The sequence below is a fragment of the Streptomyces scopuliridis genome, assembly GCF_042790125.1.
In the GTDB taxonomy this organism is placed as follows: Bacteria; Actinomycetota; Actinomycetes; order Streptomycetales; family Streptomycetaceae; genus Streptomyces; species Streptomyces scopuliridis_A.
Genome location: NZ_JBHTZS010000011.1, coordinates 56,010 through 168,572 on the forward strand (window position 1 = coordinate 56,010; position 112,563 = coordinate 168,572).

Sequence of the window (112,563 nt, forward strand, 5' to 3'; positions counted from 1 at the left end):
AGGGGATTCCTGATGCGCCGTCACGGAACTGTCCTGGATGACCTCGATCGCAAGATCCTCACCGCGCTGATCGCCGACGCCAGGGCGAGTTTCAAGGAGATCGGTCTGTCCATCGGGCTGTCGGCGCCCGCGGTGAAGCGCCGGGTGGACCGGCTGCGGGAGGACGAGGTGATCACCGGCTTCACCACGGTGGTCACACCGTCGGCGCTGGGATGGCACACCGAGGCGTATGTGGAGGTGTTCTGCGAGGGGGCCGCGCCGCCGAAGCGGCTGGCGGAAGTCGTACGGAACCATCCCGAGATCCAGTCGGCCGTCACCGTGACCGGTCGCGCCGACGCGATCCTCCATATCAGGGCGCTCGATGTCGAGCACTTCGAGGATGTACTCGAACGGATCCGCGCGGAACCGTTCGTGAAGGAGACGCACAGCTTCGTGGTGCTGTCCCATCTGCTGCCGAGCAGCCCCGAGGCGGGCTCGGGACGCTTCTCACGGATTAACGAGTAGCCGCTCTCGCGCCGTCACACGCAACAGAGTTGCACCCCCGCGCAACATTCCTCTCTTGTTCGCCCGTTCCCGGTCTCCCTATTCTGGTTCTCATCTCCCCGGTTCTAGGAAAGGGCCGTTCATGAGGGAACCACGGGCTGCGCGGAAACGCCGTTATCTGGTGTGCCCACCGGAATATTTCGAGGTCCGCTATGCCATCAACCCATGGATGACGTCGCAGGAGCCGGTGGATTCCGCGCTGGCTCTACGGCAATGGGAAACCCTCGTCTCCGTATACCGGGATCTGGGACATGACGTGGAGATGATGACGCCCGTCGCCGGTCTGCCGGACATGGTGTTCGCCGCCAACTCCGCTGTGGTGCTCGGCGGCAGGGCGTTCGGGGCGCATTTTCTCGCACCGGAGAGGCGGCCGGAATCCGGTCATTACCGGGCGTGGTTCGAGAGCGCCGGCTTCGAGGTGGGCACGCCTGCCCATATCTGCGAGGGAGAGGGCGACTTCACCCCGGTGGGAGGGCTGCTCCTCGCCGGGACGGGTTTCCGTACGCTGCCGCAGGCACACCAGGAGGCCCAGGAGTTCTTCGGTGTGCCCACGGTCGGCCTGCGCCTGGTCGACCCGCTCTTCTACCATCTGGATACGGCGCTGTTCGCGCTCGACGACGACAATGTCGCCTACTATCCGGGCGCGTTCTCGCCGGGAAGTCGGCGCGTGCTGAAATCCCTCTTCCCCGACGCGCTGATCGCGACGGCGCAGGACGCCAAGTGCTTCGGCCTCAATTCCCTGTCGGACGGACACCATGTGGTCATCGCCCAGGACGCGACCAGTCTCATCGCGGCGCTGACGGACCGTGGATACCGTCCGGTCCCGGTGGATCTCTCGGAATTCCGGAAGGCCGGCGGCGGGGTGAAATGCTGTACGCAGGAGATCCGTACGCAGTAGGTCAGTACACCGTAGGTCCGTACACCATGGGTCCGTACGCCATAGGTCCGTACGCCATAGGTCCGGATACGCGTGGTCGGCATCCAGTGGGATCCGCCGTACACGGGGCTTATCAGGTTGAGCCCCGGGTTCGGCCGTGCTACCACTGGCGGTTCACCGAAAGCCGATCATGAAACACGCGAAGGGCTGGCAGACATGGTGCTCGGAGACCTCGTCAAGCTGCGAGCGATGGACCCGTCGGACGCCGACGCACTGTGGCGGTGGAACCACGATCCCGAGGTGATGCGCTGGATGAACGACGACTACGCCCAGCCGCTCGGACGGGTCAGAAGGTGGCTGGAGGAGCGACCGCGCAACGCGTACGGCGAAGTGCTGCTGGGGATCGAGGCACTGGCGGACAAGCAGCTCATCGGCCTGGTCCAGCTGCGCGAGACCGATCCGGAGACGGGAGGCGCCAAGCTCGACATCTACCTCGGCGAGAAGGAGTACTGGGGACGCGGGTACGCCACCGACGCGATGCGGACGGTCTGCCGCTACGGCTTCGAGAAGATGCGGCTGCACAAGATCTCGCTGACCGTCGTCACCGAGAACCACGCCGCGCACCGCGTCTACCAGAAGGTCGGCTTCGTCGACGAGGGCAGGCTGCGTCAGACCTTCCGGCGTGACGGCCAGTGGTACGACATGTTCACGATGGGGCTGCTGGAGGGCGAACTGCGCCAGGCGTCGGATCCGGTGCGTGAACCCGCCGCGTAGACGCGCCGCGCGGGCCCCTTCGTAGCTCCTCTCCGGGTCCGGCGGTCGCCGGTGGGCGGGACTTCACGGTCCCGACCTCCACACAACAAATGAAGAGGTGTTCATTCATTCCTGTATGGTGGACGGGTCGCTCGGTGCCGTCCGCCGTGGAGGAACCCACTCACATGTCTTTCACCCTCAACGATCGCCCGGTCCGGGCGACAGCCACGCGAGGGACCGCCGCTCCCCGGCGCCGCACGCGCGTGTTCGCGCTGCCCGAGGCCCGCTGGGCCGCCGCGGCGCTGGTCCTCTTCCTGATCGCGCTGCCCCTGCAACTGACCGGCGCCCCGGCGTGGGCCTGGGGACCGCTCTACGCGCTCGCCTATGCGACCGGGGGCTGGGAGCCCGCCTGGGCGGGGCTCCAGGCCCTGCGGGAGAAGACGCTCGATGTCGATCTGCTGATGATCGTCGCGGCGATCGGAGCGGCCTCGATCGGACAGGTGATGGACGGCGCGCTGCTGATCGTCATCTTCGCCACGTCCGGCGCCCTGGAGGCCCTGGCCACCGCCCGTACCGCGGACTCCGTGCGCGGCCTGCTCGATCTCGCGCCGACGACCGCGACCCGGCTGCTGGACGACGGCGGGGAGGAGACCGTCGCCACCGAGGACCTCGTGGTCGGCGACACCATCCTGATCCGGCCCGGCGAGCGGGTCGGCGCCGACGGCCGCGTACTGGACGGCTCAAGCGAGGTCGACCAGGCGACCATCACCGGTGAACCCCTGCCCGTACCCAAGGAGTCCGGGGACGAGGTGTTCGCCGGGACCCTCAACGGCACCGGCTCGCTGCGGGTGAAGGTCGAGCGCGACGCGTCCGACTCGGTGATCGCCCGAATCGTGGCGATGGTCGAGGAAGCCTCCGAGACCAAGGCGCCGACCCAGCTGTTCATCGAGAAGGTCGAGCAGCGGTACTCCGTCGGTATCGTCCTCGCCACCCTCGCGGTCTTCGGCGTTCCCCTGGCCTTCGGCGCGAGCCTGACCGACGCGCTGCTGCGGGCGATGACCTTCATGATCGTGGCGTCCCCGTGCGCCGTGGTGCTGGCCACGATGCCACCGCTGCTGTCCGCCATCGCCAACGCGGGACGCCATGGTGTTCTGGTCAAGTCCGCCGTGGTCATGGAACGGCTCGGCCAGATCGACGCCGTCGCCCTGGACAAGACGGGCACGCTCACCGAGGGCACCCCGCGCGTCACCGACGTCCGTCCCGTGACCGGCGCCGGACCGGCCGGACAGACCGCGCAGACCGGACCAACCGGGGGGATCGGAGGGACCGCGGGGACCGAACCGAACGGACTGACCGAGGACGGGCTGCTGACCCTGGCGGCGGCGGCCGAGCATCCCAGCGAGCACCCGCTCGCCCGCGCGATCGTCACCGCCGCGCGTGAACGGGGCCTTGTCCTCCCGGACGTACGGGACTTCACCTCCGCCCCCGGCGTCGGAGTCACCGCCGTCGTCGACGGCCGTACGGTCGCCGTCGGCGCGCCCGCGCGTCTCCTCGCGGACGCCGCAGACCCGGCCGTGGCCACGGTGGTGGGCGAGTTGGAGGACGGTGGCCGCACCGCGGTCCTCGTCCAGTGCGACGGTGTCCCCGTCGGGGTGCTGGGCATCGCGGACCGGCTGCGCCCCGACGCCGCCGCCACCGTCGCCGCCCTCACGACCCTGACCGGCACCGCCCCCACACTGCTGACCGGTGACAACCCGCGGGCCGCGGCCCGCCTCGCCGCGGAGGCCGGGATCACCGATGTCCGCGCCGGGCTGCTCCCACAGGACAAGGTCACGGCCGTACGGGAGGCGGAGGCGGCCGGCCGTAAGGTGCTGGTGGTCGGTGACGGTGTCAACGACGCCCCCGCGCTGGCGGCCGCCCACACCGGACTCGCCATGGGCCGGGCCGGCTCCGATCTCGCCCTGGAGACCGCCGACGCCGTGATCGTCCGCGATGAACTGGCCACCGTCCCGGCCGTCGTCGCGCTCTCCCGCGCGGCCCGCCGGCTGGTGGTGCAGAACCTGGTCATCGCCGGGGTGTTCATCTCCGGCCTGGTGATCTGGGACCTCGTCGGTCATCTGCCGCTGCCGCTCGGTGTTCTGGGGCATGAGGGCTCGACCGTTATCGTGGGTCTCAACGGTCTGCGCCTGCTCCGCGACGCGGCCTGGCGCCGCGCCGCCGCATCCGCCGGGGAGGACCGATGAACCGCCGAGGCCGGGAGGCCGCCACGCCGCCGGGGGCGGCCCGTCCCACGGTGACCGTCTGCCGCGGCTGCTGCTGCGGCACCCCCAAAGTCCCGCGCCTGGACCACGCCGCGCAACTGACCGAGCTGCGCGGGTCGTTGGCGGAGGTCGCCTCCGTACGACGTACCGACTGCCTGGACGCCTGCGAACGCGCCAACGTCGTCGTCATCCAGCCCTCCGCCGAAGGGCGCCGGGCCGGTGGCCGCCCGGTCTGGCTGGGCCTGGTCAACGACCCCGACGCCGCCGCGGACATCACCGCGTGGGTGAAGGACGGCGGCCCCGGACTGGCCGACCCGCCCGAAATCCTCGATCTCTACACCTTCATCCCCTCCCGCCGCGTCCGGCGGGAGTTTGAGGACTGACCGTACCCTCACCACATCGGTCCGTACGCTCACCACATCGGCGGTCCCGATTCCGGGGCATACCGGAACTCCGCTTCGAGGGCCGGTGACGATGCCCCATGATGGGGCCGCCATGTCGTGGACGAGCGATTCCCGCACCACGCACCGGGCCGGCCACAGGCGCTGCCGGCCGGCCGGTGTGCCGGTGGCGGCTGCCCGCGCCGCGGTGTTCGCCACGACGAGCACGGCACTCGCGGTGACCGGACACCATATGGCTTCGGGACATTCCGCGCCCTGGCCGAGTGTGTGGGCCGCCCTCGGGGTGCTCTTCGTCCTGACGGTGCCCGCCGTCCGCGCGCCGAGGTCGCTGCCCGCCGCGATGGCGGCCACCGGTGCCGCCCAGGCCGCCCTGCATCTCTGGCTCTCGCGGGCGGCGAACCATCCCGCCGCGGATCCGCACGGGATGGCGGGCCATGGCGTACGGCGCGACGCGCACGAGGCGTGGCATGCCGGTCACCACGGTGTGCCGATGGCGGCGGCGCATCTCGCGGCTGCCCTGCTGGTGGCGTGGTGTCTGCAACGGGCCGACGCCGCCTGCCGGTTCGCCGGGGAGCACCTCGGCGGTGTCTTGGCCGAGTTGTTCGTACGGCTGGTCCCGGCCGCGCCGTCACCGCCCGTACAGCGCGTACCCCGCGTTCTGCGTCCCGTGGGTGCGCGGGCGCAGGCGCCCCCGCGCGCCTCCCTGGTGCTGGCGTACGCGGTGGTGCGCCGAGGTCCCCCACCGAGGTCTCTCTCCCCGCTGACCCCGGGGCGCGCGTCGACGTGCCCGTAAGACCTCACCCTCTTGGGAGTTACCTGTGTCCCGCACCATCCGGCCGCGCACCGTGCGCCGCCTGTCCGCCGTGACCGTCCTCGCCCTGGCGGCCTCGGTCGCCCTCGCCGCTCCGGCGTCCGCGCATGTGGAGGTCGAGGCGGAGGGCGCCAGAGCGCTCGCGGAGAACGTCACCCTGGACTTCACCGCCGAGACGGAGTCCGACAAGGCGGGCATCACCGAGCTGGAGGTGATCCTGCCCGAAGGGATCGCCCCGGCCGATGTCCGCTACAAGGAGGGGCCCGCGGAATGGAAGTTCGCGGTCACGGAACGGGGCTTCACCGTGGGCGGGCCCGCGCTCGCCACCGGCGAGGACGCCGCGTACGCCGTGACCGTACGACAGCTCCCGGACGCGAAGTCCCTGGCCTTCAAGACGCTTCAGAGCTACGGAGACGGCCGCGTCGACCGGTGGATCGAGCTGGAGGAGCCGAAGGAGGGCGAGCACGGCAGCCCGGCGCCCACCCTCGCGCTGAAGCCGGCGGCGCCCGGGGCCGAGCCGGTCGGTCCCACCCCGAGCGCCGAGACCTCCTCTGCCGCGCCGTCCAGCCCGGCGTCCGGCGAACCGGCGGAGACGCAGCCGCCTGCCGAGAGCACCACGGCCGTCGCGGCGGACGACGGGGCGAGCCCGGTTCTGATCACCGCCATCGTGGTGGCCGCCGTCGCGCTGATCGGCGGCGGGCTGTGGTGGTTCCGGCGCCGTAGCGGGGCGAATTCGGCCTGATCCGACGCGGAGACGCCGGTCAGCGCCGCGCTGGCCGGCCGTCCGCCTGGCGACGCCGCGCCGTCGCCAGGCGGCCCGCGATTGGTCCATACCAAGCCCTTGACGAGCGCTTCGCTCACACCTTGAATCAAGTAGTGAACTCCCTTGTCAGTTCCCCCACTTGTGTGCGCCTCGCGAAAGGTATGACATGGGCATGAGAATTCACTGGAGACGCGTGGTCGCCCGGCGGCGCGGTTCCCTCACCCGCAGGGCGGCGTACGCGGCCGTCGGTTCCCTCGTCGTGGGTCTGCTCAGCGTGCTCCCCGCGTCTCCCGCCGCGGCGGCGACCGGCCAGATCAGCGGGCTGGCGGGCAAGTGCGTGGACGTGGCGGGCGCTTCGAGTGCCAATGGCACCCCCGTGCAGTTGTACGACTGCAACGGCACCGGCGCCCAGCAGTGGAACGTCGGCTCGGACGGCACCATCCGGGCTCTCGGCAAGTGCCTGGACGTCACCGGCAATTCGACCGCCAACGGGGCCGTGCTCCAGCTGTGGGACTGCACCGGCGGCGCCAATCAGCGGTGGGTCGTGACCGCCGCGCGGGACATCGTCAGCATCGCGGCCGACAAGTGCGTCGATGTCACGGGCAACAACTCGGCCAACGGCACCCGGCTGCAGATCTGGACCTGCACGGGCGCCGCGAACCAGAAGTGGTCGGCGCCCGCCACCGGCGGCGGCGACCCGAGTCCGGGCGGATTCGTCGTCTCCGAGGCCCAGTTCAACCAGATGTTCCCGGGCCGGAACCCCTTCTACACGTACAGCGGCCTGACCGCCGCGCTCGGCGCCTACCCCGCGTTCGCCAAGACCGGCAGTGACACCGTCCGGCGCCAGGAGGCGGCGGCCTTCCTCGCCAATGTCAACCACGAGACCGGCGGCCTGGTCCATGTCGTGGAGCAGAACACCGCCAACTACCCGCACTACTGCGACTGGGGCCAGCCCTACGGCTGCCCGGCGGGCCAGGCCGCGTACTACGGCCGCGGCCCGATCCAGCTCAGCTGGAACTTCAACTACAAGGCCGCGGGCGACGCCCTCGGCATCGACCTGCTCAACAACCCCTGGCTCGTGCAGAACGACTCGGCCGTGGCCTGGAAGACCGCCCTCTGGTACTGGAACACCCAGTCCGGCCCCGGCACCATGACCCCGCACAACGCGATGGTCAACCAGCGCGGCTTCGGCGAGACGATCCGCAGCATCAACGGTTCCCTGGAGTGCGACGGGCGCAACCCCGCCCAGGTCCAGAGCCGGGTCGACGCCTACCAGCGCTTCGTCTCGATCCTCGGCACCACGCCGGGCGCCAACCTCTACTGCTGACAGCGCTGGTACCGCTGATACCGAAGGCCAACGGGCAAGGTCCCGTAGCCCGGTGCGGGTCCCGGGGGCCGTCCGGCCGCGGCCGGGCGGCCCCCGTCACCCAGCGGCTATGACAGTCGTGACAGAGCGCTGAGCGAGGGCCGCCTCCGGCGGCCCGGCTCGGCTCAGGGGCGGACGAGTACCTTCAGGGCCTCGCGGTTGTTCATGGCGCGATAGCCGTCGGGCACCTCGTCCAGGCCGATGGTGCGGTCGAAGACGCGGCCCGGCTCGACCGTGCCGTCGAGGACATCGGGCAGCAGCTCGTCAATGTAGGCCCGCACCGGGGCCGGGCCGCCGTTGAGCGTGATGTTGGGGCCGAACAGGCTGTCGTACCCGATCGGCGCTTCCTCGTACTGCGGCAGACCGACGCGGCTGATCACGCCGCCGGGGCGCACCACGCCCACCGCCGTCTCGTACGCGCTCATGTATCCGACGGCCTCCAGCACCGTGTGGGTGCCGTCGTCACCGGTCAGCCCGCGTACCTTCGCGATGCCTTCCTCGCCGCGCTCGGCGACCACGTCGGTGGCGCCGAAGTCGCGCCCGAGGTCGGTGCGGTCCTTGTGGCGGCCCATGAGGATGATCCGCTCCGCGCCCAGGCGCCTGGCGGACAGCACGGCCAGCAGCCCGACGGCGCCGTCACCGATCACGGTCACCGTGGTACGCGGGTTCACCCTGGCCATCTTCGCCGCGTGGTAGCCGGTGCCGTACACATCGGACAGGGTCAGCAGGGACGGCAGCAGGGCGGAGTCCTCGCCGACGGGCAGCTTCACCAGCGTGCCCTGGGCCTGCGGGACCCGGATCGCCTCGGCCTGTCCGCCGCCTATGCCGCCCGCGGCCCAGAACCCGCCGTGGCGGCAGGAGGTCTGCAGGCCCTCGCGGCAGAAGTCACACGTGTTGTCGGCCCATGCGAAGGGGGCCACGACGAGATCCCCGCGCCTCGGCCCGGCGACGTCGGAGCCCAGCTCCTCGACCACGCCCAGGAACTCGTGGCCCATGGGCGTCCCCTGCTCGGAGACCGGAATGTTGTGGTACGGGTGCAGGTCACTGCCGCAGATGCACGCGCGCACGATCCGTACGATCGCGTCGGTGGGCTGTCGCAGAACGGGGTCGGGCGCGTTCTCCACGCGTACATCGCCGGGACCGTACATGAATGTGGCTCGCATGAGGCACCTTCCCTGGTGGCGGCGGCTCACTGGTCGAGGTGGTCGGTTCGGAGCCGGCGACCTTCGCCGCGCCTCTCTCTGTCATTCCAGAATCGCATCCCCTCATCAGCCCGCAAAGGGAGAGCTTTCCTCCCCGGGACGCATTCCCCCTGGGCGCTCGCCACCGCTCCGGTCACCGCCTACGCCTGAGCGTCCACCCTGATCAGATGCAGGGACGTGCTGGACCAGTCCCCGGCCGGCAATTCGGGCACGATCCCGTACCCGGTCAGTACCGACGCGTGATGGACGGCGCCGGTACGGGCGTCCCGGTAGCGTGCCGTGGGGTCCAGGCCCGCGAGTCTGAGGGCGGGGCGGGGGGTGCCGTGGCGGGGGGCCCGCTGCCAGACCAGCACGAACGCCTCCCGGCGGTCCATGGTGGTGTACTGCACGGCGGACGGCGCGTCGTCGACGGGACCGCGCAGCCGGTGCAGCGTGCCGTGCTGCACGATATGGCGGACCTTCTTGTACTCCGCCACCCACTCGGCGCCCTCGGCGCGTTCCGCCGCCGTCCAGCGCGCGAGATCGCCGCCCACCGCCAGCACCCCCGCCATCGCGACATGGAACCGGTAACGCAGCGGCACCGAACGGCCGGTGAGCTGGTTGGGCACATCCGTCACCCAGGCCGCCATCGTCCGTGCCGGGTAGATCTGGCCGAAACCGTGCTGGATCGGGACCCGGTCCGCCGCGTCGGTGTTGTCGGACGGCCACGCCTGGTCCGTACGGGAGAGGATGGCCAGGTCGACCCGGCCGCCGCCCCCGCTGCACGTTTCGATCCGCAGTCCGGGGTGGTCCGCGCGCAGCCGGTCGATGACCCCGTACAGGTGGTGTGTGTACCGCGTCCACAACACATCCGCGCCGTCCTCGCGGCCTGGCCAGCCGGCCTCGCTGAAGGCGCGGTTCATGTCCCACTTGAGGAAGTCGATGCCGTGGTCCGCGACCAGCCGCGTCAGCCAGCCGTACGCCCACTCGGCGACATCGTCCCGGGCGAAGTTGAGCACCAGTTGGTTCCGCAGCTCGGTGCGGGTGCGGTGCGGGAAGTGCAGTACCCAGTCCGGGTGCGCGCGGTACAAGTCGCTGTCCGGGTTGACCATTTCGGGCTCCACCCACAGGCCGAAGCGCATTCCGAGCCGGTGGACCTCCTCGATCAGCGGGGTGAGCCCGCCGGGGAAGCCGTTGGCCGCCGGCGCCCAGTCGCCGAGTCCGGCCGTGTCGTCCCGGCGTCCGCCGTACCAGCCGTCGTCGACGACGTAGAGCTCCACACCGAGTTCCGCGGCCCGCGCCGCCAGCGCCTTCTGTCCGGCCTCGTCGACCTCGAAGCCGGTGGCCTCCCAGGAGTTGAACAGTACGGGGCGCAACTCCTCGGGGTGCGGCAGCACATGGGCCAGGATGTACGCGTGCCAGGCGCGGCTGGCCGCGCCGAAGCCGCCGTCGGTGTACACGGCCGCGTAGCGCGGCGTCACGTACTCCTCGCCGGGACCGAGCGGAAGTGACACACCGTCATGTCCGGCTCCGCCGGTGAAGGCCGTACGCCCGTCGGGGGTGCGCTGCACGGTGACCTGCCAGCTTCCGCTCCAGGCCAGGGCCGCGCTCCACACCTCGCCCCGGTCCTCGGTGGCATCGCCGGCGTCCAGCATCAGCCAGGGGTTGGCGTGGTGGCTGGTGATGCCGCGCCGGCTGGTGAGCACGGTCTCGCCGCGCGGCACCCGCTCCCGGTGGAGCACGCCCTCGGCCGACCACTGCCCGGTGACATGGCTGATCCGGTAGTCGTCGCGCGGTGGCAGCGTCCAGGCCGCCGAGTCCGCGCGGGCCAGTGAGACCGGTTCCCGGCCGGTGTTGCGCAGCACGGTCCAGCGCTCGACGACATCGGTGTCCTCGTGGACGCGGTAGTGCAGGGTGACCGCCAGCGGGTAGTGGCGGTCATGGAACTCCAACGCCAGCTCGGCCGTTCCTGGCGCCGGTTCACTGGTGCGGTGGCCCACGGGCCGCCACTCGAAAGCGCGCGTGCCGTCGGCGAACCGTACCCGAAGGGAGGGCGCTCCGTACCGGGCGCCCCCGTCGACGGGCAACTCCTCGCCGGCCGCCGGGCGGCCCTCGAAACTGCTGATCTCCGCGGCCGGAGGAGGCACCAGCTCCCCGGCCGCCGCGAGGGTCAGCCGTGGTCCCCACGCGAGGTGGCAAGGCGCTCCCGTGTCATCGATCCGCAGCGCGTACGAGGTGCGCGCGGTGGAGAGCAGCCAGACCCCGGAGGCCGGGGCGAAGGAGATCAGAGACATTGATCCTCGCGTTCAATCAGCGCCACAGGAGAGGTACGCAGCCAACCCCTCCTTCGATCGGCTGTCAACACCTTCGCTGGATCTGGCTTTCACAGGCTGATGACGCCATCAGAAGGTTCTCCACATGAAGTCTGTTTCTTTCATTGACAGCAGAAAATAATCACCCTAGCTTTCCGGCCATGCGCTCAACCACTCCTCCCGAGGCGGTCCCGGCGACGACACCGGCCGCCTCCCTGGTCTTCACGACCGTGCTGTCCCACGGCCCGCTCACCCGGGCCGAGATCGCCCGGCGGACCCGACTGTCGCCGGCCGCGGTCACCAAGGCGGTGCGCCCGCTGCTGGAGGTCGGGTATCTGGTCGAGGACGTGGACGAAGGGGCACGGCCCGCTCTCGGGCGGCCGGCCAATCTGGTACGGGTCGACGCGGGCCGGGCGCTGTTCATCGGGATCAAGGTGACGGGCGACGAGATCATCGCCGTCCTGGCCGACCTGTGCTGCCATATCCGGGTGGCCCGGCACGTACGGCTCACGGACCGCGAGCCGGCGTCGGTGCTCCCCGCCCTCACCGCGCTGGTGCGCGAACTGCTCCTGGAGGCCGAGGGTTTCGGTGTGCGGGTGCGGGGGCTGGGCATCGCCGTCTCGGGTGATGTGGACCGCACGGACGGTGTGGTGCGCTACTCCCCCTTCCTGGAGTGGCGGGACATCCCGCTCGCCGAGATCGTCGGGACCGCGACCGGTCTGCCGGTCACGGTCGACAACGACGTACGGGCGCTGACCGTCGCCGAGCAGTGGTTCGGGGCCGGGGTCGGGCTCTCCGACTTCGCCCTGGTGACCGTGGGCGCCGGCATCGGGTGCGGCCTGGTGGTCCACGGACGGGTGGTGTCCGGCGCGCACGGCGTGGCCGGTGAGATCGGGCATCTGTCCATCGACCCGCTCGGCCCGCCGTGCCACTGCGGCAACAACGGGTGCGTCGAGGCCATCGCGGCGGACCCGGCGATCCTGCGCGGGGTCCGGGAGGCCACGGGCAGGCCGGTGACCACCGCGGCCGAGGCGCTGGAACTGGCCCACAGCGGGGACCCCGGGGTACGGGAGGTCTACGCACGGGCCGGTGAGGCCATCGGCAGGGCCATCGGCTCGGTGGTCAACGTCCTCGGTCCGGAACGGGTGGTCATCTCCGGCGAGGGCCTGGCCGCATACGACTTGTTCGCCGAGGGCATCCGCGACGCGTTCGCCGCGTCCGCCTTCGGCACGGCAGCGCAGTGTGACGTGATGACACGACCGCTGCCCTTCGAGGAGTGGGCGCGCGGGGCCGCGGCCACCGCGATCCAGTCCTTCATCGGATCAGACACGCGACAGGAGTAGCGATGACGCCGCAGAGCCGCACGCCCGGGACCCCGGCCGGTCCACACCGCAGAAGGGTGGTCCAGGGGCTGCTCGGTGTCGGGGCCGCAGCCCTGGCCATGCCCGCCCTCGCCGCCTGCGGCGGAGGGGCCGCGTCCGATCCGAAGACCGTGACCTTCGGCTCGAACGGGGCGGACGCCACACCGAAGAAGGCGTACGCCGCGGTGACGGACGCCTTCGAGAAGGACAGCAAGCTCACGGTCAGGACGAACACCGTCGACCACGACACGTTCCAGAAGAGCATCTCCACCTATCTCCAGGGCACTCCGGACGATGTCTTCACCTGGTTCGCCGGCTACCGCATGCAGTACTTCGCCAAGAAGGGCCTCGCCAGTCCCATCGACGAGGTGTGGGAGACGATAGGCGCCGGCTACAGCGACGCCGCCAGGCAGCTGTCCAAGGGCGAGGACGGGAAGTACTACTTCGTCCCGCTCTACAACTACCCGTGGGCCGTCTTCTACCGTAAGAGCGTCTTCCAGCAGTACGGCTACGAGATTCCCGTGACGTGGAGTCAGTTCACCGCGCTGGCCAAGCAGATGCGGAAGGACGGCCTCTCTCCCATCGCGTCCGGCTATGGCGGCGGCGACATCTGGAGCATCCTGGGTGCCTTCGACTATCTCAATCTGCGCGCCAACGGCTATGACTTCCACATGTCCCTGATGCGGGGTCAGGTCTCGTGGACCGACAAGCGCACCGCCAGGACCATCGATCTGTGGCGCGAGCTCACCCCGTACTACCAGAAGGGCGCGGGCGGCCGTTCCTGGCAGGACGCCGCGCAGTCGCTGCTCGACAAGAAGTCCGGCATGGCGATCATCGGTCTCTTCCTCGGGCAGCAGGTCACCGACGAGTCCCTGCGCTCCGACATCGACTTCTTCCCGTTCCCGGAGATCGACCCGGCGTACGGCCAGGACGCGGTCGAGGCCCCCACCGACGGCTTCATGCTCAGCCGCAAGCCGAAGAACCCGGACGCCGCGCGCACCTTCCTCGAATTCCTCGGCGGCGCCAAGGCCGAGAACCTCTACATGGGCGCCGACCCGAGCAATGTCGCGGTCAACTCCGGTGCCGACACCGGCTCGTACAACGCGCTCCAGAAGAAGTCGGCCGAACTCATCGCGGGCGCCAAGCACATCACCCAGTTCGGGGACCGCGACAGCGACCCGGGATTCATCTCCACCGTGGTCGAGCCGGGCTTCACGGAGTGGCTGAGCCACCCCGACGACGGTGCGGCCCTGCTGAAGAAGATCGAGTCCCAGCGCTCGCGCTTCTTCAGGGCCTGATCCCGGCGGAGAGGTTCCACCATGTCCTCCGTGCGTACCGCGCCCCGGTCCCCGTCGCGCGCACACCCCCGTCCTCGCCGGCTCGGTCCTGGTGACCGCCTCTTTCTGACGGTGGTCGTCGGTATCCCGCTGATCGCCCTGCTGGTCTTCGTGTGGCTGCCGGCGCTGGCCTCCATCGGGCTGTCCTTCACCAGCTGGGACGGCATCGGCCTGTCCGACATCCACTGGGTCGGACTCGGCAACTACCAGCAGATCTTCACCAATTACCCGCCGTTCTGGCCGGCCGTCCAGCACAACGTGATCTGGCTGCTGTTCACGGTGCTGCTGCCCGCCCCGTTCGGGGTCTTCCTCGCCTACCAGCTGGACCGCAAGATCCGCTTCACCCGGATCTACCAGACGGCCATCTTCCTGCCGATGGTGCTGTCCCTGGCGGTCGTCGGCTTCATGTGGGAGATCATCTACAACCCCGACAACGGGCTGCTGAACGGGGTGATCGGCGCCGTGTCGCCCGGCCACCACATCGACTGGCTGGGCGACCCCGACCTCAACCTCTGGGCCGTACTGATCGCTTCCGGCTGGCGGCACGCAGGTTACATCATGATTCTCTATCTGGCGGGGCTCAAGGGCTTCGACCCGGCCCTCAAGGAGGCCGCCGCGCTCGACGGCGCCAACGGACGCCAGACCTTCCTGCGGGTGGTGCTCCCGGCCATGAAGCCGGTCAACATCATCGTCGTGGTCGTCACCGTCATGGAGTCCCTGCGGGCCTTCGACATCGTCTACGTACTCGGCGGCGGCACCGGCAGCAAGCCCGGCATGGAGCTGCTCTCCCTCCTCATCACCGACAACATCATCGGTGAGTCCAGCCATATCGGATACGGGTCCGCCCTCGCGGTCATCCTGCTCCTCGTCTCCCTCGCGGCCATCGGCGCCTTCCTCTTCCAGACCTTCCGCAAGGAGGACCAGTGACCGCGACCGTCACGCCGCCGGCCCCCCGGTCACGCACGCCGCTCCCCCGTACCGCCGAGGCTCCCCGGGGGCCGAAGCGGCAGACGGGACGGCATCTCCTGCTCGGCGGCATCGCGCTGCTGTGGCTCGTCCCGCTGCTGTGGGCCGTCTACACCTCCCTGCGGCCCTACTCCGACACCACACAGCACGGCTATCTCTCGTGGCCGCGCAGCATCGGTCTGGGGAACTTCGCGGACGCCTGGAACCAGTCAGGGATGCCGCGGTTCTTCTGGAACTCGGTGCTCATCACGATTCCGGCGGTCCTGGGCACGCTGCTGTTCGCCGCGGCGGTGGCCTTCTTCGTCTCGCGGTTCGACTTCCGCTGGAACCTCGCGCTGCTGATCCTCTTCACCGCTGGGAACCTGATCCCCGCGCAGGTGCTGATCACACCGCTGTACCGGCTGTATCTGCTGCTGCCGCTGCCGGCCTGGATGAGCGATTCCCTGCTCGTCTACAACTCGCTCTGGGGCATCATCTTCATCCACATCGCCTACCAGTGCGGCTTCTGCACCTTCGTGCTCAGCAACTACATGAAGACGATCCCGAAGGAGATCCTCGAAGCCGCGCTCGTCGACGGCGCTCCGGTGTGGCGCCAGTTCTTCCAGATCGTGCTGCCGCTGTGCCGCCCTGCGTTCGCGGCGCTCGCGACGCTCGAATCCATCTGGATCTACAACGACTTCTTCTGGTCCCTCGCGCTGATCGAGACCGGTGACAAGCGTCCGATCACCTCGGCCCTCGCCAATCTGGAGGGCCAGTACTTCACCAACCCGAACCTCATCGCGGCGGGCGCCCTGCTGACCGCGATCCCGACTCTGCTGGTCTACTTCGCGCTCCAGCGCCAGTTCATCAGCGGGCTCACCATCGGCTCGGGCAAGGGCTGAGCCGCCGCCCCGACGTACCGCCGGCTCGCCGGCCACCGCATGTGAGCGGACGGCGCCCGCCGTCGGGAACGCACGCCCCCTGCCCGGTTCCACCCGCGCGATCCCCGTGACCCGACAACAGGAGGTGCGACCCCATGCGGTCATCCTCGTACCCCGCTCCGCCGGCGGCCCGGACCGGCTCCGCGCGCCGGACCATGAGAGCCATGCTGGTCCTGGCCGTCACCGCCGGTCTCGCCACGGCCGTTCCCGCCGCCGAGGCGACGTCTCCCGCCCGGGACACGGCGGCGCTCGCGTCCACCGCCACAACGCGAGCGGCCTCCGACGTCGCGGCCAAACCCTTTATGGGATGGTCCAGTTGGAGCATGCAGTCCTCCAAGTACCCGGGGCTGAACCCGGACGGCGACTACAGCTATCTCACCGAGGCGAACGTCCTGAAGCAGACGGACGCCCTCGCCTCCAAGCTCAAGAAGTACGGCTACGACCGCGTCAACATCGACGCCGGCTGGTGGCGCGACAACGACTGGAAGCCGCGGTTCGACCAGTACGGGCGGCAGACGCACGACCCGGTCCGGTTCCCCCGCGGTATGAAGCCGGTCGCGGACCACATCCATTCCAAGGGCCTCAAGGCGGGCATCTATCTGCCCGTCGGCCTGGAGAAGGAGGCGTACGGCGACGGTAAGGTGCCGGTCTGGAACGCCCCCGGCTGCACCACCGCCGATATCGTCCACCCGGACCTGCGGACCACCAATGGGTGGGACAGCTCCTACAAGCTGGACTTCGCCGACCCGTGCGCGCAGAAGTACATCGACTCGCAGGCCCGGTTGTTCGCCGACTGGGGCTACGACTTCCTCAAGCTGGACGGCGTGGGCCCCGGCTCGTTCAAGTCCGGTGACAACTACGACAACGTCGCCGATGTCGCCGCCTGGCGGCGGGCCATCGCCGCCACCGGACGCCCGATCCACCTCCAGCTCTCCTGGTCGCTCGACATCGGCCACGCCGCCGACTGGAAGCGGTACTCCAACGGCTGGCGTATCGACACCGACATCGAGTGTTACTGCAACACCCTTGTCACCTGGGAGAACTCGGTCAACGACCGGTGGGAAGACGCCCCCGCGTGGAGCGACAAGGCGGGCCCGGGGGGCTGGAACGACTTCGACGCGATCGATGTCGGCAACGGGGAGATGGACGGTCTCACCAAGGCCGAGCGGCAGAGCTATATGACCCTGTGGGCCATCAGCAAGTCGCCGCTGTACACCGGTGACGATCTCACCAGGCTGGACAGTTACGGTGTCTCGCTGCTGACCAACCGGGAGGTCATCGCCGTCGACCAGAGCGACTCGCCCGTGGCGCGTCCGGTCACCCCGATGGGCGACCAGCAGGTCTGGGGCACCAGGAACGCCGACGGCGGCTACACCGTCGCGCTGTTCAACCTCGGCGACTCGCCGGCCTCCGTCACCGCCCACTGGGCATCCTTCGGATTCACCGGAAACGCCTCCGTGCGCGACCTGTGGAACAAGGAGAATCTCGGTCCCCACAAGAACAAGATCACCGCGGCCCTGCCCGCACACGGCTCGCGGCTGTTCACCGTCAAGCCCGGTGGTGAGGCGCTGCCCACCACCGGTTACGAGGCCGAGTCCGCGGCGAACACACTGACGGGCAACGCCTCCGTCGCCGGATGCGACGCCTGCTCCGGGGGCAAGAAGGTCGGCAACCTCTACACCGGCGGCAAGCTGAGGTTCAACGACATCACCGTGAAGAAGGACGGGATCTACACCGTCCGGGTCGCCTATGTCAGCGGCGACGCCCGCTCGGTGACCGTCTCCTCCAACAGCGGTAACGGCAGCGGTCTGAAGTTCCCCTCCACCGGCGACTGGGGTACGGCGAAGACCGTCAGTGTCCAGCTGGCGCTGAAGGCGGGCTCCAACACCATCACGTTCGACAGTGGCGGCGGATACGCGCCGGACCTCGACAGGATCGACGTACCGCACTCCGTCTGACGTACCGCACACCGTCTGACGTACCTCGCTCCGACCGACGTACTGCGCGGGGCCCGGTCCCGGTGATACGGCCCGGGCCCCGCGCCTGGCTCTCGCAGTGCCTACGCCCCTGCGCGTTTCCCCGGATATGGAGTGCACACCCGTGGACATCCCGCACACCCCCTCGCCCTCGCCCTCCTCCTCGTTCTCCTCCTCCGACAGTCGCCAACGCCCCAGCCGCAGAGGCTTTCTGGCTCTCACCGCCGCTGCGGGCGCGACCGCCGCGCTCGGTGGTCTGCCCGCCTTCTCCGCCTCGGCGGCCCCCCTGCGCCCCACCGGATCACCCCTGCTGTCCCCGGCCGACGCCGCGAGGAACCAGCTGTGGTGGCAGGCTCCCGGCTCCGCCGGCTCGCTGATCGAGCAGGGGCTGCCGGTCGGGAACGGGCGCCTCGGGGCGCTCGCGAGCAATGACCCCGCCGCCGAACTCCTGCTGATCACCGACGCCACCCTGTGGACCGGCGGGCTGAACGACACACTCCAGAGCGACGGACAATTCCCTTACGGACGCGACGACTTCGGCTCCTTCACACTGCTCGCCCAGCTCACCGTCGCCCTTCCGGACCACGACCTGGGCCGTGTCCACCACTACCGCCGCACCCTCGACCTCGCCCAGGGCCTGGTCACCACCTCGTACGATCTCTCCGGTGTCACCTACCGGCGGCAGATCTTCGCCAGCCGTCCCGACGACGCCATCGTCCTGTACTTCTCCCAACGGGGCGGCGGCTCGTACACCGGCACCCTCTCCCTCGCGGGCACACACGGCGAGTCCACCAGCGTCAACAGCGCCCGGCGCTACGCGTCGTTCGGCGCCTCCTTGGCCAATGGTCTGAAGTACGGCGCGGCCGTCACCGCCCACAGCGACAGCGGCACGGTCCGGGTGCACGGTACGTCGATCACCTTCAGCGGCTGCCAGGACCTCACCGTCGTCGTCAGCGGCGGTACCAACTACGCGCCCGACGCCGCCGCGGGTTTCCGTAACCCGTCCCTGGAGCCGGAGCGCCTGGCCAGGACCAAGGTCCTCGACGCGGCCGGGCACTCGGCGGACACCCTGTTGCGCACCCATGTCGCCGATTTCCGCGCGTTGTTCGGACAGTTCGGCATCGACCTGGGCGCCTCGTCCGCCGCCCAGCGTGAACTGGACACCTGGGAACGGGTGCGGGCGCGCGACCGGGACAATGTCCCCGACCCGGAACTCGAAGCCGCCTACCTCCAGTTCGGCCGCTATCTGATGATCTCCGGATCGCGCGGCAGTCTGCCGCTCAACCTCCAGGGCCTGTGGCTCGACGGCAACGACCCGGACTGGATGGGCGATTACCACACCGACATCAATGTCCAGATGAACTACTGGCCGGCCGACCGGACGGGTCTGTCCGGCTGCTTCGACGCCTTCGCCGACTACTGCCTCGCGCAGCTGCCCGCCTGGACGGACGTCACCCGGCGGCTGTTCAACAGCCCGGCCAACAGATACCGCAACTCCGGTGGTGAGATAGCCGGTTGGACGGTGGCCATCTCCACCAACCCGTACGGCGGTGGCGGCTGGTGGTGGCACCCGGCCGGCAACGCCTGGCTCTGCCAGAACCTGTTCGAGCACTACGAGTACACCCAGGACCGCGTGTATCTCGGCAAGATCTACCCGCTGCTCAAGGGGGCCGTGGAGTTCTGGGAGGCCCGTCTCCTCACCACGACCGTCACCGACGCGTCCGGAGCCTCGCGCGAGGTGCTGATCGCCGACAGCGACTGGTCGCCCGAGCACGGTCCGCTCGACGCCAAGGGCATCACCTACGCCCAGGAACTGGTGTGGAACCTGTTCGACAACTACCGTGCCACGACGGAGACGCTGGGCCGGGACACCGGTTACGGCAGAACCGTCGACGGATTGCGGAAGCGGCTGTATCTGCCCGTGGTCAGCCCCACGACGGGCTGGCTGGAGGAGTGGATGTCGCCCGACAACCTCGGCGAGACCACACACCGGCATCTCTCGCCGCTCGTCGGGCTCTTCCCCGGCGACCGGATCCGCCCCGACGGCTCCACACCGAAGGAGATCGTCGACGGCGCGACCGCTCTCCTCGACGCGCGCGGGATGAACAGCTTCGGCTGGGCCAACGCCTGGCGCGGCCTGTGCTGGGCGCGGCTGAAGAACGCGGAGAAGGCGTATCAGCTCGTCGTCAACAACCTGAAGCCGTCGGTCAACGGCGGCAACGGCAGCACGATGAACCTCTTCGACATCTACGAGGTCGAGCAGGGGCGCGGCATCTTCCAGATCGACGCGAATTTCGGCACCGCCGCCGCGATCATCGAGATGCTGGTGTATTCGCGGCCGGGACATGTCGAGCTGCTGCCGGCGCTGCCCGCTGCCTGGGCGGCCTCCGGATCGGTGTCCGGCGTGGGCGTCCGGGGCGGCTTCGTCGCCGACGTCAGCTGGAAGAACGGCAAGGTCACCCGGGCGACGCTGAAGAGCGTGGGCGGCCGTGGCACGACCGTCGTCGCCGGCGGCACCACCCGCGAGATCAGCCTCAAGCCCGGTGGGTCCGTCACCCTGCGGAACCTCGGATGAGGGCCAGTTCGGCGGTGAGGGTGGTGTGCGCGCTGGTCATGGCGGTCTGCGGGCCGCTGACCGCCACCTCGCCCGCGCAAGCGGCACAAGCGGCACAGACAGCGCCGGAGACGCGGGAAGCGCGGGAAGCCGGACAGGGCACGCACACCGTGGTCACCTGGGGCGCCAGTGCGGAGAAGCAGGGCCCCGGCCCCGCCGACCGCGGCTACCGGCTGATCGTACGCACCAGCGTCGGCGGTACGGATCTGCGCATCCGGCTCTCCAACGCCTTCGGCGACCACCCGGTCACCTTCGCGAGCGCCTACGCGGGGCTGCGGAAGCAGGGGGCCGAGCTGGTCCACGGCTCCAACCGGCGGCTGACGTTCGGCCGCGCCGCGTCCGTCACCGTACCGGCCGGGGAGACCGTACTCAGCGATCCACTGCCCGGGAGGCTGGCCGCCGGGAGCGATCTCGTCGTCAGTCTGTATGTGACGGGTGCGCGAGGGCCGACGACCGGACACGGCATGGCCATGCAGACCTCCTACGCGGCCGCAGGCGACCACACCGCGGAGGAGGGCGCGGCCAACTGGACCGATCCGACGGGGTCTTGGTACTGGCTGGACGCCGTCAGTGTGGAGACGTCCGCGAAGACCGGCGCGGTGGTGACCCTCGGGGACTCCATCACCGACGGATGGGCCTCGACCACGGACGGGAACCGCCGCTGGCCGGACTATCTGTCCCGGCGGCTCCAGGCCGCGTCGGGCAGCGCCGTGAAGGGCGTCGCTAACGAGGGCATCTCCGGCAACAAGGTCCTCGCGGACGGGGCCGGCGAGTCCGCGCTGAACAGGCTGGAGCGCGATGTGCTCTCCCTGCCCGGGGTCCGTACGGTCTTCCTGTTCGAGGGCATCAATGACATCAAGGCGCACACCGGTGTCACGGCGGACGATCTGATCGCCGGCTACCGGCGGCTCATCGACCGGGTGCACGCCGCGGGGAAGTGTGTCGTCGGCGCGACCGTCATGCCGTTCAAGGGCTGGTCCGAGTACGACGCCGAGGGCGAGGCCGTACGCCAGGAGGTCAACGACTGGATCAGGAACAGCGGCGCGTTCGACGCCGTGACGGACTTCGACAGGATCACCCGCAACCCCTACGACCAGCAGCGGATCCTGCCGTTCTTCGACGGGGGCGACCATCTCCACCCGAACGACAAGGGCATGCAGGCGATGGCCGACGCCGTCGATCTGTCCGCCCTGCGGTGCGCCGGCTGAGCGGCGGAGAGTGACCTGTACGACGTGCGCATCGATCTGTCCCGGTATCTAATGAGAAATCCTGGTCCTCATGACGGGGTAACTCCTGGTGAGGCCGCGACCGCCCTGTGACGCGCAGCAGAGGAATGGTCAGTATGACCATCATCGAGAAGTCGGTCGACGTCGATGTTCCCGTCCGGACCGCCTACAACCAGTGGACACAGTTCGAGAGCTTCCCCCGCTTCCTGGAAGGGGTGGAGCGCATCGATCACCCCCAGCGCACCCTGACGCACTGGGTCACTCGCGTCGGTGCGGTTACCCATGAGTTCGACGCGGAGATCATGGAGCAGCGGCCCGACGAACGGCTGGCCTGGCGCACGCTGACCGTGCCCCGGCACGAGGGCACCGTCACCTTCCAGTCCCTCGGACCCGGGCGTACCCGGGTCAGCCTGCGGCTGGACCTCACGGCGAGCGGTGTGGCCGAGAAGACCGGGAGCGCCCTGAATCTCGCGCGGCGACGCGTGCACCGGGGGATGGAGTCCTTCAAGGAGTTCATCGAGGGGCACGGACGGGAGACCGGCTGCTGGCGGGGCGAGATCCGGTCCGGACGCGTACGGCCGGACCCCGCCCAGGGCTGGCCGCATGTTCCCACCTGGCCGACGGGCTGATGGTGCGTGTGGACCCGAGTATGCGGACTTGATGTGCGGACCTGATGTGCGGACCTGATGTGCGGACCGAGCGAGAGGCTGAGACTTGTGCTGAGGAAACCACCGGTGGACGACCCCGGCGGTGACAAGCCGCGCATCACTCCGCCCAAGACCTGGGCTACCGGTGTGCCCGCGGTGGCGCATGCGATGGAGTACTCACTGGAGCAGACCTCGCCCCGGCGCACCGCCCTGACGCTGCTGAACATCAACCAGACCGAGGGGTTCGACTGTCCGGGCTGCGCGTGGCCGGACCCCGCGCCGGGGCACCGTAAACGGAACGAGTACTGCGAGAACGGCGCCAAACACATCAACGACGAGGCCACGTCACGCCGGATCACGGCCGCGTTCTTCGAGCGGTATCCGATCAGTGAGCTGGCCGGGAAGTCGGACCAGTGGCTCAATCAGCAGGGCCGGCTCACCGAGCCGATGGTGAAGCACGTCGGTTCCGACCACTACGAGCCGGTGACATGGAGCGAGGCGCTGGGCCTGCTCGCCGAGGAGCTGCGCCGGCTGAACTCCCCGAACGAGGCGATCTTCTACACCTCGGGAAGGGCCAGCAATGAGGCGGCTTTCGTCTTCCAGCTGTTCGCGCGCGCCTTCGGCACCAACAATCTGCCCGACTGTTCCAACATGTGCCATGAGTCGAGCGGCGCCGCGCTGAAGGAGACTCTGGGCGTCGGCAAGGGGGATGTGAGCCTCCGCGACATCCATCACTCCGATCTGATCTTTCTGGTGGGCCAGAACCCGGGCAGCAACCACCCGCGCATGCTCACCGCGCTGGAGCAGACCAAGCGCAACGGCGGCCGTATCGTCGCCGTGAATCCACTGCCCGAGGCCGGACTCATCCGGTTCAAGTACCCGCAGAAAGCCCGCGGGGTAATCGGCCGGGGCACCCAGATCGCCGATCAGTTCCTTCATATCCGCGTCGGTGGCGATCTCGCGCTCTTCCAGGCGCTGAATCTGCTGCTGCTGGAGGCCGAGGACGCCCGTCCGGGTACGGTGCTCGACCACGAGTTCATCGAGAACCACACCAGCGGCTTCACCGAATTCGCCGCACACGTCCAGGAACTGTCGTGGAAGGACGTCCACACGGCCACCGGACTCACCCGCCCGGAGGTCGAGAAACTGCGCGACCTGGTGCTGAGCAGCGAACGGATCATCGTCTGCTGGGCGATGGGCCTGACCCAGCACAAGCATGCCGTCCCGACGATCCGGGAGATCGTCAATTTCCTGTTGCTGCGCGGAAATATCGGGACTCCGCGCGCCGGCGCCTGCCCGGTGCGCGGCCACAGCAATGTCCAGGGAGACCGCACCATGGGCATCTGGGAGAAGATGCCGCGGGAATTCATGGACGCGCTGGGCCGCGAATTCTCGTTCACCCCGCCGGCCGAGCACGGCTGGGACACGGTGGATTCCATCCGGGCGATGCTCGACGGCCGCGCCAGGATCTTCCTCGGCCTGGGCGGCAATTTCGTACGCGCGACACCTGACAGCGGGATCACCGAGAGCGCGATGCGCCGGTGCCGGCTCACGGCGCACATCTCGACCAAGCTGAACCGTTCACACACGGTCTGCGGAGAAATCGCTCTTATTCTCCCGGCATTGGGCCGCAGCGAAAAGGACAGGCAGGCGGACGGAGAGCAGTTCGTCACCGTCGAGGACTCGATGAGTCAGGTGCATGCCTCGCACGGACGCCTCGAACCCGCCTCCAGAAAGCTGCTCAGCGAAGTGGCCATCCTCAGCCAGCTCGCCCGCCGTACCCTCGGCGACACGGTGGACGTGCCCTGGGACGCGTTCGAGGCGGATTACAACCTCATCCGGCAGCGGATCGCCCGCATCGTACCGGGGTTCGAGAACTTCAACGAGCGCGTGGTCAAGCCGGGAGGCTTCGGCCTCCCCAATCCGGTGAACGAGGGGGTGTTCCCGACCCCGAGCGGCAAGGCGCTCTTCACCGCGAACGAGTTCCAGATGCCGCAGGTCCCCGATGGCCATCTGCTCCTTCAGACCATGCGTTCCCATGACCAGTGGAACACCGTCCCGTACACGCTGGACGACCGCTATCGCGGAATCCACGGGTCGAGGCGCATCGTGCTCGTCAACCCGGCCGACCTCCTGATGCTCGGACTCCCCGACGGCGCTCAGGTCGACCTCATCGGTGTGTGGCACGACGGCGTCGAACGGCGGGCGAACGGGTTCCGGCTCGTCTCGTACCCGACGGCGCGGGGGTGCGCCGCCGCGTACTACCCGGAGACGAATGTGCTGGTGCCGCTGGACAGTGTCGCGGAGATCAGCAACACCCCGACGTCCAAAGGGATCGTCATCCGCCTCGAACCCTCTCCCCGCCAGGCGACCGCGCCCCGTTCGTCCGCGTGACCGCGGGCGCGGCCCGGTCGACTCGGTCCGCTATTCGCCCGAGTTCGTGTGCCGGTTCGTACGCCCCGGCCGGCTCACGAGCTCGCCCGCCATCCGGGTCCCTGCGGCCACCGCGCGCACCCAGCGCGGTCCGCCCCGCGCCGCCCACACGACGCAGACACACCCTCCGACGGTGAGCACGAGGACGCCGGACAAGACGAGCACGAGCATGCTCATCCCCCTCCTTCTGTTGTGCGGGCCGCCTGTCGGGCGGTCCGCACAATCCTCTCAGTCCGCGAACCAGGCCGTCGCGGTGGCCCAGGCCAAGGCCAGGGAATGAGCCGAATCGCTGTCCGGGACACGTCCCGGACAGGGGCTCGCCCTCGCCTCCGACGCTACGTCCTCGTTCGGGCCGACGTCCTCGTTCGGGCCGACCCGTAGACGGCCGCGGCGACATGGACGAAGGAGCGGATGAGCGGGCTGGTGCCGGTGCTGTTCCAGGCGATGACGAGGTCGCTGGGCGGCTTGTCGGTGAGGGCGACGCGGGTGAGGCCCTCGGGAAGGGTGTGGGCGAGCGTCGTCAGGCCCACGGTGCCGTCCCACAGGATGGACTGGAGGCATTCGTGCACGGTCCGCACGACGGGGCCGTCGCCTCGCTCGGCGGCGGCCGTGGGGCCGCTCCAGTACGCCCGCCAGACGGGATCGGCCCCTTCGGGCAGCTGAAACCAGCGCCGGTCCGCGAGCTCGTCCAGTCGCAGACTCTCGCGGTCGGCGAGCGGATCGTCGGCCCGCAGGACCACGCCCACGGGGTCGGAGCGCAGGACGCGGAGGGTGATGCCGGTGTCGTCGAAGGGTGCCCGGGTCAGGGCCACGTCGACCAGGCCGGTCCGCAGTCCGGCGGTCGGGTCGGTGAAGTCGGCCTCGCGGATACGGACGCGGGCAGTGGGGTGGCGTCGCCGGTACGCGCCGGCCAGTCGCGTACCGGCCTGCTCGGCACTGTCGGCGAGGGTGCCGACGGTGAGGGTGGCGGGGCCCGCCACGGCCGTTACCCGTGTGCGGACTTGTTCGGCCCGCGCCAGCAGGGTGCGCGCCTCGTCGTAGAGCGCGGCCCCGGCGGTGGTGAGCGCGACACCGCTCGGTGAGCGGTGCAGCAGGGTGCAGCCGAGGTCCGTCTCCAGCTGCTGGACGGCCCGGCTCAGCGGTGGCTGGGTCATGTGGAGTCGCACGGCGGCCCGGCCGAAGTGCAGCTCTTCGGCGACCGCGACGAAGTAGCGCAGCGTCCGTAGGTCCATCAACAGCGACGATACCCGCACGGTATCGGGGCGGGGAAAGGGGTGTTGGACGCCTCGGGCGCCCCCGCGCTGGACTGGGGCCACGAACCGCCCTGCCACACCGAGGAGTCACCATGGCCGAATACACGATGCCGGATCCCGTCGTCCGCGTCACAGACGTACAGGAACTCGCCCGTGACCTGGTGGTCATCCCGAATCGGCAGGTCCAGCTCGTACCGAACATCGGCATCATCGGCGGCCGGGATTCCGTTCTGGTCGTCGAGACGGGCATGGGTCCCGGAAACGCGGAGAAGGTGCTGGAGTTCGCGGCCGGGTACGCCAAGGGGCGTCGGCTCTTCCTGACGACAACGCACTTTCACCCCGAGCACGCGTTCGGCGCGCAGACCTTCGCCGGAGAGGCGACGTTTCTGGTCAACCAGGCCCAGGCCGAGGATCTGAAGGTGAAGGGCCCCGGCTATCTCGACATGTTCAGGGGACTCGGCGAGCCGGTCGCGCGGCAACTGGAGGGCGTCGTCGCGCCGGCACAGCCCGATGTCGTCTACGACCGGTCGTACGACCTGGACCTGGGGGGCCGGGTCGTTCAGCTGCGGGCCACGGGCCGGGCGCACAGCAGGGGCGACCAGGTGGTCAGGGTGCCGGACGCGGACGTCCTGTTCACGGGGGACCTCGCGGAGGCCGGTCAGTTCGCGATCTTCCCGTGGTTCCCGCCGTACGACACCGATGTCTCGGGCACCCGCTGGCTGAGCGTGATGCAACGGCTGGCAGCCGAGGGCGCGGGGGTCGTGGTGCCCGGCCACGGCGAAGTCGGCGGCCCGCGACTGCTCGCGGATGTACGCGATTACCTGCGGCTCCTGCGTGACGAGACATGGATCCGCCGCGATTCCGCGGTCAGTGAGCAGACGATCGTCGACGAGAGGCGCTGATGATCGAGCGGCATCCGGAGTGGGCCGGCCGGGACTGGATCGAGAAGGGCGTCCACTGCCTCTGCGCCGAACACCCCGGGCGGGATCGGCCGCGGTAGCCATCCCGCCCTTGGTGGGTCCCGCCACTCAGTGGGTCACGTGCCGTCGGCCGCCTTGGGGGCGGCTTGCTGGACCACCTCGAAGGACCACAGACTGGAGCCGGAAGCCGCGGGCTTCTGCTGAGCGGAGCCCTCTCCGCCACGCTGGTGGGCCGCCTTCATCGGGCCCTCCATCCACGCCTGGAAGTCGGCCTCGCTGCGCCAGCGCGTATAGACGAGGTACTGGTCGGTGCCCTCGACCGGGCGCAGCAGCTCGAACCACTCGAATCCGTCGGAGTTCTCCACCGACCCCGCGCGGGACGCGAAGCGCTTCTCCAGCACCTCGCGCTGTTCCACCGGAACCTGCAGCACATTGATCTTGACGATGCTCATGGCTCCATCTTGCCTCAGCCCGCCGGCCATCCGTCGGACGCGGTCAGGGATCACTGTCGTGCTGACGCCCGCTTCTCACCCGATGCGTACGCCCCACATGAACGGCATGCCACTCCGCGCGATCGACTCGTAGCGCACCTGCGCGCCCGGCTTCGGGGAGTGGAGGATCTGCCCGTTTCCGGCGTAGAAACCGACATGGCTCAGATCCGTGCGCATGATGATGAGGTCACCGGGCTTGAGCGCGCTCAGGGAGTTGATCCGGGTACCGACGTTGGCCTGGGCCTGGGAAGTACGGGGTATGGACACTCCCGCCTGATTGAACGCCCAGGACGTCAGCCCGCTGCAGTCGAAGGAGTTCGGCCCGGTCGCCCCCCACACATAGGGCATGCCGACCCGGCTCTTGGCCGCGTTGAACGCTTCGGCGGCCCGCTGGGAGGCGCTGGCCTCGTTCCCCAGTTCGACCCGATCGCTGGAGCGGTTCGCGCGTTCCTCCTCGGCGGCCCGTGAGGCGCGTTCCTTGGCGGTCATGGTGTTGAGGAGCCGCTGGGCCTCCGCGAGCTTGCCCTGGATCTCCTTCTTCCTGTCCGCGAGTTCCTTGCGGGTGTCCTTGAGGTCCTTGAGCTTCTCCGCCGCCTGGCTGCGCTGCTGCTGAAGAGATCGCTGCTGCGACTGGAACTGCTCGATCGCGGCGACCTGCCGGGCGCTCAACTGATCGAGAGCGGAAGCCTTCTCCAGGTAGCCGTCCGGATCAGAGGTCAGCAGGACCTGAATCGACGGGTCGAGCCCTCCGCCCCGGTACTGGGAAGCGGCGATCGAACCAAGCCGGTTGCGCAGTTCGTTGAGACCGTTCTGCTTACGGGCCGCGGTGTCCTGCAACGCGTCCACCTGCTTCTGCAGTTCCCCGGCCTTCTCCTTCGCCCCGTTGTACTTCTCGGTGGCCTGCGTGGCCGCCTCGTACAGGCGGTCGACCTGAGCCTGGACGCCCTTCTTGTTGGGGTCCGGCAGCGGGTCGGCCGAAGCCGGCTGCGCGGAGATGGCGACGGCCGCCGCGGCTGTCGCGGTGAGCACGGACGCGTAGGCCTGGTTGGACTGCTTAGGACGACGGTGGGACGCCACTGAGGCGGTCTCCTTCTTCCTCGGCCGCCTGCCGGGACAGCACCCTGCCACCTCGGCACCCGCCCCGACGCGTAAGTACGGCGACACCTCCGCTGTCACCCGGACAGGTGATCAACCGCACGAAGGTATGGTCACGGATACTACAACGCTAAGTTACTTAGTTCCAAGGGGGGTTGGGTTCAGCGGCCGGTACGTCCTACGTTCCGCAGGGCCTCGCGCAGGGCCGTGACCTCGTCCTCGGACATGTTCTCGACGAAGTGGACCAGCGCCGCGGGACGGTCCTTGCTGGCGCCCAGACCGTCCTCCATCAGCGCGGCCGCGTACGCCTCACGGCTGCGCACCGCCGTGTACGACCACGCGCGGCCCTGCTTGTCGCGCAGCAGCCAGCCCTTGGAGTAGAGGATGTTGGTGACGGTCATCACCGTGGTGTACGCGAGGGGCCGGACCCTGTTGATGTCGTCGACGACCTCACGCACCGTCGCCGGCCGGTTCCATGTCCAGAAGCGGTCCATGATCTCCGCCTCAAGGTCCCCCAGCCGCCGCATGCCCTTGGTTTCCTTTCGCCGCCGATGAAGCGACTCCATGGTAGACGGGGGCCTGTCAGGCTTCCCGCGTGGACATCTCCTACTCTTCCGTCGGGCCGAGGTCGTGCGTCGTCCGGAAGCCGACGGTACGAGCGCGGTGGGCGGAGTGCAGTTCGAGCACGACGATCTCGTTGGTGCCGACGCGCAGCACGGGGGCGGGAACGTACAGGGACCGCTGGGGTCCACGGGACCAGTAGCGGCCCAGCGCGAACCCGTTGATCCATGCGTTGCCCTTCGTCCAGCCGTCGAGGTGGAGGAAGGTGTCCGCCGCCTCGGCCAGTTCGAAGGTGCCGCGGTGGAAAGCCGGGCCGATCGGTGCGGTTGCGGTGGACGTGCCGGCGGTGGCGGTGACGGTGCCAGTCGTGGCGGTGGCGATGAACGGAATCGCGTCCAGGGAGGTCAGCGGCAGCGGTCGGCTGGTCCATCCGGCAAGCTCCCCGCCGTCCAGCAGAACCCTTCCCGGCAGCCCCTTCCTGTCATGGATGCCGGGCCCGTAGTTGACCCGGCCCTGGTTCTCCACGAGCAGGCTCAGAACGCTGCCGGAGCGCGGCACGGTGAAGGCGAGGGCGTGCTCATGGTTCTCCCGCTCCAGGACCCCGACGGGCTGCCCGTCGAGGAAGACCTGAGCGCGGTCGCGGACCTGCTCCAGCTCCAGGAGCACGGGCCCCGGGGACGGCAGGACGGTCTCGTACAGGACGAATCCGAAGCCCTGCCCGAGCTGTTCCATCGTCAGCGGGTGGGAGGACTCGACGGCGTCGCCAAGGGCCGGAGCGCAGTCCAGCAGGCCGGCGCTCATGGTCAACGGGACCGAGGGGAGAGCGAGTTTGGCCGAACGCGCGGGCACGGGACCGGCGGGGACCGGCGCGTACGTGGCGATGACCTCGCGGAAGGCGGTGAACTTCTCGGTGGGGTCGCCGGCTTCGTCGAGCGGTGCGTCGTAGTCGTAGGAGGTGACGGTGGGCCGGTATGTGTGCTTGTCGTTCGCGCCGTTGGTGAAGCCGAAGTTCGTGCCGCCGTGGAACATATAGAAGTTGACCGAGGCCCCCGTCGCCAGCAGTTCGTCCAGCTCCCGCGCCGCCTGGTCGGGGTCGCGGACCACGTGATGGCCGCCCCAGCGGTCGAACCAGCCGATCCAGAACTCGGCCGACAGCAGGGGGCCCTTCGGCTGGTGTGCGCGCAGGGCGGCGAGGTTCCGGGCGGAGCGGGTGCCGAAGTTGGCCGTCGCGAGGGCCCCCGGCAGCGTCCCGCGCTCCAGGTCGGCGGGCTGGTCACAGGTGAACAGGGGCACGTCGACACCGCATCGGCGGAGTGAGCCGGCGAGGTGTTCCAGGTAGGCGGTGTCGTCCCCGTAGGCCCCGTACTCGTTCTCCACCTGCACGGCGAGTACCGGCCCGCCGCGCGTGGCGAGGTAGGGCAGGAGCGGGGAAAGCAGCCGAGCGAAGTAGTCGTCGACCGCGGCGAGAAAGAGGGGGTCGCGGGTGCGCAGCCGGATACCGGGGTGAGCCAGCAGCCAGGAGGGCAGGCCGCCGCCCTCCCATTCGGCACAGATGTAGGGCCCGGGACGGAGCAGCACATGGAGGCCCTCGGCGGCCGCGAGGTCGAGGAAGGAAGGCAGATCGAGTCCGTCGTTCATACAGAACAGATCCGGCCGCGGCTGGTGGAGGTTCCACGGGACGTACGTCTCGACGGTGTTGAGGCCCATGAGGCGGGCCTTGTGAAGCCGGTCGGCCCACTGCGCGGGATGGACCCGGAAGTAGTGCAGTCCGCCGGACAGGAGCCGGAAGGGGGCGCCGTCCAGGCGGAATCCGCCGTCGTCGATCTGCAGAACGGGCATGCGCTGCTGCTCCTGTGCCGAAGGGGGATGCACGGTGGAGGCGTGGGGAACCGGCGGGGCCCGTACCTCATGAGTATGTTTACGTAAACACACCGGCGGTGACAAGCCCTGAGCCGTAGCCGCGCTCCGGGATTCCGAACATCACACGGTGTGCCCGCCTAGTCTTTCGCGTACGACGATCGCCAGGTCTCCCCTCCGTCCATCTCCCCGCTCCCGTCCCGACTCCCGCCCCGACGAGCAGGAATGCGTGTCATGACAGACCTGAACCAAGCCCTCGCGGACGCCCCCGTGATCGCCATCCTGCGCTCCGGCACGGCCGTACGATTCGCCGAAGTGGCGGACACCCTCCATCGATCCGGCGTCCTTGCCGTGGAGTTCACGCTCACCACGCCAGGAGCGCTGGGCGCGCTGCGCGAGTTCGCGGGCACGAAACCCGCCGGGCTCGCGCTGGGCGCGGGTACGGTCACCACTCCCGCCGACGCGCAGCGCGCGGTGGAGGCCGGTGCCCGCTACCTCATCACCCCGGCGGTCTGCCTCGACGTCATCGCCGAGGCCGGCCGGCTCGGAGTCCCCGTACTCCCGGGCGCGTTCACCCCGAGCGAGATACTCGCGGCATGGCGGGCGGGCGCGGCGATGGTCAAGCTCTTCCCCGCCTCGGTGGGCGGCCCCTCGTACCTGCGGTCCGTACGCGCGCCACTGCCCGACATCCCCCTGGTCCCGACCGGCGGCATCGCCCTCGATCAGGCGCCCGACTACCTGACGGCCGGGGCCACCGCCCTCGGCATGGGCAGCCCGCTGGTCGGTGACGCGTGCGAGGGCGGCGACCTGGACGCCCTCCGGGAGCGGGCCCGGACGCTCCTGGACGGCGTGCGCACGGCCCGGCGAACCGCGATCACCTCGTGACCGGGGAACGGACACCGACCGCGTTCGTCACCCTCGGCGAGGCGATGGCCGTCGTGGCGGCGACCGAGCCCGGCCCCCTCGCCTCGGGGGCCCCGCTGCGGCTCGCGTTCGCCGGTGCCGAGGCCACGGTCGCGATCGGCGTCCGCCGACTCGGGCACAGCGCGTCCTGGACCGGTCGGGTGGGCGCCGACAGCGCGGGCACGATGATTCTCGGCGGGCTGCGGGCCGAGGGAGTCGACATCACGCGCGCCCGCGTCGAGGCGACCGCGCCCACCGGGCTCATGCTGCGCGAGCGCCGTACCAGCGACCACACCCGCGTCACCTACTACCGCCACGGGCTGGCCGGTACGCGTCTCGCGCCCGAGGACGTCGACGAACGACTCGTCGCCGGGGCGCGAGTTCTGCATATCACCGGCATCACGCCCGCACTCGGCCCGTCCGCGCGAGCCGCCGTGCACCGTGCCGTCAGCATCGCCCGGGGCGCGGGGGTCACGGTGTCCCTGGATCTCAACTACCGGGCGCTGCTGTGGTCCCGGGCGGAGGCGTCCGCCGAACTCTCCGGACTCGTAGCGCGGGCGGACATCGTCTTCGCGGGACCGGAGGAGGCCTCGCTGATCGTCGCGGACGGCGAACCCGCCGAGTTGGCGCGCTCCCTCCTCGCCGCGGGACCGCGCGAGGCGGTCCTGAAGCTCGGCGCCGACGGAGCCCTCGCCGCCACCCGCGACGGCGAGGAGGTCACGCGGGGCATCGTGCCGCTGACATGCGTGGAACCCATCGGGGCCGGGGACGCGTTCGTCGCGGGCTACCTCGCGGGGCTCCTCGACGGCGCGCCCGTCCACGACCGACTGCGTCTCGGAGCGACTTGCGGGGCGTTCGCCGTCTCCGTCCACGGCGACTGGGAGGGCCTGCCCCGTCGCGCGGAGCTGGGCCTTGCCGACGGTGCCGATGTCACCCGCTGAGCCGCGCGACCGGACAGGGCCTGGGCGAGTGAGTCCGGCCCGCCCGTCAGGAACTCGATCTGCCCATCAGGAACTGCGCCTGCCCGTCACGAACTTGGCCTGGCCGTCAAGAACCCGGCCCGCCCGTCACGAACTCGGCCTGCCTTTCACGAAGGAGCCCCAGTGAAGATCACGTCTCTGCGCACATATCTGGTCGCACCCCGCTGGTGCTTCCTCCGTATCGACACCGACGAGGGCATCACGGGCTGGGGCGAACCCGTCGTCGAGGGCCGCGCCCACACCGTGGCCGCCGCTGTCGCGGAGTTGTCGGACTATCTCGTCGGCCAGGATCCGATGCGGATCGAGGACCACTGGCAGGTCCTCACCAAGGGCGGCTTCTACCGGGGCGGCCCCGTCCTCTCCAGTGCGGTGGCCGGCATCGACCAGGCGCTGTGGGACATCGCGGGCAAGGCGCTGGGCGTACCGGTCTGGCAGTTGCTCGGCGGTCACGTACGCGACCGGGCCCGCGTCTACAGCTGGATCGGTGGAGACCGTCCGACCGATGTCGCCGAAGCTGCGGCGGCACGCAAGGCCGAGGGCTTCACGGCGATCAAGATGAACGCCTCCGCGCAACTGCGCCCCCTCGACACCCCGGCGGCCGTGCACGAGATCGCCGACCGCGTGGCGAGCGTACGGGAGGCGGTCGGCGACACGTTCGACATCGCCGTGGACTTCCACGGCAGGCTCACCCTCCCCATGGCACGCCGGGTGCTTCCCCTGCTCGAACCGTATCTGCCGCTCTTCGTCGAGGAGCCGGTCGTTCCGGAACTGAGCGAGCACATCGGCGACGTCGTACGGTCGACCTCCATTCCCATCGCGACCGGCGAACGGCTCTACTCGCGCTGGGACTTCAAGCAGGTGCTCCAGCAGGGAATCGCCGTGGCACAGCCGGATGTGTCGCACGCCGGCGGCATCTCCGAGGTACGGCGGATCGCGGCGATGGCCGAGGCGTACGACGTGTCGCTCGCCCCGCACTGCCCGCTGGGCCCCCTCGCGCTCGCCGCCTGCCTCCAGGTGGGTTTCGCGACCCCGAACCTGCTCATCCAGGAGCAGAGCCTGGGGATCCACTACAACGCGGGCTCCGATCTGCTCGACTATCTCGTGGACCCGACGGTGTTCCGGTACGAGGACGGGCACGTGGCCCTGCTGACGGCGCCCGGACTCGGCATCGAGGTCGACGAGAAGGCGGTCGAGCGCGCCGCGGAGACGGGACACCGCTGGCGGAACCCTGTCTGGCGCCGCGACGACGGCTCACTGGCCGAGTGGTGAGACGACCCCCACGCCCCCCGCGGTGTCCGACGGACACGCGGCCGTGCTCCGGCGTACGACCAGACGGGTCGGTACGAGCGTCGTACCGCCCTCCACCGCCTCACCGCGCAGTTCCCGCAGCACGGCGTCGACGCACAGCTCCCCGACCTTGGCGAAGTCCTGGTGGACCGTTGTCAGCGGCGGGATGAAGGAAGCGGCCTCCGCTATGTCGTCGAAACCCACGACGCTGACGTCCTCCGGCACACGTCTGCCGCGCTCGTGCAGCGCCCGCAGCACGCCCAGGGCCATCTGGTCGTTCGCCACGAACACCGCCGTGCAGCCGGGCTCCGCCGCCAGCCGGAGGCCCGCCTCGTAGCCGGATTCGGCGGTCCAGTCGCCGCGCAGCGGGGGCGGCACCTCGCGCCCCCGCTCGCGCAAGGCCGCCTCCCAGGCGACCTCGCGACGGCCCGCCGCGAACGACTCCTCGGGGCCCGCCAGGTGCCAGACCGTGCCGTGGCCGAGGTCCAGCAGGTGCCGCACGGCCGTACGCGCGCCCTGCTGCTGATCGGTGTCCACCACGTGGAACCGGTCACCGGCGTCGGAGTCCACGACGACGACCTTCACATGCGGCGGCAGCGCCGGCGATGTCGTGTCGAGCAGGTGCACCTCCATGATCAGGACGACCGCGTCCACCGCGAGCTCGTCGAGCCGTGTGAAGGCCCCCCTGACGTTGTCCTGGGTCGGCGCGTCGAGCGGGATCAGCGTGACCGCGTACCCCGCGCGGGACGCGCAGTTCGCGATGGCCTCCAGGGTCCGCACATTGCCGGTGCTGGAGAGGCTCATCGTGATCACGCCGATGGTCCGGAAGTCGCCGCGTTTGAGGGCGCGGGCCGCGCTGTTGGGCCGGTAGCCGAGCTCCTTCATGGCGTCCAGCACTCTGCGCCGGGTGTTCTCGATGACGGCCGGGTCTCCGTTGGAGACGCGGGAGACCGTCTGCGACGAGACGCCGGCGACCCGCGCGACGTCCGCCATCGAGACGCGGCGCCGACGCCCATTCGCGGCTCGCGGGCCCCCGCCGTCGACCGTCTTCGCGAGAGCGGCCGTGTCCTTCTCCGTCATCGAAATCCCTTCCGTTCACTACCGCTTCGTTCTTGACGGCCCCCAGCGGGAGTGCCACCATCACGCTACCGATGATTACGTAAACATTTCCCATCGGGCCAGCCTCCGCCGGGCCGTTCCCGGCCCGAAGGCCCTCTCCCTCCCTTGCTCCGTACCGGTCGGCCCACCGACACAAGGAACCAGCCATGACGCTCCTGCCGACGCCCGCGAAGGCAGTATCACCACCCCGTCCACGAGCGCGATTCCACGTCCGCGAGCAGGCCCTCGCCGGCTGGGGATTCGCCGGTCCGTTCGTCGCCGTCTTCGCGCTCGTCTTCCTCGCGCCGATCGGATACGCCCTGTACCTGAGCCTATTCCGGGATCGGTTGATCGGTGGAACGTCCTTCGTGGGCCTGGACAACTACACCCAGGCGCTGACCGACGCACGGTTCTGGGAAGGACTGGCCAGGGTCGGGCTCTTCCTGGCGGTACAGGTGCCGATCATGCTGGGTATCGCGCTGCTGGTGGCGCTCGCGATCGACAGCGGCCGGCTGTACGGCAAGGGCTTCTTCCGTATCTCGATCTTCCTGCCGTACGCCGTACCGGCCGTGGTCGCCGGCCTCATGTGGGGCTTCATCTACGGCACCAGATTCGGCCTGGTGGGCAACATCAACGACGCCTTCGCCGTCTCACTGCCCGACCCGCTCTCCCCGTCGCTCGTGCTCGCCTCCATAGGCAACATCGTGACCTGGGAGTTCGTGGGGTACAACATGCTGATCTTCTACTCCGCGCTCAAGGTCGTCCCACGATCGCTGTACGAGGCGGCGGCGATCGACGGAGCCGGCGAGTGGCGGGTCGTGGCCTCGGTCAAGCTGCCGGCCATCCGCGGCTCCCTGGTCATCGCGACGATCTTCTCCGTCATCGGAAGCTTCCAGCTCTTCAACGAGCCGAGCATTCTGCAGAAGCTCGCCCCGAACGCGATCACGACCGATTTCACCCCCAACCTGTACACCTACTCGCTGTCCTTCTCCGGCCAGCAGCACAACTACGCAGCGACCGTGGCGATCGTGATGGGTGTCATCACCGCGATCATCGCCTACTCCGTCCAGCTGCGCGGCATGCGGAAGGGCTGAGCCATGAGCGCGCGAGTCTCCAGCGTCCCGTCGAGCCCCACCGGTCCCACCGGCCGGAGGGACGCCACGGAACCGGCCGGCTCCCCCGGGACGGCCCACTCCGCCGGCACCCCGGTCCCGCCCCGCCGCCGTCGCTCCCACACCCCGCTCAACCCCCGCCCCAGCGTCCCTCTCACCCTCCTGACCGGGCTGGTCCTCGTCTACACACTGCTCCCGCTCGCCTGGCTGGTCATCAACGCGACCAAGGACCAGAAGGACCTGCTCGACTCCTTCGGACTGTGGTTCGGCAAGGACGTCAGACTCTGGGACAACATCTCCCGCACGCTGTCCTACGACGACGGCGCCTTCGTCCGCTGGCTGCTGAACACCCTGCTGTACGTCGCCGTGGGAGCGGGTGGTGCCACGATCCTCGCCGTCCTCGGCGGCTATGCACTCGCCACGTACGAATTCCCCGGCCGCCGCGCCGTGTTCGCGGTCGTCATCGGTGCCGTGGCCATACCGGGCACGGCCCTGGCGGTGCCGACGTTCCTGATGTTCAGCGGTATGGGACTGACCAACACCCCCTGGGCCGTCATCATCCCCTCGCTCATCTCACCGTTCGGGCTCTACCTGATGTGGGTGTTCGCCGCCGAGGCCGTACCCGCCGAACTCCTCGAAGCGGCCCGCATCGACGGCTCCGGCGAGCTGCGTACGTTCTTCCGGATCGCACTGCCGTTGCTGATGCCGGGCACGGTCACCGTGCTGCTGTTCTCCATGGTCGCGACCTGGAACAACTACTTTCTGCCGCTGATCATGATCAAGGACCCGGACTGGTACCCGCTCACACTCGGGCTCAACGCCTGGAACGCCCAGGCACAGACCGCGGGCGGCGAGCCCGTTTTCGATCTCATCATCACCGGCTCCCTGCTCACGATCGTGCCGATCGTCGCGATCTTCCTCGTGCTCCAGCGCTACTGGCAGTCCGGCCTGGCCGCGGGCAGCGTCAAGGAGTGACCCGGCCCCACCCGTTCGTTCCGCGCCGCTCCCTGTTCCCCGTCCTCCTTCCCGTTCCCGTCCCCGTTCCCGTTCCCCCGCTTCTGCCCCCTCTCCCACCCGCACACCGAACCAGGAGCACCCTCCATGAGAACGAACAGCACCCGCCGGCTTCTCGGTGCCGTTGCCATGGCCTGCGTGATGGCCCTCGGGGCGACCGCCTGCGGCTCGTCCGACCCGGCCACCGACGGCGGCAGTCCGGAGGACGTCACGTCCGCACTGGAGAAGGGCGGAAAGGTGACGGTGTGGGCCTGGGAACCCACACTGAAGAAAGCCGCGGCCGACTTCGAGAAGAAGTACCCCAAGGTGGATGTCGAACTCGTCAACGCCGGCACCGGCGACAAGCAGTACACCGCGCTGCAGAACGCCATCGCGGCCGGCTCGGGCGCCCCCGACGTGGCGCAGGTCGAGTACTACGCCCTCGGCCAGTTCGCCATCGGCAAGTCCGTGCAGGACCTCGCCGGCTACGGCGCGACCGCGTACGACAAGACCTTCACCAGCGGTCCCTGGAACGCGGTGACGTACGACAAGTCCATCTACGCCCTGCCGATGGACTCGGGCCCCATGGCGCTGTTCTACAACAAGAAGGTCTTCGACAAGCACGGCGTCGAGGTCCCGACGACGTGGGACGAGTACGTCGAGGCGGCGCGCACCCTGCACAAGGCCGACCCCAAGATCTTCATCACCAACGACACCGGCGACGCGGGCGCCACCACCAGCCTCATCTGGCAGGCCGGGGGCCGCCCTTACAAGACCGACGGCACCAACGTCTCGATCGACTTCGGGGACGCCGGCACCAAGACCTACACGAACACCTGGCAGAAGCTGCTCGACGAGGACCTGCTCGCCCCGGTCACCTCATGGAGCGACGAGTGGTACAAGGGGCTGGCCGACGGCAGCATCGCCACGCTGGCCATAGGCGCCTGGATGCCCGCCAACTTCACCTCGGGCGTCGCGTCCGCCTCCGGTGACTGGCGGGTGGCTCCCCTCCCGCAGTGGACCGAGGGCGACAAGGCCGGCGCCGAGAACGGCGGCAGCTCCCTCGCCGTACCGAAGGCCGCCGAGAACAAGGAACTGGCGTACGCGTTCATCGAATACGCGACCACGGGCGCCGGCGCCTCGGCCCGTATCGCCGAGGGCTCGTTCCCGGCCACCAGGGCGGACCTGGAATCGAAGACGTTCCTGGAGGCCGCGTTCCCGTACTTCGGCGGCCAGCAGGCCAACAAGATCTTCGCGGACTCGGCCGACAACGTCGGCACCGGCTGGTCGTACCTGCCGTACCAGGTCTACGCGAACTCCGTCTTCAACGACACCGTGGGCAAGGCGTACATCTCCTCGACGCCCCTGAGCAAGGGGCTGGAGGAGTGGCAGCGGGCGAGTGTCACATACGGCACCGACCAAGGGTTCAGCGTCAACAAGTAGTCCGTTCATGAGCGAGCGGCCGTACCGGAGGGGTCCGGTACGGCCGCTCGCCCGTTCCTCCGAAAGCTTTTCTCGTCTTGACAAATTTTTTTGTCGGACGGATTCTGGAGCGGGAAGCGTCCCCGGCCCCGCCCACGCCAGACACCAGACACCAGACACCAGACACCAGACACCGAGGAAACCCACCATGCGCACCCTGATCAGCTCCGCCTTCATCTCGCTCGACGGCGTCATGGAGAGCCCGGGCGGCGAACCCGGCTACCGCAATTCCGGATGGACCTTCAAGGACGTCGAGTTCGTCCCCGAGGCGTTCGACATCAAGGAGCGGGAGCAGCGGGAATCCACCGCGATTCTGATGGGCCGGGCGAGCTACGAGGCGTTCAGCCCGGTGTGGCCGGACATGGATGAGTTCGCCCGCTACAAGACCATGCCGAAGTATGTCGTCTCCACCACCCTCGCCGAGGACAAGCTCGTCTCGGACTGGGGCGAGACCACCATCCTGCGCTCGCTCGACGAGGTCGCCGCCCTCAAGGAGACCGACGGAGGCCCGATCATCGTCCACGGCAGCATCGCCCTCAACCACAGCCTGGCCGACGCCGGTCTGATCGACCGCTACCACCTGCTCGTCCACCCGCTGCTGCTCGGCGCGGGCAAGCGCCTGTTCCCCGCCACCGACAAGGACACCCAGAAGCTCAAGCTCGTCGAGCACGCCGTGTACACCAACGGCCTCCAGCTGAACGTCCTCGACGTCGTCCGCTGACCGGGCCCGGACGACACCCGGCCGCTCCGGTGAACGCCTAGGATCTGGCCGTGATCGCTGACCTTCAGTGCGTGGTACTGGACTGCCCCGATCCGGGGCAACTCGCCGAGTTCTACCAGTCTCTCCTCGGCGGCACCGTCAATCAGCAGGACCGGCGGTGGGCGCTCGACGAGGACTGGGCGACGCTGCACTCGCCCTCCGGTCCGGTGCTCGCCTTCCAGCGGGCGGCGGATTACCGGCCGCCGCGGTGGCCCGACCCGGCCCGGCCTCAGCAGTTCCATCTGGACTTCGGTGTTCCGGACCTGGACCGGGCCCATGAAGAGGTTCTGGCCCTGGGCGCGACCGTACTGGATGCCGGCTCCGACGGCCGGGGCTGGAACGTCTACGCGGACCCGGCGGGGCACCCTTTCTGCCTGGTCCGGCACTGATCCGCCTGGTCCGGCACTGAGCGCACCGGGGGTACACGACCTCCACTGGCGCGCAAGGGGCTGGATGGCCGTGTCCTCGATTGCGGTTCCGGCCGCCGTGCCTACGTTGGGCTTGTGGGTCGCGACTTGTATCTGGCGGAGCTGCTGCGTCGGCCGCTGTTGGGCAAGGACGGTGAGACGGTGGGCCGTCTCTCCGATGTCATCGTGCGTCTGCGGGGCCGGAATTACCCACTGGTCACGGGGCTTGTCGCGCGGCTGGGCGGGCGGGAGGTCTTCCTGCCCGGGGAGCAGGTGGCGAGCTGGGAGGCCGGGGGGATCACGCTGGCCAGCCGGAGGGTGAACCTGGGCGGCTTCGAGCGGCGTGAGGGCGAGGTGCTGCTGCGCGCGGATGTTCTGGGGCACCGGGTGATCGATGTGCCGGCGGCCGAGTTCGTCCGGGCCTACGACCTCGTTCTGGAGCGGACGCCCGAGGGCCTGGTGGTCACCGGCTTGAACACACATCGGCCACGTCGGCTCACGCGTCTGCTGGGCGGTGGTGGCGAGCACGACCGGGGGGACTGGAGAGACTGGAAGTCTTTCGAGCCGCTCATCGGTCACGCGCGTTCCGCCCCGGTCAGGAGGGTGTTCGGGCGGCTGGGCCGGCTGAAGCCGGCGGACATCGCCGATCTCCTCGAAGAGGCCAGTCGTACCGAGTCCCACGAGATTCTCCAGACGGTCCACAGCGACCCGGAGCTCGAAGCCGATGTGTTCGAGGAACTGGAGCCGGATTCGCAGATCCGGCTGCTCCGTGAGCGGTCCGACGCCGAGATCGCGAAGGTGATCGCCCGGATGCGCGCCGACGACGCGACGGACGCCGTCAACGAATTGCCGCAGGCCAGGCGGCAGCCCGTGCTCGACGCGTTGCCGGCCAGACAGCGCGTCAAAGTCCTGACGCTGATGGGCTTCAATCCCTCCAGTGCCGGGGGTCTGATGGCGCTGGACGTACTCACCGCCGCGCCCGGCAGCACGGCGGCCGAGGTGCTGCGGGAGGCGGGCGGATCACGTGCCCTGCAGCCCGAGGTGCTGACCACCGTGTATCTGACCGGCGAGGGGGACCGGCTGACGGGGGCGGTCGCACTGGTGGATCTCCTGCAGGCGGATCCGGCGGCGCGGCTGGAACAACTGGCGGACGCCGACCCGGTGCGCGTCGTACCGGACACCGACATCGAGGATGTCGCCCTCCTGATGACGGACTACAACCTGCTGACCGTTCCGGTCGTCGACGACGAGGACCGGATCCTGGGTGTGATCACCGTCGATGACGTTCTGGAAGTGATCATTCCGTCGGACTGGCGCCGACGTGGCCACGCACCGCGTCCGCCGGGCCGCCCCGAGCGTGAGAGTCCCGCTTCCCCATGAGCGAGGACGAAGCGCCCGAAGGTGAGGATCACCGTCCGGAGCGGCCCCCGCCGTCGGAGCCGCCCCCGCCGCCGAAGCGGCCCCCCTCCCCCGAGCCTCCGTCACCGGAGCCTCCCGCGTCTCCGAAGCTCCCGGACCATGCCGGTCCGCTCGACGGCGCGCACCCCGCGAAACGGCCCGCCACCCCGGCCGCACCGGAGCCTCCGGAGAGACAGGAGGAACCCCGCCCCGCGGAGAAACCGGAGCGGCCCCTTGCCCCGGAGCGGCCCCACGCCCCGGAGCGGGCCCGTCCGCAGGGCCGGCCGGAGCACCGTACCGACACCGGGTACGAGAAGGCCGCCCCTCGTCCGGTGCCGCCTGCCGCCGAGGTGGGGCAGCCCGGCGCGGTACGGGGCCTCGCCCCACCGGACGAGATCCGCGGGGCTCTCGGCCGCGTTCCGAACACAGCCGGTGAGGGCGGTCGTCCCGGTGTGCGAACGCGCATGCTGACCCTGCTGGCGATTGTCGGCCCCGGGCTCATCGTCATGATCGGTGACAACGACGCGGGCGGCGTGTCCACGTATGCCCAGGCCGGCCAGAACTACGGGTACTCGCTGCTGTGGGTGCTGCTGCTGCTCATCCCGGTCCTGGTGGTGAACCAGGAGATGGTGGTGCGGCTGGGCGCGGTCACCGGCGTCGGCCACGCGCGGCTGATCATGGAACGGTTCGGCCGGTTCTGGGGCTGGTTCAGCGCCGGTGATCTCTTCCTGCTGAACTTTCTGACGATCGTGACCGAGTTCATCGGTGTCTCACTGGCCGCCGGTTACCTGGGCCTGTCGCGGTATGTCGCCGTACCGGCCGCCGCCGTCGTCCTGATCGCGGTGGTGGCCAGCGGTTCCTTCCGCCGCTGGGAGCGGGCGATGTTCGTCTTCATGGCGCTGAGTCTGCTGATCGTCCCGCTGACGCTGCTGTCGGAGCCCCGGTGGGGACAGGCCGCGCACGACTTCGTCGTCCCCAGCGTCGAGGGGGGCGTGAGCAGCAACTCCGTACTGCTGATCATCGCGATCGTCGGCACCACGGTCGCGCCCTGGCAACTGTTCTTCCAGCAGTCCAACGTGATCGACAAACGCATCACCCCCCGCTTCATCGGATACGAACGCGCCGACACCGCCATCGGCGCCCTCGTGGTCGTGGCCGGGGCGGCGGCTCTCATGATGGTCGCCGACTTCGCCGTCCGGGGTACCGGGGCGCAGGGCCACTTCACCGACGCCGCCGGAATCGCGAACGCACTGGACCGGCACGACCACGCCTTGGGGACGATGTTCGCCGTCATCCTCCTGGACGCCAGCATCATCGGCGCGGCGGCGGTCACCCTGGCCACCAGCTACGCCTTCGGAGACGTCTTCAATCTCCGCCACTCCCTGCACCGCGGCTTCCGCGAGGCCAAGCAGTTCTACACCTCCTACAGCCTGCTGGTCCTGGTCGCCGCCGCCATCGTCCTCATCCCCGGAGCGCCGCTGGGGCTCATCACGGAGGCGGTGCAGGCGCTGGCGGGGCTGCTGCTGCCCTCGGCGAGCGTGTTCCTTCTGCTGCTGTGCAACGATTCCGAGGTCCTGGGCCCCTGGGTCAACCCCCGCTGGCTGAACGCGCTCGCCACCGTCATCATCGCCGTACTGCTGCTGCTGTCCGGCACTCTGATGGCCACCACGCTCTTCCCGGCCCTTGACGTCGCCCGCCTCGTCACCTGGCTCGCGATCGCGCTGGTCATCGGCCTGGCCACCGCGGCGGCGACCATGTTCACCACCCGGCGCCGCTCACCCCGGCCCCGGAAGCCCGTCATGACGCACGCCGACAAACTCGCCTGGCGCATGCCACCCGTGACACTGCTCAGACCCGTGCGCTGGTCACCGGGGACGAGGCTGGGTATGACGGTGCTGCGCGGCTACCTGATCCTCAGCGTCCTGCTTCTGCTGTTCAAGGCGGTCCGCCTCGGCGGCGCCTGAAGCGGTCCGCGGCCTCCTGCCCGCGGCTCCCACCAGGACCTCGGCGACATCAAGGGGGACATCCAGGCAGCGGACGATCCATTCCGCGTCATGGCCATGGCTCGCGAGGACCCAGGCGGAGTACACCCGGTTCATACGGGCCGTGTCGCACTGTCCCAGCCGCTCGCCGACCTCGGCGAACGGGAAGCCGGCCAGGGTCTCGGCGGTGAACCGCATGTCCTCGTCCGCGCCGCCCCGTTCCGGCCGGGGACGGTGCCGTGCCGCGTACCAGTGGCCGCACAGCCAGCCCATCCCGATCACCAGCACCACAGCCAGCAGACCGGAAACAGCCACCCCCACCAGCGGCCGGTCGGACGCGGGCCCCACACTCACAGCGACCTCCGCCAGCACGGCAAGCACCAGCACCACCAAGAGGACGATGCCCTCCCGGTGCCGGCCGAGCCGCGAGACACCCAGGTGCCGTTCCTCCGCCACCACTCCATTCTCCCGCAATCCCGGTGCGAGCGTGGCGCGGGCCGGGCGGCACGGGGGGGGTCAGCGCAGAGTCCGGAAGCGGCGCAGCCGCAGGCTGTTGGAGACGACGAAGACCGACGAGATCGCCATCGCCCCTCCGGCGATCATCGGGTTGAGGAGACCGAGGGCGGCCAGTGGCAGCGCGGCGATGTTGTAGGCGAACGCCCAGAACAGGTTGGCCTTGATCGTACGAAGGGTGCGACGGGCCAGCCGGATCGCGTCCGCCGCCGCGCGCACGTCGCCCCGTACCAGCGTCAGATCGGACGCGGCGATCGCCGCGTCGGTGCCGGTACCCATCGCCAGACCCAGATCGGCCTGGGCAAGCGCCGCCGCGTCGTTGATGCCGTCGCCGACCATCGCCACCACCCGGCCCTCCCCCTGAAGCCGCCGGACCTCGGCGACCTTGTCCTCGGGATGGACCTCGGCGAGCACCGTGTCGATACCGACCTCGGCCGCCACGGCGCGGGCCGCCGCCGTGTTGTCGCCCGTCAGCAGGATGGGCGTGAGGCCGAGCCGCTTCAGGTCGGCCACCGCTTCGGCGCTGGTCGTCCTGACGGTGTCGGCGACCACGAGCGCGCCGCGTATCTGCCCGTCCCAGGCGGCGAAGACGACGGTACGCCCCTCCGCCTCCGCCCTGTCCCGTGCGCCGGACAGCTCAGGGGGCAGGGGCTTCGCCCGCTCGTCCAGCCAGGAAGCGCGCCCCGCGAGGACGGTGCGGCCCTCGACCCGGCCGGTCACACCACGCCCCTGGGTGTTCGCGAAGCCGGTCACCGGCGGGAGGTCGCGCAGCCGTTCGCGGGCGGCGGCGGCGATCGCGGCGGCGATGGGGTGCTCGCCGGCGTCCTCCAGCGCACCGGCCAGCCGCAGGACCTCGTCCGCCTGCTCGCCCTCGGCGGGTACGACGTCGACCAGACGCATCCTGCCCTCGGTGACGGTGCCGGTCTTGTCCAGGACGACGGTGTCGATGCGCCGGGTGGACTCCAGTACCTCGGGGCCGCGGATGAGCAGCCCGAGCTGGGCGCCTCGCCCGGTGCCGACCATCAGCGCGGTGGGCGTGGCCAGCCCCAGCGCGCACGGGCAGGCGATGATCAGCACGGCGATGGCGGCGGTCAGCGCGGTGGCGGTGGCGGCCCCGGTCAGCAGCCAGCCGGCGAACGTGCCGACAGCCAGGGCGATGACGACCGGCACGAAGACCGCGGAGATCCGGTCGGCCAGCCGCTGAACAGCTGCTTTGCCGGTCTGCGCCCGCTCCACCAGCGCGGCGATCTGCGCCAGCTCGGTGTCCGCCCCGACCCGCGTCGCCCGTACGACCAGTCGGCCGTGGCTGTTGAGGGTGGCTCCGGTGACGGCCGCGCCCGGCTCGACCTCCACCGGCACGCTCTCCCCGGTCAGCAGCGACTCGTCCACCGCCGAGGCACCCGCGACGACCTCCCCGTCGGTGGCGATCTTCTCCCCGGGACGTACGACAAAGAGGTCACCGACGGCCAACTCCTCGACCGGGATACGTACTTCACTCCCGTCACGGAGCACCGCGACGTCCTTGGCCCCCAGGTCCATCAGTGCCCGGATCGCGTCCCCGGCCCGCCGCTTGGCCCGCGCCTCGAAGTACCGGCCGGCCAGTAGGAAGACGGTCAGCACAACGGCGACCTCCAGATACAGCTGCGCGCCGCCCGCGATCAGCGTGCCCACGCTCCAGAGGTAGGCGGCCAGCACCCCGAGCGAGACCAGGGTGTCCATCGTCGCCGCCCCGTGCCGCAGGTTCAGCGCCGCTGCCCGGTGGAACGGCCAGGCACCCCAGGCGACGACCGGAGTCGCCAGGGCGAGCGCGCCCCACTCCCAGCCCGCGAAGTGCAGCGCGGAGATCATCGACACGACGACCACGGGCAGCCCCAGGAGGGCCGAGGCGATCACTCGACGGCGCAGTCCGGCTATGTACGCACTCTCCGCGTCGACCTCAGCGCCGTCCGTGTCGAGCGTCGCACCGTCCGTGTCGACAGCCGCGGTCCTCTCCTCGACCTCGGCCCTGGCCCCGGCCACTTCCGCGCCGTAGCCGATGTCCCGGACGGCGGCCACCAACTCCGCCACCCTGACTTCGGGGCTCTCCCGTGTGACATGCGCGGTCGCGGTCGCGAGGTTGACCGTGGCGCTGACCCCGGGCAGCCTGCCGAGCCTCCGCTCGACGCGCGCCACGCACGAGGCGCACGTCATACCGGTGATCGCCAGCTCTACGGGGTGGCCTGTGCCGGTGTCCGTCGTCGCCATGGTGGGGGCTCCTTCCTGTTCCATTCTCGGCCCGCGGTGTCGGCGCCGCGCTCGTTGATTCACTCTGTGCTTAATTCAGCGACTGCTGTACCGTCACCTCCATGGAGACAAGTCGAACGAGCGGCCCCGCGGTCGCGGTGAACGCGGCCGCGCTGGCCCGGGTCGGTACGGCGCTGGCGGATGAGAACCGGCGCCGACTGCTGCTCGCCCTGCTGGAAGCGCCGGCGTATCCGTCGGATCTGGCCGAGCGTCTGAGCATGACGCGCGGCAATGTGTCCAACCACCTGTCCTGCCTGCGGGGCTGCGGCCTGGTACGCACCGTGGCGGTGGGACGGCGGGTGCGCTACGAACTGGCCGACCCCAAGCTCGCGCACGCGCTGGCGGACCTGGCCGCGCTGGTGCTGCTGGTCGACCCGCGGGACACGTCCGAGCAGGCGTGCGCGCCGGACGACTACCACTGCACGGCCGACGAGGCCGTCGCCGAGGATCCGGGGATACGTCATGGCTGACGCCTGCTGCGGAACCGACAGCCGCGCCACGGCACAGACCACCGGCGCCTCCGACGCACCCGCGGCGGTGTGGCAGGTCAGGGAGCTACAGGCGGCCGCCGTCGCCGGTGTGCTGCTGCTCGCCTCACTGCTCGTGTCCGGTGCCCGGCTGTCCGGTGTCTGGGCCACAAGCCTGGAGCTGGCAGCCCTGGCTGTTGGTGCGGCCACTTTCGTGCCGGGTACCCTGCGCGCGCTGCTGCGTGGCCGGCTGGGCGTCGGGCTGCTGATGACGATCGCGGCCGTCGGCGCGGTGGCGCTCGGCGAGTTCGGTGAGGCCGCCGCGCTGGCGTTCCTCTTCTCCATCGCCGAGGGCCTGGAAGGCTACGCCGTGGCCCGTACCCAGCACGGGCTGCGCGCCCTGCTGGACCTGGTGCCGCCCACCGCGACCGTGTTGCGTGACGGTGCCGGGACCGAGGTCGCCCCCGCCGACCTGCGCGTCGGGGACGCGCTCCTGGTACGCCCCGGCGAGAGGGTCGCCACCGACGGTGTGGTGGTGGCGGGGCGCGGTGCGCTGGACACCTCGGTGGTGACCGGCGAGTCGGTGCCGGCCGAAGTCGGGCCCGGATCCGAGGTGTTCGCCGGCACGGTCAACGGCGCGGGCGTGCTGGAGATCAGGGTCACGGCCACCGCCGAGGACAACTCCCTCGCCCGCCTGGTGCACATCGTGCACGAGGCGCAGGAACGCCTGGGCTCCAGCCAGCGTCTCGCCGAGAGGTTCGCCCGTCCCCTGGTACCCGGCGTCCTCGTGCTCGCCGCCCTCGTGGCCGCGCTGGGCAGCCTGTTCGATGATCCCGGCGTGTGGCTCGAACGGGCCCTGGTGGTGCTGGTGGCCGCGGCACCATGCGCGTTCGCGCTGTCCGTGCCGGTCGCGGTCGTCGCCGCGATAGGCGCCGCCTCCAAGGCCGGCGTACTGATCAAGGGAGGCGCCGCCGTCGAGGCCCTGGGCAGGGTCAAGGTCGTCGCCCTCGACAAGACCGGCACGCTCACCCGTAACGAACCCGCCGTGATCGAGGTGACCACCGCGCCCGGCGTGGACCGCCGTCAGGTACTGGCCGTGGCCGCCGCGCTGGAGGCCCGCAGCGAACACCCGCTCGCCTCGGCCGTCCTCGCCGCCGTCGACACCACGACAGTGACCGCCGGGAGTGACGTGGAGGCGGTACCCGGCAACGGGCTGCGTGGCACGGTCCATGGCCGCGAGGCCCGGCTGGGCAAGCCCGGTTTCATCGGCCCAGGCGTTCTCACGGACGAGGCGACCCGGCTCCAGGACGCCGGAGCCACCGTGGTCCTCGTCGAGCACGACGCCACACTGCTGGGTGCCATCGCCGTACGCGACGAAGTCCGCCCCGAGGCGGCCGAAGCGGTCGCGATGCTCAAGCGCCAGGGTGTGGCGGTGGTCATGCTCACCGGCGACAACTCCCGCACCGCCGCCGCGATAGCCGCCGCTGCCGGGATCACCGACGTACGCGCCGAACTCCTCCCCCAGGACAAGGCCCGGATCGTCACCGAGTTGAAGGCGCTTGGCCCGGTGGCCATGGTCGGCGACGGCATCAACGACGCCCCCGCACTCGCCACGGCCGACGCCGGTGTGGCCATGGCGGCCATGGGCAGCGATGTCGCCGTCGAGGCCGCGGATGTCGCGCTCATGGGCGAGGACCTGCGCCGCCTCTCCGACGCGGTCGCCCACACCCGTGCCGCCCGCCTCATCTTCACGCAGAACCTGCTGATGTCCGGCGCCATCCTGGCCGCCCTGGTGCCCCTGGCCGCCACCGGCGTCCTCGGTCTGGCCGCCGTGGTCGCCACCCACGAACTGGCCGAGGTCCTGGTCATCGGCAATGGCATCCGCGCCGGACGCAAGCGCCACCTGCCGCATCACGCCCCACTGCGCACCACGCACCGGGCGACGGCCACCGTCCGTGTCCCCGCCCGCGTACCCGACGGAGTTCCCGGCCGCGTTCCCGCCCGAGGTCCGGACCGTGCCGCCGTCCACGTAGCGGCAAAGGCTTGTACCGGTGACTGTTGTCAACGCCAGTGACACCGCTCTGACGCCGATCGACCGCGTCTATCATGGCCGTTGACGCGAAGGCGGTTGCGGAGAGGACACGGGGTATGCGGTGGCTGGGGGATCTTGAGGCCGAGATCTTGGACTGCCTGTGGAAGTGGGGCAGACCCGCCACGGTCCGTGAAATCGTCGACGACATCAACACCCGCAGGCCGTCGGCCTATTCGACCGTGATGACCGTGGCCACCATCCTCTACAACAAGGGCTGGCTGACCCGCGAGAAGCAGGGCCGTGCCTGGCTCTACACGCCGGTGCGCAGCCGGGAGGCGTACTCGGCGGCTCTGATGGAGGACGCGCTGGGGGCCAGCGAGGACCGGCCCGCCGCTCTGGCGTACTTCGTCGAGCGGATGACCGACGAGGAAGTGGCCGCGTTGCGCGAGGCGCTCAGGACCGCCGACCGTAGCGTCGAATGAACGCCGCTCCCGCTCTCCTCGGTTACGCGGCAGCCGTTGGCTGGGTCGCACCGCGTGTGATGCTGCGGAGCAGCTGGCCACACCGCTCCCCCGCGCTCGCCGCGACCGTGTGGATCGCGTTCGCGGCCTCCTTCTCGCTGTGCGTCGCCCTTGCCGCGCTCCATCTCGCCACCCCGAAGGCGCACTTGCACGGCATCCTCTACTCGTGCCGGGTGGCCTTGGGGATCGGCCCCGCCGACGCGGGAGCGATGGAGCACATCGGCATCGCGGCCTCGGCGGTGGTGGTGACCGCCCATGTGGTGAGTTTCGCCTTCCACGCGTCGCGCGCTCGCGGGGCGCGCAACAGTCACCGCAGAATCCTGGACAAGATCGGCCGCCCGTCGGAGGGACTGCGGGCCACGGTGGTCGACCACGAGGTACCGGCCGCCTACTGTCTTCCGGGCCGCCGTCCCAGGATCGTCCTCAGCACAGGGGCGGTTGAGCTGCTCTCCCCGGCGGAGCTCGGCGCCGTGGTCGAACACGAGCGGGCGCATATCGCCTGCCGCCATCACCTGGTGATCGTCGCCGCCCAGGCCTTCGCCACGGTCTTTCGCCGGCTGCCGCTGGCCCGGCACCTCCGTGAGCAGATTCCGCTTCTGCTGGAGATGGCCGCCGACGACCGGGCTCTGCGCAGCTATCCGCACGGGGTGCTGGCCACCGCCATGTTCGAAATGGCGTCAGGAGCCGCCACACCCCGGGGCACGCTGCCCGCCGGAGGCCCTACGGTCCTCGTCCGGCTCCGGCGGATCCTGGGACCGGCGCGGTGTGCGCACCCGGCCCTCCGCGGAGTCATGGCCGCGACCGCCGTCATGACGCCCCTGCTCCCCCTGCTGCTCGCGTGCCCTCCCGGGCTGGGCTGAGACTGACCGCGGTCAACCACCGCGATCAACCAGCGAAGTCAACTTCCGCACGGATTCTTTACGGAGTGCCGGAGTTGGCTGTTTTCCATGCTCCCCGTCTTTGTTCACGCTGCGTTCGGTTTGTTGTCCCAGGCTCGGTGATCGCCCCCCTTGAACGTTGAACGAAAGGTTCCATCGTGAAGGACAGGAACAGCGAAGATCCGGAGTACGCGGCGATCTCGCGGCGCCGGCTGGTCAAGTTCGCCGGCGTCGGGGCGACGTTGGCGGCCGCGAGCCCGCTGGTCGGCGGCGGTACGGCGTGGGCGCGTGACGAGGACGACCAGAAGCAGGGCGGGCCCGACAACTCCCGCAACCGGGTGTGGCGGGCCGGTGACCACCATGTGCACTCGGAGTACAGCGGTGAGTTCGACACGTCGACGAACCCGCCCACGTTCCACAAGGGTGCCGACGCCGTCTACCCGATCGTCACCAACGCCATCATGGCCAAGCACTTCGGCCTCAGCTGGGTGATGTGCACCGACCACGGCGGGCCGACGCACTCGAAGGTCAACCTGGAGCAGGCCTACCCCGACCTGCTGCGTTCGCGCGTACTCGTGCCCGGCGTCCTCCAGTTCTGGGGCATGGAGTTCGACGCCCCGGCGCTGGACCACCACACGCTGATGATTCCCCACCACAGCGACGAGGCACAGCAGCTGTTCGAGCTGGAGAGCCGCTTCGCCAAGTACGACGCTTTCCCCACCGACAGCGGCCGTGACACCGAGTCCAAGATGATCGAGTTCCTCAAGACCGCGAAGGACATGCGGCGCAAGCCGTTGGTGATCGCCCACCACGCCTCGCGTTCGGCGACCGGTCTCGGCGTCTACGGACAGGACACACCGCGCGAGTTCCGCAACGGCAACAACGCCGCGCCGGAGATCTACGTCGGCTTCGAAGGCGCTCCCGGCCACCAGGCCGGCCCGCTCAACGGCGGCGCGCGCGGTGGCTACGGCAACTACCCGACCCACGGTGGCTTCGACCAGATGACGGCGCGCGTCGGCGGGCTCTGGGACGCGCTGCTCGGTGAGGGCCGGCGCTGGTGGATCACCGCGACGTCGGACTCGCATGTGCACTGGACGCGTGGCGGTTCGGACTTCTGGCCGGGCGAGTACAGCAAGACGCATGTGCTGGCCAGGCAGGACTACGCCGACATCATGGACGGACTCCGCAACGGCCGGATCTGGGTCGGGACCGGGGATCTGATCACCAGCCTCGATCTGACCGCGAGCAACCGCGGCAACGACGCCGCGGTGGGCGAGACGCTCACCGTAAGCCGCCGCAACCGCACCGATGTTGAGATCGAGATCAGGTTCCGGCCGCTGGAGGGCAAGAACGCCAACGGCGACCGCCCGGAGGTCCGGCGCGTCGACCTGATCGTCGGCGAGATCACCGGCCCGAGCGCCAGCCTCGACACCGACACCAACCCGACCACCAAGGTGGTGGCCCGGTTCGGCCCGAGCGACTGGCACAAGCAGGGCAAGGAGTACGTCATCCGGCACACCCTGCGCAATGTGGAGAGCGACCTCTACGCGCGCGTGCGCGGCACGAGCACGGACGAGGCCGAGCCGCTCGCGGACGGTAAGGAGAGCCCCTGGGACGACCTGTGGTTCTACTCGAACCCCGTCTTCGTCCAGGTGCGCTGAGGAGTAGAGAAGGAGCACGTGGCCGCCGGTGTCAAAGCCGGTGGCCACGGTGCGGCGGGCTCAGGTGCGGCGGGCTCAGGTCCGGTGGCGCTCAGGTGCGGTGGGGGCGCCACTTCGGGCCGACAATCCGCCATTCGCGGTCCAGTTGTGACGCGCGGCGCCTGGCCAGGCGGACGTGAAAGAGGACGAAGCCGGCCGTGACCAGGGCCGCCGTTCCCGTGGCGGCCAGGGTCCCGAAGGTCAGGGCACGCATCCGCAGTCCCCGGTCAGGGTTCTCCCGGATCCTGTCCGAGCCGTCGAGCCAGACGGTGGTATGACGGCCGGCGGGCGTGTTGGGCATCACCCAGGCGAGTCCGCCGCGCCGGGTTCCGTCCGCGGCGCGCCACTCCACCGTAGCCCGCACCTGGTCGGAGCGGCTCACCTCGTCCGCCGGCGCCGGCGCGGGCGCTTTCTCCGTGAGGACGGCGGAGACGCTGTACCAGTCCGCGGGGACGCGTGGGCCCGCTGCCGCCACGCTCATGCCGGTGGCCACGCCGACGAGGGGCGCACCGACCACCAGCAGGAGACCTGAGATGAGCACGGCCCATGCCTCGGCCCGGTCGGTACCGCGCTTGAGAGGGTTTCGGCGCCAGCGCCAGAATGTCCGACCGGTGCTCATGCTCCGCCCTCGGAGGGCCTGATCTGTATGCCGGGACGGCGCCGGTGGACGGTGAGGTAGGAAAGCCCGTCGGCGTGTGCGGTGATGGCGCGGACGCTTCCGCGTGGCAGCCAGATCAGGGTCCCCTCGGCGAGGGGCTTGGGGCCTTCGGCTGTTCCGAGTGTGCCGGTGCCGGCGACGACCAGGAGAAGGACATCCAACTCCGTTTCGGCATGGGTCTCGACGCCTTGGCGGGGCGGAAGATGCACGAGATTGGCGTCCAGTTGCCGTCCGCCTTCGGCGAGTTTCCACAGAGCGCCGGCCGGAGCGGGGAGGAGACCGGTCAACTGGCGGACATCACACAGGACGCTGGGTGTGGGCTCCGCGATCGCGCCCGCGTCCGCGCCTGTGTCTTCGCCTGTGTCCGCGTCTCCGTCGGATGCCGGTGTCACCGCGTCCCCTCTCGTACCGTTCAGCTCCGCACTATTATTACATGTGCAATTGGTAGAAATGTATAGTCGGGATCGACGGGCACGCCGCGACCTGGGCGATCGCCCAACAGCCTGCCGTCGAGGGAGGACTACCATCTGCCGCAAGGAAAGGTAAGGGTGACAGACATGGCTCGTGAGCCCGAGCGCGATCGGGAAACCCCGCGCCGCCGTGCGTTGCTCGACGCGCTGCGCGACGCCGGCACTCCACTGGGCGTTACCGAGATCGCCGAACGGGTCGGGATACACCCCAACACGGCCCGCTTCCACCTGGACGCACTGGTGACCCAAGGCGCGGTGGAGCGCGAGCAGGAGGAGTCCTCCGGACCGGGACGCCCTCGGACCGTCTACACCCCCCGCCGCGGGATGGACCGTGGCGGGAAGCGCGGCTACCAGCTGCTGGCGCGGATCCTGCTGAGCCGGCTCGCGTCGACAGGTCCGGACGCCGAGCCCGCGGCCATGGAGACGGGCCGTCTCTGGGGGCGCCATCTGATCGACCCGGCCCCGCCGTTCCATCGGATGAGCCACGGTGAAGCGGTGGAGCGGGTCTCCGGGCTCCTCGCGGAGCTGGGCTTCGAGCCGGCCGTCGACGGCGGCGACGGTGACAGCGGTGACGGCGGCGGAACACCCCATCGCATCCGTCTGCGGCACTGCCCGTTCCTGGAGCTCGCCGAGGAATTCCAGGAGATCCTGTGCCCACTCCATCTGGGCATGCTCCAGGGCTCGTTGGCCGAACTACGCGCACCCGTCACCGCCACGCGCCTCGAACCGTTCGCTCAACCCGACGTCTGCCTGGCCCACTTGACCCCCGTTCCTGTCGCGTAGGCCTGTCCGGCCGAGCCGTCAGGCGTGGTCGGACCGCCGGGCCGGGGACAGGACGGAACGGACGGCCGCCTCGGTCCGGGCGACCACGGCGGTGCCGTCGTCGGCGGTGATGATCGGCCGTTGGATCAGTGACGGGTGCTCGGACAGCGCGGTGATCCACCGCGCGCGGTCGGTGGCCTCACGGCTCCACGTGTGAAGGCCGAGCTCCGTCGCGGCGATCTCGCCGGTACGGGCGATGTCCCACGGTTCCAGCCCGAGCCGGGTGAGGACGTCCTCCAGTTCCGCGGCGGTGGGCGGGTCCTGGAGGTAGCGCCGCACCGTGTACGCGGCCCCCTCCTCGTCCAGCAGGGACAGTGCCGACGCGCACTTCGAGCAGGCGGGGTTGATCCAGATTTCCACGGGTGCGGTCCTTGGGGTCATGGCGTGCGCCGCCGATTCGATGTCACTCATAAGTACAGGACGCGCGGGAGGGAAGAGCCTCGCCGCAGCGGCTGCAGTAACTCACGAGCAACAGGACATCGAGGTCCGGCTCGGCGTGCTCCTCGACCGCGGCGGCGCCGGGTGGCAGGCGAACCACGGTGGCGTCCAACTGACGGCCCGCCTCCGCGAGCCGCCACAGCGCCCCGCCCCGCTCCGCGGCCACCCGCGCGAGGCAGTCGTCGATCTGGACCAGTACCTGGGGCACATCGCGGGTGGGCGACATCACGACCGCCTCCTGTGGACCGATGAGCACTCGCATCGTACAAGCGGTCACCCGGCTCTGAATATTCGCGCTCTGACCTGCGGAGAGGCGATGTACCCCGAGGGCGTGGAGGGCTGCCAGGAGCGGGGCCCACCCTCAGGGGAGGCGGCGCGGGAGAGCGGATACGATGCCAAGGCGCGCGGATATCGAGGCCGCGCCACGACGCTCCCCGTCCTTCCCGAAGGCTTACTTCCCGAAAGCTCCGACGCAATGCGACCGCTCCGTCCGACACGTTTCGCCTCCCCGGCGACCGGGGCGTTGCGCGGGTTGCGGGCGGGCGTGCTCGCTGTGCTGTGTGTGCTGCTGCCACTGGCCGGGCATGCCCTGTCGCAGGGCCACGCGCCCCGGTGGATCATCGTCGCGGGGGTCGCCGCGGTTGTCGTTCCCAGCACGGTGGCGCTGACGCGTCACCGGCTGACCGACGGACAGGTCGTCGGTGTCCTCGCGGCCGCGCAAGTGGCGTACCACGCCGCGTACTCGCTGCCCGGTGCCTGCCGGGCGGTGGCGGGGGAAGGCGGGGCTGCCTACGGGCTGCCCGTTGTCGTCGAGCACAGCACGGCCGCCGGGCCGCCGCCCGCCGTGCTGCTGGCCGGGCATCTGGTGACGCTGGTCATCGGCGCCCGGCTGCTGGGGGTCACGGAACGACTGCTGTGGCAGAGCAGGCCGTTGCTGATGGCCGTGGGGCATCTGCTGCTGTTCATCTGGCCGTTGTCGCGCACCACTCATCGGCAGGGCCCGGACCTGGACATCCGGGGAGAGGTCGCACTGCTGAAGTCAGCCGTGCTGGCGCGGCTGTACGCGGGCAGAGCGCCTCCCCGTCATGGGCTCGCTCCCTTCGCCCTTTCCCGGCCGGCGCTGATCGGCGGTCCCTGTCTGCCTTGACGGGCAGGACGGTGGAACCGCCCCCGTCGGGCGGGTCCTTCCGTCCCGGCGGCCACGGTCGCCGGGGACACAGAGAGCCCCATGACATGCCCGTCCTCACCCGGCGTGCCGCCCGTACGGCGGTACGTACCGTTCTGCTCCCCCTGGCCGCCACAGGCTTGCTCGCCGTCACCGCCCCGCCGGCGGCCGCACACACCGAACTCGTCTCCAGCAGCCCGAGCGGCGACGCCACACTCGACCTGCTTCCCGAACACGTCACGCTGACCTTCAGCGACACGATGACGCAGAAGTACGCCAAGATCGCCGTCACCGCTTCGGACGACTCGTCCGTCGCGGCGGGCGAACCACGTGTCGCGGGCAAGGAGGTCACGCTCGCGCTCAAGCCCGGCTCCACCGGTGGCCGGTACACGGTCGGCTACCGCGTGGTCTCCGCCGACGGTCACCCCGTCGCGGGCTCGTACACCTTCACTGTCGAATCCGTGACCGCCCCGAGCCCGTCGGCCTCTGCCGCCCCGCCCGTCGATACGTCGGCGTCTCCTGCCGTTGTCAGCCCCGGGCCCGGCGAGGCGAGTGGGTCGTCCTCCGGCGTGGGCGTCCCGGTGCTGGCCGGTGCCGGGGTGCTCGTGGTGACCGGCGCCGGTGCGTACCTCGTCTTCCGGAAGCGGTCCGGTCATGGGGGCTGACACCAAGCCGTCGGCGCGGCTGTGGGTTGTGCTCACCGCGGCGGTGGGTGTTGCCGTGGCCGTCACGCTGGCCACCGTCCGGGCCGGCGGAGGAACGGCCGTGCGGATCCCGGGGATTCCGGACGCGGGAGCCGCGACCGCCTGGGGGCTCCCGGTGGCACGCACGGTCGCGGACACCGGCGCGGTGGCCACGATCGGCGCGCTGCTGCTGGTGGCCGTACTGCTCCCCGGCGGCAAGCGGCTCGGCGAGGCGCAGCTGCGCTACCTGTTGTGGGCCGCGGGTGCCGCCGCGCTGTGGGCGGTGGGATCGGCCGCAGCGCTGGTGTTCACCTTGTCCGATCTGTTCGCCCGGCCGGTGGGCGAGATGCTGTCTCCCGATGTGGTGGCGGACTTCGTCGTCAACGACGCCCAGGGGCGCTCGTACGCGATGGTGGTGGCCGTCGCCGCCCTGCTCGCGACGGTGTGCGTGGGCATCGGCACGGCGCGCTGGGCCCGCTGGGCGCTCGTGGTGGCGCTGCTCGGGGTGTTGCCGCCGGCGTTCACCGGTCACTCGTCGGCCGCGGCCAACCATGACTCCGCGGTCGTCAGCCTCGCCCTGCACCTGATCGGCGTGACGATATGGGTGGGAGGGCTGCTCTTCCTCCTGGTCGCCGCCGCGCGGCGGGAAGAGGCCGCTGTGGACGCCGCACGGCGTTTCAGCCCGCTCGCCGGATGGGCACTGATCGCGGTCGCGGCCAGCGGGATCGTCAACGCCGCGGTCCGGCTGCCCGGTTTCGGCGATGTGTTCACCAGCCGGTACGGGCTCATGGTCGTCGCCAAGGCGGTGGCGCTCATACTGCTCGGGGCGTTCGGCTGGTGGCACCGTCGGCGTACGGTGCCGGCTCTGCGGTCCGGCTCGCGACGGGCGTTCGTGCGGCTCGCGGCGGGCGAGCTGGTCGTGATGGCGGCGGCCGTCGGGCTGGCCGTCGGTCTGTCCCGTACCCCCGCACCCGCCGTGCCCGACGCCGCGCTGTCACCCGCCGAGGAGGTGCTCGGCTTCGCCATGCCGCCCCCGCTCGGTGACTTCCCGTGGACCCCGCTGTTCACCGAGTGGCGCTTCGATCCGCTGTTCGCGTTCGGTACGGCCGCCGCCGCGGTGCTGTATCTGGCCGGAGTCCGCACCCTGCGGGCGCGGGGCGACACCTGGCCCGTCGGCCGTACGATCTCCTGGCTGCTGGGCCTGGTGGTCACCGTCCTGGCCACGATGAGCGGCCTGGCCACTTACGGCAAGGTGCTCTTCAGCGTCCACATGGGCCAGCACATGGTCCTCGCCATGACCGTGCCGATCCTGCTGGTCCTCGGCGCCCCGGCCACCCTCGCCCTGCGCGCGCTGCCGTCCGCGCCCAAGGGCGGACTTCCGGGGCCGAGAGAGGTGCTGCTGAAGCTGCTGCACAGCCGCTACGTCCGAGTCGTCTCGCATCCGGTGGTGGCCAGTGTGCTGTTCATCGGCAGCGCGTTCGCCGTCTACTACTCGTCCCTGTTCGAGACGTTGATGAGCAGCCACCTCGGCCATGTGGTAATGCTCGTGCACTTCCTCGGCGTCGGGCTGCTCTTCTTCTGGGTCATCATCGGTATCGACCCGGGTCCGCGCCGCCCGCCTTATATGGGCAAGCTGTTCGTGCTGATCCTCACGATGCCGTTCCACTCCTGGTTCAGCATCTCCCTGATGAGTTCGACCGACCTGATCGGCGCGGGCTGGTGGAACACCCTCGACCGGCCCTGGGTCACCTACCCGCTGGACGACCAGTACAACGCCGGGGCCATCGCGTGGGCCACCGGTGACATCCCCGTACTGATCACCACCATCATCCTCGCCGTCCAGTGGGTACGTTCGGACACCCGCGAGGCCCGGCGTATCGACCGCAGTATCGACCGCGGCGACGAGAACGACCCGCTGGCCGCGTACAACGCCTATCTGGCGAGCCTGCACGCGCGCGACCGACGCCAGGCCGCGCCCGCCGCGTCCTCCGCGCCGGCCGCGACACCCGCCGCGAACCGACAGCCGGAGGAATCATGAAGAAGCACCTGTTCATCGCCGCCGTGCTGGTGGCCGCGTTCGCCGCCGCCCTCGGTTCCTTCCTGCTGTTCCGTCCCGACAGCCCCAGCGGCACCGTGGACGCCGAACCCGCCGCCCAGGCCATGGTCGTACGCGAGTCGAGCCACCGCCTCTCCCGGCCGGAACGCTCCGAACTGACCGTGGTGGAGTTCCTGGACTTCGAGTGCGAGGCGTGCGGGGCCGTCTATCCGGTCGTGGAAAGGCTGCGCGAGCAGTACGGAGACCGTGTCACCTTCGTCGCGCGCTACTTCCCGATGCCAGGCCACCGCAACGGCGAACTCGCCGCGCGGACGGCCGAAGCCGCGGCCCAGCAGGGCAAGTTCGAGCAGATGTACAGCAAATTGTTCACCACGCAGGCCCAGTGGGGCGAGGCCAAGGAGTCGAAGGAAGCCGTCTTCCGTGGCTTCGCCGAAGAACTCGGCCTGGACATGGCCCTGTTCGACGCGGCGCTCAAGGATCCGGCGACCGCCGAGCGCGTACGGGCCGACCAGCGTGACGGCCTCGGTCTGGGCGTACAGGGAACGCCGACCCTCTTCATGGACGGAGAGCGAGTGACCCCTGGTTCCTACGAGGAGTTCAAGGCACTCATCGACGAACGGCTGTCCCGCCCATGACACGACGCGGCCTATGACCTGTGGGGCGGCGGAACACCGCCCCACAGGTGCGCGCTCAGGCCGGAGCCGGGGAGCGCTCGGGCCGGGCGACGGGGGCGTTGTGCTGATCGGTCCAGTTCCGCAGGGCACTCATGCAGGCGTGATCGAGATGTCGCAGGCCCGACAGGTCGAGTTCGACAGGACGGTGGGCCGGCAGCGCTTCCAGCGTGTCCAGGAGGCGCGGCAGACGGAGGAAGGTCGCGTGTCCGAGGATGCGGACCTTCACCGGGCCCGTGCCGGAATCGGTGACGTCGATCTGGATGTGCGAGACGTCCCAGGCGGTCTTCACGACCGCCAGCAGCAGACCGATGAGCACCCCCTCGAACATGTTGGTGACCAGGATGGCCCCGGCGGTGACCGCCAGGACCACCGCCTCACCCCGGTCGTCGCGCCAGAGGGGCCTGAACTCCCGTACGGGCAGCAGCTTCCAGCCCGCGTGGACGAGCACACCGGCGAGTGCCGCGGTCGGAATGACCCCCAGGGCGTCGGGCAGCAGCGCGGCGAACAGCAGCAGCCACACACCGTGGAGTACGCGCGAGAGCTTGGTGCGGGCTCCGGCCTGGACATTCGCCGCGCTGCGTACGATCACCGCGGTCATCGGAAGGGCGCCGAGCAGCCCGCAGACGGTGTTGCCCGCGCCCTGTGCCATCAGCTCCTTGTCGTAGTCGGTACGCGGACCGTCGTGCAGCCGGTCGACCGCCGCCGCGCTGAACAGGCTCTCCGCCGAGGCGATGAGGGTGAAGGCGACGACGGTGGCCAGCAGGCCGAGGTCCGCCAGGCGGCCCAGGTCCGCGACGGCGGGCGACTGGATCGCCGCCATCAGCCCGCTCACCTCGACCCGTCCCACCGGCAGGCCGAAGAGGACGGTCGAAGCGGTCGCCGCGCCCACCGCGACGAGCGGCGCGGGCAGCAGCTGTGCCTTGCCCGGCAGCCGCTTCCAGAGCGTCATGACCGCGACGGTCCCCGCCCCCACGGCCAACGCCGTCAGCGCCCGGGGCGATCCCAGAACCTGCCCGGCCAGATCCGGCAGCCCGGAGAGGTTCGCCGTACCGCTGCCGGGGGCCTTGCTGTCGGCCATGGCGTACAGCTGTCCGGTGATGAGGACCAGCCCGATCCCGGCCAGCATTCCCTGCACCACGGCCAGGGAGATCGCGCGGAACCAGCGTCCAAGCCGCAGAACGCCCAACAGGAGTTGAAGGAGACCCGCGGCGAGGACGATCAGCCCGAGAACGGGCAGACCGTACTCGCGTACGGCCGCGAGTACGAGCACGGTCAGCCCGGCGGCGGGCCCACTGACCTGGAGGCTGCTGCCGGGCAGCAGCCCCGTGACGAGTCCGCCGACGATGCCGGTGATCAGGCCGAGTTCGGCCGGCACGCCGGAGGCGACGGCGACGCCCACACACAGCGGCAGGGCGACGAGGAAGACGACGATGGACGAGGTCAGGTCGGTGCGCAGGGCACGCCTGAACGATGAGGTGTGTCGAAGCATGGATTTCTTTCGTGGGGAACGCGGAACGTCGCGTCGAGCGCGGCCGGAACGGACGGGGTGCGGGGCGCCGTGATCCGGTCGTGTCACAGGGACTGGAACGCGCGGCCGCCCGGAGCGCCGACGAGGACCTCACCGGTCTCGACGGTGTAGAACCAGGCGTGCAATCGCAGCCGTCCGGTGGCGACGCGGCGCGCGACGCAGGGGTAGCTGCGCAGATGGTCGACCTGGGTGAGCAGATGGCGCTGGGCGACCACGGTCGGGTCCTCGCCGATCATCCGGGTCTGCCACGGCTCCTCGGCGACGGCCTCGGGCCGGTGCCCGGCCCACCCCAGCCACCTGCGTACCAGCGGCATCGTCAGCACGGTCTGCTCGCGCATCAGGCCCTGCACGGCCCCACAGTGCGAGTGACCGCACACGATGATGTCCGGCACCCGCAGCGCCGTGACGGCGTATTCGAGGGTGCCGGCCACACCGCAGGCGGCCTGCGGGCGGTAGCGCGGGACGATGTTGCCCGCGGTACGCAGTTCGAAGATGTCACCGGGGCGGGCTCCGGTGAACATCGTGGGCATCACACGGGAGTCGGAGCAGGCGATGAACAGCGCCTGGGGCCGCTGCCCCCGGGCCAACTCGGCGAATTCCTGCTGCTGTTCGGCCACTTTGGCGGGGAAGCTACGAGCGTGATCGATGAGTGAGCGCATGGTCGGTCTCGTTCTCTTCGTTGGAATGGGGAACGCGAAGAGTGCGTGCGGCGCGGCCGGACACGACGCGGCCGGCCCACGTCGGCGGAGCACGGGAACGTGTGCTCGGCCGGCTCCGGGCGCCGGTGTGTTCAGGAGGTGCGCGGCACGCCGCCGATCAGCAGCGGAACGTCTGAAGTCTGCTGGGGGTGGGCGATATGCCGGCGCCGGGATTGCAGGATTCTCTCGCCGTCAGCGCCTGTGTCGCTCCGGATACCGCACGAGCGGTGCCCGTCGGCTCGTCCGGCGAATCGTCGACGACGGCCGGCTGTGTCGCGGGCTGCAGCGCCCGCGGAGGCCGGGCGACGACATCAGCGCTCACCTCATGCTGGCCCGAGGACGCCTCTGCCTGGTCGGTCGTGGCAGCCGGGCCGTGTTTCCTCGTCTCCGGAGCCAGAGCGGGTGCCTTCGCCGTCACGGTGCCGGTGGAAGCGTGATGCGGCGTCGCGAAATGCAGCAGCATCGCCGCTGCCAGCAGCACCACCGCCGCTGCCACTCGACGTATCACCACGGGACTCCGCTCTCATTCCGGCACTGAAACGCTATCTGTCACCGATCGCCTCATCGATGCGGTCGAGGTACTCCTGGGTCCGTCTGAGGAGATGCCGGCAGCGAGCGACGGCGTCCTGTGCGGCTCTCGCCGCGCCGGAGTGGTGAGCCAGCGGACCGAGCATCGCGTCAGCCCCTTCTATCAGGCAGAAAGCGGCTGCCGCCCAGCCGTCGACGATCCGGTCCTCTTCACCTCCCGTGCTGACCGGCACCGACCAGGGCGCGACGGAGTCCGCCATGACCTCGACCCTGGTACAGGTGAACCGGAGCTCCCGCAACGCGCGGCACGCCTGGTCTTCCGCCAGGGGCCATTCGTACGCGCTGACGAGATAGCCGTAGTCGTCGCTGCCCTCGGTGGCGTCGGCGAGACGGACTCCGGCCGTACGCCACAGCAGCGCCCACAACGCGGCGCGACGAAGCCCCGCGTCGTCGCTGCGGGCCTGATGCAGACGGTCCGGCACCTCGATGCCGAGGGCGTCCAGTGCCGCACGTACCCGGGCCTCCTCATCGATGATGGCCACTGGACTCTCCTTCCCACGGTCCATGGGCATGGTCGATGAGCGATCGCATGGTCGGCCTCGTGCTCGTCGTACGGATGAGTGCGCGTACGGGAAGCGTTCGCGGCCGGCCGGGCACGCGTCAGCGACGGCGCTCCGGCGCCGGACCGAGGAGTGTGGGGCCGCGGAACGCGAGGCCGCTCAGCAGAGGAACGTCTGCAGCGTGCTGGTGGTGGGCGTGACCGCGCCGGTGGGTCGGTGTCTGTCCCGGGCGGTCGCGGGGTGGGAAACGGGAGTGGCGCCGCGGCTTTCCCTGACAGCGTCGCCCATCTGACCGCCGTCGGTTGTCCCCGTGACGTCGGGACCGCTCTGGACCCGGCTGGGCAGAGCGACCGGGTCTCGCTGGTCGTCGTGGAGGCTGCTCGGCGCCTGCGCCTGGTCGGACATCAGCTGCGGACCGCCGCGGAGCTGGTCCTGCGGCTGACTCGCCACGTGGGTACGGGGAGGGGTCCAGGCGTGGTGAGGTGTGACCGCGTGCACCAGAACGGCGGCGACGAGCACGAGCAGGCCGGCCACTGCGCGACGTACCACCCGTACACCTCCCTCGACCCGCTGCCGTTGTCGGCAACGTTACCGTCCGGGCCCGGACCGTCATGCCCAACTCCGGCGTATCCCGGGTGTGATGGGGGCCACGAGGCGGTGGAGAGGTCCGGCCGGTCGACATGGGCCGAGGGCGGGTCCCGGCGGCCGGGGGCGGCCCGTGGACGCACCCACAGAGCGGCCGGCCCGCGCGCGAGCGTACCCCCGCACGCTCACGGGTGAGCCGTCATTCCACAGACCGTGCCGCGCGGGCGCGTTGGATCGATACTGAAGCAGGACGGCGTACCGCCCCGTTCCGTGTCCGACCCGACTGAGCGAAGAGACATCTGCTACCGACTGAGGAGTCACCCATGAAGATGCTCATCAACGTGCCGGAGACGGTCGTCGCGGATGCGCTGCGGGGTATGGCCTCCGCACATCCCGGGCTCTCCGTCGATGTGGACAACCGAGTGGTGGTACGGGGCGACGCGCCCGTCGCGGGGAAGGTGGGGCTCGTATCCGGGGGTGGGTCCGGGCATGAGCCGCTGCATGCCGGGTTCGTCGGACCCGGGATGCTGTCCGCCGCCTGTCCCGGTGAGGTGTTCACGTCGCCCGTGCCCGACCAGATGGTGCGGGCCGCCGCCGCGGTCGACAGTGGGGCCGGGGTGCTGTTCATCGTCAAGAACTACACCGGGGACGTCCTGAACTTCGACATGGCCGCCGAGCTGGCCGAGGACGAGGGTGTGCAGATCGCGAAGGTGCTGGTCAACGACGATGTGGCGGTGACCGACAGCCTGTACACGGCGGGGCGGCGGGGTACGGGTGCCACGTTGTTCGTCGAGAAGCTCGCGGGGGCCGCGGCGGAGGAGGGGCAGCCGCTGGAGCGGGTCGAGGCGATCGGCCGGCGGGTGAACGAGAGCGCGCGGAGCTTCGGTGTCGCCCTGACCGCCGTCAGCACGCCCGCCAAGGGCAGCCCGACCTTCGACCTGCCCGAGGGCGAGTTGGAGCTGGGCATCGGGATCCATGGCGAGCCCGGCCGCGAGCGGCGCGCGATGATGACATCGCACGAGATCGCGGACTTCGCCGTGAACGCGGTGCTGGAGGATCTGCGCCCGTCGGGCCCGGTGATCGTTCTAGTCAACGGCATGGGCGGCACACCGCTGCTGGAGCTGTACGGATTCAACGCCGAGGTGCAGCGGGTGCTGGGCGAGCGGGGCGTACCGGTGGCCCGTACGCTCGTCGGCAACTATGTGACCTCACTCGACATGGCAGGCTGCTCGGTGACTCTCTGCCAGGTCGACGAGGAGCTGCTGCGGCTGTGGGACGCGCCGGTGGAGACCGCCGCGCTCCGCTGGGGCCGCTGAGTACCGAAGGTGCCCGGCACGGCAGGGACGGGACAGCAGGGTCGGCAGGGTACGACCCACGGGGCGAGGAGATCACGTGACCGATCAGAATGCCGGCCGGATGCTCGACACCGGCTTCTTCCGCGGCTGGCTGACGGCGACGGCGGCCGCGGTGGAGCGCGAGGCGGACCGGCTCACCGAGCTGGACTCGGCCATCGGCGACGCGGACCACGGCACCAATATGCAGCGCGGTTTCCGGGCGGTCGTGACCGTACTGGAGAAGGAGCGGCCGGCCGGGCCGGGCGCCGTACTGATGCTGGCGGGCCGCCAGCTCATCTCCACGGTGGGCGGCGCGTCCGGGCCGCTGTACGGGACGCTGCTGCGGCGTACGGGCAAGGCGCTCGGCGACGCCACCGAGGTGACGTCCGCGCAGCTGACCGAGGCGCTGCGTACGGGGGTGGCGGCGGTGGCGCAGCTGGGCGGGGCGAAGGCCGGTGACAAGACGATGCTGGACGCGCTGGAGCCCGCGGTCGAGGCGCTCGGCACCTCGTTCGCGGCGGCGGCGCAGGCGGCGGACCAAGGGGCGCTGGCGACCGTACCGCTCCAGGCGCGCAAGGGCAGGGCGAGCTATCTGGGCGAGCGGAGCATCGGCCACCAGGATCCGGGGGCCACCTCCTCCGCCCTGCTGATCGGCGCGCTCGCGGAAACGGCGGGGGCGACGGAATGAGCATCGAGGCGCCGGTGGGCATCGTGCTGGTGTCGCACAGCGGGCCGGTCGCCGTGGCTGTCGCCGCGCTGGCGCGGGGGCTGGCGGGCGGCGGCGCGACCGCCCCGGTGGCGGCGGCGGGCGGCACTCCGGACGGCGGGCTCGGCACCAGCTCCGAGCTGATCGTGGCCGCCGCCGCGGAGGTGGACCGGGGAGCGGGGATCGCGATCCTGGTGGATCTCGGCAGCGCCGTGCTGACGGTGAAGTCGCTGCTCGCCGAGGGGGACGAACTGCCGGAGGGCGCCCGGCTGGTGGACGCGCCCTTCGTGGAGGGCGCGGTGGCGGCACTGGTCACCGCCTCGGCCGGCGGGGACCTGGACGCGGTGACCGCCGCGGCGGCGGAGGCGTACCAGTACCGCAAGGAATGACCCGGCGAGTGACCGGCGTACCGGAACGAACCGGCCGAGGTGACGCGTAGACGCACGCACGCACGCACACGTAGACGCACGCGCGGACACGTGGAGGCGCGGACACGCACGGCGGGGAAAGCGTTGAAAACGGCGCATAGTCGCCGTGATCCGCGCATCACCTCGCGGGAATACTGAACCCTCACGGATCGGCGGCGCCGACAGGCCCGTTGGCGTCGGCATGACCGGGAGGGACCAGCATGGTGAACACGGCGGACGTGGAGACGGGCCCGGCCGGCGGGAACGGACGGGCCGCCTCCACGGACCGCCGGACCCGCCACGCCGTGGTCGTCGGCGGGAGCATCGCGGCCCTGCTGACGGCCCGGACGCTCAGCGCCCACGCGGACCGGGTGACCCTCGTCGAACGCGACCGCCTGCCCGAAGGACCGGAGCCCCGGGCGGGCGTCCCGCAGAGCCGTCACACCCATGTCCTGCTGGAAGGCGGCCGGCGGGCGCTGGAGGAACTGCTCCCCGGGATCGTGGCCGAACTCCACGAGCACGGCGCGCCCCGGGTCGGGATGCCGCGCGACCTGGCGCAGTGGCAGAACGGCCGCTTCTACCGGCGTACCCCCTCCACCGTCCATCTCCTCACCGGCACCCGGCCCGTACTGGAGTGGCTCATCCGGCGCCGGGTCCTGGCCGATCCACGGCTCACGCTCCTGGAGGGCACGGAGGTCGTGGGGCTGATGGGCGACGCGTCCCGCGTCCGGGGCGTACGGCTGCGGGAGCGCGGGGCCCGCGGCCGTCTCGACGTACGGTCGCTGACCGCCGATCTGGTCGTGGACGCCTCGGGGCGCGCCACCCACGCGCCCGACTGGCTGGCCGGGCGCGGCGCCGAGCCCGCCCACGAGGAGACGCTGGACACCGGGCTCGCCTACGCGACCCGGCTCTACCGCGCGCCGGAGTCCGCCGAGGGGGCGGACTGCCCCGGCTACTACTTCATCCCGGGCCGTGGCGAGCCGCACGGCGCGGTCGCCCTGCCCATCGAGGACGGCCGCTATCTCGTCACACTCTCCGGCCTGCGCGGCAGCGAACCGCCCTCGGACGAGGCCGCGTTCACCGAGTTCGCGGCCCTGCTCCCCCATCCGGTGCTGCACGACTGGCTGTTGAAGGCCCAGCCGGAGTCGGCCGCGCACGCGTTCCGCGCCACGGCCAATGTCCGGCGGCGCTACGACCTCCGCGGCCGCCGGCCTGCCGGGTTCCTCGCCGTCGGCGACGCGCTGTGCGCCTTCAACCCCGTGTACGGGCAGGGCATGGCGGTCGCCGCGCTCGGCGCGGTCGCGCTGCGTGACGCGCTCGCCGACCCCCGCCGTACGCCGACGACCCGGCGCGTTCAGCGGGCGCTGCTCGGTGCCGCGCGGCAGGCCTGGGACATCGCGGCCGGCGCGGACAGGGAGCTGCCCGGGGCGACCGGAAACGCGGCGCGGACGCGGGTGATGGACCGTCCGGCTGCCTGGTATGTCGCACGGGTGGTGGACCGCGCGCCCGGCGATCCCGTGGTCGGAGCGGCGTTCCGGGCCGCGTGCGCGCTGGCCGCGCCGGTCAGCGGGCTCTTCGCGCCGCGAGTGGCGCGCGCGGTGCTGTTCGGGCCTCCGCTGCCGGCACCGGCGGATCCGCCGCTGCGCCCGGAGACCGCGTAGGCGCGCGACGCGCCGTCAACCAGGCCCCGTACCCCGCCGCCTTGCCGACCGTCCGTTCCGGGCACAGGCTCACTCCTGAGGGACATCGAACGGAAACTCCAGGAGCGGGGTGCGGCGCATGACATCGGACGAGTCGGACCTCCCGGCCGCCCCGGAGCGGGCACGGTCGCGCGCTGAGCCCGGCCAGGGGGCCGGTGAGCGGGCGCGCTGCCTGGTCACCGGCGCCACGGGATACCTCGGCGGCCGGCTGGTGCCCGAGCTGCTGGACGCGGGCCATACGGTGCGCTGTCTGGCCCGGTCGCCCGACAAGCTGCGTGATCATCCCTGGTCGGGACGTACCGAGGTGGTACGCGGCGATGTGACCGACCCCGAGTCGGTCCGGGCCGCCATGGAGGGCATCGACGTGGCGTACTACCTGGTGCACGCGCTGGGTACGGGACGGGACTTCGCGGCCACGGACCGCCGGGCCGCCGAGATCTTCGCGGAGCAGGCCAGGGCCTCTCGTGCGGATCAGCCCGGCCTGATCCACACGAGAGGCCCTGGGGCCGCGGGCGTACGGCGCATCGTCTATCTCGGCGGTCTCACCCCGGCCGGGGTCCCGGAGCGCGAACTCTCCCCGCATCTGCGCTCGCGCGCCGAGGTCGGCCGTATCCTCCTCGGCTCCGGAGTGCCGACCGTGGTGCTGCGCGCCGCGGTCATCATCGGCTCGGGGTCGGCCTCGTTCGAGATGCTGCGCTATCTGACGGAACGGCTGCCGGTGATGGTGACGCCGAGCTGGGTGCGTACGTCCATCCAGCCGATCGCGGTCCGCGATGTGCTGCGCCTCCTCGTGGGCTGCGCGCGGCTGCCGGCCGACGTCTGCCGGGCCTTCGACATCGGCGGCCCCGACGTGCTGACGTACCGGGACATGATGCGGCGCTACGCGGCGGTGGCCGGGCTGCCCCGGCGGCTCATCCTTCCCGTACCCGTCCTGACACCGGGGCTGTCCAGCCGCTGGATCGGTCTGGTGACACCGGTCCCCCCTTCGATCGCCCGCCCGCTGGCGGAGTCCCTGCGCCATGAAGTCGTCTGCCGTGAACGGGACATCACGCGCTACCTCCCCGACCCGCCGGGAGGTCCGATCCCGTTCGACCGCGCCGTCGAACTGGCCCTGCGGCGTATCCAGGACGCGCGCGTGACCACCCGCTGGTCGTCCGCGTCCGTACCGGGCGCGCCGAGCGATCCGCTGCCCACCGACCCCGACTGGGCGGGCGGCAGCCTCTACACCGACCGCCGTGAACGGACCGCGAACGCCTCGGGCGCCTCGCTGTGGCGGGTGATCGAGGGCATCGGCGGCGACAACGGCTGGTACTCGTTCCCGCTGGCCTGGGCGGTACGGGGATGGCTCGACCGGTTCGTCGGCGGGGTCGGGCTGCGCCGGGGCAGACGGGACGCCGCGCGGCTGCGGGTCGGTGACTCGCTGGACTTCTGGCGGGTGGAGGAGATCGAGCCGGGCCGGCTGCTGCGGCTGCGCGCGGAGATGCGGCTGCCGGGGCTCGCCTGGCTGGAGCTGCGCGTGGACCGGGACGACCAGGACCGTACGGTGTTCCGGCAGCGGGCGCTGTTCCATCCGCAGGGGCTGCTGGGGCACGTGTACTGGTGGAGCGTGTCGCCGTTCCACGCGGTGGTGTTCGGCGGGATGGCCCGCAATATCGCGCGGGCGGCCGAGGCCCATGAAGCGGCCGGGGCCGAAGCCGGAACCCGGGAGCCCGCGCGGAGCTGACCGCCGTCGCACGGGCAGAGGCCAGCTCGGGCACAGGTCAGCTCGGGCACAGGTCAGCTCGGGCACAGGTCAGAGGGGCGTGGCGGCCTTCAGTACGAAGAAGAGCGTGACGGTCGCGTTCGCCGAGGAGAGGGCGGAGCCGAGCGTTCCGGCAGCCGCCGCCCAGACCGCCAGCCCCACCGCCGTGAACATCGGTGGCCAGCGGACGGCCGAGGGCTCGGGCCCCAGCAGCGCGGCCACCCGGCGCGGGACCGGCCCTGGCCCCGGCCCCGACGCGGCGAATCCGGCCAGAGTCGGCGTGGGCGTGGCCCGGGAGATCAGCGCGGCCTTGCCGATGGCGCGGGCCACGACCGTGCGCTCGCCGGTGACCTGGGCCGCCTCCTCGTCCGCCCAGCGTTCGGTGGTGTACGCGACCGCGGACCTGAGCGGCCGCAGCAGCGGATTGGCCCGCGCGGCGAGCCGTACCGCCAGCAGGAACCGGTGGTGCCGGCCGCTGAGATGCGCGTGCTCGTGCGCGATCAGGGCGGAACGTTCCTGAGCGTCCAGGCACGCGAGCATGGCCGTGGAGACCACGATCCGCCCCCGGGCGGCGACGCCGGACCCGACGGCGGGCTCGGTCGCCGCCCGGGGGCCGGGCAGTGCGTAGGCGTACGGCGCGTCGTCGGTCAGCACGGCGAGTTCACGGTCGGGCAGCCCGGCCAGCGCGCGGTGCGCGCGGCGGAGTACCCGGCGGTGGCGCCCGGCGGCGGCCGCGCAGCTGACGGCGACCCCGGCCAGGGCGACGATGGCCGCCTTGCCCGCTATCTCGTCGTACGGGACCGCCTCCCTGACCTCCGGGTCCGACCAGCCGTCGGGCAGTGGATTGCCGGGCAGTTGCGCCGTACCGACCACCACCAGCAGCCCCAGACAGAGGGTGCTGCACAGCGCGAGGACCCCGGCCAGCGCCGACAGCAGCCGGGTGGCTACACGGGGATGGAGATGGACTTCGGCCAGGCGCGCGATGGGCAGTGCGGTCAGCGGCAGGACGAGCGGCAGAAAGACGAACATCCCCATTCCGTCAGACCCCCGTCCCGTCCTCGGCCTCGGCTTCGCGACCAGGGCCGGCGTCGGCATCCGCGCCGGTGCTGAGCCTGCTGCCGGTGCTGGGGCCGCTGCCGGTGCTGGGGCCGCCGCCGGTGTCCGGGGCGTCCTCGGGCAGGACGAGCAGATCGCGCAGCAGCCGTTCGTCGTCCGGGGAGAGCGCGGTGACGAACCGCGCCAGTACGGCCTCGCGGTCCGCTTCCCCATCCAGCACCTTGCGCATCCGGAGGGCGGCGAGCCCCGCCTCGTCCGAGGCCGCGCGCCACTCGAAGGAGCGGCCCGCGCGCTCCCGCGTCACGGCGCGCTTGGCCTGGAGGCGGGTCAGGATGGTCATCACCGTCGTGTACGCGAGATTCCCGCCGATCCGGTCCTGCACCCAGGCGGCCGTGACGGGTCCCGGAGCCTGCCGCAGCGCGGCGAGTACCTGGGCCTCCAGCTCGCCCTGGCCGCGTCTGCGGGGACGCTCGTCCGGACTGCCGTGCACCCTCACGATGTCTCCCTCCCGCCGCGCCGCCGCCTCGCGGGGGCAGGTCGTCCATGCTACTGAGCCCGGCGCGCCGCGCGCTCACACGAGAGCCACTCCCGCTCTCTTCTACAGTCCTGTAGATTTCAGTTCCGGTCACCGGTTCAGCTCAGCTCTGGAGGAGCAGCGTGGGAGTTTCCCTGTCCAAAGGCGGCAATGTCTCGCTCAGCAAGGAGGCACCAGGACTGACGGCGGTCCTTGTCGGCCTCGGCTGGGACGTCCGTACGACGACCGGCACGGACTACGACCTGGATGCCAGCGCCCTGCTGGTCGACGAGTCCGGCAAGGTCGCGTCCGACCGGCACTTCATTTTCTACAACAACCTGACCAGCCCGGACGGTTCGGTCGAGCACACCGGGGACAACCTCACCGGTGAGGGCGACGGCGACGACGAGACCGTCAAGGTCAATCTGGCCGGCGTGCCCGCCGAGGTCTCCAAGATCGTCTTTCCGGTGTCGATCCATGACGCGGAGTCGCGCGGGCAGTCCTTCGGGCAGGTCCGCAACGCGTACATCCGGGTGGTCAACCAGGCGGGCGGCGCCGAGCTGGCGCGCTACGACCTGAGCGAGGACGCGGCCACCGAAACGGCGATGGTCTTCGGCGAGCTCTACCGCAACGGCGCCGAGTGGAAGTTCCGCGCGGTCGGCCAGGGGTACGCCTCCGGTCTCGCCGGCATCGCGGCAGATTTCGGCGTCGGGGTCTGACACCAGGTCGGACACCGGCACCGGCACCGCAGGGGCACAGGGCGCAGGGCGCGCGTCCTGTGCCCCGTTGTCGTGGTGCCGGAGCCCGAACCGAACCGGGGCTCAGGTGTGGCTGGGCGCCGCGTCGTTCGCTTCCGTGGCAGGCGGCTCCGCCACGGGCGAGGCTGCCCCGGCGTCCGGCGACGCGGGAACGGCGGCGGCAGCGGCCGGGGCGGGCGCCGCGGGCGCGGGCTTACGCGTGAGACGCCGGGCCAGGGGCTCCGTCCAGCGGGCCGCCAGCGGGCCGAGGATCACCAGGATGAGGACGTACGCGGTGGCCAGCGGCCCGATCCGCGGCTCCACCCCGACCGCCAGTCCGGCGATGACGATGGAGAACTCACCGCGCGCCACGAGCGTGCCACCGGTGCGCCAGCGCCCGGCGGTCCGCACCCCGGCCCGTTTGGCCGCGTACCAGCCGGTGCCGATCTTCGTCAGGGTGGTGATGGTCGCCAGGATGAGGGCCGGTACGAGGACCGGCGGAATCGCGGCCGGGTCGGTGTTCAGACCGAAGAAGACGAAGAAGACGGCGGCGAACAGATCGCGTAGCGGGGCGAGCAGGTTGTGCGCGCCCTCGGCGACCTCACCGGAGAGCGCGATACCGACGAGGAACGCGCCGACGGCGGCGGAGACCTGGAGTTCCTGGGCGACTCCGGCGACCAGCACCGTGAGACCGAGGACGACCAGGAGCAGCATCTCCGGGTTGTCGGAGGAGACCGCGCGGCTGATCAGCCGGCCGTGACGCAGCGCCAGATAGAGGACGGCGCCGACCGTACCGAGCGAGATCAGCAGCGTCAGACTCCCGCCGGCGAGGCTGAGTCCGGCGAGCAGCGCGGTGAGAAGCGGCAGATAGACGGCCATGGCGAGGTCTTCGATGACCAGGACACCGAGGATCACGGGTGTCTCGCGGTTGCCGAGCCGGCCGAGGTCGCCGAGGACCTTCGCGATCACGCCGGAGGAGGAGATCCAGGTCACACCGGCCAGCGCCACCGCGGCGACCGGCCCCCAGCCCAGGATCAGCGCGGCGGCGGCGCCCGGTACGGCGTTCAGTACGAAGTCGACGATGCCGGAGGGGTATTGGGTCTTGAGGTTGGAGACGAGTTCGGAGGCGCTGTACTCCAGCCCCAGCAGCAGGAGGAGCAGGATGACGCCGATCTCCGCGCCAGTGGCGATGAACTCCTCACTGGCTTGCAGCGGAAGCAGACCGCCGTGGCCGAAGGCGAGGCCGGCGAGCAGGTAGAGCGGGATGGCGGAGAATCCCACCCGGCCGGCGAGCCGGCCGAGAATCCCGAGGGCCAGGATGACGGCCCCGAGTTCGATGAGCAGGGCGGTGGTCTCGTGCACGGGCGCTTTATCCTCCGGTGATCAGTTCGGCGACGGCGTCCACGCCTTCCCGGGTGCCGACGACGACGAGCGTGTCCCCCAGGGCGAAGCGGAAGTCCGGGGTGGGCGAGGGAAAGGCGTCGGTGCGGCGCAGGACGGCGACGATGGAGGCGCCCGTACGGGTGCGCACCTGGGCGGAGCCGAGGGTCCGGCCCGCGTACGGGGACCGCTTGGTGATCTGGATGTGCTCGGTGATCAGATCGATTTCGAGGTGCTGGTGCAGATGCGCGACGGGATCCGGCGTCAGGAGCTTGGAGAGCGCGGTCGCCTCGTGCGGGGCGAGTGACGCGGCGTCCCGGCAGTTGTCGTCGTCCTCGGGATCGTGGAAGGCGAGGATGCGCCGGCCGTCCTGGTGCACGACGACCGACAGATGCTTGCCCGCCTCGGTGCTGAGGTCGTAGCGGGTACCGACCCCGGGCAGGGCGGTTTTGCTGACGTGAGCTGTGGGCTCCATAGAGAACGCTCCATGCGGGCGTGGCGTGAGGATAGGCGGGCACGGCGGCCCCTCGGACGGGCGCGCCCGGCGGTGGGGCGGGACGGTGCGCCGCCCACCACCGGACGGGGGTTCCGCGTCATACGCCGTGCGGCAGCACCGCTGCGGAAGGCAACGGTGCGGGAAACTCCGGTAAGGGCACCCGTGACGGCACTGACGCGGCGTCAGTCGACCCGGCGCGGCGGACAGGCAGGGAAGCGCGCATATGGAAACCGCCCCCTCAAGCCCCGTATGACCGACCGTTCGTCCAGAATCGCTGCCATGGGCACACCAACACTCAAGGGAGAGTTGGTCACCCGCCCACCATTTTAACGTAAAATAAAATGTGCGGATTGGGCCTTTTGTGAGAAAAGGTGCGATCTGCCCGGGAAAGGGGGGGTCCCTGAAGGGCCGTTCGGACGTGCGGGTGGGCAGCGCGGGAGGCAGCGCGGGAGGGCAGGGCAGGGCAGGGCAGGGCAGGAAGGCAGCGCGGGCAGGGCTATTCCGAAGCGCGGGCGATGCCCTGCCGGACGCGGCCCCGGTCGGGGTCGAAGAGATGGGCGGCCAGCCCGGCCAGCACCAGTCCGCCGGCGATGAGAAGTCCATGGCCCACGACCACGCCCAGAACGAATCCGCCGAGCGCGACGGCCAGCAGCAGCCAGGCGACGCCGTGCCGGTACTCACGCGGACGGCAGGGGGAGCCGGTCTCCAGAGCGCGCGCGAACCGGGGATCGTCCTGGCGCAGCCGCTCGGCGAGATCGCCGAGTCGCCGGTCTTCGCGGGCTGCCACGAGTTTCCCTCCCGTCGGGTCCTTCACACGGTCTCGGTTCCCCCTCACGATCGCCCGCCGGGGCACCCGGCCACCATCGGAGCCGCCACCCACATCCGGGGGTGGCCGACATGTAGACACGCGGGCGTACGCCCCCCATGGAGGCCGGGAGCGCGGGGCGGTTGTCGGACGGGGCTCTCCGGGCGGGCGATAGTGGGGGCGTCTACTGCGAGGAGGCCGCGTTCCGTGTCCCTGTTCTGGCGGATCTTTCTGCTCAACGCCGCGGTCCTGTTCGCGGCCACCGCCCTGCTGCTGCTCGGCCCCGTCACCGTTTCCGCCCCCGTGCTGCTCACGGAAGCCCTGATCATGGCCCTGGGGCTGGCGGCCATGCTCGTCGCCAACGCCGCGCTGCTGCGGATCGGACTCGCTCCGCTGCAACGGCTCACCCGGGCCATGACCACGACCGATCTGCTGCGTCCCGGGCGCAGGCCGGTGGTTTCGGGGCATGGCGAGATCGCCGGTCTGATCGAGACGTTCAACACCATGCTCGACCGGCTGGAGGCGGAACGGGCCGCCAGCAGCGGGCTCGCGCTCTCCGCCCAGGAGGCCGAACGCCGCCGGATCGCCCAGGAGTTGCACGACGAGATCGGCCAGACGCTCACGGCCGTGCTGCTGGAGTTGAAGCGCGTCGCCGACCGGGCGCCCGAACCGCTGCGCGACGAACTGCGCCATGTACAGGAGACGACCCGGGACAGTCTGGACGAGATCCGCCGGATCGCCCGCCGGCTGCGCCCCGGTGTGCTGGAGGAGCTGGGTCTCATCAGCGCGCTCAAGGCGCTGACCAGCGAGATCACCACGCACTCCGGCCTCTCCGTGCGGTGCGGTTTCGACAGCGCGCTGCCCCGGCTCGGCGAGGATGTCGAGCTGGTGCTCTACCGGGTGGCGCAGGAAGGGCTCACCAACATCGTGCGCCACGCCGACGCGCGGCAGGTCGCTCTCACGCTCCGGCGCACCACCGGCGGCGTGGAGTTGCGGCTCACGGACGACGGGCGCGGGATCGGTACGGCGACGGAGGGCGCGGGCATCCGCGGGATGCGTGAACGGGCCCTGCTCATCGGCGCCGAGCTGTCGGTGGGACGGGGACGCGCGCGGAGCGGTGGGACGGGCGGCGGAACGGACGTACGGCTGCGGGTGCCGATCGGCGAAGACGCCGGGGAGAGCGAGACCGGCGGGGACAGCGGGGACGGCAGGGACGGCGGGGACATCAACACCAGCCACCACAGCAGCGCGAGCGACGAGATCAAGGGGAGCGACTGACCATGCCCGAGGCCACCCAGACCCGCATTCTCCTGGCGGACGATCACGCCCTGGTCCGCCGGGGAGTCCGGCTGATCCTCGACAACGAACCGGATCTGACGGTCGTCGCCGAGGCGGGCGACGGCGCGGAAGCCATCGAGATGGCCCGCGCCCACCGGCCCGATCTGGCCATCCTGGATATCGCGATGCCGCGGATGACCGGCCTCCAGGCGGCGCGCGAACTCGCCAGGCTCCAGCCGCAGATCCGCATCCTGATGCTGACCATGTACGACAACGAGCAGTATTTCTTCGAGGCGTTGAAGTCCGGCGCGAGCGGCTATGTCCTCAAGTCCGTCGCCGACCGGGACCTGGTGGAGGCGTGCCGGGCCGCGATGCGCGACGAACCGTTCCTCTATCCCGGGGCCGTGACCGCTCTGATCCGTAACTACCTCGACCGGGTACGGCAGGGCGACAGCATCCCGGACAGCGCCATCACGCCCCGCGAGGAGGAGATCCTCAAGCTGGTGGCCGAGGGACACACCTCCAAGGAGATCGCCGGGATCCTGGTCATCAGCGCCAAGACCGTCGAACGCCATCGCGCCAACCTCCTCCAGAAACTCGGGCTGCGGGACCGGCTGGAGCTCACGCGCTACGCGATCCGGGCCGGTCTGATCGAGCCGTAACCCAGCGCCGGGGCCGCCGCGGGCACGCGGGTGGAGTCCGCGTGCCCTGTGCTGGGCAGAGAGTGGGTGGCGCCCGTGCGAACCCGCGTACGGATTCGACGCCCAGGACACCGCACCAACACCAGCGGAACGAGGCGAGGCATGAACCCGGGCAGCAGCTGGGAGTTCACTGACGACCGCGGCCATCTCACCGCGGCACAGAGCCACCCGACGCGGGTGGTGGCCTACATACAGGCGGGCGCGACCCTCTGGGACCACGGTCTGCGTCCCCTGGGGATCTTCGGATCCCACCATGACGGCGACACCCCCGATCCGGCGAAGGCGGGCGAACTGCCTCTCGCCGGACCGCGTTCCTTCGGCGCGGGCAGCGCGCTCGATCTGGACGCCCTGTTCGCGGCCGGGCCGGATCTGGTCGTCGCCGTCAGCTATGGCGGCGGACAGGTCTACGGCATCGACCCGGAGGCCGCCAAACATCTGGAGGAGCGGGTGCCCGTCGTCGTCCTCGACGTGGGGAAGGACCGCTCGCTCGACGGGATCAGAGACCGGTTCACCGCGCTGGCCCGCTCGCTGCGTGCGCCGCTCCGGCCCGCGGAGGAGGACCTGGAGCGCGCGGAGGCCCGGCTGCGCGCCGCGGCGGCCCGCCCCGGCGCGCCCCGGGTGCTGGCTCTGTCGGCGGCGGGACCGGACACCGCGTATCTGGCCCGGCCACTGACCTGGCCCGATCTACGGGCCGTCAGCGAACTGGGGGTGGCGCTGATCGAGCCCGAGCAGGGCGGCGGGGCCAACTGGCGTACGGCCGAATGGGCCGAGGCGGCCGCACTGGAACCGGACATCGTGCTCGCGGACGTACGCGCGAACGCGGCGCCACCCGAAGCGCTCCAGGACAACGCGCACTGGCTCGCCATCGATGAGCGGGCGCGGATCGTGCCGTGGAACCCGGAAGCGCCGGTCAGCCACCGCGCGCACGCGCGGTTCCTCCACACGGTCACCAACGCCGTGGACGCGGCCGGCGCGTAGGCCCTGTCCGGTCGATCTCTCCGCGTCCGGGACGGACGGAAGCGTCCCGAGGCGGAACCCCTCCGGCGGCGGGGCGAGGTGCCGAGCACGCGATGGCGGTAGATCACGAGCCCATCGTCCCCGCCACCCGGAACCGGGGGCGCCGGACGACATGACAGCGCTCGCGAAGAAGCGCAGTCTGGGAAGAGCGCAGGGGGTGACACCTGGCGATCGATCACGCGCGGCGCGCTGCACATTTGGCGTCGGGGCCCGCCGGAGGTCGTGCCGCGGGTGGTGAGAGACGGAAGGTCACACTCATGCCGCAAACGATGCGGGCGCTCGTAGCCGGGGAGGTCGGCGAGCCGGACGATGTCCTGCGGCTGGAATCCCGGCCTGTTCCCACGCCAGAGGCCGGCCAGGCGTTGATCCGGGTGAAGGCGACTCCGATTCACGCCAGCGATCTGCACGTGTTGCGCGGTCGCTATGGTTTCTCCCCCGAGTTTCCCGCTGTCGGCGGGCACATGGAATGCGTGGGCCGTATCGAGGCCCTGGGTCCGGGCACCGAGGGACTGAAGATCGGCGAGCGCGTGACGGCCGTCGCAGTCCCGGCCGTACCCGGGCCGCGCGCGGCCGGCACCTGGCAGGAATACCTTGTCGCCGATACACACAGGCTTCTGCCGGTCCCCGACCGGCTGAGCGACTCCAGCGCCTGCCAACTCGCTGTCAACCCGATGACCGCGCTGCTCCTCGTGACCCGCGAACTCGACGTACAGCCGGGAGAATGGCTGTTGCAGACGGCGGCGGGCTCCACCGTCGGCCGGCTCGTCATCCAGCTGGCCAGGCATCTGGGAATCCGCACGATCAATGTGGTGCGACGGCGCGATGCCGTTGAGGAGATCAAGGCGCTTGGTGGCGACGAGGTCATCTGTACCGAGGACGAGGACCTGCTCCAGCGTGTGACTGAGATCGCGGGACCACCTGGCGTACGCAAGGCCATCGACTGTGTCGCGGGCCGCCTGGGTGCCCAGGTGTCCCAGGCACTGGCGCCGGGCGGAGAGGTCGTGGTCTACGGCGCGCTCTCCACCCATCGGCAGACCGACCCGGCGGCGCTGACGATCCCGCTGCTGGCGCGCTCGGTCATCTACGAGAGCAAGGTGGTCCGCGGCTTCTGGCTGAATCGCTGGTTCGGCACTGCCTCACCCACGGACGCGCCGCGCACGCTGTCCGAGGTCCGCAGCCTCGTCGCCGCTGAAGTGCTGACCATCCCCCGAGGCCGGCCGTTCCCCCTCGAACGCTTCACTGAAGCCATCGCGTTCGCCGAAACACCCGCTCATGGCGCCAAACCCCTCCTCGTCTTCGAAGACGGCCGGGACACAGACGACGAGTAGGACGCTCTGGCGCCCCCGGCAGGATTCGAACCTGCGACACCCGCTTTCTGATCTCCGCAAGCGCGGCGTTCCATGCCCGGCCGCGCTCAGTCCCGCCCGCCGTTCGGCCGGAACTCGCACCAGACCGCCTTGCCGTCCCCGCGCGGCTCGACCCCCCAGCGTGTGGCCACCGCGTCCACCAGCAGCAGCCCCCGTCCGGAGGTGGCCGACTCGCCGGGTGACCGGCGGCGGGGCCAGGTGCTGGAGCGGTCCCTGACCCACAGGCGTACGCGGCGCACCGGCTCCGGCAGGACCTCCAGGGTGAGCACCGCGCCGCCCTCGGTGTGGAGCAGCACGTTCACCAGCAGCTCGCCCGCGGCCAGCTCCACATCGTCGGTGAGTTCGGCCAGCCCCCAGTCCGCCAGCGCCTGGCGCAGCACGGTGCGGCTCTCGACCAGGCCCTCCGGGTCCGCCTGGTGGACGTGCAGGTGGATACGGGGCGCCTGGTCGGTGCCGGGGTCGGGGCGGCGGCGCAGTACGAGCAGCGCGACATCGTCGCCCGTCCCCCAGCGCTCCCACAGCCGCTCCGAGAGATGGTCGGCCAGTGCGCTCGCCCGCCCGGGGCCGGTCCTTACCATCTCGGCGAGCGCGTCCATCCCGGCCGAGATGTCGCTGCCCGGCTCCTCGACCAGCCCGTCGGTGCACAGCACCAGGGTCTCGCCCGGTACCAGGTCGAGCCGGGTCTCCGGGAAATCCTCCTGTCCGAAGGCCGTGGCGAACCCCAGCGGCAGTCCGCCGCGCAGCCGGGGCCGGCCGATGGTGCCGTCGTTGTGCCGGACGAGCGGGCCGAGATGGCCGGCCCGTACGGCGCGTATCTCGCCGGTGGCCAGGTCCACCTGGGCGTATACGCAGGTCGCGAAGCGCTCCGTGTCGAGTTCGGAGAGAAAGCGCGAGGCGCGCGCCAGGACGGTCGCGGGCGCGTGTCCCTCGCCGGCGAAGGCGCGCAGGGCGATACGGAGCTGGCCCATGATGGCGGCGGCGTGTGTGTCGTGCCCCTGGACATCACCGATCACGATGCCGACCCGTCCCTGGGGCAGGGTGATGACGTCGTACCAGTCGCCCCCGACCTCTCTGCCGCTCCAGGCCGCGTGATAGCGGACGGCGATCTCGGCGCCGGGGAACTCGGGGATGTCGCGGGGCAGCATGGACGCCTGGAGGCCGGTGGCGAATTCGCGCTCCTGGTCGAAGAGGATGGCGCGCTGGAGGGACTGCGCCACGATGCCCGCCAGGCCCGTCAGCATGTTGCGGTCCTCGGTCGAGAAGTGCGTACGCCGCCGGTAGAAGAGCGCCAGACAGCCGATGGAGCGTGCCTGGGCGACCAGCGGCAGGAAGGCCGCCGCGTTGGCGCCGAGGCCCCGGACGTACGGCCGCAGGCGCGGGAAGCGGTCGACCACCAGATCACGCAGTGAGCTGACGAACCTCGGCCGCTGGTTCAGGACCGCCTCGGCGAGCGGCAGGGAGCCGTCGAGGCGGTGGAGCCGCAGGTCGTCGAGCACTTCGATGGACTCGCCGGCCAGCGCGATGAGCTTCAGGGCGCCGCCCTCCACCAGGCCGAGGGCCAGTCCGTCGGCGCCGAAGTGCTCAAGCCCGCCCGCGCCCGTCAGAGCGGCGGCGACATCGTCCACGGTGATCGCCCGGGAGAGGGCGTCCGTGGCGCTGTGGACCACGCCGGTCATGCCCGTCGGGCCCGTTTCCGCCGGGTTGACCACGGTGAATTCGGAGAGGTCCGCGGTGGCGTTCCGTACGATCCCGACGATCCGGAACGGACGGCCCTGCTCGTCGCGCAGGATGCGGCCCCTCGTATGGGTCCACTGCCGCATTCCGGTGCGGCGCGTCAGCTGGAAGTACGAGCCGTACGAGGTCCGGCCGCCGCGGATCGCCGCGTCCACCACGGCTTGCAGGCGCAGGCCCTCCTCATGGGGGACGCGTGAGGCCAGGGTCTCGGCGACACCGTCGTACTCGTCGGGGCGCAGATCGAACACAGCGAGGCCCGCCGCATCGAGCTCGAAGGACCCGCTTTCGAGGTCCCAGTCGAAGCTGCCCATGCGGTTCAGTGCGAGTCTCTCGTCCGCACCGATCACCGGCCGGTCCCGGTCCCGATCGCGTCCTGCCATGCGCCCGCTCCGGAGGTGGGCTGGGAGCCCGGTCAGCGGCCGGGCTCTCTCATCTGAGTGTCGTGGCGCTCGAACATGTAGCGTAACTTTCCCGGCAAAACGCCGCGAGAGATGCCTGGTGAAGCGGTAGAGCCGCGTCCGGTCCGCGTCGAGTGCGGGCCGCCGGAGTGCCGGACCGCCGTATGACATCCACCCCCGCACCTGGACAGAGCCGCTGTCGCGTGCTGTGATGCCAACTTCCCCTCTTTTTAACGTTGTACAGCTCGGCACTGACATGGATGGGAGTCCCTGATCATGCTCGACCGACGACGTTTTCTGCACACCGGCGCCCTCGCGATCAGCAGCGGGGCCCTCCTCGGCCCGTTCGCGCCCTCCGCCTCCGCCTCCGCCGTGGCCGCCGCCGCCGCTCCGGCACGCGGCGGCTGGTACACGCCGAACGCCGCGCCGCTCGCCCCCACCGCCTTCCAGAAGCTCCCCCTCGGCAGCGTCACGGCCCGCGGCTGGCTCTCGGGGCAGCTGCGCCTCCTCCTCGACGGGCTCTTCGGCCGCTACGCCGAGATCTCCCACTTCCTGCGGTTCGACGAATCCGGCTGGGTCCACCCGGAGAAGGACGGCTGGGAGGAGGTCACCTACTGGCTGCGCGGCTACGTCAGCCTCGCCGCGCTCACCGGTGACGCGGACGCCCTCGCCACGAGCCGCCGCTGGCTCGACGCGATCCTCGCCACGCAGCGGCCGGACGGTTTCTTCGGCCCCACCCGGTTGCGTACCGCGCTCAACGGCGGCCCCGACTTCTGGCCCTATCTGCCGCTGCTCCAGGCGCTGCGCTCGCACGAGGAGTTCACCGGCGATCAGCGGATCGTGCCGTTCCTCGTGCGCTTCCTCCGCTATATGAACGCGCAGGGCCCCGGGGCGTTCAACTCCAGCTGGGTTTCGAAACGCTGGGGCGACGGTCTCGACATCGCCCTGTGGGTCTACAACCGCACCCGCGAGCCGTTCCTGCTCGATCTGGCCGACACCATGCACACGCACGGCGCGAACTGGGTCGATCGCTTCCCCGATCTGCACAATGTCAATATCGCGCAGGGCTTCCGCGAGCCCGCGCAGTACGCCCTGCGCTCGGGGTCCGCCGAACTCACCCGGTCCACCTACCGCAACTACGCCACCATCATGGGCACTTACGGCCAGTTCCCCGGAGGCGGGTTCGCCGGGGACGAGAACGCCAGGCCCGGCTTCGGCGACCCCCGGCAGGGCTTCGAGACCTGCGGAATCGTCGAGTTCATGGCCAGTCATGAACTGCTCACCCGTATCACCGGCGACCCGGCGTGGGCCGACCGCTGTGAGGAGCTGGCCTTCAACATGCTCCCGGCCGCCACGGACCCCTGGGGCCGGGGCGTGCACTACATCACCTCCGCCAACAGCATCGGTCTCGACAACTCCCGTAAGAATCAAGGGCAGTTCCAGAACGGCTTCGCGATGCAGTCGTACCAGCCCGGCGTCGACCAGTACCGCTGCTGTCCGCACAACTACGGCATGGGCTGGCCCTACTTCACCGAGGAGTTGTGGCTCGCGACCCCCGACCGCGGGCTGGCCGCCGCGATGTACGCGGCGAGCCGCGTCCGCGCGAAGGTCGCCGACGGTAGGGAGATCACGGTCACCGAGGACACCGACTACCCCTTCAAGGAGACGGTCACCCTCACCGTCTCCACCCCGCGCCCGCTGCGCTTCCCGCTCCATCTGCGGATTCCCGGCTGGTGCGAACAGCCCGAACTCCTCGTCAACGGACGGCGGACAGCCGCCTCGCCGGGCCCGGCTTTCGTCCGGGTCGACCGCACCTGGAGGGACGGCGACCGGGTGACGCTGCGGCTGCCGCAGCGCACCACCGTGCGCCGCTGGGACGACAACCACGGCGCCGTCAGCGTCGGCCACGGCCCCCTGACCTATTCGCTGCGGATCGACGAGCGGTACGAGCGGTACGCGGGGACGGACGACTTCCCCGAACTCGCCGTGCACGCGGGCGGACCGTGGAACTACGGCCTCGCCACCGACGGGCCCGCGGATCCGCCAACGGATCTGCGGTTCTCCGCCGACAGCGGTCCGCTGTCCGGCGATCCCTTCACCCAGGAGGGCGCACCGGTCCGGATCACCGCCCCCGCCCGCCGGATCACCGAGTGGGTGGCGGACAACCAGCAGGTCGTCGCCCCCCTTCAGGACAGCCCGGCGCGCAGCACGTCGGCGGTGGAGCGGGTCACGCTGATCCCGATGGGCGCGGCCAGGCTCCGTGTCACCGCTTTCCCGACCGCGCACCCCGCCGGCCGCCCCTGGACGCCCGAACCCGCCTTCCGCCGCGTCCAGAACAAGCACAGCGGGAAGGTCCTGGCCGTGGACGGAATGTCGCTGGCGGACAGCGCCCGGGTGGTGCAGTTCGACAACTCCGGTACGGCGGACCATGCCTGGCAGCTGACCGACGAGGGCGACGGCTGGTTCCTGATCCGGAACGGGAACAGCGGCAAGGTGCTCGGCGTCGACGGCATGTCCACGGCCAACAGCGCACCGGTGGTGCAGTTCGCCGACAACGGGACCGCCGATCATCTCTGGCAGCTGCTGGACAGCGGCGACGGCTGGTACCGCATCCGCAACAAGCACAGCGGGAAGGTGCTGGGCGTCGACGGGATGTCGACCGCCAACAGCGCCCAGGTGGTCCAGTTCGACGACAACGGCACGGACGACCATCTGTGGAAGCTGCTCTGACGGGCTGGTCGGGCCGGGGCGTAGCGACTGATGCGGAAGCCGCCGGCGTCCGAGACGGCCACGGGACCCACCGGCATCCCGGCCGCCGCGGCACGCCTGGGAGCACTGATCCGCCAGTCGCCGCCCAGGGCCCTGACCACTGCCGAGGCGGCGCCGCTGAGCGAGTGGCTGGAGCGTGTGCCGAACGCGCCGGACGCCACCGGCGCTCCTTCGTCGTAGCCCGTGTGCCCCGCCCGTTACCCGACCGGCGCGCCGACGCCGTGCACTGACCCGGTGTAGCGCCCTCGTACGGCGCAACCATTCATACGATCGGCCGGGCGGCACACCGTAAAGCTGCGGCCTCCCGTCACGCGCCCGATGATGCGGCGAAGGCCCCGCCGTCCAGGGGCCGGACGCGGAACGTCGACATCGAAGATGCGAGCGAAATCCGCACATAGAGTTGACGCCCGAAATGCACCGTTACCCACCTGTGTCCAAACTGACGGAATGTCGGGCAAACAGAGCGCGGGGCTTCTCGTGTACCGGGTCACGGACACCGGTGCCGAGGTGCTCCTCGGGCACATGGGCGGACCGTTCTGGTCCGGCCGCGATGCCGCCGCCTGGTCGATCCCCAAGGGTGAGCACGGACCGGACGAGCGGCCGGAGGACGCCGCGCGCCGGGAGTTCCAGGAGGAACTGGGCCTGCCACCGCCCGACGGACCGTGGATCCCGCTCGGCGAGGTCCGGCAGAGGAGTGGCAAGACGGTCACGGTCTGGGCCGTAGAGGGGGATCTCGACCCCGCCCTCGCCGTGCCCGGCACTTTCACCATGGAGTGGCCGAGAGGATCGGGTGTCCTGCGCGAATTCCCCGAGCTGGACCGTGTCGCCTGGTTCTCCCTGGAGAACGCCGTGGAGCCACTGGTGACGGGGCAGCGGGTCTTCCTCGACCGGCTGAGCGAGTGCATAGGTGACGGCCGCAGGCCGTCCCCGCCCCACCGCTGACCCCGCCATCCGAGTGCCGCCCAGGCGCGCCGTCCATCCGGTTCAATCAGGAAAGGGATCTTCTCCGTGCCCGCTCGTCCGCATGTCTTCGTCGCCGCCAGTACGGCGCTGCTCGCCGCCGCGGTCATCCCCGCGACCGTGCTCCCCGCCCTGGCCGTGCCCACCGAGGCGCCGCACGCCCCCACTCCCCACACCCCCATGTCCCTCGACCCCGCGGCCCGCGTCCTCGTATCGCCCATGTCGCCCGCGTCGCCCGTGTCGCCCGACCCCGCGACCTCCGCGCCCCCGTCCTCCGAGCCCGCGACCTCCGACCCCGTAACCTCCGACCTCGTCCCGTCCGCCCCCGCACCGCCACCGTCCTCCCCCGCACCGCCCAAACGCCCCGGCGCGCCGGGGCCCGCGGCCGGGCCGCCCGCCGGTAAAGAATCGTTCAAGCACGACGGGTCGCCCGAGGACGGACCGGTCACCGCGGCGGCTCTGCGGTCCCGGGCCGACGGCTGCGACCAGATCTCCAACGGGCGGTACCGCACCCGCGAGAGCACCCCGGCCACGATCCCCGTCTGCGACGCCAGGGGCGCCGTGTTCTGGAAGGCCGACATGGACATCGACTGCGACGGCCAGGCCACGGCCCACTGCAACCGCGCGGCGGACCCCTACTACCAGGACACCACCGCCTACACCCAGGCCGACGGCAGGGCGCTCAATCCGGAGGAGCTGCCCTATATCGTCGTGCCCCTGTCCAGCTCCATCTGGAACTACCGCTCGTCGGGCATCCGGGGCGGATCCGTCGCGGCGGTCATCCACCGCGACAAGGTGCAGTACGCCGTCGTCGGCGACACCGGCCCGCCCGGGATCATCGGGGAGGCGTCGTACGCGACGGCCCGCGCGCTGGGAATCGCGGCCGACCCCACGGGCGGCGGAGTCCCGTCGGGCGTGACGTACATCGTCTTCAAGGACTCCGAGATCTCCCAGCTGGACGACCAGGAGACCATCACGCGGCGCGGCGACGAGCTGGCGAAACAATTCATCAGGGACAACTGAGCGGAGCCGGCCGGACGAACACCGGCGAGCCGACGGGAGACGAGAGCACCACGCGGACGTGCGGCGGGGGCCCCGCCCCCAGGGCGTGTTGTGAAAGTCCCGCCTGGCCTGCGACGCCCGGCACGCGCGCTCGCCGCGTTGTCGGAGTCGTCCAAGTACGTCCAGTACGAGGACGATCCTCCGCCTTGCGATCGCACGCACCGGACGCCGCAGGCCCCGCCCTGCGGGCGGGCGGCGCTACTTTCACAACACGCCCTCGGGCCGGACCCCCGCCGCACACACCGCGTCCTTCCGGACGGGAGAAGGCTCAGACGATGCCTTCCGAGATCTCCGACTGCTCGCGCGCGTTGCCGTACGCCTGCGGGGTGCTGTACGAGCCGCGGGCGATGTACCACCAGGCGGTCGCCAGGATCAGCACCACGGCCAGGGCGATCACGGCGTAGTTCATCGAGTCGACCGTCACCGGGTTCGACTGGGGCAGACAGAAGAGGACGGTGACCAGAGCCACCCACACCACCGCTATCCAGCCGACAGGCTTGCTCCAGCGCCCCAGGGTCCACGGTCCGGGCTCGAAGCGGTCCTTGGCACGCAGCTTCAGGAAGATCGGGATGGCGTACGCCGGGGTGATCCCGATGACGTTGATGGCGGTCACCGCGCCGTACGCCGTCGCCGAGTACAGGGACGGCACGGCGAGCACACCCGCGACGATGACCGACAGCCAGACCGCGGGGACCGGGGTCTGGGTACGGCTGCTGACGCGCCGCCACAGCGCGGAGCCCGGCAGCGCGTTGTCACGGCTGAAGGCGAAGACCATCCGGCTGGCCGCCGCGACCTCCGCGTTGCCGCAGAACAGCTGCGCCACGATCACGAGCAGCAGCAGCGCCGTGGCACCGCTGGTACCGAGGGCGTCGATCAGGATCTGCGCGGGCGGCACGCCGGTGGCGCTGTTCTGGGCACCCGCGTAGTCCTGGATGGCGAAGGTGAGTCCGGCCAGCAGGGCGAAGCCGGCGATCCAGGACACCCAGATGGCCCGGACGATCCCGCGCGCGGCAGTGACGGACGCGTTCGAGGTCTCCTCGGAGAGATGGGCCGAGGCGTCGTAGCCGCAGAAGGTGTACTGCGCGAGCAGCAGCCCGATGGCGGCGACATAGAGCGGGTTCTGCCAGCCGGTGTCATTGACGAACTCGGTGAAGACGAACGACGGCGACTGGTGGTGGTCGGGGAAGATCGCCAGAGCGCCGACGATGATGGCGACACCGACCAGATGCCACCACACGCTGATCGAGTTGAGCACGCTGACCAGCTTGACCCCGAACAGGTTCAGCACGGCGTGCAGCAGCAGGATGCACAGGAAGATGACAAAGGTCCAGCCCGGGGTGGGGCTGAAGCCGAACTGGAGATTGAGGAAGGCTCCGGTGAACAGCGCGGCGCCGTAGTCGATTCCGGCGATCGCGCCGAGCAGTCCGAGCAGGTTGAGCCAGCCGGTGTACCAGCCCCACTTACGGCCGCCGAGCCGGTCGGCCATGTAGTAGAGGGCGCCGGAGGTGGGGTACGCGCTCGTGACCTCCGCCAGCGCCATGCCGACACAGAGCACGAACAGACCGACGCCCGCCCAGCCCCAGAGCATCACCGAAGGACCGCCGGTGCCCATGCCGAAGCCGTAGAGGGTCATGCAGCCGGACAGGATGGAGATGACCGAGAAGCTGATGGCGAAGTTGCCGAAGCCGCCCATGCGGCGGGCGAGGACGGGCTGATAGCCGAGCTCGCGCAGCCGTTGCTCTTCGTCCTTCTGCGGCATGGGACCGGCCTTCGGCCAGGTCGGTGGCGACGTGGACATGGAATGCACCTCCGGTGAGAAACAACAGGTGGGGACGGGAACGGACGGGTACGGAAGGGGCTACCCGGGACGGGGTGACGAGCGGCTTCGCGGTGGGGGCCGCTCAGCCGTCCGGCCCGTCCCGCGGGTCGCGGGCCGCCGCGAGACACCGGGCGCGGGCGCGCAGGAACACGTCCTCGGCCTGCGCGGCATCGCCGGGGCTGCGCGTACGATACGCCCACGGCACGGAGACGTAGTACGGCCCCAGGGCCTCGAACACCCGGGCTCCCGCCTCGAATTGGAGCGATCCCCACAGCGCGTGCGCCAGCTGGTTGAGGTCGAGCAGGGATGCCTCGGCCAGCACCGCGTGGTCGAACCACAGGTGCAGGGCCCGCAGCGCGTCACGGGTGGCGTCCTCCGTGACCCAGTGGAGGTCGAGCGCCTTCTCGTGGCCGTTCTCCCGGCGGTAGCGCTCCACCCGTACGAACAGCGGCATGACGTGCAGCGCGGAGCCCTCGGGCGCCGAAGAGGCCGCCCACTGGACGAAGTTGACGGCTTCCGAGAGTGATCCGTCGGCCCGCCGCGCGTAGACGAACTGGAGCATGCGGTGGTACGCCTCGCGGTTGTACGGATCGCGCTTGTCGGCCTCCGCGAGCAGGGCCCAGGGGCCGGGGAAGAGCATCGGCCCCGGCGGCGCCAGCCGGTGCTCCTCCAGCCGTTGTCTGCCGTCGAGTTGGGCCAGGGCCAGCAGGCACACCCAGGGCACCGGGTCGGCGGGAGCCCGGCGCGCGGCGGTGCCGCACGCCTCCCATGCCTGCTGCCACAGCTCCTGCGTGCGGGCGTGTCCCTCGCGGTGGGCCCGTACGGCGCGCTCCACCAGGACACGGGTGTGCATCACGAGTGCGGCGACGCTTCCGGGCTCTTCGGACAGCCATGCCTGTACGGCGTCGGAACCGGCGGCGACGGCGGCCAGCACCTGGGTGCGCTGGGTCCACAGGGGCCAATCGGGCGTCTCGGCGAGGAGGTTGCGCATCGAGACCCAGCGTCCTGTGCGCAGATCCTGGACAGCGGCCCGCAGTTCGTTGTCGTGGCCCGCCGGATGGTAGACGGGGCGCATGTTGTCGCTCGCCATCAGCTCGGCCCCGTCCGCGCGCGCGAGGGCAGCGGGGCGGGGGACGCTAGCACCGGTCCTCCGTTCCCGGCCCCGGTGGCCCGGGGACACGGGGGTGACGGATGCTCCCCCGGCCCGGGGGCCCGGAACTCCCGTGCCACGGCGGCGGGGAGACGCCGGCCGCCGCGGGCCGCCTACAGGAGGTACCGAGCCGGGCATGCCCGCGGAGGTGTCTGGCTGAAAATATGTTCGTCATGGATCCTCTAGGACGGTGGGGGGTGGAGCGATCCGGCGTCGTCGCAGAAGGCACAGACCTGCCGTACCGCAGGTGAGGAAGAGCCGGAGGGCACTCCCTGGCACTGCGGCGATCAGTGTAGGGGTCCGAGTGACATGGCTCGAACACTTTGCTGATCTTTCGCAACTCTCTGTTGATCAAAGCGGGTTGGACTGCCTCCGGCGGTGGCGCCCGGAGGATTTCCGCTATGCGCCGGACAAGACCTTTCGGTACCCGCGCACGGACGGTCCAGCGAACCCTTGACGCCCGCCCTGACCTGCATCACGCTTTCGCTCAGCGATCAGGACCCACCGCGATCGCCGCGACCTCGCCCCTTCGCGACCTCGTGCCCCTCCGCGACCGAAGAACGGGAAATGCCGCCAGCCCAGCACTCGCCCCGCCCCCGCGCCGCCTCGGCCACCGGGCCGGTACTCGCTCTTGACCAGGGAACCTCGTCCACCAAGGCGCTGGTCATCTGCCCCGAGCGAGGCGTGATCGGTACGGGTTCGGCCCCGGCGCCGCCCCGCTACGGCTCCGGCGGGCTGGTGGAGGTCGATCCCGCCGTCCTGCTCCGCTCCGTACTCGACGCCGGGCGTCAGGCGCTCGCGGACGCCGGGGAGCCGGTCACGGCCGTCGGTCTGGCCAACCAGGGCGAGACGGTGCTCGCCTGGGATCCGGGTACGGGCACGCCGCTCACCGACGCGATCGTCTGGCAGGACCGGCGCGCGGAGCCGCTCTGCGCGGAACTCGCCCCGTACGACGACCGGTTGAGGCGGCTGACCGGACTTCCGCTGGACCCGTACTTCGCCGCGCCCAAGATGGCCTGGATCCGGCGCGAGCTGACCCGCGAGGGCGCCGTCACCACCAGCGACTCCTGGCTGATCCACCAGCTGACCGGCGCGTTCGTCACCGACGCCGGCACGGCCGGGCGCACCCAGCTGCTCGATCTCGACCGGGTCGACTGGTCGCCGGAGGCGCTGGACATCTTCGGGCTCTCCGGCGAGGCGCTGCCCCGTATCGTCGACGCGGCCGGACCGGTCGGCACGACCAGCGCCTTCGGTGCCGAGATCCCGCTGACCGGACTGCTCGTCGACCAGCAGGCGGCGCTGCTCGCCCAGGACGTGACCGAACCGGGATCCGCCAAGTGCACTTACGGCACCGGCGCGTTCCTGCTCGCGCAGACCGGCGGACTGCCGCGCCGCGGGACGACCGGGCTGGTCAGCTGTGTCGCCTGGCGGCTCGGCGGACGGACCAGCTACTGCCTCGACGGACAGGTCTACACGGCCGCTTCCGCCGTGCGCTGGCTGACGGATCTCGGGGTGATCTCGGGGGCCGCCGATCTCGACACGGTCGGCTCCTCCGTACCGGACAGCGGCGGTGTGACCTTCGTACCCGCGCTCGCGGGACTCGCCGCGCCGTGGTGGCGGGGCGATCTGCGCGGCTCGATCACCGGCCTCGGCCTGGACACCGGCCCTGGGCAACTGGTCCGCGCGCTCTGCGAGGGCATCGCCGCCCAGGTCGTGGAGCTGGCCGACGCGGTGGCCACCGATCTCGGCACGCCCCTGACGAGCCTGCGGGTGGACGGCGGTCTGACCCGGTCGGCGCTGCTGATGCAGACCCAGGCCGATCTGCTGCAACGGCCCGTCGAGGTCTCGGCGTTGCCCGATGTCACGGCACTGGGGGTGGGCGCCCTCGCGCGTCTCGGCCTCGATCCGGCGCAGTCGTTGCGGCAGGTGATCCCGGAGTGGAAACCCGCCGCGGTCTACGAGCCGGGGATCGGCGCGGACGAGGCGGCGGAGCGGCTGGGCGTCTTCCGCGCGGAGGTGGCGGCGCTGCTCGACCGTACTCCCCCGCCCTGAACCGCGTGTCCCGGGAACGAGTACCGAACAGACCCGCGGAGAACCCACGCGAACCGAACCCGGCCGGGGCCCCGGTCCCGGCCTGTCCCTGGAGCACCATGACTGTCACGACCTCGGGCACGCTGCCGGACGAGGTGTACGACGTCGCCGTCATCGGCGCCGGAGTGGTCGGCACGGCCATCGCCCGTGAACTGGCCCGCTACCGGCTGCGGATCGCGCTGGTGGAGGCGTCCGACGATGTCGGCGACGGTACGTCCAAGGCCAACACGGCCATTCTGCATACCGGTTTCGACGCCGTGCCCGGTTCGCTGGAGTCCCGGCTCGTACGCGAGGGACAGCGGCGGCTGGCGGAGTACGCCTCACGGACGGGGATCCCCGTCGAACCGCTCGGCGCCCTGCTCGTCGCATGGGACGAGGAACAACTGGCCGCGCTGCCCGCACTGGTGGAGAAGGCCGAGCGCAACGAGTACCACGACACACGGATCATCGGCGCGGACGAGCTGTACTCCCGCGAGCCCCATCTGGGCCCCGGCGCGCTCGGCGCGCTCGACGTCCCCGGCGAGAGCATCATCTGCCCCTGGACGACAACGCTCGCGTACGCCACCCAGGCCGTCGAGGCCGGGGCGGATCTGCATCTCAACTGCCGGGTGGAGAGCGTCACCGGCGCCCCCGGCGACAGGTCACCGCATGAACTGCTCACCGATCGCGGCGTATTGCGGACGCACACACTGATCAACGCCGCCGGACTGTACGGCGACGAGATCGACCGGCTGCTCGGTCACACCGACTTCACGGTCACCCCGCGACGCGGCCAGCTCATGGTCTTCGACAAGTTCGCCCGCGATCTGGTCCGGCACATCCTGCTGCCGGTGCCCACCGCGCTCGGCAAGGGGGTGCTGGTGGCGCCCACGGTGTACGGCAATGTGATGCTCGGGCCGACCGCCGAGGACCTGGACGACAAGACGGCGACCGGATCGACGGCCGAGGGGCTGGACTTCCTGCGGGAGAAGGGCGGACGGATCATGCCGGAGCTGCTCGACGAGGAGGTGACGGCCGTCTACGCGGGGCTGCGCGCCGCCACGGAGGACGACGACTACCGCATCCGTGCCCACCCCGGACAGCGGTACATCACCGTGGGCGGTATCCGCTCCACCGGGCTGACCGCGTCCATGGCGATCGCCGCCCATGTCGTCGAGCTGCTGGCCGGCTCCGGCCGGGAGCTGGGCGCGGCGCGGGAGCTGGCACCGGTGCGGATGCCGAATATCGGCGAGGCGTCACCGCGGCCGTACGAACGCGCCGAACTCATCGCGGCGGACCCGGAGTACGGCAGGATCGTCTGCCACTGCGAACGGGTCTCGCGCGGGGAGATCCGCGACGCCCTCGCCAGTACCGTCCCGCCCCGCTCAGCCGAGGGGCTGCGGCGGCGCACCCGTGCCCGGGGCGGCCGGTGCCAGGGCTTCTACTGCGGCGCGACCGTGCGCGCCCTGCTCGCGCCGGAAGCTTCCGACACGTGCGATACGTACGGCACATCCAGTACGTCCAGTACGCCCGGCACGTCCGGCGGCGGCGAACCATCCCTGCGGCCGGAGGTCGGACCATGAGCGCGACAACAGACGACCGGGACGCCGTGCCCTCCGTCCCGGGCCCCGGCCGACGGCGGCGCTCCGTCGACGTGCTGGTGGTCGGCGCGGGTCCGGCCGGTCTGGCCGCGGCCGAGCGACTGGCCGCCTCGGGCGCCGGTACGGTCGAGGTCGTCGACCGCGAGGAAGAGGCCGGCGGCGTCCCACGCCACTGCTTCCACACCGGATTCGGGGTGCGTGATCTGCACCGTCCGATGAGCGGTCCCGCGTACGCCCGCCACTGGCGCGATCTGGCGGCCGGAGCGGGAGCGACGCTGCGCACCGGGGTCACTGTCACCGGCTGGGCGGGACATCACGGGCGCGAGGACTCCCCCGGCGGCCCCGGGCCGCTCACCGTGGAGACCACCGGACCCGAGGGCCTGGAATGCCTCTCCGCCGGGGCGGTCGTCCTCGCCACCGGTGCGCGCGAACGCCCGCGCAGCGCACGGCTGGTGCCGGGGACACGGCCGGCCGGGGTGTTCACCACCGGCGAGCTGCAACAGGCCGTCCATCTGCACCATCAGCGGATCGGCGCCCGAGCCGTCGTCATCGGCGCCGAACCCGTCAGCTACTCCGCCGCGCGCACCCTGCGGAGCGCGGGCGTGGAGATCGCGGCGATGGTCACCGAACAGCCGCACCACCAGTCCTCCTGGGCCTCGGGCCTCGGCTCCCGGCTGCGTCACCGGGTACCGCTGCTGACCGGCACCACCGTCACCGAACTGCTCGGCCGGGGCCGGCTCACCGGCGTCGCGCTGCGGCACGACGACGGCAGGACGACGACCGTCGGCTGCGACACGGTCGTCTTCACCGGGGACTGGATCCCCGACCACGAGCTGGCCCGCCGGGGCGGGATCGCCCTCGACCGGGGCACCCGGGGTCCGGCGGTCGACACCGCGTTCCGTACGGCCGCGCCCGGCGTCTTCGCCGTCGGCAATCTGCTGCACGCCATCGAACCGGCGGGCACCGCGGCCCGGGAGGGCCGGCTCGTCGCGGGACCCGTGCTCCGGTATCTGACGGACGGCGCGTGGCCGGGCGGCCAGGTGCCGGTGGAGGTGGACGCGCCCCTGCGGTGGGTCGCGCCGAACCGTATCGACCCGCGCGGTCCCCGCCCGCCGCTGGGCCGCTTCACGCTCCGTACGGCGCGCTCGGCGGACCGGCTGTCCTTCCTCGTCGTCAGCCAGGACGGACGGGTGCTGCACCGGGAACGGCTGCGGCGGGGCGCGGTACCGAACCGGCCGCTGTACGCCTCCGCCGACTGGATCGACCGCGCCGACCCCGGCGGCGGCCCGGTCGTGATCAGCGCGGGCTGAGCCCCTGGACGAGCACGTCCGAAGTCCCGGAGCAGCCGCGCGCGCACGGCACAGACGCATACAGCTCAGACGCGTACGGCTCAGGCGCATACGGCTCAGGCGCGTACGGCTCAGGGCTGCTCGGTCCCCAGGACCGCCGCGTAGAACCCGGCGCGCGCGGCGAGCGGGGTCAGCTCACCCGCCCGCCGGGCCGGGAAGCAGACCAGCGGATAGCAGTCCGACTCTATGTCGAGCACCGCGAGCGCCACCCCGAGATCCAGATGGAGCCGCCCGGCGTCGTTGAGGAAGGCCGCGGTGTCCAGCGCCACCGGGTCCGTGCCGTCCGCGCCCTCCGGACCGGCGAGGGACCACGGGTCGTCGGTGGGACGGGATTCGAGGGCCCGGAGCCGGCGCCTGATCTCGTCACCGTCCTCCTTCCAGTCGACCTCGGCCAGCAGCCCCTGGTCGGTGAGCGCGTCGACGAGCGCGATCCACGCGAGGTTCTCGATGGGCGCGTCGATCCCGCGGTCTTCGAGCCGCGTGGCATACGTACGCACGTAGGCGTCCGGATCCTCGTACGCGAACAGGACCTCTTCGGCGACGGCCGGGCGGCCGGGCGCGAGGAGCTCGGCCAGCGCGGTGAGCGCCTGGGCGGCGGTGATGGATACGGAGGCGGGACGGTCCGTCATGATGCTCCTCGGAGGTCGGCTGCACCGGCTCGGGAAACACCCTGCCACGCGGGTCTGACAACGGGCCTGTTCGCGCGGGGCCGCGGAAAGACGCGGGGCCATGGAAAGAGGAGCGGCCCCACCGGCGAGGGGGGACGCACCGGTGGGGCCGGGAGAGCTCGGGCGGCCGGGGGGCGGCCGTGAGCTCGGCTCTGAGATGCGTGTGCCCGGTCCGCCGCGAGGTATGCGCACCACTTTCGAAGGATCCCGTACGTGCCGCGCCTTCCCCGCGGAGTGAACGGTGAGTGACCGGCTCCGGTCCTGTGGCCATGGGCGCGGCGACGGTTCGCCGACGCGGTGATCCCTGTGTGGTGATGGGTGTTGGCCGTTGGAACGTCGTTCACGCGCAGGCCACGCCCGGTGTCAACCATCGAGGAGTAGCCAGGGGGCCGTCCCCGGCGCGCTTGTTGATGCGCTCGCACTCGGGAGGCCGCAGAATGACACGCATACGCTCCGCAGTCACCGCCGTCGACCGCCGCTCCTTTCTCGCCGCCACCGGAGCGGTCGGCGTCTCCGCCGGGATCGGGCTGGCGCTCGGCGCGGGCGGCGGTTCCGGGGAGGCGGCCGCCGCGCCCGGAACCGCCGCACCCTCCGTCCCCAGCCCCCGCACCCCCGCCGCCCCGGCCACGCCCGCCCGTACCGTCCCCGCCCGTACGACGCTGGATTCCATGGCCGCGCCCCGCGATTCCGCCGCGGCCTTCCGGCGGCTCGGCGACGGTCCCGGCTGGCGCAGGGTCGTGCGCGAGACGCTCGCGGCCCCGCGGCCGGGCCGCGCCCAGCGGCGCACCGTACTCAGCTCCTTCGTCCAGCTCACCGATCTGCATCTGGTGGATGTCCAGCACCCGGTGCGCACCGAGTATCTGCGCTCGCAGCAGCTCTCGGGGTGGCGGCCGCAGGAGGCGCTCACCGTGCCGGGGGCGGTGGCCCTGATCGAGCAGATCAACGCGCTGAAGGAGGGGCCCGCGACCGGGGCGCCGCTGTCCTTCGCCGTGACGACGGGCGACAACACCGACAACAACTCCCGGGCGGAACTGGACTGGTTCCTCACGGTGATGAGCGGTGGCCGTATCTCCCCCAACACCGGTGACCTCCAGCGCTACGAAGGGGTGCAGAACTCCGACGAGCGGTTGTTCTGGCACCCGGAGGACTCCCGCCGCGACACCGACAAGCGGCTCGGCTTCCCCCGTATCGACGGGTTCCTCGACGCCGCGATCCGCTCCGTGAACAGCCCCGGACTGCGGATCCCGTGGTACTCGACCGTCGGCAATCACGACGGTCTGGCGAGCGGCGCGATGGCCGACCCGTCCGGTTTCCTCGCGGAGTTCGCCGTCGGCGCGAAGAAGCTGTACGGCATCCCCGACGCCGAGGCCAAGCAGCTGCTGAAGCTCCTCTCGAAGGGCGGCGACCCCAACGGGGAGAAGCTGATCGACCTGCTGCGCCGCTCGAAGCGGGCGATGCGGTCCGTCACCGCCGATCCGCGCCGGGCGCCGTTCGGTCCGCGCGAGTATCTGACCGCGCACCTCGATCCGGCGCGGGCGGGCGCCGGTCCGGCCGGGCACGGCTACACCGCGGCCAACCTGGACGACGACACGCTCTACTACACGTTCCCGATGGGCGAGAACGTCACCGGCATCAGCCTCGACACCACCGACCGCGGCGGGCACTACACCGGCTCGCTCAACACCGCCCAGCTCAACTGGCTGAAGCGCAAGCTCACGGAGCACCGGGACGGATACGTCGTCATCTTCAGCCATCACAACAGCTGGACGATGACCAACACCCACCCCGACCCCGCGCACCCCGGCGAGGCCCGGCACAACGGCGACGAGGTCCTGGCGCTGCTCAAGCGGAACCGCAATGTGCTGGCCTGGGTCAACGGGCACAGCCACCGCAACGCGATCCTTCCGCACGGCAGCTTCTGGGAGATCTCCACCGCCTCGCACATCGACTTCCCGCAGCTCGCGCGGGTCATCGAGATCGCCGACAACGGGGACGGCACGCTCTCGCTGTTCACCACGCTGATCGAGTCGTCGGCGCCGCACAGGACCGACTTCGAGGATCTCTCGCAGACCGGGCTCGCCGCTCTCTACCGGGAGCTGTCGCACAACGCGCCGGGCTCGACCACCGCCCCGGCGGGCACGTCCACGGACCGCAACACCGAACTGCTGCTGAGCCGCTGACGCACCCGGCCGTTCACCTCGCTCGACAGAAGACACCGCCCAGGAAGGGAGGCGCGGCCATCCACCCCGGTCCTGCCCGCGACCGTGCTCACCCGACCCGGCACACTGTCGGGGGCGGTTCCGGATCCGGTGCCCGCCGGACGACCGCCGTGGGAGGCACGATGGCGCTGCAGATCAGCGCGACCAATCCGGAGCAGCCGGCCGTGCTGCTGGATCTGCCGTGGAACACCCCGCTCGACCAGTGGCCGGACGAGTGCCTGGTCGCGCTCCCGCGCGGTATCTCGCGCCATGTGGTGCGCTTCGCCTCTGCGGGGCCCGAGGTCGTGGCGGTCAAGGAGATATCCGAGCGCGGGGCGGTCCGCGAGTTCGGTCTGCTGCGCGATCTGCACCGGCTCGGAATCCCGGCCGTGGACCCGGTCGCGGTGGTGACCGGGCGCGTGGACGGGGACGGGGCGCCCCTGGAGCCGGCGCTGATCACACGGCATCTCAAGGGATCGCTGCCGTACCGCTCGATGTTCGAGTCGACGATGCGGCCGACCACCGTCAAGCGGCTGATGGACGCGCTGGCCGTGCTGCTCGTACGACTCCATCTCGCCGGGTTCGCCTGGGGCGACTGCTCGCTGTCCAACGCGCTCTTCCGTCGGGACGCGGGCGCGTACGCCGCGTATCTGGTGGACGCCGAGACCGGGCAGATCCAGCAGAACCTGAGCCGGGGGCAGCGCGATTACGACATCGAGCTGGCGCGCGTGAACATCGCCGGGGAGCTGATGGATCTGGAGGCGTCGGGCGCGCTGCACCCTTCCGTCGACCCGGTGCCGTTCGGCGCGGCGATCGTCCAGCGGTACGAGGACCTCTGGCACGAGGTGACGCGCGAGTCGGTCTATCCGGTGGACAAGCGGCACTACATCGACCGCCGGATCCGCCGGCTCAACGACCTGGGCTTCGATGTCGCGGAGATGCAGATCGAGCGCTCACCGGTGGGTGACACGGTCACCTTCCTGCCGAAGGTGGTGGACGCGGGCCATCATCAGCGGCAGCTGCTGCGGCTGACCGGCCTGGACGCCGAGGAGAACCAGGCCCGTCGGCTGCTCAACGACCTGGAGAGCTGGATGGCCGGCGAGGAGGACTACGCGCCCGGCGATCCGCTGGGGGCGCGGCCCGAGGTCCTCGCCCACCGCTGGGTCCGCGATGTCTTCCGGCCGACCGTACGGGCCGTACCACTGGAGATGCGCGGCGAGATGGACGCGGCGCAGATCTATCACGAGGTGCTTGAGCACCGCTGGTATCTGTCGGAGGCGGCGGGGCGCGATGTCGGTCTGGAGGCGACGATCGCGGACTACCTCGTGAACGTCCTGCCGCACACGGTGAACGCGATGACGCCTCCGGGGACCGACACGACGGGCGGCCTCTCGCCCTGATCCCGGGGCCCCTCGTCCTGCCCCGGGCCCGCGCCCTGATCCCGGGACCCCGAGCCGCGCGGCCCCCGCGCCTGACAGGCCCCGCGCCTCACTGGAGAGCGCGTACCGCCGCCGCGAACACCGCGGGCATCCTGGCCGCCGCCGGGACGATCAGCCGGGCTCCCGCCGCGTGCCCGCCGACCCTCAGCAGCCCCTCCGTCAGCAGCCGGTGGCGCCGGGACAGCGCGCGCCACCGCCGCTCGTACTCCTGCGGCCGGCCGGCCCGCAGACACCGTACGGCCGCCTCCGCCGACGCCAGCGCGAGCGCGATGCCCTCGCCGGTGAGGGCGTCGACATAGCCCGCCGCGTCACCGACGAGCAGCACCCGGCCCGCGCTGCGGCGGCGTACTCGCTGGCGCAGGGGGCCCGCGCCGCGCACGGCGCCGACCGGCTCGCCGTCCAGCAGCGGGCGCAGCCGCGGGAAGCCGGCCAGGTGCTCGTCGTAACCGCCCTTCGCCGTGGTCAGAACGGCCACCCCGACCAGATCGTCCGCCACGGGTGTCACATACGCCTCCCCCGCCCGCCCTGACGAGGACCAGTGGACCTCCACGAAGTCCGTCCAGGGCTTCATGCGGTAGTGCCGTCGCTGCCCGTACCGCCGGGGCCGCCGGTCCGGAAGGTCCAGGCCGAGGCGGCGCCGTACGGGTGAGCGCAGCCCGTCGGCGGCGACCAGCCAGCGCGCCCGCAGCCCGCCCGCGGTCACGGAGTCCGCGCCCTGCTCCACCTCGCCGACCCGGCCGGTCACGGTCCTGACACCGGCCTCGGCGGCCCGTCGTGCCAGCGCGGCGTGGAGCTCCGTACGCCGCACCCCGAGCCCGGGTCCTTCGTCGAACGGCGCCTCGGCCCGGTGGGTGCCGTGGACATAGCGGATACCGTGCAGCGGATGGCCCGGGAGCGGGCCGAGGCCGAGCGCGGACAGCGCGCGTACGCCACTCGGCATCACGCCTTCGCCGCACGCCTTGTCGACGGGGGTGGTGCGGGGTTCGATCACCACCGTCTCCAGGCCGGCCAGCGCGGCATGGACCGCGGTGGCGAGACCGGCGGGTCCGCCGCCCACCACCAGCAGATCGATCATGGCCGGGCGCCGGCGGCGGCCGACTCCAGCGCGCGGTTCTCGCACCGTATCCGGATCGTCAGCAGCACCGCGTTGAACGCGGTGAACAGCAGCGCGGTGATCCAGGCGCCGTGCACGAGCGGCAGCGCGATCCCCTCCGCGGCCACCGCCACATAGTTGGGGTGGCGGAGCAGCCGGTACGGACCGCCCGTCACCAGCGGCAGTCCCGGCACGACCAGCACCCGGGTGTTCCAGCGCGGGCCGAGCGTACGGACGCACCACCAGCGCAGCGCCTGCGCGGCCAGCACGACGGCCAGCATCGGCCAGCCGAGCGCCGGGTCGAACGGCCGGTCGGCCAGCCATACTTCCGCGAGACAGCCGAGCAGCAGCAGGGTGTGCAGGGCGACCATCGGCGGGTAGTGCCGCCGCCCCCGCTCGACGGCGCCGCGCGCCAGACTCCAGCGCGCGTTGCGCCGGGCGACGACGAGTTCGGCGACGCGCTCCCCGCCCACGGCCAGCACCAGAGCGGTGTACCAGATCATGTCTCCCCGTCCCTCCGTCTCTTCTCCCCGACCGCTTCTCCCCGTTCCGCTCCGCCGGCGCCGCGGGCTCCGGCGGATCTACCAGCGGAGCAGCACCAGCTCGGAGCAGAATCCGGGCCCCATCGCCAGCAGCAGACCGTACGAACCAGGCGGTGCCGGGCGCTCGGCCAGCGTGTCCCGCAGCACATGCAGTACGGAGGAGGACGACAGATTCCCCACCGCCGCCAGCGAACGCCAGGTCATGTCCAGGGCGTCGGCGGGCAGTTGCAGGACCTCTTCGACGGCTTCCAGCACCTTCGGCCCGCCGGGGTGGCACACCCACGCGGTGATGTCCTCGCGCGTCAGGCCGTTGTCGGCGAGGAATCCGTCGACGTCCGCGGCGAGGTTCTTGCGGACAAGCTCCGGAACGCTGGCGTCCAGGACGATCCGGAACCCGGTGCCCGTGATGTCCCAGCCCATCGCCTGCTCGGTGTCCGGATACAGATGGCTGCGCGTGTCGACGACGACCGGGCCGGTTTCCCGGCGCCGGGAGCCACAGGCGACGACGGCCGCGGCGCCGTCCCCGAAGAGCGCGGTGGCGACGAGGTTGGCGGACGAGGCGTCGTCGCGCTGGAAGGTGAGCGAGCACAGCTCGACCGACAGGAGGACGGCCACATCGTCGGGCCGTCCGAGCAGATAGTCGTGCAGCCGGGCGATGCCCGCCGCTCCCGCCACACAGCCGAGCCCGAAGACGGGCACTCTCTTCACATCGGACCGCAGTCCGAGCCGCCCGACGAGGCGCGCGTCCACGGAGGGCGCGGCGATCCCCGTCACCGAGGTGAACATCAGCAGATCGACATCGCGCGGGAGGAACCCCGCCTCGTCCAGTGCCCCGCCGACCGCCTCGGCTCCCAGCGACAACGCCCCGGCGATGAACGTGTCGTTGACGGTCCCGAAGTCCTTGAGCCCGTCGTACTGGTCGAGGGGCAGTGCCGTATGGCGCGTGTCCACGCGGGCGCCGCGGTGCAGCCGGTCGAGTACCTGCCGGTCGGCACCTGCGGGCAGACAGGTCTTGGCGACCATGTCCGTGATGTCGTGCTGGGCGTACCGATGCGGAGCCAGGGCTCCACGGACGGCTGCGATACGAGTCATCTGCGGTCCGAGGTCGGGGGCGACTGACGTGGCAATCCCTGCCCCCGCTCGGTCGTGCCACACACGAAGTCGCCTGTACGGCCCTTCAGGGCCGGTGGTACGACGTCGCCATGACGGGTGGTCCGGCGTGGGGAGCCGTACGTATGTGACGGACCGCCCGCTGTCGGTGGGGCTGCCTACGATGGTCGCGTGGACGTTTTCGAGCAGGCGGGGAGCACTGTCCGTACGCCGCTCGGCGGGGCGCCGGGAGGGTGGCCGCGCCGGGTGTGCGCGCTGCTGGGGGCGTGCCATCCGGGGCCCACGGTCGCGGTGACGCTGCTGGTCGCGGGGCTCGCGGTGGCCGCCGGGCAGGACGCGTCCGGCTGTCTGCTGGTGACCGCCGCTGTCCTGACGGGGCAGTTGTCGGTCGGCTGGAGCAATGACGCCGTCGACGCGGCGCGGGACGCGGCGGCCGGCCGGCGCGCCAAGCCTGTGGTGGGCGGGGCCGTCGGCGTGCGTACCGTACGGGCCGCTGCCCTGGTGGCGCTGGCGCTGTGCGTTCCGCTGTCGCTGGCGTACGGGGCGCTCGCGGGCGTGGTGCATCTGGTGGGGGTGGCCGCCGCCTGGCTGTACAACGTCCGGCTGAAGTCGACGGTGCTGTCGTGGCTGCCGTACGCGATCGGGTTCGCGTCCCTGCCCGCGTGTGTGACGCTCGGTCTGCCGGGACAGCCCTGGCCGGACTGGTGGGTCGTCACCGCCGCGGCGCTGGTGGGGGTCGGCGCGCATCTCGGCAATGTGCTGCCGGACATCGAGGCGGATCTCGCCCTGGGGGTACGGGGCTGGCCGCAGCGGCTGGGGCCGGCCGCGGTGCGGCTGCTGCTGCCGGCCCCGCTGGTGGCGGCGACGGTCCTGCTCGCGGTCGGCGGAGCGGGCGCGCTCGGTGTCGTCGCCGTCTCCGTGGCGCTGATCACGGCGGTCGGCGGCTCACTGCTGGGCCGCCGCCGTCCCAGGGCGCCGTTCCTCGCGGCGATCGTGGTCGCGGGCGCCGATGTCGGGCTCCTGCTGTGGCAGGGCGCGGCGCTCGCCTGACCCGGCTCGGCCGAATCGCCGAGCGTCAGCCGGAGGCGCCGAGCCGGTCGTTGAGGAAGGCGACCGTACGCTCCCAGGCGAGCGCGGCGGATGGGGCGTGGTACGTCTCGGGGCGGCCGTCGTTGAAGAAGGCGTGGCCCGCCCCCGCGTAGAGATGGAGGACCGGAACGATCCCGGACTGGGACTCGATCGCGGTGCGCAGTTCCTTGAGGGACGACGGCGGGACAGTGTCGTCGTCCTCGCCGTAGTGGCCCAGGATCTCGGCCTTGAGGTTCGAGAAGTCGGGCACCCCGTCGCGGTTGACGCCGTAGAACGGTACGGCCGCGGAGACCCGCTGGTCCTTCGCGGCCAGGCTGAGCACGAATCCGCCACCCATGCAGAAGCCGACGGTGCCGATCGAGTCGCCGTCCGTCTCGGGCCGCGCGAGCAGATAGTCGACGGCGCCGGAGAGCAGCTCGACGCCCCGCTCGGTGGGCAGTTCGCCCATCATGCGCAGCGCCTCGCCGGAGTCATGGGCGACCCGGCCGCCGTACAGATCCGGGGCGAGCGCGACGAAGCCGGCCCGGGCGAAGCGGTCGGCGATGTCCTTGATGTGGGCGGTCAGGCCCCACCACTCCTGGATGACGATGACGCCGGGGCCGTGTCCGGCGGGCGGTACGGCGAGATAGCCGTACGCGGTCGTTCCCGCGCTCGGGAACGAGACGTTCTGCAAGGTGGATTCGGTCGGCGCGGTGGAGTCGTTGGAGTCGGTCGGCTCGGTGGCCATGGCGGGTGCTCCCAGCTCTGGTGCGGTGACGGGGCGACCTCGCGATCGTATGAAAAGGGGGCGTCCGGCGGGTGTACGCCTCTCCGGACCGCGCCCGGGTACACCCGACGGGCACGCGGCGGCGGTCTCGCGCGTTGTCGGAGTGGCTCTGTGTGACACCTGAGGAGAGATGACGGAATGGCCCTGTGGGACCGGTTCAAGGAATCCGCCGCGACGATGCAGACGCAGCTCATGGCGAAGAAGAACGACCTCAAGAGCGGCTCGTTCCGCGACGCGAGCATGGCGATGTGCGCGCTGGTCGCCGCGGCCGACGGCTCTGTCGACCCCGCCGAGCGCCAGCGGGTCGCCTCGTTGATCGCCACCAATGAAGTGCTGCGGAACTTCCCCGCGGAAGACCTCCAGCGCCGCTTCGACGAATATCTCAACAAGCTGACCACCGACTTCGCGTTCGGCAAGGTGGGCGTCCTCCAGGAGGTGGGCAAGGCCAGGAAGAAGCCCGTCGAGGCACGGGCCGTCATCCAGATCGGCATCGTCATCGGTGGCGCCGACGGTGACTTCGACAAGACGGAGCAGGCCGTGGTCCGCGAAGCCTGCTTCGCGCTCGACCTGCCGCCGCACGAGTTCGACCTCTGACCGGTCGTCCGGTCGGTGACACGCGGGGCGGTGGCCGACGGCCACCGCCCCGCGGTCGTCCTGCCGGGTCTTCTGGCGTCCTCGCTCAGCTCTTGCCGCACCGCTCGGCGGGATCGGCCCTGAACGCCCATGCCATCTCGGGCTCCAGCGCGAAGCGGAAGAGCCGCTGGACCGGGGGCGTACAGAGCAGCGTGACGACGACGCCCGCGAGGACGGTGACGAACACCGCGCCCATGGGCCGGTGCAGCCAGTCGGCGTCGTACCAGTTCCAGGTGCTCGCGCTCTGGGCGAGGAATCCGTGCAGCAGATAGCCGCAGAGCGTGCCGGCTCCCAGCACCGTGAACCACATACGGCGGCCGGGGACCCAGGCGAAGAAGCAGGCGGTCAGTACGAGGGAGCAGCCGAAGAGGGCGAGCGTCATCGGGATCCCGCTCCACCACGGCGCGCCCAGTTCCTGCGCGCTGTCGCGGTGGAAGAACCACGCCATGTTCATCCGGGTGACGGCCCAGTACGCGAAGACGACCGTGGCGGCGAAGACCGGAACGGCGAGCAGGCGTACCTCCTTGCGGCGGACCAGCTGGAAGTGCTCGGGCTTGAGCCGCAGGCCGAGCACGAAGAACGGCAGGAACTGCAGGACCCGCTGGAGATCGAGGTCGTCGCCGATGTCCGGGGAGAGCGTGGCGAGCATGGCGATCGCCAGTGCGATCGGAACCGGCCGGCGCACCAGGCGCCAGATCGGCGCCGTCATCCGCCAGACGAAGAGGGCGAGCAGGAACCAGGTCAGATACCAGGGGTCGAGCAGGGTGATCTCCATGGACGGATCGTCCGCCGCCCATCGGTGAAAGAGGCTGTAGGCGACCTCGAACACGATGTACGGCACGGCGATGCCGGTGATCAGCCGGCGCACCCGGTCGGGGCGGAAGTCGAAACCGCGCGAGAAATAGCCGGAGATGATGATGAATGCCGGCATATGGAAGGTGTAGACGACGATGTAGAGCGCCGAGACCGCCCGGCTGCCGTCCCGCAGCGGCTCCCACGCGTGCCCCATCGCGACCAGCACGATCGCCAGGAACTTGGCGTTGTCGAAGAAGGCGTCCCGCTTCTTGGCCGGTGGCGCGGCCGGCGCGGCTTCCGCCGGTTTCGCGGTCGCCGTGGCCCGTACCGACTGATCAGTGAGCTGCGTCACATGGCCTCCCAGAGGGAACCCTGATCAGCGAACACGCCTCTTACCGAAAATGTGGGGGGAACTCGTGGGGCGAACATTCAAGGCACCCTAACCAGCGCTCGCACCGCCTCTCCACCTGGGTGGCGCGGATCGGGCGGCCCCTACTGAGCCGTCACACACTCGCCACACCGCCTCCTTCGGGTCATCTCTCGGGCTATGCCTTGAGCAGATCCGCCGCGAGCTGGTCGATCCGGGTCCGCCAGGCGGCCAGGACCGCATCCACGTCGGCGCCCTCGGGACCGGTCTGGGTCAGCACCAGCCGGGCCCCGCGCCCCGTCCCCTCGCCCAGCTCCCAGGTGACCGACCCGCCGGGCCGCCAGGTGTAGGTGAGCGACCTCGGCGCCCGGACCTCCGCGACATGGCCCGCCGGGACGTTCTCGGCGGTGAACCCGGCGGGGACGGGCAGACCGGCCACCGGCTCGATACCGGCCGACAGGACATCCCAGACGGTCGCGGCCGGCCGCACCAGCTGGCGTTCCAGCCGGATCCGCGGACCGGCGGTGTCGCCCTCGGCCGGCTCGACGGTGCCACGGCCGAGGCCGAACCGCCGTACGTACGTCTCGTGCAGTTCGCCGGTGTCACGGCCGACGGTGACCGGGCCGCCGGCGAGCAGCTGGGCCAGGGCGGTGATGCACAGGTGCCAGCCGGAGGCGAAGCTCGCCGCGCCCGGGAAATCGTCGAAGGTGTGCACGAGCGTGAGCAACGAGCCTTCGCCGTCGGGCGTGATGGACCAGCTCAGATGGTCGGCGCCCCAGGTGAAAGCGAAGAGGCGGGGCTCGTCGACGTCCGTGACGGTGCCGGTCATGCCCGGTCCGCTGACGCCGGGGAAGTGGAAGCCCATGGCACCGCCGGGGGTGAGATCGACGGTCACCTCGGAGGGGAACCACTGGGCGAGAGCGGCGGGTTCGGTGAGCGCGGCCCAGACCCTCCCGGGAGGGTGCGGGAGCCTGCGTTCCATCCGCAGGGCGGTCCGGCCGTCGGGGGCGGTCGTCAGCGTGTCGTCCTGGGAGATGTCGTGCCAGGTGTGGTCGTACGGGGTGCCGTCGTGCGGGTTGTTCATGAGGGTTGTCCTCCATCGCGTCGAGACCTGCCGGACCCCGGCGGGGCCGGCGTCGCGCGGTATCCGCAGATGCTGGCATATGACCCCATGGCCAGGGACGCTCCGTCACGGCGCGGTGTCATGAAATTTCCGCCATACGGGACGGTGATTACGCTCCGAATCTGGCCGGATCCGTGTCGTGACAGGACATCAGTAAAGGCTTCATAGTTGGAAGTTCGGGCATTCCAGGGTCGTTTTCCACTCCCCCGGGAAATCGCTCCGCCACGGCGCCCGACGGTACCCGCGCAACGTCACCGCAAAAGCACTGCGGCCCAGGCCATCAGGCACACAGAACGGCGCAAGGAGAGCGGCCGTGCATGACGAATTCCTGTGCCATGTCACCGCGTACGGAATCAGCGGTGGACAGCGTATCGGCGTTCCGCTGGGAACATATCGCGCTCCCACTCTGGCACTTGCACTGTGGTGGTTGCGGGATCGCGCTACCTGGATCGCGGAACGGCTCGATCCCAGCCCGGAAAGCGACCATTTTCCGGCCGCCGCGCTCACTCCGGTGGCGCACAGCGTGCCGGACGTACCGACGACACTCCGGACCTGGCGGGACGACACGGCCCATCAGGACATGGTCGCCGAGCATTTGGCGGCCGGGCGTCTCATCCGTGTCGCCACCCGCGACGACACCACGGAATACGAGTTGCTGGCGGAATCGGTGGACGCGCTGCGTATGGACCGCGCGCTGCCGGCTCTGATCACACCGGAAGCCCTGCCGGAGCCGCTTCGCCGGGAACGCCCACTGGTCGCTTCCGCGCCGGGCTCCGCCCACGAGTACCGAGGACATGGCGGCGATCCGGGCCGGAGGATCGGGGGTGATGAATCCTCCGGGGACACCCTGGAGTTCGGCCGGATATACCGGTGAAGCGCGTATGACGAGGGAATCCCGGGTTGTCGCCGGCGCCGCCGGTCAGCGCCCTGGATTCTCTCCCTGCGCGATCTCGATATGGGTGTGCAGGTCGTTCGCCGCCCCCACGGCCGAGGCGCCGGACAGCGTCAGGCACACCAGCAGGGCGCCCGCGACGAGGCGGCGGGTCCGGGGCGTGAGCGCGGGCCGGGCGCCCGTGCCGGTGCCGAGCAGCGCGGCGACCCGCCGGGGCACCGGGCCCGCGGTCGCGGCGAGTACGGTGCGGGCCCTGACGGCCCCGGACAGGCCCGGCACGCCGCGGGCGGCCAGCGCGGCGCGCCCGATCGCGCGGGCGGCCAGACGCCGGTCGCCGACGGCCGCCGCGGCGGCCTCGTCCGCGGCGCGCTCCAGCGCGTAGCCGAGCGGCTCACGCAGCGCGCGCAGGGCCGGGTGGCAGAGCGCGGCCAGCTCCGCCGCCGCGAGCAGGACATGGTGACGGCCGCGCAGATGGGCGCGTTCATGGGCGAACAGCGCCTCGCGCTCCGGCGGCTCCAGGGCGCGCAGCATGCCGGTGGTGACGACGATCCGGCCGGGGCGCCCCGGCAGCGCGTACGCGTCGGGCCGGTCGTCCCGTACCACCGCCAGCTCGTCGTCCGTGCCGCCGGTGACGGTCCTGGCCCGGCGCAGCTCCGCCCGGTCGCGCCGCGCGGCGGCGGTGAGGGCCGCCGTACGCCAGACCAGCAGAGCCCCTGCGACGACCGCGAGCGCGATGGTCACGGGAGGCGGTCCCGCCGTCAGCGGTTCGGCGAGTTCACCGAGGACGGCGACGGCGGGCAGATACGACGCGCCCGGTACGACCAGCAGCACCAGGGTCGCCGAGCTGCTGACGGCCAGGACCAGCGCGGCGGCGGTGAGCAGCCAGGCCGCGGGGCGCGGCGGGAGGACGGCGGCGACGCGGCGGGCGGCGGGCGCCGCGAGGAAGGGCATCAGCAGCGGGATCAGTACGAGGTAGGTCATCCGGCCTCTCCGCTGTCCAGCAGGGAGCGCAGCATCCGCTCGTCCTCGTCGTTGAGCTGGGAGACGAAGCGGGCGAGCACCGCGCTGCGGTCCTCGTCCTTCGCCAGTTCGGAGTGCATACGGCGGGCGGTCAGCCCGGGGGCGTCCTCGGTCGGGGAGTACGCGTAGCCGCGCCCCGATCGGATGCGCGTGACACTGCCCTTCTCGTACAGCCGCGACAGAATCGTGGTGACGGTGGTGCGGGCGAGCGATCCACCGAGCGCTTCCTGGACGCGTCCGGGCGTGAGCGGTTCCTCGGCCGCCCACAGCGCCGCGAGCACACCGGCTTCCAACTCCCCGGCCGGCCGCCGCTCCGCGCCGTCGTCGCCCATGGGAACGCTCCTCCCGTTCTCTTCGTCTACAGTGAAGTAGACCGTCTACAGAACTGTAGTCAATCAGCGCGGGCGGGACACCTCTGTCCATCCGCCGTCCCGCCCATCCCCCGTCCACCATTATGGGAGCAGCCCTTCAATGGACGTATCCGCCCTCGCGACGATGCCGCAGGCAGTGAACCTTCTCGACGCGGGATCACTGCTCTCCGCGTTCGGCGCCCTCGGTATCGCCTTCGTCCTCTTCGCCGAGACCGGCCTCCTCGTCGGTTTCTTCCTCCCCGGGGACTCGCTGCTCTTCACCGCGGGACTGCTCTGTGTCTCCGGCGCGAACGGGACCGCGCATCTCTCGCTCCCGCAGGTCCTGATCGCCTCGGTCCTGGGAGCGCTGCTGGGCGCGCAGACCGGTTACTGGATCGGCCGGCGGGGCGGCCGGGCGCTGCTGGCGCGCAGCCGCGCCCGCAAGCTCCACGAGGGAGCGGCCCGCGCGGAGGAACTGCTCGACCGGTACGGCCACGCGAAGGCCATCGTGCTCGCCCGCTTCGTCCCGGTCGTACGCACCGTGCTGAACCCGCTGGCCGGCGCCCTGAACGTGCCCGCACGCCTCTTCACGCTCTGGCAGGTCATCGGCGGCGTCGTCTGGACCGTCGGTCTCGTACTCGCCGGATACGCGCTCGGCTCGTCCGTGCCCAATGTCGACCGCTATCTGCTGCCCCTCGTCGCGCTGATCGTGATCATCTCGCTCATTCCACTGGCCCTGGAGGTACTGCGCTCCCGCCGTACGGCGGGCACGTCCCCGGCAGGCGAGTCCCCCGAGGAGGCGCGTTGACGGCGAGCGCGTGGACGGCGGCCGTGTCCGGGGACCGATGGTTCGACGAGGGCCTGTACCGGTCCGTGACCGGCCTGGCGGACCGCTCGCCCGGCCCGCTGGACACCGCCGTCTCCCTCTGGTCCACATACGGTCTGCTCTTCTTCGGCGCGCTCCTGCTGGCCGCGTGGTGGCGCGCCCGGCCGACGGCCGGGGCCCCGCGGTTCTCGGCGCGGCCCGTCATGGCGCTCGCCGCGCCCCTCGTACTGGTCCTGGCCTACGTCGCCGGGCTGGCGCTCAAATCGGTGATGCGGGAGCAGCGGCCCTGTCAGACGCTGCACACCATCACCATCGAGGCCTGCCCTCCGCTGGGCGACTGGTCGCTGCCGAGCAACCACGCCGCGATCGCGGCGGCGGCGGCCGTCGCGCTGCTCTTCGTCGACCGCGCGCTCGCGGCGGTCGCGGTCCCGGCCGCGCTGCTGATGGCCGGATCACGGGTCTGGGTCGGGGCGCACTACCCGCACGACGTCGCCCTCGGGCTGCTCGTCGGAGCAGTGGTGGCCTGGGCGTTGATGAGCCTCGCGCGACATTTCGCTCCGCCGGCCGAACGGCTCCATGACACCCCGCTGCGGCCCCTGGTGGCGCGACGGTGAGCCGTGCCGCACCGCCGGTCCGCAGAGCCGTCCGTACGGCGCCACTGGCCGTCACCGTGCTCTGCGGCGCCGCCTTCGCCCTGCTGGCCGTGCTTCTGACCGGCCGCGGCGGCGCCCCGTTCCCGCTGGACACGGCCGCGCTCGACTGGTCGCTGGGGCACCGCTCGTCCCCCGCGGGCGTCGCGGCGGCGCGGGCCGTGACGGCGAGCGGCACCGGCCCGTACCCCTATCTCTGCGCCGTCGTGGCCGGGCTGCTCGCCGGCCGCGATGCGCGGCACCGGCTGCTGGCGGCGGCCGGCGCGCTGGTGTTCCTGCTCGCGGGGCAGGCCGCCCGGTACGGCCTTCTGGCGGCGGTGGCCCGTCCCCGGCCGCCGATGGCGGACTGGCTGACCCATGCCTCCGGATTCGCGTTCCCCTCCGGGCACACCACCACATCGGCGCTCGCGGCGGGTCTGCTGATCTGGGGCCTCGTCCGTCTCGGCCGCCGGTCCCACGCGATACCCGGATGGCTGAGAGGCGTGCTCATCGCGCTCCTCGTCTGCTGGGCCGTCGCCGTGGGGCTGAGCCGGATCTATCTCGGGGTGCACTGGGCCACGGACGTCGTGGGCGGCTGGCTCTACGCCGCCACCTGGCTCGGCCTGGGCGCGTCCTTCATCCAGGCGCGACGATGAGTCCCGGCCCCCGGGGGCGTCTACCCCTTCGACAGCCCTGATCGAGGAAGGACGGCCGTCATGTTCGGCAACAGCAGAGCGTTCAGCGGATTCGCCGTGGACGACATCGACGAGGCCCGGCGGTTCTACGGCGAGACGCTGGGACTGCGGGTGGAGGAGGAGCACGGCCTGCTGCGTCTGCGTCTCGCGGGCGGCACCACCGTGCTCGTCTACCCGAAGCCCGGTCACACACCCGCGTCGTTCACGATTCTCAACTTCCCGGTGGACGACATCGACGCGGCGGTGGACGAACTGGGCCGCCGTGGCGTGACCTTCGAGCGCTACCCCGGAATGGAGGCGGACGACAAGGGCGTCTTCCGGGGCGGCGGCCCGTACATCGCGTGGTTCACGGACCCGGCGGGGAACATCCTGTCCGTGCTCCAGGACCGAGAGTGATTCCTGTTCGGAGCACCGCTCTCAGAGCGCGCGATGCATGATGTGCAGCCCGACATAGCCGTGCGCGGGGTGCAGGAAGCCCTCCGGGAGCGTGCCCAGTACCTCGAAGCCGAGCGACTGGTACAGCTTCACCGCCTGCGCGTTGGTCTCGACGACGGCGTTGAACTGCATCGCGCGGTACCCCGCCGCGCGGGCCCAGTCCATCGTGTACGTACAGAGCGCCCTGCCCACCCCTTGCCCCGCGTGGTCCGGGTCGACCATGTAGCTCGCGCTCGCGATGTGCGAGCTGTTGCCCATGTGGTTCCGGTTCATCTTCGCCGTGCCCAGGACCGTACCCGCGTCGTCCACGGCGACGACGGTACGGTTCGGGGGCGCGATGAGCCACATGTCACGCGCGTCGGTCTCACTGAGCTCGACGGGGTAGGTGAAGGTCACGCCGGCGGCGACGATCCGGTGGAAGAACGGCCAGATGGCGGGCCAGTCCTCGGTGGTGGCTTCCCTGATCAACATGCGGCCAGGATGCCCGTACGCCCCGCGCACCACCAGCGCTTTTCCCGCACACGTCTGCCGCCCGCGCCCCCGGCGCGGCCGGAAGACGCGGCGACGCCCCGGCAGTGTGAATTTCGCACACCGACCGGGAATGTTGTCGAGTGTGGCCGTCCGCCATCCCCGAACGGCGGATACGGATAAGCGGTGAATAAGCGGAGGAGAGGCGAGTCGCTCATGTTCGAAGCTGACGACATCCGGGAGTGGCGCGGCCATGCTGTGGTCGATGCCGAAAAGCGGAAGATCGGCTCGCTGGAAGCCATCTACGTGGACACCGCGACAGACGCGCCATCGTTCGCCACGGTCACGATCGGTCTGCCCACGAAACGGCGGCTGGTCTTTGTCCCGCTGGCCGAGGCCACTGTCGGACCGAATTATCTGAAGGTCCCGTGGGACCGGAAGCTCGCCAAGGACGCCCCCTCGATCGATACCGACGGGGAACTGCTCGCCGAGGACGAACCGCGGATCTTCTCGCACTACGGGCTGCCCTACGCGACCGGTTCGCAGGGCGAGCGCCGGCTCGGCCGCCGCTGAGGAAGGCGCCCGGACCACAGGCGGATCGGGTGGATCAGGTGAATCAGGTGGATCAGGCGAGGTTCTTCTCGATATTCGCCAGATACGCGGTCATGAAATGGTCGCGAATTCCGTCGGAGGCGGGCGCGAACAGATCGGCGGTACGCCCCTTGATCCGGTCCTTGAACCCGTCGATCAGCGGCATCCGGTCGTGGAGTACACCGCCGGCGTCGAAATACCTGACGTGGTCCACATGCGTGAAGACGGGCGCCGGCGGGACCTGTGGAACGACGTCGTTGTTGTTGACGAAGCGGTAAGTGCGGCCCTTCAGCCCGGTGTTGTGCGCGGCGGCCAGCAGCCGGTCGCAGGTGCGGGGCTGTCCGTACGTGTAGATACCGTCGGCGAGGATCCGCGGCTCCTCGAAGTACAGCCGTCCCCCGGCGAGCATGGCGAGCGCGCCGCCCAGGCTGTGCCCGGTGAACCACACCGTCTGGCCGCCGGTGCGGAACGTCTCGACGGCGGACCGTACGTCCGGATACACCGAGGTGAGCGCCCGGTGGAAGCCGAAGTGGACGAAGCCCTTGTTGCCCGGCCCCGGCACGGGCGGGGTGTTGGCGTCGGTCAGCCAGTCACGGATCTCCAGCGGCTGGGTGCCGCGGAACGCGGCGATGATCATCCGGTCGCTGGCGGCGACATACGCCTGGGTGTCCTCCAGAGGGAACGGCAGTTCATGGCGGGCCTCGATGTGCCGGAACCGGTCGAACCCCCAGTCCGCGAGGACGGTCCGCGTCTCGTCCTCGTCGTGGTAGGCCAGCTCCGCGGCCTTCGCCAGCCAGTAGGCATGGGCCAGTTGGTAGCCGGTCGTCTGGTGGTCGAGCGGGGCGACGGGCATGGCGAACCTCCGGGGCGTACACGGACACGGGCGTGCGGTGACGGGTCCGATGATTGATCATTCTCCGGACCCGCCGCAGGCTCGCGTTCACCCGCGCGGGCGGCGTGCGGGAGCGCGGGGGCGTACCGGCTCGCCCCGGCGTGCGTCCCGGGCCTCGGCCGCCGCCGGGCTCGTACCGTCGGCGTCACCGACCGCCGAGACGTTCCGTCGCTCCCCCGAAGGGCAGGAACAGCGACCGGGCGGCGAGGAGCCAGTCGTCCCCGACCTTGCGGAAGGTGTCCTCGTAATGGCCGACATTCGCCGGTGGCCGGGCCGGGACGATCCCCTCGGTGTAGCCGTCGACCCGATAGGTCGCGAAGTACGAGAGGGCCGTGGCCGTGGTCGCGGAGACCACGGTGACGAGGACATTCGTACTCATCCGGCGCGACAGCCGGTCCGCGGGCCGGGAGTTGAAGTAGGCGCGGAGCGCGTCGCGCCCTTCCACCCGGCGGCCGTCATGAGCCCACTCCCAGACGCCGTCGGGCGTGAACAGGTCGGCGACCGTGCCCGGTTCCCCGAGGTCGAGCCGGCGGATGAACTCGGTGATCAGACGTTCGCACGCGCGCTCCGCGAGCAGACGGTCCAGGGGGCCGAGGGGTTCCGTGGTCATCTCCATTCCCGCTTCCTAGCAGCCGACGTCCCGTCAGCGCGCGGCGTTTCCGTCGGGTACGGCGTCCGTCGCCCGGCTCGGCCCTGTCCGGCCAAGGGTGGCCGCCGGTGGCCGGAACTCGACGATCAATCACCCAATTGGTCTGGACCACATAGGCGGTGAGCGCTAGGGTCCCTGCCAGCCGACACCTCGCACCGAGCACACCAAGGACCGAAGTACCGTGATTGATATCGTTGTCGTACTCCGGGCCGAGGACGCCGTCCTCGACTTCCTGTCCGTACTCACCGACGACGGCGGCGGCGAGACCCGGGTGATCCTCGCCGATCGCGCCGAGACGCTGACCCTCGACGCGGGCATGAGCGCACCGGAACGCCTCGCCCTGATCGCGTCCCATGTCGGGCCCGTGACGGACGGCATCGCCTCGCCGGGGCCCGGGGTACTTGCCACGCTCCTGCGTCAGGCGGCCGCCGGGCGGCCCTGCCGGATCTGGACGCACTCCCCCGCGGACAACCGGCGCAGCCGCGGGCGCCTCGGCCGTGACACCGCCCTCGCCCGCGCCGCCGCCACCGAAGACGCCGACCTCGCGGGGGCCGGG

The 112,563-nt window shown here is 70.9% G+C and carries 105 protein-coding genes and 1 pseudogene (1 of these 106 cut by a window edge); 66 read left to right on the forward strand and 40 right to left on the reverse strand.

Going from position 1 to position 112,563, the window contains the following annotated elements; genetic code table 11:
• The first annotated feature begins 12 nt into the window (after nt 1-12).
• The 8 genes from ACFRKB_RS18800 (at nt 13) to ACFRKB_RS18835 (ending at nt 7,736) form a co-directional block, all read left to right on the forward strand.
• Nucleotides 13-504 carry an Lrp/AsnC family transcriptional regulator gene (locus ACFRKB_RS18800; protein WP_383107036.1) on the forward strand — a complete coding sequence of 164 codons (492 nt, stop codon included), beginning with the start codon at nt 13-15 and terminating at the stop codon, nt 502-504.
• A 121-nt stretch (nt 505-625) separates the two neighbouring features.
• Nucleotides 626-1,441 (forward strand): dimethylargininase, encoded by an 816-nt coding sequence (gene ddaH / locus ACFRKB_RS18805; protein WP_383107037.1) that lies wholly within the window; start codon nt 626-628, stop codon nt 1,439-1,441.
• Nucleotides 1,442-1,636: 195 nt separating this feature from the next.
• Nucleotides 1,637-2,194: a GNAT family N-acetyltransferase gene (locus ACFRKB_RS18810; RefSeq protein ID WP_383107039.1), complete on the forward strand. Its 558-nt coding sequence runs from the start codon at nt 1,637-1,639 to the stop codon at nt 2,192-2,194.
• A 164-nt stretch (nt 2,195-2,358) separates the two neighbouring features.
• Nucleotides 2,359-4,416, forward strand: a complete 2,058-nt coding sequence (locus ACFRKB_RS18815; RefSeq protein WP_383107041.1) for a heavy metal translocating P-type ATPase — start codon at nt 2,359-2,361, stop codon at nt 4,414-4,416.
• Nucleotides 4,413-4,817 (forward strand): (2Fe-2S) ferredoxin domain-containing protein, encoded by a 405-nt coding sequence (locus ACFRKB_RS18820; protein ID WP_383107043.1) that lies wholly within the window; start codon nt 4,413-4,415, stop codon nt 4,815-4,817. Before ACFRKB_RS18815 ends, ACFRKB_RS18820 begins: the two co-directional genes overlap by 4 nt.
• Nucleotides 4,818-4,929: 112 nt before the next feature.
• On the forward strand, nt 4,930-5,628 hold the full coding sequence (locus ACFRKB_RS18825) for a hypothetical protein (RefSeq protein ID WP_383107044.1): 699 nt from the start codon (nt 4,930-4,932) through the stop codon (nt 5,626-5,628).
• Nucleotides 5,629-5,653: 25 nt separating this feature from the next.
• Nucleotides 5,654-6,388, forward strand: coding sequence for a DUF1775 domain-containing protein (locus ACFRKB_RS18830; protein ID WP_383107046.1), 735 nt, complete (start codon nt 5,654-5,656; stop codon nt 6,386-6,388).
• Between the two features lie 193 nt (nt 6,389-6,581).
• Nucleotides 6,582-7,736: a glycoside hydrolase family 19 protein gene (locus tag ACFRKB_RS18835; protein ID WP_383107048.1), complete on the forward strand. Its 1,155-nt coding sequence runs from the start codon at nt 6,582-6,584 to the stop codon at nt 7,734-7,736.
• Nucleotides 7,737-7,900: 164 nt separating this feature from the next.
• Here ACFRKB_RS18835 and ACFRKB_RS18840 read toward each other — a convergent pair whose 3' ends face one another.
• Both ACFRKB_RS18840 and ACFRKB_RS18845 read right to left on the reverse strand, forming a co-directional pair.
• The gene (locus ACFRKB_RS18840) at nt 7,901-8,938 is read right to left on the reverse strand and encodes an alcohol dehydrogenase catalytic domain-containing protein (RefSeq protein WP_383107049.1); all 1,038 of its coding nucleotides are present in this window, start codon (nt 8,936-8,938) and stop codon (nt 7,901-7,903) included.
• Nucleotides 8,939-9,117: 179 nt separating this feature from the next.
• Nucleotides 9,118-11,250 carry an alpha-galactosidase gene (locus ACFRKB_RS18845; protein ID WP_383107051.1) on the reverse strand — a complete coding sequence of 711 codons (2,133 nt, stop codon included), beginning with the start codon at nt 11,248-11,250 and terminating at the stop codon, nt 9,118-9,120.
• Between the two features lie 179 nt (nt 11,251-11,429).
• Here ACFRKB_RS18845 and ACFRKB_RS18850 point away from each other — a divergent pair, with 179 nt between their 5' ends.
• The 9 genes from ACFRKB_RS18850 to ACFRKB_RS18890 all read left to right on the forward strand — a co-directional run bounded on the left by ACFRKB_RS18850 (nt 11,430) and on the right by ACFRKB_RS18890 (nt 24,709).
• Nucleotides 11,430-12,611: an ROK family protein gene (locus tag ACFRKB_RS18850; RefSeq protein WP_383107053.1), complete on the forward strand. Its 1,182-nt coding sequence runs from the start codon at nt 11,430-11,432 to the stop codon at nt 12,609-12,611.
• Between the two features lie 2 nt (nt 12,612-12,613).
• Nucleotides 12,614-13,927, forward strand: a complete 1,314-nt coding sequence (locus ACFRKB_RS18855) for an ABC transporter substrate-binding protein (protein WP_383107055.1) — start codon at nt 12,614-12,616, stop codon at nt 13,925-13,927.
• Nucleotides 13,928-13,948: 21 nt separating this feature from the next.
• On the forward strand, nt 13,949-14,893 hold the full coding sequence (locus tag ACFRKB_RS18860) for a carbohydrate ABC transporter permease (RefSeq protein ID WP_383107057.1): 945 nt from the start codon (nt 13,949-13,951) through the stop codon (nt 14,891-14,893).
• Entirely contained in the window at nt 14,890-15,813 is a 924-nt protein-coding gene (locus ACFRKB_RS18865) for a carbohydrate ABC transporter permease (RefSeq protein WP_383107058.1), read from the forward strand. The genes ACFRKB_RS18860 and ACFRKB_RS18865 overlap by 4 nt, the downstream gene beginning before the upstream one ends.
• Before the next feature lie 134 nt (nt 15,814-15,947).
• Nucleotides 15,948-17,810, forward strand: coding sequence for an alpha-galactosidase D (locus ACFRKB_RS18870; protein WP_383107060.1), 1,863 nt, complete (start codon nt 15,948-15,950; stop codon nt 17,808-17,810).
• Nucleotides 17,811-18,039: 229 nt separating this feature from the next.
• Nucleotides 18,040-20,403 carry a glycosyl hydrolase family 95 catalytic domain-containing protein gene (locus tag ACFRKB_RS18875; RefSeq protein ID WP_383107335.1) on the forward strand — a complete coding sequence of 788 codons (2,364 nt, stop codon included), beginning with the start codon at nt 18,040-18,042 and terminating at the stop codon, nt 20,401-20,403.
• Nucleotides 20,400-21,650 (forward strand): SGNH/GDSL hydrolase family protein, encoded by a 1,251-nt coding sequence (locus tag ACFRKB_RS18880; protein WP_383107062.1) that lies wholly within the window; start codon nt 20,400-20,402, stop codon nt 21,648-21,650. Before ACFRKB_RS18875 ends, ACFRKB_RS18880 begins: the two co-directional genes overlap by 4 nt.
• 134 nt (nt 21,651-21,784) lie before the next feature.
• Entirely contained in the window at nt 21,785-22,297 is a 513-nt protein-coding gene (locus tag ACFRKB_RS18885; RefSeq protein ID WP_383107063.1) for an SRPBCC family protein, read from the forward strand.
• Nucleotides 22,298-22,402: 105 nt separating this feature from the next.
• Nucleotides 22,403-24,709 carry an FdhF/YdeP family oxidoreductase gene (locus ACFRKB_RS18890; protein WP_383107065.1) on the forward strand — a complete coding sequence of 769 codons (2,307 nt, stop codon included), beginning with the start codon at nt 22,403-22,405 and terminating at the stop codon, nt 24,707-24,709.
• 30 nt (nt 24,710-24,739) lie between these two features.
• On the opposite strand, the gene ACFRKB_RS18895 is transcribed toward ACFRKB_RS18890, so the two are convergent.
• Together ACFRKB_RS18895 and ACFRKB_RS18900 are read right to left on the reverse strand one after the other, a co-directional pair.
• Nucleotides 24,740-24,919 carry a hypothetical protein gene (locus tag ACFRKB_RS18895; protein ID WP_383107336.1) on the reverse strand — a complete coding sequence of 60 codons (180 nt, stop codon included), beginning with the start codon at nt 24,917-24,919 and terminating at the stop codon, nt 24,740-24,742.
• Between the two features lie 164 nt (nt 24,920-25,083).
• A complete protein-coding gene (locus ACFRKB_RS18900; protein ID WP_383107067.1) occupies nt 25,084-25,980 on the reverse strand; it encodes a LysR family transcriptional regulator in 897 nt (298 codons plus the stop codon).
• A gap of 113 nt (nt 25,981-26,093) precedes the next feature.
• Between ACFRKB_RS18900 and ACFRKB_RS18905 the strand changes: the two genes are divergently transcribed.
• Complete coding sequence (locus ACFRKB_RS18905) at nt 26,094-26,903, forward strand: MBL fold metallo-hydrolase (RefSeq protein ID WP_383107068.1); 810 nt, start codon at nt 26,094-26,096, stop codon at nt 26,901-26,903.
• A gap of 134 nt (nt 26,904-27,037) precedes the next feature.
• Here the strand turns inward: ACFRKB_RS18905 and ACFRKB_RS18910 are convergent, their stop codons facing one another.
• From ACFRKB_RS18910 to ACFRKB_RS18925, 4 genes are all read right to left on the reverse strand, one after another.
• Nucleotides 27,038-27,373, reverse strand: coding sequence for an antibiotic biosynthesis monooxygenase family protein (locus tag ACFRKB_RS18910; RefSeq protein WP_383107070.1), 336 nt, complete (start codon nt 27,371-27,373; stop codon nt 27,038-27,040).
• A gap of 75 nt (nt 27,374-27,448) precedes the next feature.
• On the reverse strand, nt 27,449-28,489 hold the full coding sequence (locus tag ACFRKB_RS18915) for a C40 family peptidase (RefSeq protein WP_383107072.1): 1,041 nt from the start codon (nt 28,487-28,489) through the stop codon (nt 27,449-27,451).
• A gap of 179 nt (nt 28,490-28,668) precedes the next feature.
• Nucleotides 28,669-29,034 carry a BlaI/MecI/CopY family transcriptional regulator gene (locus tag ACFRKB_RS18920; RefSeq protein WP_383107073.1) on the reverse strand — a complete coding sequence of 122 codons (366 nt, stop codon included), beginning with the start codon at nt 29,032-29,034 and terminating at the stop codon, nt 28,669-28,671.
• Nucleotides 29,035-29,113: 79 nt separating this feature from the next.
• Nucleotides 29,114-30,907 (reverse strand): glycoside hydrolase family 35 protein, encoded by a 1,794-nt coding sequence (locus ACFRKB_RS18925; protein ID WP_383107075.1) that lies wholly within the window; start codon nt 30,905-30,907, stop codon nt 29,114-29,116.
• 252 nt (nt 30,908-31,159) lie between these two features.
• Between ACFRKB_RS18925 and ACFRKB_RS18930 the strand changes: the two genes are divergently transcribed.
• From ACFRKB_RS18930 to dgoD, 3 genes are all read left to right on the forward strand, one after another.
• A complete protein-coding gene (locus ACFRKB_RS18930; protein WP_383107077.1) occupies nt 31,160-31,810 on the forward strand; it encodes a bifunctional 4-hydroxy-2-oxoglutarate aldolase/2-dehydro-3-deoxy-phosphogluconate aldolase in 651 nt (216 codons plus the stop codon).
• Nucleotides 31,807-32,769: a sugar kinase gene (locus ACFRKB_RS18935; protein ID WP_383107078.1), complete on the forward strand. Its 963-nt coding sequence runs from the start codon at nt 31,807-31,809 to the stop codon at nt 32,767-32,769. The genes ACFRKB_RS18930 and ACFRKB_RS18935 overlap by 4 nt, the downstream gene beginning before the upstream one ends.
• Before the next feature lie 162 nt (nt 32,770-32,931).
• Nucleotides 32,932-34,077 (forward strand): galactonate dehydratase, encoded by a 1,146-nt coding sequence (gene dgoD, locus ACFRKB_RS18940; protein ID WP_383107079.1) that lies wholly within the window; start codon nt 32,932-32,934, stop codon nt 34,075-34,077.
• Here the strand turns inward: dgoD and ACFRKB_RS18945 are convergent.
• The gene (locus ACFRKB_RS18945; protein ID WP_383107081.1) at nt 34,060-35,175 is read right to left on the reverse strand and encodes a LacI family DNA-binding transcriptional regulator; all 1,116 of its coding nucleotides are present in this window, start codon (nt 35,173-35,175) and stop codon (nt 34,060-34,062) included. The genes dgoD and ACFRKB_RS18945 overlap by 18 nt on opposite strands.
• Before the next feature lie 185 nt (nt 35,176-35,360).
• Here ACFRKB_RS18945 and ACFRKB_RS18950 point away from each other — a divergent pair, with 185 nt between their 5' ends.
• The 7 genes from ACFRKB_RS18950 (at nt 35,361) to ACFRKB_RS18980 (ending at nt 43,309) form a co-directional block, all read left to right on the forward strand.
• Entirely contained in the window at nt 35,361-36,287 is a 927-nt protein-coding gene (locus tag ACFRKB_RS18950) for a carbohydrate ABC transporter permease (protein WP_383107082.1), read from the forward strand.
• Between the two features lie 3 nt (nt 36,288-36,290).
• Nucleotides 36,291-37,280: a carbohydrate ABC transporter permease gene (locus ACFRKB_RS18955; RefSeq protein ID WP_383107084.1), complete on the forward strand. Its 990-nt coding sequence runs from the start codon at nt 36,291-36,293 to the stop codon at nt 37,278-37,280.
• Between the two features lie 126 nt (nt 37,281-37,406).
• Complete coding sequence (locus tag ACFRKB_RS18960; RefSeq protein ID WP_383107085.1) at nt 37,407-38,741, forward strand: ABC transporter substrate-binding protein; 1,335 nt, start codon at nt 37,407-37,409, stop codon at nt 38,739-38,741.
• A 187-nt stretch (nt 38,742-38,928) separates the two neighbouring features.
• The gene (locus ACFRKB_RS18965) at nt 38,929-39,501 is read left to right on the forward strand and encodes a dihydrofolate reductase family protein (protein ID WP_383107087.1); all 573 of its coding nucleotides are present in this window, start codon (nt 38,929-38,931) and stop codon (nt 39,499-39,501) included.
• Between the two features lie 50 nt (nt 39,502-39,551).
• Nucleotides 39,552-39,929 carry a VOC family protein gene (locus ACFRKB_RS18970; protein ID WP_383107088.1) on the forward strand — a complete coding sequence of 126 codons (378 nt, stop codon included), beginning with the start codon at nt 39,552-39,554 and terminating at the stop codon, nt 39,927-39,929.
• A 114-nt stretch (nt 39,930-40,043) separates the two neighbouring features.
• On the forward strand, nt 40,044-41,327 hold the full coding sequence (locus ACFRKB_RS18975; protein ID WP_383107090.1) for a magnesium transporter MgtE N-terminal domain-containing protein: 1,284 nt from the start codon (nt 40,044-40,046) through the stop codon (nt 41,325-41,327).
• Nucleotides 41,324-43,309: an NRAMP family divalent metal transporter gene (locus tag ACFRKB_RS18980; protein WP_463291741.1), complete on the forward strand. Its 1,986-nt coding sequence runs from the start codon at nt 41,324-41,326 to the stop codon at nt 43,307-43,309. The genes ACFRKB_RS18975 and ACFRKB_RS18980 overlap by 4 nt, the downstream gene beginning before the upstream one ends.
• Here ACFRKB_RS18980 and ACFRKB_RS18985 read toward each other — a convergent pair.
• Together ACFRKB_RS18985 and ACFRKB_RS18990 are read right to left on the reverse strand one after the other, a co-directional pair.
• Nucleotides 43,211-43,783: a hypothetical protein gene (locus tag ACFRKB_RS18985; RefSeq protein WP_383107092.1), complete on the reverse strand. Its 573-nt coding sequence runs from the start codon at nt 43,781-43,783 to the stop codon at nt 43,211-43,213. The genes ACFRKB_RS18980 and ACFRKB_RS18985 overlap by 99 nt on opposite strands.
• Before the next feature lie 60 nt (nt 43,784-43,843).
• Entirely contained in the window at nt 43,844-46,084 is a 2,241-nt protein-coding gene (locus ACFRKB_RS18990; protein ID WP_383107094.1) for a heavy metal translocating P-type ATPase, read from the reverse strand.
• A 101-nt stretch (nt 46,085-46,185) separates the two neighbouring features.
• Here ACFRKB_RS18990 and ACFRKB_RS18995 point away from each other — a divergent pair, with 101 nt between their 5' ends.
• From ACFRKB_RS18995 to ACFRKB_RS19015, 5 genes are all read left to right on the forward strand, one after another.
• Complete coding sequence (locus ACFRKB_RS18995; protein ID WP_383107095.1) at nt 46,186-46,593, forward strand: ArsR/SmtB family transcription factor; 408 nt, start codon at nt 46,186-46,188, stop codon at nt 46,591-46,593.
• On the forward strand, nt 46,586-48,664 hold the full coding sequence (locus ACFRKB_RS19000) for a heavy metal translocating P-type ATPase (protein ID WP_383107097.1): 2,079 nt from the start codon (nt 46,586-46,588) through the stop codon (nt 48,662-48,664). Before ACFRKB_RS18995 ends, ACFRKB_RS19000 begins: the two co-directional genes overlap by 8 nt.
• A gap of 74 nt (nt 48,665-48,738) precedes the next feature.
• Nucleotides 48,739-49,104 (forward strand): BlaI/MecI/CopY family transcriptional regulator, encoded by a 366-nt coding sequence (locus tag ACFRKB_RS19005; RefSeq protein ID WP_383107098.1) that lies wholly within the window; start codon nt 48,739-48,741, stop codon nt 49,102-49,104.
• The gene (locus tag ACFRKB_RS19010) at nt 49,101-50,003 is read left to right on the forward strand and encodes a M56 family metallopeptidase (protein ID WP_383107100.1); all 903 of its coding nucleotides are present in this window, start codon (nt 49,101-49,103) and stop codon (nt 50,001-50,003) included. The genes ACFRKB_RS19005 and ACFRKB_RS19010 overlap by 4 nt, the downstream gene beginning before the upstream one ends.
• A gap of 176 nt (nt 50,004-50,179) precedes the next feature.
• Nucleotides 50,180-51,682, forward strand: coding sequence for a CehA/McbA family metallohydrolase domain-containing protein (locus tag ACFRKB_RS19015; RefSeq protein ID WP_383107101.1), 1,503 nt, complete (start codon nt 50,180-50,182; stop codon nt 51,680-51,682).
• Between the two features lie 91 nt (nt 51,683-51,773).
• On the opposite strand, the gene ACFRKB_RS19020 is transcribed toward ACFRKB_RS19015, so the two are convergent.
• Both ACFRKB_RS19020 and ACFRKB_RS19025 read right to left on the reverse strand, forming a co-directional pair.
• Nucleotides 51,774-52,340: an Rv1733c family protein gene (locus tag ACFRKB_RS19020; RefSeq protein WP_383107103.1), complete on the reverse strand. Its 567-nt coding sequence runs from the start codon at nt 52,338-52,340 to the stop codon at nt 51,774-51,776.
• A complete protein-coding gene (locus tag ACFRKB_RS19025; RefSeq protein ID WP_383107338.1) occupies nt 52,337-52,708 on the reverse strand; it encodes a cupin domain-containing protein in 372 nt (123 codons plus the stop codon). The genes ACFRKB_RS19020 and ACFRKB_RS19025 overlap by 4 nt, the downstream gene beginning before the upstream one ends.
• A gap of 228 nt (nt 52,709-52,936) precedes the next feature.
• Between ACFRKB_RS19025 and ACFRKB_RS19030 the strand changes: the two genes are divergently transcribed.
• Nucleotides 52,937-53,632: a helix-turn-helix transcriptional regulator gene (locus ACFRKB_RS19030; protein WP_383107339.1), complete on the forward strand. Its 696-nt coding sequence runs from the start codon at nt 52,937-52,939 to the stop codon at nt 53,630-53,632.
• A gap of 18 nt (nt 53,633-53,650) precedes the next feature.
• Here ACFRKB_RS19030 and ACFRKB_RS19035 read toward each other — a convergent pair whose 3' ends face one another.
• Together ACFRKB_RS19035 and ACFRKB_RS19040 are read right to left on the reverse strand one after the other, a co-directional pair.
• Nucleotides 53,651-54,031 carry an ArsC/Spx/MgsR family protein gene (locus ACFRKB_RS19035; protein ID WP_383107105.1) on the reverse strand — a complete coding sequence of 127 codons (381 nt, stop codon included), beginning with the start codon at nt 54,029-54,031 and terminating at the stop codon, nt 53,651-53,653.
• 43 nt (nt 54,032-54,074) lie between these two features.
• Entirely contained in the window at nt 54,075-54,338 is a 264-nt protein-coding gene (locus ACFRKB_RS19040) for a hypothetical protein (protein ID WP_383107107.1), read from the reverse strand.
• 246 nt (nt 54,339-54,584) lie between these two features.
• Between ACFRKB_RS19040 and ACFRKB_RS19045 the strand changes: the two genes are divergently transcribed.
• The 4 genes from ACFRKB_RS19045 (at nt 54,585) to ACFRKB_RS19060 (ending at nt 58,648) form a co-directional block, all read left to right on the forward strand.
• A complete protein-coding gene (locus ACFRKB_RS19045) occupies nt 54,585-55,256 on the forward strand; it encodes a hypothetical protein (RefSeq protein ID WP_383107108.1) in 672 nt (223 codons plus the stop codon).
• Between the two features lie 86 nt (nt 55,257-55,342).
• Nucleotides 55,343-55,939: a copper resistance CopC family protein gene (locus tag ACFRKB_RS19050; RefSeq protein WP_383107110.1), complete on the forward strand. Its 597-nt coding sequence runs from the start codon at nt 55,343-55,345 to the stop codon at nt 55,937-55,939.
• Complete coding sequence (locus ACFRKB_RS19055) at nt 55,929-57,995, forward strand: bifunctional copper resistance protein CopD/cytochrome c oxidase assembly protein (protein ID WP_383107112.1); 2,067 nt, start codon at nt 55,929-55,931, stop codon at nt 57,993-57,995. The genes ACFRKB_RS19050 and ACFRKB_RS19055 overlap by 11 nt, the downstream gene beginning before the upstream one ends.
• Entirely contained in the window at nt 57,992-58,648 is a 657-nt protein-coding gene (locus tag ACFRKB_RS19060) for a DsbA family protein (RefSeq protein WP_383107113.1), read from the forward strand. The genes ACFRKB_RS19055 and ACFRKB_RS19060 overlap by 4 nt, the downstream gene beginning before the upstream one ends.
• Nucleotides 58,649-58,703: 55 nt before the next feature.
• Here ACFRKB_RS19060 and ACFRKB_RS19065 read toward each other — a convergent pair whose 3' ends face one another.
• The 5 genes from ACFRKB_RS19065 to ACFRKB_RS19085 form a co-directional block, all read right to left on the reverse strand.
• Nucleotides 58,704-60,176: a SulP family inorganic anion transporter gene (locus ACFRKB_RS19065; RefSeq protein WP_383107114.1), complete on the reverse strand. Its 1,473-nt coding sequence runs from the start codon at nt 60,174-60,176 to the stop codon at nt 58,704-58,706.
• Between the two features lie 83 nt (nt 60,177-60,259).
• Complete coding sequence (locus ACFRKB_RS19070) at nt 60,260-60,874, reverse strand: carbonic anhydrase (protein ID WP_383107116.1); 615 nt, start codon at nt 60,872-60,874, stop codon at nt 60,260-60,262.
• A gap of 157 nt (nt 60,875-61,031) precedes the next feature.
• Nucleotides 61,032-61,409 (reverse strand): hypothetical protein, encoded by a 378-nt coding sequence (locus ACFRKB_RS19075; RefSeq protein WP_383107118.1) that lies wholly within the window; start codon nt 61,407-61,409, stop codon nt 61,032-61,034.
• Nucleotides 61,410-61,455: 46 nt separating this feature from the next.
• Nucleotides 61,456-61,983, reverse strand: a complete 528-nt coding sequence (locus tag ACFRKB_RS19080; protein WP_383107119.1) for a hypothetical protein — start codon at nt 61,981-61,983, stop codon at nt 61,456-61,458.
• A 177-nt stretch (nt 61,984-62,160) separates the two neighbouring features.
• Nucleotides 62,161-62,550, reverse strand: a complete 390-nt coding sequence (locus ACFRKB_RS19085; protein WP_383107121.1) for a hypothetical protein — start codon at nt 62,548-62,550, stop codon at nt 62,161-62,163.
• A gap of 359 nt (nt 62,551-62,909) precedes the next feature.
• On the opposite strand from ACFRKB_RS19085, the gene dhaK reads away from it, so the two are divergent.
• From dhaK to ACFRKB_RS19110, 5 genes are all read left to right on the forward strand, one after another.
• Nucleotides 62,910-63,902, forward strand: coding sequence for a dihydroxyacetone kinase subunit DhaK (gene dhaK / locus ACFRKB_RS19090; protein WP_383107123.1), 993 nt, complete (start codon nt 62,910-62,912; stop codon nt 63,900-63,902).
• Between the two features lie 100 nt (nt 63,903-64,002).
• Nucleotides 64,003-64,608, forward strand: coding sequence for a dihydroxyacetone kinase subunit DhaL (gene dhaL, locus ACFRKB_RS19095; RefSeq protein ID WP_383107341.1), 606 nt, complete (start codon nt 64,003-64,005; stop codon nt 64,606-64,608).
• Entirely contained in the window at nt 64,605-65,015 is a 411-nt protein-coding gene (locus ACFRKB_RS19100; protein ID WP_383107124.1) for a PTS-dependent dihydroxyacetone kinase phosphotransferase subunit DhaM, read from the forward strand. The genes dhaL and ACFRKB_RS19100 overlap by 4 nt, the downstream gene beginning before the upstream one ends.
• Nucleotides 65,016-65,254: 239 nt before the next feature.
• Nucleotides 65,255-66,694 carry an FAD-dependent oxidoreductase gene (locus ACFRKB_RS19105; protein WP_383107126.1) on the forward strand — a complete coding sequence of 480 codons (1,440 nt, stop codon included), beginning with the start codon at nt 65,255-65,257 and terminating at the stop codon, nt 66,692-66,694.
• A gap of 118 nt (nt 66,695-66,812) precedes the next feature.
• A complete protein-coding gene (locus tag ACFRKB_RS19110; RefSeq protein WP_383107127.1) occupies nt 66,813-68,456 on the forward strand; it encodes an SDR family oxidoreductase in 1,644 nt (547 codons plus the stop codon).
• A gap of 69 nt (nt 68,457-68,525) precedes the next feature.
• Here ACFRKB_RS19110 and ACFRKB_RS19115 read toward each other — a convergent pair whose 3' ends face one another.
• Together ACFRKB_RS19115 and ACFRKB_RS19120 are read right to left on the reverse strand one after the other, a co-directional pair.
• Nucleotides 68,526-69,509 carry a M56 family metallopeptidase gene (locus ACFRKB_RS19115; RefSeq protein ID WP_383107129.1) on the reverse strand — a complete coding sequence of 328 codons (984 nt, stop codon included), beginning with the start codon at nt 69,507-69,509 and terminating at the stop codon, nt 68,526-68,528.
• Between the two features lie 4 nt (nt 69,510-69,513).
• The gene (locus ACFRKB_RS19120; RefSeq protein ID WP_383107343.1) at nt 69,514-70,029 is read right to left on the reverse strand and encodes a BlaI/MecI/CopY family transcriptional regulator; all 516 of its coding nucleotides are present in this window, start codon (nt 70,027-70,029) and stop codon (nt 69,514-69,516) included.
• 158 nt (nt 70,030-70,187) lie between these two features.
• Here ACFRKB_RS19120 and ACFRKB_RS19125 point away from each other — a divergent pair, with 158 nt between their 5' ends.
• Nucleotides 70,188-70,763 carry a TerD family protein gene (locus ACFRKB_RS19125; RefSeq protein ID WP_365970441.1) on the forward strand — a complete coding sequence of 192 codons (576 nt, stop codon included), beginning with the start codon at nt 70,188-70,190 and terminating at the stop codon, nt 70,761-70,763.
• Between the two features lie 102 nt (nt 70,764-70,865).
• Here ACFRKB_RS19125 and ACFRKB_RS19130 read toward each other — a convergent pair whose 3' ends face one another.
• The 3 genes from ACFRKB_RS19130 to ACFRKB_RS19140 form a co-directional block, all read right to left on the reverse strand.
• On the reverse strand, nt 70,866-72,143 hold the full coding sequence (locus ACFRKB_RS19130) for a cation:proton antiporter (protein ID WP_383107131.1): 1,278 nt from the start codon (nt 72,141-72,143) through the stop codon (nt 70,866-70,868).
• 7 nt (nt 72,144-72,150) lie between these two features.
• Nucleotides 72,151-72,636, reverse strand: coding sequence for a cation:proton antiporter regulatory subunit (locus tag ACFRKB_RS19135; RefSeq protein ID WP_383107132.1), 486 nt, complete (start codon nt 72,634-72,636; stop codon nt 72,151-72,153).
• Between the two features lie 517 nt (nt 72,637-73,153).
• Entirely contained in the window at nt 73,154-73,444 is a 291-nt protein-coding gene (locus tag ACFRKB_RS19140; protein WP_365970438.1) for a DUF3040 domain-containing protein, read from the reverse strand.
• A gap of 225 nt (nt 73,445-73,669) precedes the next feature.
• Between ACFRKB_RS19140 and ACFRKB_RS19145 the strand changes: the two genes are divergently transcribed.
• The 4 genes from ACFRKB_RS19145 to ACFRKB_RS19160 all read left to right on the forward strand — a co-directional run bounded on the left by ACFRKB_RS19145 (nt 73,670) and on the right by ACFRKB_RS19160 (nt 77,786).
• Nucleotides 73,670-74,740, forward strand: coding sequence for a HAMP domain-containing sensor histidine kinase (locus ACFRKB_RS19145; RefSeq protein ID WP_383107133.1), 1,071 nt, complete (start codon nt 73,670-73,672; stop codon nt 74,738-74,740).
• Between the two features lie 2 nt (nt 74,741-74,742).
• Nucleotides 74,743-75,402 (forward strand): response regulator, encoded by a 660-nt coding sequence (locus ACFRKB_RS19150; RefSeq protein ID WP_383107135.1) that lies wholly within the window; start codon nt 74,743-74,745, stop codon nt 75,400-75,402.
• Between the two features lie 141 nt (nt 75,403-75,543).
• Nucleotides 75,544-76,419, forward strand: a complete 876-nt coding sequence (locus tag ACFRKB_RS19155) for a TroA family protein (RefSeq protein WP_383107136.1) — start codon at nt 75,544-75,546, stop codon at nt 76,417-76,419.
• Between the two features lie 296 nt (nt 76,420-76,715).
• Entirely contained in the window at nt 76,716-77,786 is a 1,071-nt protein-coding gene (locus ACFRKB_RS19160) for a zinc-dependent alcohol dehydrogenase family protein (RefSeq protein WP_383107137.1), read from the forward strand.
• Nucleotides 77,787-77,872: 86 nt separating this feature from the next.
• Here the strand turns inward: ACFRKB_RS19160 and ACFRKB_RS19165 are convergent, their stop codons facing one another.
• Entirely contained in the window at nt 77,873-79,939 is a 2,067-nt protein-coding gene (locus ACFRKB_RS19165; RefSeq protein ID WP_383107139.1) for a SpoIIE family protein phosphatase, read from the reverse strand.
• Between the two features lie 291 nt (nt 79,940-80,230).
• Between ACFRKB_RS19165 and ACFRKB_RS19170 the strand changes: the two genes are divergently transcribed.
• The 4 genes from ACFRKB_RS19170 to ACFRKB_RS19185 all read left to right on the forward strand — a co-directional run bounded on the left by ACFRKB_RS19170 (nt 80,231) and on the right by ACFRKB_RS19185 (nt 84,709).
• Complete coding sequence (locus ACFRKB_RS19170; RefSeq protein WP_383107344.1) at nt 80,231-82,687, forward strand: beta-L-arabinofuranosidase domain-containing protein; 2,457 nt, start codon at nt 80,231-80,233, stop codon at nt 82,685-82,687.
• 30 nt (nt 82,688-82,717) lie between these two features.
• Complete coding sequence (locus ACFRKB_RS19175) at nt 82,718-82,906, forward strand: hypothetical protein (RefSeq protein WP_383107140.1); 189 nt, start codon at nt 82,718-82,720, stop codon at nt 82,904-82,906.
• A gap of 267 nt (nt 82,907-83,173) precedes the next feature.
• Entirely contained in the window at nt 83,174-83,668 is a 495-nt protein-coding gene (locus tag ACFRKB_RS19180; protein ID WP_383107142.1) for an NUDIX hydrolase, read from the forward strand.
• A gap of 66 nt (nt 83,669-83,734) precedes the next feature.
• Nucleotides 83,735-84,709, forward strand: coding sequence for a glycoside hydrolase family 75 protein (locus ACFRKB_RS19185; RefSeq protein WP_383107144.1), 975 nt, complete (start codon nt 83,735-83,737; stop codon nt 84,707-84,709).
• A 307-nt stretch (nt 84,710-85,016) separates the two neighbouring features.
• Here the strand turns inward: ACFRKB_RS19185 and ACFRKB_RS19190 are convergent, their stop codons facing one another.
• On the reverse strand, nt 85,017-86,546 hold the full coding sequence (locus tag ACFRKB_RS19190; RefSeq protein WP_383107146.1) for an amino acid permease: 1,530 nt from the start codon (nt 86,544-86,546) through the stop codon (nt 85,017-85,019).
• A gap of 103 nt (nt 86,547-86,649) precedes the next feature.
• Nucleotides 86,650-87,657, reverse strand: a complete 1,008-nt coding sequence (locus tag ACFRKB_RS19195; RefSeq protein WP_383107147.1) for a hypothetical protein — start codon at nt 87,655-87,657, stop codon at nt 86,650-86,652.
• A gap of 627 nt (nt 87,658-88,284) precedes the next feature.
• On the opposite strand from ACFRKB_RS19195, the gene ACFRKB_RS19200 reads away from it, so the two are divergent.
• From ACFRKB_RS19200 to ACFRKB_RS19210, 3 genes are all read left to right on the forward strand, one after another.
• Nucleotides 88,285-89,769 carry an FGGY family carbohydrate kinase gene (locus ACFRKB_RS19200; protein ID WP_383107149.1) on the forward strand — a complete coding sequence of 495 codons (1,485 nt, stop codon included), beginning with the start codon at nt 88,285-88,287 and terminating at the stop codon, nt 89,767-89,769.
• 98 nt (nt 89,770-89,867) lie between these two features.
• Entirely contained in the window at nt 89,868-91,370 is a 1,503-nt protein-coding gene (locus ACFRKB_RS19205) for an FAD-dependent oxidoreductase (RefSeq protein ID WP_383107151.1), read from the forward strand.
• Nucleotides 91,367-92,698: an NAD(P)/FAD-dependent oxidoreductase gene (locus ACFRKB_RS19210; protein WP_383107152.1), complete on the forward strand. Its 1,332-nt coding sequence runs from the start codon at nt 91,367-91,369 to the stop codon at nt 92,696-92,698. Before ACFRKB_RS19205 ends, ACFRKB_RS19210 begins: the two co-directional genes overlap by 4 nt.
• A gap of 110 nt (nt 92,699-92,808) precedes the next feature.
• On the opposite strand, the gene ACFRKB_RS19215 is transcribed toward ACFRKB_RS19210, so the two are convergent.
• Nucleotides 92,809-93,366 (reverse strand): DUF6630 family protein, encoded by a 558-nt coding sequence (locus ACFRKB_RS19215; RefSeq protein WP_383107154.1) that lies wholly within the window; start codon nt 93,364-93,366, stop codon nt 92,809-92,811.
• Between the two features lie 476 nt (nt 93,367-93,842).
• Between ACFRKB_RS19215 and ACFRKB_RS19220 the strand changes: the two genes are divergently transcribed.
• On the forward strand, nt 93,843-95,585 hold the full coding sequence (locus tag ACFRKB_RS19220) for a TIGR03767 family metallophosphoesterase (RefSeq protein ID WP_383107156.1): 1,743 nt from the start codon (nt 93,843-93,845) through the stop codon (nt 95,583-95,585).
• A 161-nt stretch (nt 95,586-95,746) separates the two neighbouring features.
• The gene (locus ACFRKB_RS19225; RefSeq protein ID WP_383107157.1) at nt 95,747-97,003 is read left to right on the forward strand and encodes a DUF4032 domain-containing protein; all 1,257 of its coding nucleotides are present in this window, start codon (nt 95,747-95,749) and stop codon (nt 97,001-97,003) included.
• 88 nt (nt 97,004-97,091) lie between these two features.
• Here the strand turns inward: ACFRKB_RS19225 and ACFRKB_RS19230 are convergent, their stop codons facing one another.
• The 3 genes from ACFRKB_RS19230 to ACFRKB_RS19240 all read right to left on the reverse strand — a co-directional run bounded on the left by ACFRKB_RS19230 (nt 97,092) and on the right by ACFRKB_RS19240 (nt 99,769).
• A complete protein-coding gene (locus tag ACFRKB_RS19230; protein ID WP_383107159.1) occupies nt 97,092-98,117 on the reverse strand; it encodes an NAD(P)/FAD-dependent oxidoreductase in 1,026 nt (341 codons plus the stop codon).
• The gene (locus ACFRKB_RS19235) at nt 98,114-98,638 is read right to left on the reverse strand and encodes an isoprenylcysteine carboxyl methyltransferase family protein (protein WP_383107161.1); all 525 of its coding nucleotides are present in this window, start codon (nt 98,636-98,638) and stop codon (nt 98,114-98,116) included. The genes ACFRKB_RS19230 and ACFRKB_RS19235 overlap by 4 nt, the downstream gene beginning before the upstream one ends.
• 78 nt (nt 98,639-98,716) lie before the next feature.
• Entirely contained in the window at nt 98,717-99,769 is a 1,053-nt protein-coding gene (locus tag ACFRKB_RS19240) for a type III polyketide synthase (RefSeq protein WP_383107163.1), read from the reverse strand.
• 189 nt (nt 99,770-99,958) lie between these two features.
• On the opposite strand from ACFRKB_RS19240, the gene ACFRKB_RS19245 reads away from it, so the two are divergent.
• Complete coding sequence (locus ACFRKB_RS19245; RefSeq protein WP_383107164.1) at nt 99,959-100,837, forward strand: UbiA family prenyltransferase; 879 nt, start codon at nt 99,959-99,961, stop codon at nt 100,835-100,837.
• A gap of 25 nt (nt 100,838-100,862) precedes the next feature.
• Here ACFRKB_RS19245 and ACFRKB_RS19250 read toward each other — a convergent pair whose 3' ends face one another.
• Entirely contained in the window at nt 100,863-101,603 is a 741-nt protein-coding gene (locus tag ACFRKB_RS19250) for a dienelactone hydrolase family protein (RefSeq protein ID WP_383107166.1), read from the reverse strand.
• 177 nt (nt 101,604-101,780) lie between these two features.
• On the opposite strand from ACFRKB_RS19250, the gene ACFRKB_RS19255 reads away from it, so the two are divergent.
• Nucleotides 101,781-102,236, forward strand: coding sequence for a tellurite resistance TerB family protein (locus ACFRKB_RS19255; protein WP_383107168.1), 456 nt, complete (start codon nt 101,781-101,783; stop codon nt 102,234-102,236).
• 85 nt (nt 102,237-102,321) lie between these two features.
• Here the strand turns inward: ACFRKB_RS19255 and ACFRKB_RS19260 are convergent, their stop codons facing one another.
• The gene (locus ACFRKB_RS19260) at nt 102,322-103,422 is read right to left on the reverse strand and encodes an acyltransferase family protein (RefSeq protein ID WP_383107169.1); all 1,101 of its coding nucleotides are present in this window, start codon (nt 103,420-103,422) and stop codon (nt 102,322-102,324) included.
• A gap of 193 nt (nt 103,423-103,615) precedes the next feature.
• On the reverse strand, nt 103,616-104,521 hold the full coding sequence (locus ACFRKB_RS19265; RefSeq protein ID WP_383107171.1) for an SRPBCC family protein: 906 nt from the start codon (nt 104,519-104,521) through the stop codon (nt 103,616-103,618).
• A 352-nt stretch (nt 104,522-104,873) separates the two neighbouring features.
• Here ACFRKB_RS19265 and ACFRKB_RS19270 point away from each other — a divergent pair.
• Nucleotides 104,874-105,281 (forward strand): annotated as a pseudogene (locus ACFRKB_RS19270) (hypothetical protein); the annotation flags it as partial.
• A gap of 198 nt (nt 105,282-105,479) precedes the next feature.
• On the opposite strand, the gene ACFRKB_RS19275 reads toward ACFRKB_RS19270, so the two are convergent.
• Complete coding sequence (locus ACFRKB_RS19275; protein WP_383107173.1) at nt 105,480-106,433, reverse strand: M48 family metalloprotease; 954 nt, start codon at nt 106,431-106,433, stop codon at nt 105,480-105,482.
• A complete protein-coding gene (locus tag ACFRKB_RS19280) occupies nt 106,430-106,804 on the reverse strand; it encodes a BlaI/MecI/CopY family transcriptional regulator (RefSeq protein ID WP_365970410.1) in 375 nt (124 codons plus the stop codon). The genes ACFRKB_RS19275 and ACFRKB_RS19280 overlap by 4 nt, the downstream gene beginning before the upstream one ends.
• A gap of 139 nt (nt 106,805-106,943) precedes the next feature.
• Between ACFRKB_RS19280 and ACFRKB_RS19285 the strand changes: the two genes are divergently transcribed.
• The 4 genes from ACFRKB_RS19285 to ACFRKB_RS19300 are packed head-to-tail and all read left to right on the forward strand — an operon-like array spanning nt 106,944 to nt 109,368.
• Nucleotides 106,944-107,630 carry a DedA family protein gene (locus tag ACFRKB_RS19285; RefSeq protein WP_383107175.1) on the forward strand — a complete coding sequence of 229 codons (687 nt, stop codon included), beginning with the start codon at nt 106,944-106,946 and terminating at the stop codon, nt 107,628-107,630.
• Nucleotides 107,627-108,262, forward strand: coding sequence for a phosphatase PAP2 family protein (locus tag ACFRKB_RS19290; RefSeq protein WP_383107177.1), 636 nt, complete (start codon nt 107,627-107,629; stop codon nt 108,260-108,262). The genes ACFRKB_RS19285 and ACFRKB_RS19290 overlap by 4 nt, the downstream gene beginning before the upstream one ends.
• Nucleotides 108,259-108,933, forward strand: a complete 675-nt coding sequence (locus tag ACFRKB_RS19295; RefSeq protein WP_383107179.1) for a phosphatase PAP2 family protein — start codon at nt 108,259-108,261, stop codon at nt 108,931-108,933. Before ACFRKB_RS19290 ends, ACFRKB_RS19295 begins: the two co-directional genes overlap by 4 nt.
• A gap of 60 nt (nt 108,934-108,993) precedes the next feature.
• On the forward strand, nt 108,994-109,368 hold the full coding sequence (locus tag ACFRKB_RS19300) for a VOC family protein (protein WP_383107181.1): 375 nt from the start codon (nt 108,994-108,996) through the stop codon (nt 109,366-109,368).
• 21 nt (nt 109,369-109,389) lie between these two features.
• On the opposite strand, the gene ACFRKB_RS19305 is transcribed toward ACFRKB_RS19300, so the two are convergent.
• Nucleotides 109,390-109,878: a GNAT family N-acetyltransferase gene (locus tag ACFRKB_RS19305; RefSeq protein WP_383107183.1), complete on the reverse strand. Its 489-nt coding sequence runs from the start codon at nt 109,876-109,878 to the stop codon at nt 109,390-109,392.
• 213 nt (nt 109,879-110,091) lie between these two features.
• Here ACFRKB_RS19305 and ACFRKB_RS19310 point away from each other — a divergent pair, with 213 nt between their 5' ends.
• On the forward strand, nt 110,092-110,448 hold the full coding sequence (locus tag ACFRKB_RS19310; protein WP_383107184.1) for a PRC-barrel domain-containing protein: 357 nt from the start codon (nt 110,092-110,094) through the stop codon (nt 110,446-110,448).
• 52 nt (nt 110,449-110,500) lie between these two features.
• Here the strand turns inward: ACFRKB_RS19310 and ACFRKB_RS19315 are convergent, their stop codons facing one another.
• Together ACFRKB_RS19315 and ACFRKB_RS19320 are read right to left on the reverse strand one after the other, a co-directional pair.
• Entirely contained in the window at nt 110,501-111,319 is an 819-nt protein-coding gene (locus ACFRKB_RS19315; protein WP_383107185.1) for a lipase family protein, read from the reverse strand.
• A gap of 184 nt (nt 111,320-111,503) precedes the next feature.
• Complete coding sequence (locus tag ACFRKB_RS19320; protein ID WP_383107186.1) at nt 111,504-111,968, reverse strand: nuclear transport factor 2 family protein; 465 nt, start codon at nt 111,966-111,968, stop codon at nt 111,504-111,506.
• Between the two features lie 220 nt (nt 111,969-112,188).
• Between ACFRKB_RS19320 and ACFRKB_RS19325 the strand changes: the two genes are divergently transcribed.
• On the forward strand, nt 112,189-112,563 hold the beginning of the coding sequence (locus ACFRKB_RS19325; protein WP_383107187.1) for an SAM-dependent methyltransferase. Its footprint extends 816 nt past the window's final position; 375 of the gene's 1,191 nt are visible here — the first part of the coding sequence; it begins with the start codon at nt 112,189-112,191; its stop codon lies beyond the right edge, outside the window.

Excerpts from the sequence above, each read along its gene's own strand:
- ACFRKB_RS18800 (WP_383107036.1), top strand. The coding sequence starts at position 13 with ATGCGCCGTCACGGAACTGTCCTGGATGACCTCGATCGCAAGATCCTC.
- ddaH (WP_383107037.1), top strand. The coding sequence starts at position 626 with ATGAGGGAACCACGGGCTGCGCGGAAACGCCGTTATCTGGTGTGCCCA.
- ACFRKB_RS18810 (WP_383107039.1), top strand. The coding sequence starts at position 1,637 with ATGGTGCTCGGAGACCTCGTCAAGCTGCGAGCGATGGACCCGTCGGAC.
- ACFRKB_RS18815 (WP_383107041.1), top strand. The coding sequence starts at position 2,359 with ATGTCTTTCACCCTCAACGATCGCCCGGTCCGGGCGACAGCCACGCGA.
- ACFRKB_RS18820 (WP_383107043.1), top strand. The coding sequence starts at position 4,413 with ATGAACCGCCGAGGCCGGGAGGCCGCCACGCCGCCGGGGGCGGCCCGT.
- ACFRKB_RS18825 (WP_383107044.1), top strand. The coding sequence starts at position 4,930 with ATGTCGTGGACGAGCGATTCCCGCACCACGCACCGGGCCGGCCACAGG.
- ACFRKB_RS18835 (WP_383107048.1), top strand. The coding sequence starts at position 6,582 with ATGAGAATTCACTGGAGACGCGTGGTCGCCCGGCGGCGCGGTTCCCTC.
- ACFRKB_RS18840 (WP_383107049.1), bottom strand. The coding sequence starts at position 8,938 with ATGCGAGCCACATTCATGTACGGTCCCGGCGATGTACGCGTGGAGAAC.
- ACFRKB_RS18845 (WP_383107051.1), bottom strand. The coding sequence starts at position 11,250 with ATGTCTCTGATCTCCTTCGCCCCGGCCTCCGGGGTCTGGCTGCTCTCC.
- ACFRKB_RS18850 (WP_383107053.1), top strand. The coding sequence starts at position 11,430 with ATGCGCTCAACCACTCCTCCCGAGGCGGTCCCGGCGACGACACCGGCC.
- ACFRKB_RS18855 (WP_383107055.1), top strand. The coding sequence starts at position 12,614 with ATGACGCCGCAGAGCCGCACGCCCGGGACCCCGGCCGGTCCACACCGC.
- ACFRKB_RS18860 (WP_383107057.1), top strand. The coding sequence starts at position 13,949 with ATGTCCTCCGTGCGTACCGCGCCCCGGTCCCCGTCGCGCGCACACCCC.
- ACFRKB_RS18870 (WP_383107060.1), top strand. The coding sequence starts at position 15,948 with ATGCGGTCATCCTCGTACCCCGCTCCGCCGGCGGCCCGGACCGGCTCC.
- ACFRKB_RS18880 (WP_383107062.1), top strand. The coding sequence starts at position 20,400 with ATGAGGGCCAGTTCGGCGGTGAGGGTGGTGTGCGCGCTGGTCATGGCG.
- ACFRKB_RS18885 (WP_383107063.1), top strand. The coding sequence starts at position 21,785 with ATGACCATCATCGAGAAGTCGGTCGACGTCGATGTTCCCGTCCGGACC.
- ACFRKB_RS18895 (WP_383107336.1), bottom strand. The coding sequence starts at position 24,919 with ATGCTCGTGCTCGTCTTGTCCGGCGTCCTCGTGCTCACCGTCGGAGGG.
- ACFRKB_RS18900 (WP_383107067.1), bottom strand. The coding sequence starts at position 25,980 with ATGGACCTACGGACGCTGCGCTACTTCGTCGCGGTCGCCGAAGAGCTG.
- ACFRKB_RS18905 (WP_383107068.1), top strand. The coding sequence starts at position 26,094 with ATGGCCGAATACACGATGCCGGATCCCGTCGTCCGCGTCACAGACGTA.
- ACFRKB_RS18910 (WP_383107070.1), bottom strand. The coding sequence starts at position 27,373 with ATGAGCATCGTCAAGATCAATGTGCTGCAGGTTCCGGTGGAACAGCGC.
- ACFRKB_RS18920 (WP_383107073.1), bottom strand. The coding sequence starts at position 29,034 with ATGCGGCGGCTGGGGGACCTTGAGGCGGAGATCATGGACCGCTTCTGG.
- ACFRKB_RS18925 (WP_383107075.1), bottom strand. The coding sequence starts at position 30,907 with ATGCCCGTTCTGCAGATCGACGACGGCGGATTCCGCCTGGACGGCGCC.
- ACFRKB_RS18930 (WP_383107077.1), top strand. The coding sequence starts at position 31,160 with ATGACAGACCTGAACCAAGCCCTCGCGGACGCCCCCGTGATCGCCATC.
- ACFRKB_RS18945 (WP_383107081.1), bottom strand. The coding sequence starts at position 35,175 with ATGACGGAGAAGGACACGGCCGCTCTCGCGAAGACGGTCGACGGCGGG.
- ACFRKB_RS18950 (WP_383107082.1), top strand. The coding sequence starts at position 35,361 with ATGACGCTCCTGCCGACGCCCGCGAAGGCAGTATCACCACCCCGTCCA.
- ACFRKB_RS18955 (WP_383107084.1), top strand. The coding sequence starts at position 36,291 with ATGAGCGCGCGAGTCTCCAGCGTCCCGTCGAGCCCCACCGGTCCCACC.
- ACFRKB_RS18960 (WP_383107085.1), top strand. The coding sequence starts at position 37,407 with ATGAGAACGAACAGCACCCGCCGGCTTCTCGGTGCCGTTGCCATGGCC.
- ACFRKB_RS18965 (WP_383107087.1), top strand. The coding sequence starts at position 38,929 with ATGCGCACCCTGATCAGCTCCGCCTTCATCTCGCTCGACGGCGTCATG.
- ACFRKB_RS18980 (WP_463291741.1), top strand. The coding sequence starts at position 41,324 with ATGAGCGAGGACGAAGCGCCCGAAGGTGAGGATCACCGTCCGGAGCGG.
- ACFRKB_RS18990 (WP_383107094.1), bottom strand. The coding sequence starts at position 46,084 with ATGGCGACGACGGACACCGGCACAGGCCACCCCGTAGAGCTGGCGATC.
- ACFRKB_RS18995 (WP_383107095.1), top strand. The coding sequence starts at position 46,186 with ATGGAGACAAGTCGAACGAGCGGCCCCGCGGTCGCGGTGAACGCGGCC.
- ACFRKB_RS19000 (WP_383107097.1), top strand. The coding sequence starts at position 46,586 with ATGGCTGACGCCTGCTGCGGAACCGACAGCCGCGCCACGGCACAGACC.
- ACFRKB_RS19005 (WP_383107098.1), top strand. The coding sequence starts at position 48,739 with ATGCGGTGGCTGGGGGATCTTGAGGCCGAGATCTTGGACTGCCTGTGG.
- ACFRKB_RS19010 (WP_383107100.1), top strand. The coding sequence starts at position 49,101 with ATGAACGCCGCTCCCGCTCTCCTCGGTTACGCGGCAGCCGTTGGCTGG.
- ACFRKB_RS19020 (WP_383107103.1), bottom strand. The coding sequence starts at position 52,340 with ATGAGCACCGGTCGGACATTCTGGCGCTGGCGCCGAAACCCTCTCAAG.
- ACFRKB_RS19030 (WP_383107339.1), top strand. The coding sequence starts at position 52,937 with ATGGCTCGTGAGCCCGAGCGCGATCGGGAAACCCCGCGCCGCCGTGCG.
- ACFRKB_RS19045 (WP_383107108.1), top strand. The coding sequence starts at position 54,585 with ATGCGACCGCTCCGTCCGACACGTTTCGCCTCCCCGGCGACCGGGGCG.
- ACFRKB_RS19050 (WP_383107110.1), top strand. The coding sequence starts at position 55,343 with ATGCCCGTCCTCACCCGGCGTGCCGCCCGTACGGCGGTACGTACCGTT.
- ACFRKB_RS19055 (WP_383107112.1), top strand. The coding sequence starts at position 55,929 with ATGGGGGCTGACACCAAGCCGTCGGCGCGGCTGTGGGTTGTGCTCACC.
- ACFRKB_RS19060 (WP_383107113.1), top strand. The coding sequence starts at position 57,992 with ATGAAGAAGCACCTGTTCATCGCCGCCGTGCTGGTGGCCGCGTTCGCC.
- ACFRKB_RS19065 (WP_383107114.1), bottom strand. The coding sequence starts at position 60,176 with ATGCTTCGACACACCTCATCGTTCAGGCGTGCCCTGCGCACCGACCTG.
- ACFRKB_RS19070 (WP_383107116.1), bottom strand. The coding sequence starts at position 60,874 with ATGCGCTCACTCATCGATCACGCTCGTAGCTTCCCCGCCAAAGTGGCC.
- dhaK (WP_383107123.1), top strand. The coding sequence starts at position 62,910 with ATGAAGATGCTCATCAACGTGCCGGAGACGGTCGTCGCGGATGCGCTG.
- dhaL (WP_383107341.1), top strand. The coding sequence starts at position 64,003 with ATGCTCGACACCGGCTTCTTCCGCGGCTGGCTGACGGCGACGGCGGCC.
- ACFRKB_RS19100 (WP_383107124.1), top strand. The coding sequence starts at position 64,605 with ATGAGCATCGAGGCGCCGGTGGGCATCGTGCTGGTGTCGCACAGCGGG.
- ACFRKB_RS19105 (WP_383107126.1), top strand. The coding sequence starts at position 65,255 with ATGGTGAACACGGCGGACGTGGAGACGGGCCCGGCCGGCGGGAACGGA.
- ACFRKB_RS19110 (WP_383107127.1), top strand. The coding sequence starts at position 66,813 with ATGACATCGGACGAGTCGGACCTCCCGGCCGCCCCGGAGCGGGCACGG.
- ACFRKB_RS19115 (WP_383107129.1), bottom strand. The coding sequence starts at position 69,509 with ATGGGGATGTTCGTCTTTCTGCCGCTCGTCCTGCCGCTGACCGCACTG.
- ACFRKB_RS19135 (WP_383107132.1), bottom strand. The coding sequence starts at position 72,636 with ATGGAGCCCACAGCTCACGTCAGCAAAACCGCCCTGCCCGGGGTCGGT.
- ACFRKB_RS19150 (WP_383107135.1), top strand. The coding sequence starts at position 74,743 with ATGCCCGAGGCCACCCAGACCCGCATTCTCCTGGCGGACGATCACGCC.
- ACFRKB_RS19155 (WP_383107136.1), top strand. The coding sequence starts at position 75,544 with ATGAACCCGGGCAGCAGCTGGGAGTTCACTGACGACCGCGGCCATCTC.
- ACFRKB_RS19160 (WP_383107137.1), top strand. The coding sequence starts at position 76,716 with ATGCCGCAAACGATGCGGGCGCTCGTAGCCGGGGAGGTCGGCGAGCCG.
- ACFRKB_RS19165 (WP_383107139.1), bottom strand. The coding sequence starts at position 79,939 with ATGGCAGGACGCGATCGGGACCGGGACCGGCCGGTGATCGGTGCGGAC.
- ACFRKB_RS19175 (WP_383107140.1), top strand. The coding sequence starts at position 82,718 with ATGCGGAAGCCGCCGGCGTCCGAGACGGCCACGGGACCCACCGGCATC.
- ACFRKB_RS19180 (WP_383107142.1), top strand. The coding sequence starts at position 83,174 with ATGTCGGGCAAACAGAGCGCGGGGCTTCTCGTGTACCGGGTCACGGAC.
- ACFRKB_RS19190 (WP_383107146.1), bottom strand. The coding sequence starts at position 86,546 with ATGTCCACGTCGCCACCGACCTGGCCGAAGGCCGGTCCCATGCCGCAG.
- ACFRKB_RS19195 (WP_383107147.1), bottom strand. The coding sequence starts at position 87,657 with ATGGCGAGCGACAACATGCGCCCCGTCTACCATCCGGCGGGCCACGAC.
- ACFRKB_RS19200 (WP_383107149.1), top strand. The coding sequence starts at position 88,285 with ATGCCGCCAGCCCAGCACTCGCCCCGCCCCCGCGCCGCCTCGGCCACC.
- ACFRKB_RS19205 (WP_383107151.1), top strand. The coding sequence starts at position 89,868 with ATGACTGTCACGACCTCGGGCACGCTGCCGGACGAGGTGTACGACGTC.
- ACFRKB_RS19210 (WP_383107152.1), top strand. The coding sequence starts at position 91,367 with ATGAGCGCGACAACAGACGACCGGGACGCCGTGCCCTCCGTCCCGGGC.
- ACFRKB_RS19215 (WP_383107154.1), bottom strand. The coding sequence starts at position 93,366 with ATGACGGACCGTCCCGCCTCCGTATCCATCACCGCCGCCCAGGCGCTC.
- ACFRKB_RS19220 (WP_383107156.1), top strand. The coding sequence starts at position 93,843 with ATGACACGCATACGCTCCGCAGTCACCGCCGTCGACCGCCGCTCCTTT.
- ACFRKB_RS19225 (WP_383107157.1), top strand. The coding sequence starts at position 95,747 with ATGGCGCTGCAGATCAGCGCGACCAATCCGGAGCAGCCGGCCGTGCTG.
- ACFRKB_RS19230 (WP_383107159.1), bottom strand. The coding sequence starts at position 98,117 with ATGATCGATCTGCTGGTGGTGGGCGGCGGACCCGCCGGTCTCGCCACC.
- ACFRKB_RS19235 (WP_383107161.1), bottom strand. The coding sequence starts at position 98,638 with ATGATCTGGTACACCGCTCTGGTGCTGGCCGTGGGCGGGGAGCGCGTC.
- ACFRKB_RS19240 (WP_383107163.1), bottom strand. The coding sequence starts at position 99,769 with ATGACTCGTATCGCAGCCGTCCGTGGAGCCCTGGCTCCGCATCGGTAC.
- ACFRKB_RS19250 (WP_383107166.1), bottom strand. The coding sequence starts at position 101,603 with ATGGCCACCGAGCCGACCGACTCCAACGACTCCACCGCGCCGACCGAA.
- ACFRKB_RS19255 (WP_383107168.1), top strand. The coding sequence starts at position 101,781 with ATGGCCCTGTGGGACCGGTTCAAGGAATCCGCCGCGACGATGCAGACG.
- ACFRKB_RS19265 (WP_383107171.1), bottom strand. The coding sequence starts at position 104,521 with ATGAACAACCCGCACGACGGCACCCCGTACGACCACACCTGGCACGAC.
- ACFRKB_RS19275 (WP_383107173.1), bottom strand. The coding sequence starts at position 106,433 with ATGACCTACCTCGTACTGATCCCGCTGCTGATGCCCTTCCTCGCGGCG.
- ACFRKB_RS19280 (WP_365970410.1), bottom strand. The coding sequence starts at position 106,804 with ATGGGCGACGACGGCGCGGAGCGGCGGCCGGCCGGGGAGTTGGAAGCC.
- ACFRKB_RS19285 (WP_383107175.1), top strand. The coding sequence starts at position 106,944 with ATGGACGTATCCGCCCTCGCGACGATGCCGCAGGCAGTGAACCTTCTC.
- ACFRKB_RS19300 (WP_383107181.1), top strand. The coding sequence starts at position 108,994 with ATGTTCGGCAACAGCAGAGCGTTCAGCGGATTCGCCGTGGACGACATC.
- ACFRKB_RS19305 (WP_383107183.1), bottom strand. The coding sequence starts at position 109,878 with ATGTTGATCAGGGAAGCCACCACCGAGGACTGGCCCGCCATCTGGCCG.
- ACFRKB_RS19310 (WP_383107184.1), top strand. The coding sequence starts at position 110,092 with ATGTTCGAAGCTGACGACATCCGGGAGTGGCGCGGCCATGCTGTGGTC.
- ACFRKB_RS19315 (WP_383107185.1), bottom strand. The coding sequence starts at position 111,319 with ATGCCCGTCGCCCCGCTCGACCACCAGACGACCGGCTACCAACTGGCC.
- ACFRKB_RS19320 (WP_383107186.1), bottom strand. The coding sequence starts at position 111,968 with ATGACCACGGAACCCCTCGGCCCCCTGGACCGTCTGCTCGCGGAGCGC.